Below are 114631 nucleotides of genomic sequence, written 5' to 3' on the forward strand. Positions count from 1 at the left end.
TCCTGCCGGCATCTTTGCTTCGCGCCGCGATCCGGCAAGATCGTCTGCGCGAGGGGCCATATGCCAGCATGTGGGCAGCGCATACCGACAGCGCCGGAGCCGTCACCGGTTGGGAGGCGCGGGGTCCCGAGTATCGCGGTTTTGCCTCCGGAGGGACAAAGGTTCTCTTCCGCCTGGGGCAGGACACGGCGTTGCGCCTGGCTGTCACGGAAGCTGCGATCGACGCCATGAGCCTCGCCGCCATCGAGGGGTTGCGGGATGGAACGCTCTATCTCAGCACCGGCGGCGGATGGTCGCCGTCGACGGAGGCGGCGCTGCGGCAGATGGCATCGCGGCCCGAGGCTCTGCTAGTTGCGGCGACAGACGCCAATCCGCAAGGCGAGATGTTTGCCGAGCGGTTACGGGCGCTCGCTGACGACGTCGGCTGCAACTGGTCGCGCCTTCGCCCGCCGGCGGACGACTGGAACGAGGCCCTGAAAATCAGGGAGAAAGAAAGGAGGGAGAGGAAGGAAGGCGGCGTGCCGCATTCGCTTCGCCCGCGTCAAGGGAGGCTTCGCCCGGCGGAGCCGGCCCTTGACCCGGCCGGTCGCGATGCCGGCGGCCCGGAAGGTGTCATGAAGGACTGAAGAGGATGGCAAGGTCGGAAGGACAGTGCCGCACTTCGGTCCGGAACCACTCCGAAGGAGCCGCAGATGAATCCCTCTTCCGCAATCCGCAAAGTCTTCCAGGGCGTCGCCTCACGCCAGCAAATGTACCGGATGTTCGATCGTCACGCCCAGCGTCCGAACCGCTGGGAGGATGACGCTGCCCCGCTCTATGCCGGCGAATGGTTCGAGATCGCCGATACCGAACATGACTACATGTTCGAAATCCTGCCGCCGCTCTGGATCCGTGGATCGATGTTTGCGATGCGCGAGTTTCTGACAGGATCGGTGACATCGGTGTTCTTTGCGCTGCGGATCGACGGCGTCATCCGGCATTTCCATGGCTATTGCGATCTTTCCGACCGCCAGGCCGTTGAACGCATGCGGGTCGAAATCATCGAGCGCGAGAGCCGGCCGGTGCGCGCCATGTCGCGCGAGGAACGGCTTGAGCATATCTGGAGTATGACGGCGGACGACTATCGTGGTTATGCTGGCGAGCGCTGGCCGGAGGAGTCGCGTGGCAAGCGCACGATCATGCTTTACGGCGGCCAGACGGGCAGCACCCTGAAGCTGCTGGACGATCTCTCCGACGACGAAATCGCAGCCAAGCTGCCGGTGCAACTGCGCCACCTCCCCTCGCCGATCGCCGCATGAAGGAGGTCGCGCCATGCTTTCCTTCCCGCTCACATCCGTCCGCGCGGTGATTGCCCGCGGTCGGGCCGATGCGGAGGCCAATGGTGGCTTTCGTGATCTCTATTACGGCCTGCGCCCTGGCAAGGACGAGAAGCCGGGCCTCTGGCTCGTCGGCGATCACGGCGTTTATCTGATGTCCAACGGCAAGCTGCTCGATGGCGCCAAGCCCTTGGTCGTCTATGCCGAGGAGTGCGATCCCAGCACCAATGACGACTGGTTCGACGTCAAACGCCGGACATTCGGCGGCGACGACGGCGTCGATTTCATCGACGCGGAACAGCTGGAACCGATGATGGCGGCGGCTCCAGAGGCGACGCACCTTCGCATCGCATTTCATCAGGACTCGATGCAGCTCACCCTGATCGCGAAGTCCTGATCACTGAGACCACCGGCCCCCGTCAGGCCACCAATCCCTGAACCCAGAGCGTACTTCAATCCCGCGAGCTTTTCCGCGGGTGATGACGCTCGCCTTTCCCGAGGAGAACTTCATGAGCAACGATCCCTTCACTCTCGACATGTTCGGCAGCAGCGCGCTGTCGTCCGGCCTTGGCCTCGGCGGCGTCACAGCATTTGGCGGTTTCGATGCCGTTGCTGCCAATGACGACGACCCCGAACCGACACCGCCCTCTTCTGCCCCGGCCTTGCCGGTCGCGACGGCAAAGCGTCCGGCGCCGCGGCGACAGGGCGGCCGGTCCAACTTCTACCTCGACGATGCCGATCGCGTTCTTGCGGCGACGTGGAAGGAACGGGCGCGCATCAATGTCGCGGCGATCCTGATCGCAAACAACATCGAGAAGCAGGACCGGCCGGCCACTCGCGAGGAGCAGCAGCGGTTGATCCGCTTTACAGGCTTTGGCGCATCGGAACTTGCGAACACGATATTCCGTCGTCCGGGCGAGCCTGACTTCCGCGCCGGCTGGAGCGAGCTTGGCACTTCGCTCCAGAGTGCGGTTTCGGAGGGAGACTACGCGTCCCTTGCCCGCTGCACGCAATATGCGCATTTCACGCCGGAGTTCATCATCCGGTCCATCTGGGCGAGCTTGCAGCGCCTTGGCTGGCGTGGCGGCCGGGTGCTCGAGCCTGGCATCGGCACCGGCCTGTTCCCCGCGCTGATGCCGAAAGCATTGCGCGATCGGAGTTTCTTCACCGGTATCGAGCTTGACCCTGTCACCGCCAGGATCGTCCGCCTGCTACAGCCGAAGGCGCGGATCATCAACGGCGACTTTGCGCGCGCCGATCTGGCGCCGATTTACGATCTCGCCATCGGCAATCCGCCTTTCTCCGACCGGACCGTCCGATCCGACCGGGCCTATCGCTCGCTGGGCTTGCGGCTGCATGACTATTTCATCGCCCGTTCGATCGACCTCCTGAAACCCGGCGCGCTCGGCGCCTTCGTCACCAGCGCCGGCACGATGGACAAGGCGGATGCGACAGCACGCGAACACATCGCCAAAACCGCGGACCTGATCGCCGCGATCCGCCTGCCGGAGGGCACCTTCCGCCGCGATGCCGGCACGGACGTCGTGGTTGACCTGCTCTTCTTCCGCAAGCGCAAGACCGGGGAGGCTGAGGGAGACCTCTCCTGGCTCGCCCTTGAGGAGGTGCGACCGGCGACGCAAGACGACGGCGCAATTCGGGTGAACCGCTGGTTTGCGCGACATCCTGATTTCGTGCTTGGCGATCATGCCCTGACCTCCGGCCCCTTTGGCGAGACCTACACCTGCCGACCGCGTGCCGGCGAGGACCTTGAGGCGGCTTTGCAGCAGGCGATCCTCCTGCTTCCCGAGGGCCGCTATGACGGCGAGCCGACCGAAATCGACATCGACCTCGAGACCGAGCTCGGCGAGATCGTCGACCTTCGCCCCGACAGTCGACAGGTCCGGGAGGGTAGCTTCCTCATCGACATCAGACGCGGTCTCATGCAGATGGTCGACGGCGCGCCGGTCGAAGTCCAGGTGCGCAAGGGCCGCACCGGCGACGGCATGCCGGAAAAGCACGTCCGCATCATCAAGAAACTGATCCCGATCCGCGACGCCGTGCGCGATGTGCTGAAGGCCCAGGAACAGGATCGGCCGTGGCGCGATCTGCAGGTTCGCCTACGAATCGCCTGGTCGAGTTTCGTGCGCGATTTCGGGCCGATCAACCACACCACCGTCAGCATCACTGAGGATCCCGAAACCGGCGAGGTGCGCGAAACGCACCGCCGCCCGAACCTGCAGCCCTTTCTTGACGACCCCGATTGCTGGCTGGTCGCCTCAATCGAGGATTACGATCTCGACACCGACACGGCCAAGCCCGGCCCGATCTTTTCCGAACGGGTGATTTCGCCCCCTGCCCCGCCGGTAATCACCAGCGCCGCCGATGCACTCGCTGTTGTCCTCAACGAACGTGGTCGCGTCGATATCGAGCATATCGCCGAACTGCTGCACAGACATGCCGATGCGGTCGTCGATGAACTCGGCGATTCAATCTTCCGGGATCCTGACGACGGGTCCTGGCAGACGGCCGACGCCTATCTCGCCGGCCCGGTCCGCACCAAGCTCGCTGTCGCTGAAGCGGCCGCGGGACTGGATCCAGCCTATGAGCGCAACGTTCGTGCGCTTCGGGCCGTACAGCCCGGCGACCTTCGCCCCTCCGACATCACCGCACGTCTGGGTGCGCCGTGGATTCCGGCGAGCCATGTCGTGGCTTTCGTCAAGGAGAGGATGGGCGCCGACATCAGGATCCACCATATGCCGGAGCTTGGCAACTGGACCGTGGAGGCGCGGCAGCTTGGCTACAGTGCCGCCGGTACATCCGAATGGGGTACCAGCCGCCGTGATGCCGGTGAACTGCTCGCCGACGCACTGAACAGCCGCGTTCCGCAGATCTTCGACGTCTTCAAGGACGCCGGCGGCGAGCGGCGCGTCCTGAACGTGGTCGATACCGAAGCCGCGCGCGACAAGCTGCAGAAGATCAAGCAGGCCTTCCAGGATTGGGTGTGGACCGACCCGGATCGCACCGACCGGCTGGCGCGGGTCTATAACGACCGGTTCAACAACCTCGCGCCGCGCAAATTCGATGGTTCGCATCTCAAACTTCCTGGCGCCTCAGGCGCCTTTGTTCTCTATGGGCACCAGAAGCGCGGCATCTGGCGGATCATCTCGTCCGGCTCGACCTATCTCGCGCATGCCGTCGGCGCCGGCAAGACGATGACGATGGCGGCCGCAATCATGGAACAGCATCGCCTCGGTCTGATCGCCAAGGCGATGCTGGTCGTGCCCGGCCATTGCCTGGCGCAGGCGGCGCGTGAGTTCCTCGCCCTCTACCCCAATGCCCGCATCCTGGTGGCGGACGAGACCAACTTCACCAAGGACAAGCGGGCGCGATTCTTGAGCCGGGCGGCGACCGCCACCTGGGATGCGATCATCATCACGCACTCGGCGTTCAGGTTCATCGCTGTGCCGTCGGCCTTTGAACAGCAGATGATCCACGACGAGCTCGAACTCTATGAGGATCTGCTGACCAAGGTCGACAGCGAGGATCGCGTCTCGCGCAAGCGCCTCGAACGACTGAAAGAGGGTCTGCAGGAACGCCTGGAGGGCCTCGCGACTCGCAAGGACGATCTTCTCACAATCTCGGAAATCGGTGTCGACCAGATCATTGTCGACGAGGCGCAGGAGTTCCGGAAGCTTTCCTTCGCGACCAACATGTCGACGTTGAAGGGTATCGATCCGAACGGCTCGCAGCGCGCCTGGGACCTCTACGTCAAATCCCGCTTCATCGAAACCAAGAATCCCGGCCGGGCGCTGGTGCTCGCTTCCGGCACGCCGATCACCAACACGCTTGGCGAGATGTTCTCGATCCAACGCCTGCTCGGACACGAAGCGCTTGCCGAGCGCGGTCTGCACGAGTTTGACGCCTGGGCATCGTGCTTCGGCGACACGACGACCGAGCTCGAAATACAGCCCTCCGGCAAATACAAACCGGTCAGCCGGTTCGCGAGCTTCGTCAATGTTCCGGAACTGATCGCGATGTTCCGCGCTTTCGCCGATGTCGTCATGCCGGAGGATCTTCGCGAATTCGTCAGGGTGCCTGATATCTCCACCGGCCGGCGGCAGATCCTCACCGCTAAACCGACGCCGGCCTTCAAGGCCTATCAGCAGATCCTCGATGCCCGTATCAAAGCGATCGAGATGCGCGAGGGACCGGCACAGCCCGGCGACGATATCCTGCTCTCGGTCATCACCGACGGCCGCCATGCGGCGATCGATTTGCGCCTCGTCATCCCGGTAAACGATAACGAAAAGGACAACAAGCTCAACCTCCTCGTCCGCAACGCCTTCCGGATCTGGCAGGAGACCAGCGAGGCCACATTTATTCGCCCGGACGGCAAGGCTTACGAGCTGCCAGGTGCGGCGCAGATGATCTTTTCCGATCTCGGCACCATCAATGTCGAGAAGACCCGCGGCTTTTCGGCTTACCGTTGGATCCGCGACGAGCTCGTGCGGCTCGGTGTTCCCGCTTGCGAAATCGCTTTCATGCAGGACTTCAAGAAAACCGAGGCCAAGCAGCGGCTCTTCGGTGATGTGCGCGCCGGCCGGGTTCGGTTCCTGATCGGCAGTTCCGAGACAATGGGCACGGGTGTCAATGCGCAGCTCCGTCTGAAAGCGCTGCACCATCTCGACGTCCCGTGGCTGCCGTCTCACATCGAGCAACGCGAGGGCCGAATTGTCCGGCAGGGCAATCAGCATGACGTGGTCGATATCTTCGCCTATGCCACGGAAGGGTCGCTCGATGCTTCCATGTGGCAGAACAACGAGCGCAAGGCCCGCTTCATCGCGGCAGCGCTCAGCGGTGATACATCGATCCGCCGGCTCGAGGATCTCGGTGAAGGGCAAGCCAACCAGTTCGCCATGGCGAAGGCCATCGCTTCCGGTGACGAACGGCTGATGCAGAAGGCTGGACTGGAGGCCGATGTCGCCCGTCTGGAACGGCTGCGCGCCGCCCATGACGACGACCAATATGCGGTCCGCCGGCAAATGCGCGATGCGGAAGGCGACATCGAGGTCTCGACCCGCCGCATCGCGGAGATCGGCCAGGATATCGGCCGGCTGGTGCCGACTACCGGCGACGCTTTCGCGATGACCGTTCTCGGCAAAGCCTACCAGGAGCGCAAGGATGCCGGCCGCGCGCTGATGAAGGAAATCCTCACTCTTCTCCAACTGCAGCAGGAGGGTGAGGTTCATCTGGCGAGCATTGGGGGTTTCGATCTTGTCTATGAGGGCGAGCGCTTCGGAAAGGGTGATGGCTATCGTTACCTCACCACGCTCCAGCGCACCGGCGCGGATTACGAGATCGATCTTGCGGTGACGGTGACGCCGCTCGGCGCCGTGTCCCGCCTCGAGCACGCGCTCGACGGGTTCGACGAGGAGCGGGAACGCTATCGCCACCGCTTGGAGGAAGCGCGTCGGCGGCTTGCCTCCTATCGCTCGCGTGAAGGCGGCGTTTTCCCCTTTGCGGATGAACTTGCCGAGAAGCGCAGACAGCTCCGCGACATCGATCAGGCCCTCGCCGATGATGCGAGGCGTACGGACGAAGCCGCTGCTGTTGCCGCTTAGCTTGCCTGTTGCCGCAACTCTTCGATGAGTTCCGGATGCCGGTCGAGAAGGCGCAGCAATTGGCTGGTCGGGCCGCTTGGCTCGACCAAGCCGCGCTCGTATTTGTCGAACGCGCTTTCACCAACCTTCAGGATGCCGCCTGCTTCACGTTGCGACAGTTTTAGTTTTTTGCGCACTCTGCGGATTGTCGACGGAGAGGGAATGCCTTCAACTTCTTCCTTCAACGCCCGCAAGGCCGCGTCCGTTGCCTCCATGTCGTTGCCGACATGAACACCTTCGTCGCCGCTATCGGGATAATATCCCGGCAGGTCGACCGTTTTGCTCTTGCCCTTGTAGGTCACGACAAACGGTCGGACGTCCCGGCGCAGCGTCTCTCCGGTTTCCGGTGAGATCATCGTTTCGGGCAGTATATTTGCTGCAACCGCCATTATCATCTCTCCTTGAATGACATGATCCGGAATTCCGTGATCACGTCCGCCTGGAATTTCACATAAAGCACCATGCCGTGCTCGGGGACCGGCACATGATAAACATCTTGCCATACCCGATGGTCTGCGTTCGCTGTCATCGACTTGTAGAACATACGGCGCTCGATGGTGTCGATGGTCGCGACGATGCCGGCGCGGTCGTAGCCCAATGAGGCGGCATCCCGCAGCGCCGTCGTCGTGATGGCAAGCGTCGAAATCGACCCCAAAACAGCTTTAACGGCCTCGAGATCGTATGTCGGGCGCCTTTTCTCCATGACTTTATATGACACCTTAATGGTGTCAAATCAAGCTTGTCGTTGTGGGGAAAAGATAGAGGAAAATCCGGGAGGAGAACCGGTCGCAGATCGGTCGTCCCGTCGCCGCTTGCGCTCAACCGCCGCCTCCGCATCCCGGCCACTCGTCCCGCGCAGGGCGCGAGGCACCCCGCTTGTCCTTCGAAGCAGGGACGCTCGGCCGCAGTTGCGCCGGTCCGCCCGTCCTGCGGTTCGGAAAGTGTCTTCGGAAAGAGATGAAGACAGGAAGGACCGGCAAGAGGCCGCGTCCCCGCATCCCGGAAGAGGAAAATCCCATGCATATCATGAAGGTCGATCCGCGCTCGTTGAAGGACAATCCGGACAATACCCGGCAATCCAAATCCACCCCGCAGGCCGATGCGCTGCTGCTCGCCACCATCAAGGCCGTCGGCATCATCCAGCCGCCCGTCATTTTTCCCGAAGTTGGTGGTGGGAACGGCTACGTCATTGAAGCCGGTCATCGTCGCACCCGCATGGCCATCGCCGCAGGCCTCGAGGAAATCGAGGTGCTCGTCGTCGAAGCCGCAAACGACAATGGCGCCATGCGGTCGATGGTCGAGAACATTGCGCGCGAACCGCTGAACCCGGTCGACCAGTGGCGCGGCATCGAACGCCTGGTCGCACTCGACTGGACCGAGGAAGCAATTGCGGTGGCACTCGCCCTGCCCGTCCGGCAAATCCGCAAGCTGCGCCTGCTCGCCAACGTCCTACCGGCGATGCTCGACCAGATGGCGTTCGGCGACATGCCGAATGAGCAGCAGCTCCGCACGATCGCGGCAGCACACCTCGATGAGCAGAAGGAGGTCTGGAAGGCGCAGAAGCCGAAGAAGGGCCAGCCCGCCGCATGGTGGCAGATTGCCAACGCGCTGAGCAAGACCCGGATGTATGCCAAGGATGCGAGCTTCGGTGACGATCTCAGAGAAGCCTACGGCATCGAATGGATCGAGGATCTGTTCGCTCCCGCGGACGAGGACAGCCGCTACACCACCAATGTCGAAGCCTATCTCGGCGCCCAGCAGGAGTGGATGACGAACAATCTGCCCAAGAAGGGAATGATCGCCGAGGTTTCTCAATGGGGCGAGGTGAAGCTGCCGCAAAAGGCAAGCCGCGTCTATGGCAAGCCCGGCAAGGGTGACCACACCGCCATGTATCTGGATCGGAACGGCAAGGTTCAAACCGTGCATTACCGGATGCCCGAGGAGAAGAAGACCAAGGGCAAGGGAGCGGTCGTCGGAGGTGGCGACACCGCTGGCGAGGATGCGATCGACGGGCCGAAGCAGCGTCCCGACGTCACGCAGAAGGGCCTCGATATGATCGGCGACCTCAGGACCGACGCGCTGCACGAGGCGCTCGCCCGCGCACCGATCGAGGACGACACGCTGATGGCCCTCCTTGTCCTCGCCTTTGCCGGCATGAATGTCCGGGTTGACTCCGGGGCAAACGACCACGTCTTCGGCGCGAAGCGGTTCGCCCGCCATGCGGCTCGGTTGCTCGACGCTGACGGCAAGCTCGCCTTCGACCGCGACACCTTGCGGGTTTCCACCCGCTCGATGCTGGTCGATGTGCTGTCGTGCCGCCGAGGCATGTCGAACAGCGGCATCGTGTCGCGCATAGCCGGCGACGCCATCGGCGCGGACGGATACCTCCCGAACATGGGCACAGAAGACTTCCTGCTTTGCCTGTCGCGGCAGGCGCTCGAGGCTTCGTGCGAGGGCACCTCGGTTCTCCCCCGCCCGAGGGTCCGCGAGACCCGTGCCGCACTGGTCGAGCACTTCAAGCAAGGGCATTTCGTCCATCCGGCCGCCCTGTTTGCCCCCGATCCGAAGGATCTCGCCGAACTGATCAAGCAGGGCGAGGTCGTGGAGGATTACGATACGGTGACCTCCGAGGAAACAACGGATCGCCTCGAAGGCGAACTTGCTGACGGCAGCGTCGCCGGCGAGGAGGCCGATTTTGCTGTCGCCGATCCGGAAGCCGGTGACGGCGCCGACGACGCGGTCGAGACCGCCTACGGCATCGCGGCCGAATAGCCGAAGCCCTCCCATCTTTTCCGATCGATCCCCCGCCGCCGGCCATCACCGGCGGCGGTTCGTTTCCATGAACACCGCAGAATTTCAAGGAGATGTCCAATGTCTGCGTCCCTGATCTACGATCTCGTCCCGATCGGCTCCATCATTGCCTGGTCCGATGGCACACCCCGCCCGCCCGAGCGCTTCAAGAAGAAGCTCGCGGCCTGGCAGACGCGCAACAGCAAGGGCCGGCTGATCCGCAAGGAGGGTCCGCGCTCCGGAAACTACAACTCGCCTGGCTATTTCACACTGCATGAGGCGGATTTCGGCGGGAAAAACACCATCGTCATGCGCATTCACCGAACCTTCGGCCTCGACTCCGATCTCACCTTCAAGGTGCTCGAGCGCCCCGCCCTCGGTTCGATCCGCGTCTTCGATCGCGCCGGTTCGAACGCGGAACTTGTCCATCTCGCGGACAATCGCGAGGCGGCCGCGGTCTGGCTGCAAGAACACGGCTATCCGAACGCCGTGCTCGAAGAGGTGACCGCCGACGAGGTTGCGGCTGCTCAGGTCGAAGGGAGGGCCGCCGCATGAGGACCTCAGAACTTCAGCATGAGCCGGTATCGGCTTTAGAGGATTTGGACGTGGAATTCGGCGTCAGCGCCGACGGATTTCCGGTCGCCCGGATCGGCGATACGCATCTGGCAATGATGCCGGCGCGCGATGGCGCGAGCTTCCTCGCGAGCGCTTGGCGGCTCGTCCATCCGCTTTCCGAGCTGACGCGCGCAGATTTCTACGGTCACGATGGCCGCCTCGAGGATGAGGCGGCTTTTCGCGCCCGGGTCTTCGAGACGGCCCAGCACAAGCGCGAGTTATCCGCCCTGAGGCGGATCCAGACCCGCATGACGGCCAGTACGCCCTGGGGACCGTCGCAGCTTGCGACCGTCTACGCGGAGGGGATCGTGTCCCATATGACGGCTGGCCATGGCGGGTTTCATCTGTCGGCCGAACGGAATCTTCGCGTCTCCCCGTTGCTGCGAAAGTCCTCGCACTGGTACGAGTCCCATGATTGACCGCGGTGCCCCCAGCGGGAAAGCTCGGGCCACCGATCACTGTAGGGGACAGCAATGATGGAAACGGCATTTGGGCGCGAGGCGGAAGCTGCGACGGACGTAGGGCAAGCAATTTATGTTTCCGTGGAACTGAGCCAGTCTACATGGCTGGTCACGTCATTTGCTCCCGCCACAGACACCAAGATGTCACGCAAGGGTCTCCCGGTCGGCGAGGTCGGTCAACTGCTCTCGTTGATCGCTAACCTGCGCTCCAAAGTGCACAGTAAAACGGGATTGTGGTTTCCTGTGATTATCATCCAAGAGGCCGGTCTCGACGGGTTCTGGATCCACCGCGTGTTGGTTGACGAAGGCCTCGAAAGCCACGTCGTGGACGCAACATCGATCGCAGTTCCGAGGAAGGCACGCCGAGCCAAGACCGATCGCATCGACGGCGAAATACTCATCCGCGCACTGATGGCATTCAAACGTGGTGAACCGCGCACATGCGCGATGGTTCGAGTTCCGTCTCATGATGAAGAAGATCGGCGTAGGCTTCTTCGGGAAAGGAAAGCCTTGGTCGTGGAGCGATTGGCGCACGCAAATCGAATAGAAGGACTGCTGTTTGCTCAAGGTATATCCGACTATCGGCCTCTCAACCGAGATCGGCGGTCGCGTCTCGAAGACCTTCGCACCGGCGATGGCCGTTCGCTCCCACCGTTCCTGAAAGCCCAGATATCGCGGGAACTTGATCGTCTCGAACTGGTCATCGAGCAGATCAAGGCGATTGAGGCAGAGCGCGATGAGCTTCTTGCGTGCCAACGGAAAGAGGTAAATAGCGCTGTCTCCATGCTCGAGAACGTGCGTGGCATTGGACCTGAATTCGCGTCGCTGCTTTGGACAGAAGGCTTTTACCGCCACTTCGATAACCGCAGGCAGATTGCCGCCTATGCGGGATTGGCGCCGACGCCGTGGCAAAGCGGTTCCGTCGATCGTGATCAAGGCGTATCGAAGGCAGGCAATCCGAGGTTGCGAACAACGATGATACAGGTGGCCTGGCTTTGGTTGCGTCATCAACCGGAATCCGCGCTTTCCGGCTGGTTCCGACAGCGAGCAGCATCGAGTGGCTCAGCGCAGCGCAAGAAGATTGTCGTGGCGCTCGCACGCAAGTTGCTTGTCGCGCTTTGGAAATATGTGACCGCAGGCATCGTGATCGATGGCGCGCGGCTGAAGAATGCATAGAACCTCACCCACATCGGAATCTACCGAAGCCTGATCAGTTTCGGCAGATCCAGGCAGGCGAACCGGAAGTCTTCTTTGGCCTAAGCCGCCGCGTATGAGGATGGTCGCGCCTTCCTGAACCCAGCCCATCGAATGCGGGAATGTGGAACCGCTGCTCATGCAGCGACCGAATATAAGGTTGTCCCGGCTGTCTATAGGCCGAGGAAAGACCTGGGTTCACCTGGATACTGGAAAACAACCGATGGAGAACAGGAATGGAGAGCCAATGGCTTGACCAATCATCATATAAGGAGGATGCCGAATGGGCCATCGTCGCCCTCTCCTTCCCGGAGCTCTTCACCTCATACGAGCGCAAAGGTGCGGACGAGACATTCCGCAACAGCTGGCCGACCGCATGGGAAGAGATCCACGGGCGCGAACTCGGGTCCGGCCAATCCTGGACGAAGGACCGGCAAGCCTTCGAGCGCAGGCATGCCGGCGACTGGGTCGTCGTCTCGGCGATCTATTCCAGCCACTATGCCGATATGACGGAGGTGGTCGCCACGCGCGGCGGCATGCGGGACCAACGTGCCGACGAGCGGCGCTTTCTTGTTCCGAGCGCCGAATATGCAACCCGCGGGCCGTTCGGCTTCGTCATCGATGAACAACGTCACGCCGTCTATGACGGTCCTTCGGACTTCATCGGCTGGCAGTGGCGGAGGACCGGGACATGACCCCGATCAGTCCGTGGGTGCTCCTTTCCCGCATGGAGGCGGCGCGTCGTCAGACGCGCCATCATCTCGATCTCGTCCATCGGCAGATTGCCACACGCGCTGAGCGCCTGGCCGTGACCGAAAAGGCGAAAGCCAAAAACCGCACGCACAAGCGCTCCGGCTCACGATGGACTCGGTCGGATGAGATGCTGTTTCAGGATCACCTCGATCGCCTGTCATTCGAACGTCGCGGCGAACTCGAGGCGCTCATCCGGAAACTGGAGCGTCAGGACCGTGCCATCACCACGCTACGGCTGAAGCTCGGTGACGCGGTTTGGCGAGAGGCAGCGTGAGAGGCAGCCGCCGGCAGCGCATTTGCGGAGTGTGCCCGCGTATTGGTGAGAGGCATTGCGAGGATGGCCATCGTTTCCCACATTCGGTTTCGGGGAGAGTCTCAGCCCCGTGCCGGCCTGCCCTTCGTGTTCGTTGCGGTCTGAACCGGCGGCCGGTCGTTTCAAGGCCGCTTTCGCGCCGCGGTGCGGCCAAAACAGCCTCGCTGCGCAAAGCGAACCCGCGTCCCGCGCAGGGTGCCCCCGCTTGGTCGCAAGCCCGCTCCGCTCGCTCAGCCGCTCCGGACCTGTGAAATCGCCCGTCCCTCGCCGGTTCCTTTTGACCGCACCGAAGGGCAGACCGGCACGGGGCCGGAACCGCTTCGGACCAAACCGAAAAGGAAACCGTTATGGCCAAGCCCGCGACCCCCAACCGCTCTTCCGCCCGCGTCGTGCAACTCCGCAAGGGTGCGACCCTCGAAATGGTCCGCCTCACCTGCCCCGACAGCGCCCAGGCGCTCAAGATCGCCGAAAGCTTCGGAACCGCACTGGTCGACAGCGACGGCATCCGCGACCTGCATGAGCGACTGATCAATGAGACCGCCGACAGCCTGGCGGAGGGCCTCGGCGAACGGGCGATGCAGATCCATCTCCAGCGCATCGTCGGCGCCTTCGTCGGATCGGCACATGGCGCCGGGCAGTTCTACTCTCGTGCGGTCACAGAAGCCCGCGACGCCACGGCGAAGGCGTCCAACGATGCCCGCGACGAGGATCTCGATGGTCCCGTTGGCTACGACAGCGCCGCCCAGCGCAAGCGCGAGTTCGCGGCCGACATGGGTGTCCAGGCTCATGCGCTCAGGATGGCGGCCGAGGGCGCCGTCGCAGCCTACGAGCAGGTCGTCGGCGAGACCTGGAAGCCCTTCGATCGCCCGGTCGAAAACCCCGGCGCCAATCTCGACCGCAAGGCGGCCGAAGCGCAAATGGCCGCCCTCGGGTAAAGCGGCCCGGGCGGCGCCCACGTGCCGCCCTACCCTCATCTTTCCAGCTTCCATCGGCCGGCTCCCAAGAGGGGCCGGCCTTTCCGCATGTCGCGCTGCCCCAGGGGAAAAACAGGCAAGGAAATGAGGAACCGGCCTATCGCGGCCCGTCCCTGTCGGCGGTCCTGCAGGAGCCCGGCTTGTGAGGTGCAACGGCTTCGCCGTCCTCCACGCTGTTTCGGCCGTTCCGGTGCGCTCCAAGCCCTTCCGCTCCTGCCCTCGGACCTCCGCGACGGGCCGCGATAGGCGCGGCTCGGAATAGGAGGTTTGAGACATGAACAGGAAAACCGAAGGCGAACGCGGCGATATCTACACGAGGATCACCGACCGGATCGTTGCCGATCTGGAAAAAGGGGTTCGTCCCTGGATGAAGCCGTGGAGCGTAGCCAACACTCAAGGCAGGATTACGCGGCCGCTACGGCACAACGGGCAGCCCTATTCGGGCATGAACGTTCTCCTTCTATGGTCCGAGGGGATGGCGAGAGGTTTCGCCTCTCCGGTGTGGATGACCTTCAAGCAAGCGCGGGAGCTCGGAGCCGTGGTTCGCAAGGGCGAAACCGGCTCGACTGTGGTGTTCGCGAGCCGCTTCACCAAATCGGAAACCGACGGCAATGGCAAGGAGGTCGACCGGGAGATCCCTTTCCTGAAGGCGTATTCTGTGTTCAATGTGGACCAGATCGACGGTCTGCCGGACCATCACTACCATCGTCCGGAACCGACTCTCGATCCGGTCGAGCGGATAGAGAATGCCGATCGCTTCTTCCGCAACACCGGCGCCGTTATCCGCCATGGCGGGACGCAAGCCTACTATTCGCCGGTGACCGACCATATCCAGATGCCGCCGTTCCAGACCTTCCGCGATGCGGCTTCCTACACGGCAACGCTGAGTCATGAGGCAACGCACTGGACCGCGAACCCGCGGCGCGTGGGCCGCGATCTCAGCCGTTATGCCAAGGACAAGAGCGAGCGCGCCCGCGAGGAACTCATTGCCGAGCTCGGCAGCTGCTTCCTATGCGCCGACCTTGGAATCGTACCGGAGCTCGAGCCACGGCCCGATCACGCGTCGTACCTTGCCTCATGGCTCGCCGTGCTTTCCGAAGACAGGCGGGCGATTTTTCAGGCGGCCGCTCATGCGCAGAGGGCAGTCACCTTCCTGCACGATCTGCAGCCTGATGCAGCTGATGAGAAAGTCGCGGCTTAAAAATCAGCGTCGGTCGTTGCATCCGCCAACGGCCGACACCTCTCTCGGCTCTCTCTGCTTGAGCGCGCCCTGATCTGGTGTCAGGTCCAGCTTGCCCCAGATCGAGGTTTTGCGGTCGGTCGGTTTGAGCTTTCGGGATTGCTTGATTTCGACGGTAAACGGCTTTGTCTGCTGACGCATGTATCCTCCAGGCGACGAATCGCGAGCACACGATACCGGGTTGATTACTGGAGGCAACTCCCACTCTGGCCGGTCCGTCGCCACCGAATTGCGGCTCTGGCATTGCGATAGAGAAACGGTTCGACCACAGCAATGTTCCGCTGGGTGAGGCGGTGGCAGGTTGCCATCAGCGTGTTCCTCTTGACCCGTCGGCATAGGCCACGTCCTTTGCGGGCTCGATGAGGCATGTCTGATCGGGGAGCGGCTTCGCCTCGATCGTCTTCCCGCAACGGCCATGCAAAACTTTCTTCCCCTGGCGGCTACGCCGCCATTCCTCGCGCGGCAACAAAGTTTCTCCCGGCCGCCCTCCATTCCATTCCGGCCTTATCAGGTGCGGTCCGATCGTCCCCGATCCTTGCGACAGCCATCGAGGCCGCGAAGGGCGCGGCCCGAAACCAACGAAAGGAACACGAAAATGGCAACGATCGGCACCTTCACCTCCACCGAAACCGGCTTCAACGGCTCGATCCGCACGCTTGCCCTCAACGTCAAGGCCCGCATCGCCCGCATCGAGAACCCCTCCGACAAGGGCCCGCACTACCGCATCTACGCCGGCAATGTCGAGCTCGGTGCGGCCTGGCAGAAGCGCTCCGAGCAGGACCGCGACTACTTCTCGGTCAAGCTGGACGACCCGAGCTTCCCCGCTCCGATCTACGCAACCCTCACCGAAGTCGAAGGCGAGGACGGCTACCAGCTGATCTGGTCCCGCCCCAACCGGGATTGAGATCCGGACGAGGCCCCGCTCGCCAAGGCGGGGCCTCCTCCCGACAACAGGGCGACCTCCTTCGTGCCGCGGCTTTTTCCCGTTCGTTCTTCCATATTGGATGAAATTGGATGGAAAAATGGATCTCGCTATGTCATACCCCATTTGGATGGAAACGGATGGGAAAATGGATGACGGCGCTCGATCTCTCCAAATTGCGTATCACGCCTGAGATCCTGTCGTTGATCGCCGAGATTGACGAATTCAAAGGCGCCTGGCGAGCGCTTGGTCGCATCGCACCCGATCGGCTGTCCAGCTTGCGGCGGGTTGCGACGATCGAAAGCATCGGATCGTCGACACGTATTGAGGGCGCGAAATTAAGCGACCGCGAGGTCGAAAGGCTGCTCTCGAACCTCCGTATCGGCTCGTTCTCCAGCCGAGACGAACAGGAGGTTGCCGGCTATGCCGAGGTGATGGAGACGATCTTCTCCGCCTTCGACGCAATCCCGCTTAACGAAAATCACATCCGCCAACTGCATCGGGATCTGCTCGCGCACTCGGTCAAAGATGAACGACACAGGGGAAACTGGAAAACCCTTGCCAACAACGTCGAAGCCTTCGACGAGGATGGACGAAGTCTGGGCGTCGTCTTCGCGACAGCCTCCCCTTTCGATACGCCGGGCCGAATGTCGGAACTAGTGGCCTGGCAACAAGCTCAGGAGAAGGATGGCACGTTTCACCCTCTACTCGTCGTCGCTGTCTTCGTCGTCGTCTTTCTGGAAATCCATCCTTTCCAGGATGGCAATGGCCGACTGTCGCGCGCTCTGACCACTTTGCTGCTTCTTCGGGCGGGTTATTCCTATGTGCCGTACAGCTCACTGGAAAGTGTTATCGAGCAGAACAAGGAAGCCTATTATCTCGCGCTTCGCCGAACGCAGGGCACGATACGAACGGACCAACAGGACTGGAATCCGTGGGTCGAGTTTTTCCTGCGGAGCCTGCAACGCCAGAAGCAGCGTCTCGAGCGCAAGATCGAGCGTGAGCGCATTCTCCTCGGCGACCTGCCGGAGTTGTCCGTCGCGATCCTCGAACTGGCGCGTGAGCGCGGGCGCGTCACGGTGATGGATGTGGCCAAAGCGACAGGCGCGAGCCGCAACACCGTCAAGGATCATCTTCGGGCGCTGACCGAGCAGGGACATCTGACCCTCCACGGAGCCGGTCGTGGGACCTGGTACGGCTTAAGCTGACGCCGGAGCGAAGCGTCCCCCGATCAGCCGAAATCGGAGCTATGGTCCAATTGTGCGCAGCCGCCATTGCCACGTGCCTTTGCCTGATATAGCGGGGCTCCATTCGCGGGCTCGATGAGGCATGTCTGACCGGAGACCGGCGTCGCCTCGATCGTCCTCCCGCAACGGCCATCCGAAACTTTCTTCCCCTGCGGACGCAACCCCACTCGACAGGCCGAGTGGGGACCCCGGCGTGCCGCATTCCTCGCGCAGCAACAAAGTTCCTCCCGGCCGCCCTCCATTTCATTGCGGCCCGGCAAGCCACCCCACGGCGCGATGCGCAATGGGGACCCCGGGGGTGCGGTCCGATCGTCCCCGGTCCTTTCGACAGCCATCGAGGCCGCGAAGGGCGCGGCCCGAAACCAACGAAAGGAACACCACAATGGCAACGATCGGCACCTTCACCTCCACCGAAACCGGCTTCAACGGCTCGATCCGCACGCTTGCCCTCAACGTCAAGGCCCGCATCGCCCGCATCGAAAACCCCTCCGACAAGGGACCGCACTACCGCATCTACGCCGGCAACGTCGAGCTCGGTGCGGCCTGGCAGAAGCGCTCCGAGCAGGACCGCGACTACCTCTCGGTCAAGCTGGACGACCCGAGCTTCCCCGCTCCGATCTACGCAACCCTCACCGAAGTCGAAGGCGAGGACGGCTACCAGCTGATCTGGTCCCGCCCCAACCGGGACTGAGATCCGGACGAGGCCCCGCTCGCCAAGGCGGGGCCAAGCGGCCGAATAGAGAAGCCGGGAGCGGGCATCGAGCCCGCTTCCGGCTTTCCTGGTGCCATGCGGAACCGGAAATGTCTGCTCATAGCGCTCCAGTATGCCGTGCCGGCATGGCGGCCTCAAGGACGAGCGGTCAACCCCCAATTTTGCCTCCGCTTCGGTTCCCGCCGCTCCAACAAAATCGGCTCCCCCACTCGCCGCCGCTGGCGGTCGCGTTCGCGATCCCTGACCCCGCCATCCCGTCCCGCCCCGCGTCGTCGTCTTTCACGAACTCAAGGAGATGAGACGATGACGATCGAACAGCACATCGAGGAACTGCGTGCCGAACTGAGGAACGCATGGGGCGCGGCCGAGCGGCGTCAAATCGAGGCGGAGCTCCAACTCGCCGAGGCCGATCTGGCCGTCATGCTTGCCGAACAGGAGGGCGCCGTCGAAGCCGAGCCGCCATTCTGAGCGGCTCGTTCCTCCTGTTATTTGAGCCGGTCCGCCGGCTCGACCGGCCTCCCGGCTGTCAGGGATTTCACCCCTCAACGCTCCCCCCGGCTCCCGCCGGAGACGGTCGCGTCCCCTACGGGTCCGCGGGTCTCTTCTCTCTATGACCTCCCATTCTACTCCAGCAAATCCGGCGTCAAGGACGGCGCGGTCTCCCCCAATTTTTCCGCCGCCAGGCTCTGGAAAAATCGGTTCCCCCGCTTGCGAGCCGCGTCCCGCGGTCCTTGACCCCTCTTTGCTACAGAGTGGCCGATCTCCGTCATCAACGAAGGAGATCACATCATGACAACCGATCAGAACATCATGCTCTACGCCAAGCTTTCAGGCTTCCGTCTCGTCGTCCTCGCAAACCGCATCGGTTGCGACAGCGAATTCTCGCGAGCGCTCCACGATCGCCTGATCAAAGGACTGGAGGCAGCAATTGGCTGCGTGCGGATCATCATGGCGCTGGAGCGGAGCGTTCTCACCGGAGGCGAGGAGTTCGCCGACTATCAGTTGGAGGGGGAGGCCGAGATATTCGGGCGCTTTACTATCAACTTGCTGGACGATCTCGAATTCGATTTCGACACGCATGAATATCGCATCAACGGCGGCGATTGGGCCATCGCTTTGACGGCGGACTATACCGGCGTTGATATCGACTATCCGGAGCTGATCGCGCTCACTGACGACGAACTCGGCTCACTTGCGCCGATCATCACGGCGATCACGCGGGAAACCGGCACCCCGGTAAATGCGTCCCGTATCAGCTACGACGATCACGCAGAATCATAATCAGTCTTGCGGTGCAGTTTCATCCGAGGGGCGGCGAGAGCCGCCTCTCAATAGGGATGTCGAGGAGGCATCGCGATCGTAGCGATGGCGACCAGTTGAGCCTCTTCCTTTCGATCCTGCTGTCATCTCTCATCGGGGATGTTGCAGCCCGTTCGTCACGACGCAACCTGCCGCCGCCAGAATTTTCCCCACAGCACTGCTGCTCCTCGCGGATCAAAATTCAGTCGCCGGCAAGTCCTCCACATTCGTTTCGGTGCGTCCCTCCTTTCCGGTCTGCCGACTATCCCCGCGATGACCGCAATTCGAAAGGAGAAACAACATGCAACAGCTCGCTCAATTCCTCGCCGCCACCGGCCGTCGGCTCCGTACTCTCTGCAAGGTGATCAGCCACTTCTTCCGCAAGGGCAAGCTCGGCTTGAAGCTCGTGATCAAGATCCCCTTCTTCGTCGAGATCGAAGTGTCCCTCGAGACCGACTGGGACCGGCGTCGCTGAAACGCCCTCTTGGCCCGCTTCGGCGGGCCTTTCCCAATTTGCCACAGAGGCGCGCGGGCGGTAACCGCGTTTGCGCTTTTGTCGAAGCAGATCGAGAAACAGTTCGACAGCTTCCTCTTCCCGCCCGAAATGATGGACCATCATTTGACCCTTCGCGCCAATGCGGCCCCACTTCCTGAGTAGGCAAACATCGCCAAAGAGGTTCGGTTCGATCGACATGGCGTAGTAGCGTGCCATGTTCTTCGCGACATCCGTGCGTTCGACATAGAGATGGTAGGGTTGCGCGATCATGAGATCAGAATCGCCGATCGCGGGAATCGCGTCCAACGACACTTTTGAATCGGTCGGGGTGGATCGATTCACATCGGTGATGAAATCGGAAATGTCATGACAGGCTTGGGCGGGACGCCTTCGGCGCACGGCTCTATTCGCGGTGCTCACGGAGCCCGCACACGATCTCCGCCCCATGGTGACGATCCTCTCGCGGCTCTCAGCCGCACCATCCATGTCGAGCGCCGTCCCAGCGCCGGGCGAGGCCCTCGTTGACGAGGGTGTCTCCAAGCGAGCGCCCTGCCCGCGTCACGGTACGGAGCTTGCGGCCATACTTGTCTTCGTCGCACAACCCGGCTGAAAGCGAAAACTTGCCAGCATTGAGCAGCGCCCGCAGGCGTGCTTTCGCGGCCTCGCCCTTGATCCTTTCCGCCTCGCAGCGCGGCGGGCTGAGTTCCGGCGTGTCGATATCCGCGATGCGGATTTTCTCTCCCTCGAACCAGAACGTATCGCCGTCGACGATGCAGTTCACATGGCGATCTGCACCGCAGAATGAAAATGCCGCTGACGATGAATCCGCTGTTGGTGTGTTGGCCGCAGTCACAAACCCAGAAAGCTTATTAATACCCCCGAAGGCAAGCCAGCCTCCCGCAGCAATGACCATGGCGCAGACGATCGCGATCAGGGGTTTGCGCGGGCGGCTCGGTCCCGATCGGGGTGACTTCCCCTGCCAGCGATGTCGATCGTTCCTGCTGCCGGACTTCCTCGGCTTTCTGAACGGAACCACATTCGATTTCGTCACCTCGGTCCTCTCCTGTATTCCCCAACTTATCGGCTTCGGTTCATCCGCGTTTATGAGCAAGCGTGCTATCAGACGGTGTGCGGGAGCGGGGCGCGGTCGGTCCCGCCTCCCCTTCGGGCCTCTTTGTTGAGGCTCCTGCGGCTGCGCTATTTCCCGCTCCTCGCACGACGAGAATTCCCGAAATCCCGCCCTTTCGTGCGACGCTGATTTCTCCGATACTCTTCATTTTTCTGGATCGACCTTGCTCGCTGCTCTGCGCGCCGGCTCGATCAGAGGGGCTTCGGGTGGGCTTCCAAGCTTGTGAAACCTGTTCGTGCCAACACAAGCTTTCATGTCGTCGCGCCGAAACCAGATCGCGCGGCCGCATCGAAGCGGCGCGTTCCCCGCCGTGAAGACGATCTGTTCGTCAGCGCGCATGCGAAGGACTTCGTGCGGCTGGATCAACGGTCGTGCGGCCAACTGCTTCGACCGCGTCCGCGACGATCCTTTCATCTGCGAACTTCGGCTGACCTGGTCGATCTCGGCCGTCGTCATGCCGCAGCGACGCGAGATGTAATCCGCGGTTTCCGTATCGTTGATCGCCGCGAAACTGATCCAGCTCGCGCTCTCGAACCACTTGCTCGCGGCATCGCGGCCGCCGTAGGTTTCCCGCATCTGGCCGATTGACTGGTAGATCATGAGAAGCGTGATGCCATACTTCCGGCCGGCGTCGCGCGCGGTCTCCAGGATCCGCATGTAGCCAAGGCGGGCAACCTCATCGAGGAGGAACAGTGCTCTGCCCTTCATCAAACCATCGCGGTTATAAATTGCATTGAGGAACGAGCCGATGATGACGCGTGCGAGGCCCGCATGCGTCTCCAGGGTCTTGAGATCGATGTTGATGAAGACGTCGGTGTTTCCATCGGCAAGATCCCCCGTCGAAAACGTCTTGCCCGAAACCAGCGCGGCGTAGTTCGGATAGGACAGCCAGTGGGTTTCCTTGATGGCATTCGCATAGACGCCGGAGAAGGTTTCAGGCGTCATGTTCACGAAGGCCGCGACGTTCTCCTTTACGAAATCCGAGTCCGAATTGTCGTAGATTTCCTGCAGGCGTTGGCGCAACTGCGGTTCAGGTTCGGAAAGATTGGCGCGGACCTGGCGAAGCGTCTGGTTCTCCTTCTCAGTATGTCCGGAAAGGCAAACGTCGGCGATCATCGCCGTCAACAACTGCAAGGCCGAGGCCCGGAAGAAGTCGTCGCGCACACCGCGCGTACCGCCGCTATCGCTCATGATCCATGAGGCAACGGATGCGATATCCTCTTCCTTGGTGCCGCCGAATTGCCCGATCCAATCCAGCGCATTGAATCCGGTTTCCGGCTTCTTCGGATCGAGGACGAACAGGTCTCGGTCCGCGCTGGTGCGATGGGCCGACACCATTGGGGCAACCTCATTCGACGGGTCGAGGACGATCAGCGAGGCGCCCCATTTGAGCGCCGTCGGGATCGTCACCGATGTCGTCTTGAAACCGCCGGAACCAGCGAACACGATGCCATGCGACGAACCGAACGAACCGTCGAAGCATAAGAGCGGTGACTTACCACCGGCACCCCATGTGTCGGGATCATCGGCGCGAAACGCGCGCGTCCCTACGCTGTCCTTGTCGACGCGATATCGCTCGCCGACGACGATACCGCCGCCCTCCGCAAACAGGCCCGTCGCCTCCTGCATTTTCATCCAGTCGGCCTCTCCATGCAGCGCCCGCTTGCCGCGTATGCGTTTGGGCTCGGCACTGGCGAAGGCCGCGTTGCCGACGAGCGCAACGCGGAGGGCGAAGCAGGCAGAAAGCGCTGCAGCTGCCGCTCCGATCAGCGTCGCCGGATCGAGATAGGAGAGGAGCGACTTGCCGACCGGAACCTGGTTCGCGAATGCCGACAGCCTGATCGCCTCGCGAACGATGGCGACAATGATCGTCGCTAGCCCTCCGGCGGCGACGCCCCATCCTGCCGTCTTGATCCTGATCGCGCCGGCGCTCGCGAACAGCAACACGATGCCGATGACCGCCGCGGCGACATAAGGCAGGGCAATGCCGGCGCGGCCGAGCGTCTGTCGAGCAGCCTCCGTCTTTCCGAAGCCGGACAGCCAGTGTTCGATCCCGGTCAATCCGATCACGACCAGGATCATCAGCACGACAGGCGCCATGAAAAGAATGATCCTATTCATCGCTGTTGCCAAAGGCCCCCGCGCCGATCGCCAGCAGCCGCGGCCGTTCGGTCTCATCTGCTTTGAGGCGCTGGCTCAAATCGATGAGCGCGCCCAGCAGCAGCGCCCGTTTCTCGTATCGAAGGCCCGCTTTGACGATCAGACCGCCGAGCTCGATCTTTTCCCGCGTGTCCTTCTTGCGGGCGTCGGATGTGGTCGTGCGCGCCATCCGCTCAAGCCTCAGCAGTCCCGCCCGCAGCCGCGCCAGTCGCGTTCTGCGTGGACGGTGCCCTGCTTTCGCCTGCGCCTGCTCCCCTCTTTCCTCCGGTCGTACGAACCTCGCCTCCGCGAAACCGTTTCGCCAGGTCCTCGAAGGCCGCCTGCAGCTCTGCCTCGTCGACCTCGATCTCGCCAAGTCCGGCCTTGAGGGCGATCCGGCCGATGCGCTCGGCCTCACGGGTCTCGGCGATCTTTAGCTGCTCCTGGAGTTTGGCGATTTCGTCGCGGATCTTGGAGGATGGCCTTTTCATTCCGTACGTCTCCTTTGGGTTGGAAAGCTTGTCTTTCGAACCCAGTTTCCCGGAGGAGCGTGCGGAACGCACTACTGTGAATCCTACAATCGCCAAAGCGCCAGCTTTGGTGAATGATCCCGGCCGTTCCGAAGGAGCGGATCCGAAGGGCGCAATTATACGTCGCTGACGCGACGTTCTGCTTTTTGCCCCTGGCGGGGCCTTCCGCTTCCGACGAACCTGTTGATTTCGTTCGCAACCGGGAAAGAATTGCTGTGGCCGTCCCCCATTTCTCCGTCAGCGTTGTCGCCCGCGGCTCCGGCCGCAGCGCCGTGCTGTCGGCGGCCTACCGGCACTGCGCCAAGATGGAGTTCGAGCGCGAGGCTCGAACGATCGACTACACTCGCAAGCACGGATTACTGCACGAAGAGTTCGTTATTCCCGCAGACGCTCCCGAATGGCTGCGAACGATGATCGCGGATCGTTCGGTCGCCGGTGCTTCCGAAGCCTTCTGGAACAAGGTCGAAGATTTCGAGAAGCGCTCCGATGCGCAGCTTGCCAAGGACGTCACCATTGCTCTGCCGATCGAACTGAGCGCTCAGCAGAATATCGCGCTCGTGCGGGATTTCGTCGAACGGCACATCACGTCGAACGGCATGGTGGCCGACTGGGTCTATCATGACGCGCCGGGCAACCCGCACGTTCATCTGATGACAACCTTGCGGCCGCTGACCGAAGACGGTTTCGGCGCCAAGAAGGTCGCGCTGCTTGGACCGGACGGCAATCCGATCCGCAACGATGCCGGCAAGATCGTCTATGAGCTCTGGGCTGGAGGCATCGACGATTTCAACGCGTTTCGCGACGGATGGTTTGCCTGCCAGAACAGGCATCTGGCGCTGGCCGGTCTCGACCTTCGCGTCGACGGCCGCTCCTTCGAAAAGCAGGGGATCGATCTCGAACCGACCATCCACCTTGGCGTCGGGACCAAAGCGATCGAGCGGAAAGCCGATGTTGCTACGATGCCGGTCGAGCTCGAGCGCATCGAACTGCAGGATGCGCGCAGAGCCGAAAACGCGAGACGGATCGACCGGAGCCCAAAACTCGTCATCGACCTGATCACGCGTGAGAAGAGCGTCTTCGACGAGCGTGATGTCGCCAAGATCCTGCATCGTTATATCGACGATCCCGCCCTGTTCCAAAGCCTCATGGTCCGGATCATCCTGCATCCCGACACGTTCCGCCTTGAGCGCGAGCGGATCGACTTTGCCACTGGTTCCAGATTGCCCGCCAAATACACGACGCGGGAAATGATCCGGCTGGAAGCGCAGATGGCCAATCGCGCCGTCTGGCTATCGCAACGGTCGTCACATGGCGTGCGGGATCCGGTGCTCGCCGCGACTTTTGCCCGTCATGACCGCCTGTCGGATGAGCAGAGAACTGCGATCGAGCACGTCGCGGGAGCCGAGCGGATTGCCTCGGTGATCGGCCGCGCCGGCGCCGGTAAGACGACGATGATGAAGGCGGCACGCGAAGCCTGGGAGGCGGCCGGCTATCGGGTCGTCGGTGGCGCACTTGCCGGCAAGGCGGCCGAAGGGCTGGAGAAAGAAGCGGGAATCCCTTCTCGGACACTTTCGTCCTGGGAGCTTCGCTGGAATGCGGGAAGAAACCAGCTCGACAGCAAGACGGTCTTCGTTCTGGACGAGGCCGGCATGGTGTCGTCGCGGCAGATGGCGCTGTTCGTCGAAGCGGTGACGAAGGCCGGCGCCAAGCTCGTTCTCATCGGCGATCCCGAACAGCTCCAACCGATCGAAGCAGGCGCCGCGTTTCGGGCGATTTCCGATCGCATTGGGTATGCGGAACTCGAAACCATCTATCGCCAGCGCCAGCAATGGATGCGCGATGCCTCGCTCGACCTGGCGCGCGGCAACGTCGGCAAGGCAGTCGACGCCTACCGTGCCAATGGCAAGGTGATCGGGTGGGATCTGAAGGCCGACGCCGTCGACAACCTCATCGCCGCCTGGGACCGCGATTACGATCCGGCGAAGACGTCGCTGATCCTGGCTCATTTGCGCAGGGACGTTCGCATGCTCAACCAGATGGCGCGCATCAAACTCATCGAGCGCGGGGTTCTCGACAAGGGAGCTATGTTCAAGACGGCGGACGGCGATCGCAATTTTGCCGTGGGCGACCAGATCGTGTTCCTCAAGAACGAAGGATCGCTCGGCGTCAAGAATGGCATGTTGGCCAAGGTCGTTGAGACCGGGCCGGGCCGCATCGTCGCGCAGGTTGGCGATGGCGAGCTTGCGCGCCAGGTGCTGGTGGAACAACGCTTCTACAACAACCTCGATTATGGCTATGCCACGACGATCCATAAAAGCCAGGGCGCCACGGTCGATCGGGTCAAGGTGCTGGGTTCTCTTTCTCTTGATCGCCACCTCACCTATGTCGCCATGACTCGTCATCGTGAGGACCTGGCCGTCTATTACGGCCGAAGATCCTTCGCCAAGGCCGGCGGCTTGATCCCAGTCCTCTCGCGCAGGAACGCCAAGGAAACGACCCTCGATTACGCTGGTGGTCCCTTCTACCATCAGGCCCTTCGCTTCGCCGAGGCTCGAGGTCTCAATCTCGTCAACGTGGCCCGCACGCTCCTCCGCGATCGGCTGGAATGGACGGTTGGGCAAAAGCAAAAGCTCATCGATCTTGGTGCGCGGCTGGCCGCGGTCGCCGCCAAGCTCGGGCTCATCATCGGCTCTGTGAAATCCCCAATTCATGACACTGTCAGGAAGGCAAGACCCATGGTTTCCGGCATCACCACCTTCGCAAAATCAATCGACCAGGCGGTGGAGGACAAGGTCACAGCCGATCCCGGTTTGAAGAAACAGTGGGAGGAGGTTTCGACCCGTTTCCACCTCGTCTACGCGCAGCCGGGAATCGCGTTCAAGGCGATCAACGTCGACGCACTGCTGAAGGATGGAGCGGTGGCGAATGCCACCATCGGCAGGATCCGCGATCAACCGGAAAGCTTCGGCGCCTTGAAAGGCAAGACCGGTCTACTGGCAAGCGGCACTGACAAGCAGGCGCGGGCAACAGCGCTGACCAACGCGCCGGCTCTGGCTCGAAATCTGGAACGCTATCTGCGCCAGCGTGCAGAGGCGGAGCGCAAATATGAGGTCGAGGAACGCGCCGTCCGTCTGAAGGTGTCCATCGATATTCCGGCGCTCTCGGCAAACGCAAAGCAGACCCTCGAACGTGTGCGCGATGCGATCGACCGCAACGACCTGCCGGCCGGTCTCGAATATGCGCTTGCCGACAAAATGGTGAAGGCGGAGCTCGAGGGATTTGCGAGAGCTGTATCGGAGCGTTTCGGCGAGCGGACCTTCCTGCCTCTTGCCGCAAAAGGCACCAACGGACAGACATTTAACACCGTCACCGCGGGGATGACGGCCGGACAGAGGGCCGAAGTGCAATCAGCATGGAATTTTATGCGGACCGCGCAGCAGCTGGCCGCGCATGAGCGCACGACGGAGGCTTTGAAACAGACGGAAACCCTGCGTCAGACAAAGAGCCAGGGACTGTCCCTGAAATGACGGCGCAAGTCTCTGTACGTCGGATGCGACCTGCGCGACGATCGAATGCCGTCGTGCTTTTGTTGGTGGCGGCAACCGTCGTTGGGGGCAGTGCCGCTGCCGCCAAGATCGGCGGCTACCGCATCAACCTGACGCCGAGCGAGCCCCTCGGGATATGGCGCATCTCGGCGCTCAATCGAGTGGTATCGGCAGGCGATCTCGTCTTCATTTGCCCTCCGCAAACGCCTGTCATGCGAGAGGCCAGAGCGCGTGGCTATCTCCGCTTCGGAACCTGCCCGGGCGGGGTCGCTCCGCTCATCAAGACGGTCATCGCGGTTCCCGGGCAGCATGTCGAAATCGGTGCGGGCGTAACGATCGACGGGCATGCGATCCCTTTCTCCGATCTGGCTCAGCGCGACGGCAAGGGTCGGCCGATGGTGCCGTATTTCGGCGGCGCCGTGCCGGCACAAAGCGTCTTCCTCCATTCACCGCACAGGAGCTCCTACGACTCCCGCTACTTCGGTCCCCTTCCCGTTTCGGGCATCCTCGGCCTGGCGCAACCGGTGCTCACCTATGTGCCGTAAGCGCGTTCGGCCGGTCCTGTTGATTGCCGCTTCAATCATCGCCGGAACGGTGGCGTGGAGCGGTCACGTCCTTTTCCTTCCGCTCGCATGCACGTTTCCAACCCTCTGGGCGCTTGCGCGGTCACGACTGGCGGCCGCAGCGGTTTCCGCCGGTTATTTCCTCGCTGCATCACGCGGTCTGCCGCAGGGCGTTGCCACCTTCTATTCCTCCGACCTCTGGCCGGGACTGCTGCTCTGGCTCAGCGCATCGCTGGGCTTTGTCGGTGTCCACGCAATGTTCTGGACGAGATGCGAACGTACACGACCGTTTCGCTACCTCGCGGCAGTCTTGCTCATGGCCATTCCGCCAATCGGTATCACCGGCTGGGCGCATCCGATCACGGCCGCGGGCGTGCTGTTTCCGGGATGGGGATGGTGGGGGCTCCTTGCCGCGACAGCCGGCCTCATGGGCCTCGTAACCCGCATGTGGCCAGCTGTCGCGATTGTCCTGGCAGGCTTTTGGATCTGGTCCGCCGCAACCTGGGACGAGCCGAAGCTAACGGAAGCGTGGCGGGGCGTCGATCTCGAATTCGGCGCTTCACTCGGTCGCGACGTCAGCATTAGGCACCACCGTGATCTGATTGCCACGGTGAAGGATCGAGCATCCGGCGGCGCCCTCACCATTGTCCTCCCCGAGAGCGCCCTGGGCTTCTGGACGCCGACCGTCGAGCGGCTCTGGGTAAATGGGCTGCAGGGCACTGACGTCACCGTCATTGCCGGCGCTGCGGTCGTCGATACGGGCGGATACGATAATGTTCTGGTCGCTCTCTCTCGTAACGGTGCTCGCGTCATTTATCGCGAGCGCATGCCGGTCCCGGGCTCGATGTGGCAGCCTTGGCGTCCCCTGCTGGGTCAGAGCGGTGGCGCGCGGGCGCATTTCATCGCGGACCCGGTAGTGGCGGTCGCTGATGCTCGGGTCGCACCGCTGATCTGCTACGAGCAACTGATCGTCTGGCCCGTTCTCCAATCCATGCTCCACGATCCGGACGTCATTGTCGCCGTCGGCAACGGCTGGTGGACCAAGGGGACATCCATCGTCGCCATCCAACGCGCCAATGCGGAAGCCTGGGCGCGTCTGTTCGATAAGCCCCTCTTGATTTCCTTCAACACCTGAAGCCCGAGGAGACCTCATGCTCGACGCTGCCCTGATCCAACAATGCGCCGACCCCTCATTGAAGCCGGCAATCGTCGAACAGTTCGTGACCGCTGCGGGCTCGAACGATCCGCTTGCCGTCACGGTCAAATCGGGTGGCCGATTGATCCTCGTCCCGAAGGCGATGACGCCGGACGAGGCCATGGCGATCGTCCGGCAGTATGTCGGCCAGGCAGTGGTCCGCGTCGGCTTGACACAGTTCCCTGCGGGTGTCGGCGTCAAGGATACGGCCGACTTAAAGGCTGATCTCGTCGATCCTTGCGAAAACCTTCGCAAGGGAACGGCGATGTTCGCGAAGGTCTTGCGGATCGTTGCCAAATGGTACGGCAATCCGAAGAGCGATGACGTCTTCCCTCAGATCTTCGAGGACGCTGTCTACGCCTGGAAGACCGGCGAGTTCGAAGGCGTGAGCGTGTTCCAGGCGGAGGATCCGAGAAAAAGCGTGACGATAGACAATGTATTGCCTCCAGAGGAGGCCGAGGCGAGCAGCGACATACCTCCTGCGGATACAAGCACTGAAGGCGCCGAGAAAAGCGAGAACGTTGGGTCAGCTGAGATGCGGATCGACCTGTCGAGGATCGGAGGAAAATGATTTCCTTGGAAGGTGACTATACTTCCGGAAGCGAATAGCGCGTGAGAACCGCTTCCTCTCCGTCGAGGGTTACTTCGATGACTGCGTTGACCATATCCTGCGCGCCTGCCAGATCCTGCAATATGAGGGCAAACAATTCTCGTTGCAGCACAGGCAGCACCTGCGGGACGATAATCACCAGACCCGCATGCAGCTCTTCCTTGGCATAGAGCTTCCGGAAGTCGCGGGCGTTGTTCGTCACGAAGGTGAAATCTTCCTCGATAATCCGAGGCATTAGGTCCCAATCGGTCTCGCCGCTCAGTCCCAGCCAATTTACATGGAAACAATCGTGGCCGTGCTCTTGAGCCACGGCCACGAGAGACGTGTGAAGGCATTCATCGATAAGAAACTTCACGAGGTCGAGCCAGACGTTTTAGGGACGTTCTCGTTCCGAAGGATCAGGCGCTTCACGGATTTCACCTTCAGGCCCTGCTCCGAAAGCTTCCTCGGACGTCCTCTGGCGGGATGGGCCGCAACCCAGATCTCGGCAAGTTCCACCATGCGCTCGGTGAGCGAAGGATAGCCCTCAACGATTTCCGCTGTACTTGCGCCTTGGGTCTTCATCGCGGCAATCGTTCGCACGGGAACACGGGTTCGCTTGAAAACCGGCTCGCCGCCCACGACGCCTTTCACGCTTTCAATCAGTCGTTCGGCTTCTCGAAGCGCCTCGGCCCGCGCGGCCAGTTGTTCTCGTGCTCGCGCAACGTCGATAATGAGATAATCGTCTGCCCTAACAGTTTCGGCATCGGGGTTCTGGTCGATCGTATCGAATAGGCGCTTGCGGCGCTCGGCAGACAAGATCGATCCGACGCCGTACCAGAGCTTCAACCGAAGCAGATCCTCATCGGTGAGTGCTCGACCCCTGCTACCAACGAGATGAGTCTCGATGATGCGCTTGTCGATCGCATTGTGCACCGACTTCACAGCGATCTCGCTGACAGCCGCCGCCTCGGCGGGTGTGTAGGCGTGTGATGTGCTGGCCATAATCATTCTCCTTGTGGAGAATATATAATGCGGCCCGCCGCTCGTGTAAAGCCTTGACCCATGCTCAATCTCAGTGGTCGAGCTGTCCCAATCGATCGATGCACATCGGCTTCGGAGCGGAAACCGCCTCCGAACCCTAAAATCCAGTCGACCACGGGCGCGATTTGCAGATCAGTTCGATTTGGTCACAAGCTCGGCGGGTTCGACGCCCAGCGCTTCTGAAATCTGGCCAAGGACGGTGAGGGTTGCCGACATTTCGGCGCGTTCAATGGCACCGATATGGCGTGCGCTCAGGCCTGTGCGGTGCGCCAGTTCCTCCTGCGTCAGTTTCTTGCCATGACGTATTCGACGCAAATTGACCGCCATGACCTCGTTGAGATCCATGACGTGAGCGGAACCTGAATCGGAATTATTGTTCTAGGAACTATAGTTCCGATTCGACATGTCCTGTGATATTGGGGGCAATCGATCTTCGACGGATTTGCAATGTTGGTCTTATGATAGTCTGTAGCGCGGCCGCACAGTGCGGGACCAAAGCATCGTTTCGAGTGGTGAAGGAATGAGTTTCGAGGAAAAACGAATGAACGATGCGGAGTCCTCTGAGACCGACAAGAGCGAGCGGGATCCGCGGTTCTGTTCGATGCCGAAGGAAGCGTTGGAGGAATTGGCGGTGTCGGCAATACACGAACACCGCCGGCTGCTCGCCGCGGATGAGGCTGTCTACGAGGAATGGACTCGCGCGAGCGGCGACCCCTCGGTTTCCAGCGACGTCCTGGCAAACCTGCAGGATGAATACATTGCCCGTCAGAAGAAGTCCGAAGCCCAGCAGGAAGAGCTGTCGCAGATCATCGACGCACTTGGCTACATCCCCGACGTCCCATTGGACGATTCAGCACGGTGTTTCGAACATACAATCCGGCCATCAGTATCATCGTATCGGGCGGAGAAGACTGGAAGCTAGCTCGTTGTGTTCATGTTGGTATATTGCCACCCATAAATTCGACGCCCAGTTCATTAAACCTACGCCAACGTATTTCACATTGACGCCGAGAACCGCCTTCCAGCGCCAGCTCGAACACGTTGGGAAGTTCCATCGTCGTTTCCATGACCAACCGGGCGCCACCTGCAGACAGATTGCGGATCGTGCAATCCCGCGTGGCCACGCCGTTGTTATAGATGATACGCGCGCCCTTGAAGGCGCGTATTCTGGGGGACGCCCGCCGCTCATCCACGGCAGAGCAAACCGTCGGGACGTGCAACGTGGTATGGAGCCCCGTGCGGCCACATCAGTAGTTGGTGTAGCATGCTTCGGCTTTCAGCTGAGTGCCGCCCGCCAGGGACGTCAGGAGATTTGGCACAACGGTCGTGAACTCGTATTCGATCCTCGCCTTTGAAAGACCTTCCAAACCGTTGCAGCTGGCACTGCGATCGAGAGTGATCGCCGTCGGATCAAGTTGGATGAGCCACCCCGCCGCTTTGGACTTCGCAAATGCGATCGCATTCTCCGAGCTGTAGGCTCCACCGTCTTCGCATTGGATCTGCGGTATGCCCATGCAACGCGCCGTGGCGATTGCTGTTTCGTGAAGAGCATGGGTCGCCCAGAACAACCGGGCAAATTCGATCATACCAAACAGCAACAACAAAAAGACCGGCGCGACCAACGCAAACTCAACGGCGCTGGCGCCGGAACGTTCACGAATGAACCTGCGTATGGAATACCTCATTTCGTCTGCACCATTGCGTTGGCGGCAATGGAACCGTCCTTGACGACATCGAACATCGTGAAGAACGGGGTATATGCCTGCTTTGCCGTTACAGCGACATAGCGTCCGGCACGCCCGCCGTCAGGGCAAGACGAGTTGCAGGTGACTTGCGACCCCCACTCGACAGATGCGGCATTCCCCTTCGGGCAATAGCAGGCATTGGCCTGACTGGAGACGCCACCGATCTTGATCGTCGCCCCGTCATAACTGGCCTGCGGACCGTTATTGACCTGTATTGCCGCGGTGGCATCGCCCCGATAATTGCTGGCGATCATGAGGGCAAGATTCTTGGCCAGTTCGCTACCGTTGCTGCCATCGACCTGGTCGGCATGGGCGATTGCATAGCTGGCGCTTGCCGAGACGGCCGCCTCCAGTTGAAATCGCGAGAACACCAGCATTCCCAGATCGACACTCGCCACGAAGACGAGAGCGAAGATGGGAACGACCAAGGCAAATTCGATAGCAGCATTGCCCTTTGTGTCTTTCAACACAAAAAGCGGATGGCCAAGGCGAACGCGTGCTCGCAGCGCCATTATTCTCAGAAACGTCTTCATTGGACCAAGGCCACCTTTCGGGTTCCACTCAGTTGCGTACATTCGGACATCGCTTGGGAGCCGCCGGATAGCGAGATGCTCGTGCCGATCAGTTGCAGACAGCCGTTACCCGCGTCCCCGAGCTGACCACCACCGCCAAAATCGATCACGCCATTTGGAAAATAGAAGGCGCCCGAGATTTTCGCTCTGCCGCCGGAGGTGATCTCAGCGCCTGTCGTATTCTTGGAAGACTGCGGACCGATAACCGCCAATTCCGCATAGGGGCCGGATTTCGGGGCGTTGAGCGTGATGGCGTTGCCGCCGGTCAGGCAGAATGACTTTCCGCTACATTCCCAATCAGAAGGTGTTTCGGTGCCTGACAGGACGATGGTGACGTCCTTGCCGGAGACCGCGACGTTGTCGCTGCATGCGGAGCCGCCGGTATTCACCGAGAAGTACCCGTCAACGGTATAGGTACCAGCGCCAAGTCGTGCACCGCCTGCCAGATTGACGTTTCCGGATATGTCATGCTCGGCGCTTGCGGGGATGGTGATGCAGCTACCGCCACCACCGCCGTTCAGATCTCCGTTCAGGCGGAAAACACCCTTTCCGGTGCTGGCATCCGCCATGACCGTGATGGAGCCGCCATCAAGCCCGATGGCGTTGTCGCCGCTGGATTTCCCGATGGTGTAGCTGTTGGACGTACCGGCCCCGAGTTTGAGTGTGGCGCCTGCACCCGTGTAGAAACCTGCGTCAAACACGAAGGCGCTTGGTCCATCTATGGTGACTTTGCCCGAGGCACAGAGGCTATAGCGGGCATCACCACATTTCTCGCCTCCCATGCCGAAGTGGAACGAACCAGTTCCAAATGTCAGGTCCGCACCATAGACCCCCTTCTCGACGTTGAACGTGCCGTCACCGAATTCGAGCTTCGTGCCGAAGTCGTTCTGAATCCTGCCCGAGAAGTTATAGACTGTCGACTTGACCCCCGAGACGTTGAACTTCACCTGGAGGTTGCCGTGGACAAGCAACGAGCCGATGTTGATCTTGGAACCGCTGCAGGTCACATCCCACTTGTCCATCCAGTACTGATTGTAGTTGGCCGGATCGTAGCTGCATCCAATGGCCTGCAGGGCGGCGGCAGTGTCCGGGGGTGAGGTGCTGCCACCGAACTCGATGTCCTTGCCTTTGGTGACCGAAGCCTCAGTCGGCCAGGACGCCTTCCGAATTATGTCGAGGCGAGCATTGAGTTCCGCCACGCCCGCGTGATTTTCCAAGGGATCGGAGGTGTACTGCTTGGTGACGGGAGCTTCGCTGCCGTCGCCTTTCACAATGTTCGCTGTCCACGGACAGGGCTGCGAAGAACCCTCAAAGTAGGTGGCACTCTTGGCTGTGATCTTGGTACCACATGGTGCGATCAGATCGTTGTTAGAGGCCACGTAGCAATTTGGCGCGCCGACCTGGACACCACCGGAAAGCGTCACGCCTGTTCCCGATTTATCAAGCGCGATGATGCAGGCACTTTCCGCCGCGCCAAACGAAGAATAGGCCTCTGCTGCGACGTCAAGCTGAGGTTTCACCCCTAGAACCGGCGCCAGAAACAGCGTGTTCGTCGTCTTCACCTCAACGTATACCGCCTGGAGCTTTTCGTTTTTCGGTGACGCCGCAAGCGAGACGGAAACGTTCGCGGGATCGACGCCGTTGAGCTTCGCAACATTGAGCGCGGCAGACCTCATCCGATCCTGCGAGCTTGTTTCACTATAGGCGAGCGCGCCCGCGTAAGATGCCAGATCAGCAGTGCGCTGATTTTCGTCCCGGACCAGCAACCCGTATCCATACTCGACGGACAAAGCAGCAAAACCAATGATGACCGGCAGCAGTATTGCCGCCATGATCGCGATGCCGCCGTGCCGGTCGGCGCTCAAACGTAAAATAAGGTGGTGAATAATCTTCATGGTCAAAATTCTCTTTGGGAGCCATGGGCCAGTGCAAACCTGATGGCCGGGCGCCTTTGCTCTTCATATTTTTTGTCTGGCAAATGGCGACCCGGCTCCGTTCCACGAGGGACCCCAAAACAGGGTTCTCGCTCCAGCGATGGGACCGAAAAACGAAGTGCTCTGCGCTGTTCCTGGCTGCACTTCACCGCGAACGCGGACAGAGCCCGACGGAATGGACACCACTGAGCAATCGCTCAGTCCGCGTTCTCAGAACGCCTCCCAATCTCCGGTAGCGATTGCTGCATTGCCCTGACTGGCAAATGTTTCACGCAGTTTCGACCGAAGGTCGCGCGCCGGAGAGGACGCCGCGTGCACAGTGGCTTTCCCAACAGGGCGAGGACGCGCGATCGAACCTCGGCCGGTGTTGAAATCGCTGAGCATACCCGTGATACGGCTGACCTCCTGGACCAGAGCATGGCTTGCAGCAGTGGATTCTTCCACCATCGCGGCGTTCTGTTGCGTTCCCTGATCCATCGTGTTGACGGCAGTATTGATCTCCTGAAGAGCGGTCGCCTGCTCGCTGGATGCCCTGACGATCGCCCCGATGTGACGGTCGATCTCTTTCACTTCGCCGACGATCTCCGTCAGAGCTTCACCGGTCTGCCCGACCAGCGATACACCTTCCTTTACCTGCTCGCCGGAATTGTTGATCAGTTCCTTGATCTCCTTGGCGGCCTTGGCCGAGCGTTGCGCCAGTTCGCGGACTTCCTGGGCGACAACGGCAAAGCCCTTACCCGCATCGCCGGCCCTTGCGGCTTCGACACCCGCATTGAGCGCCAGGAGGTTGGTCTGGAAGGCGATCTCGTCGATCACCCCGATGATGCTGGAGATTTCCCGCGATGAGCTGTCGATCGCACCCATGGCGGAGACGGCCTGCTGAACAATCTGGCCGGACTTTTCGGCGCCTGCACGGGCCTTGGCAACAAGGTGCCCAGCCTCTTCCGCGCGTCGGCTCGAATCCTTGACAGTTGTCGTGATCTCCTCCAGCGCCGCCGCCGTCTCCTCGATCGAGGCGGCCTGTTGTTCGGTGCGCTTGGCGAGATCATCGGCGGCAGAGCGGATCTCCTGCGCGCCGGCGCTGATCTGGGTCGCGGCACCATCAATATGCTGGATCGTCGTCGACAGCTGTTCCAGTGCATTGTTGAAGTCGTCTCGCAGCACATGATAGGCCGCCGGTAGATCGTCATCGATCCGGTAGCTCACATCCTTGGCGGCGATTGCCGCCATCGCCTTGCCGAAACAGTTGCAGACGAGCTGACGCTCCGCGTCGATGGCTTCTGTCTGGGCCTTCTGCTTGGCGATCTCCGCCTCGTCGATATAGACGGATATCGCCAGGTCCATGTCCAGCATCACGGCCTTCACGAGACCGGCGAGTGCTTTGCCGAACTCTGCCGGCTTCATCGTCTTCTTCGAGAACATCCCGCCCTTCGGGAATATCTCTTCGACGGCGCTGTTGATCAGATGGTCGAGAATGATGGCGTATCCACCGATATACCATTGTGGCTCCAGGCCGATGCGGGCATGCACCGTGCCAATCGTCCGCACCTTGGCAACATAATCCTCGTTGAAGTTGCCGTCCGCGATATTGACCCAATGACCCATCTGTGCGCCCTTGGCGCGGGAAATGTGATCATCGGAGGAGAAGAAGCGGCTGGCTTCGGGGGTTATTCGCAGTTGCGTGTAGAATTTGTCGAGGCCATGTGGCAGTTCGCGTTCGACGAGGGCCTTCAGCGATCGGATCCCGGCGCGTCCTTCCTGATCGAGTTGCATGAAATCGAGACGACGCTCGACACTCTGACTTTTTGACTTTGAGACTACAGCTGCAGCACTCTGGACGGAGTTGCTGCAGGTATGCATGGCGGACTGGCTCGACATTCCCGACCTCGATTAAAATGGCTGAAACGGTGATCGGGCAGTGCCTCAATCACGTCGAAACCCGTCATCATGTCCGGCTTTGGCGCTCATCCGCCTTTCTCGACGACCCCAAATTTGGCCGACCTGGTTAATTTGGTGTTAACCGAAACCCATAGGTGCTTGACCCTTCACCCTTAGCTGCGCCCATGGGACATCGCGTGCGAATTTCGGATATTATCGGCCGATACTGTCGGGATGAAAAATGAGCGGTCATTCCGACGCGATCAATTGCTTGGCAGGCACACGACCGCCACCGCATGTGCTATGCTCGGCTCATCTACCTCCGCGGCCCGCTCTGGCACTCCGGCCGTTGCGAGTGATCAGCGCTCACTTCCCCTGATGAGCCTATTTCTTGCTTAGGACAGCATAAAGCTGCTCCTGAGCGCTTTCGACGGGTATGCGATCATCGTCGAAAAAGTTCGCAAGAACCGCGATAAATGCTTCGGACATCTGGGCGGGCATTGCCATGGATTGGGCGCTAACGTCGCTGTTCCTTGCGATCATTTCCAATCCAAGACGACCACAGCGATCAAGGTTACTCGGATCCACGTCTGTCCGTACGGGAAGTGATCCCTTGAGCCCGCTGAAAGCAACCTGATTGACCGGGTCCATGACCACGCGGGCAAAATCCCGCTGTGCTTTGATTGAAGCTTCGCGATTTGTAATCGGGAAGGCGAAGGCATCGACGACCATGAAGTAGGCGATTTCCGTACCCGGCACGAGGCTGCATTGGAAGTCCTTGTCCAAGACATAGCCTCTTGTCATCAGTTCTCCCTTGGCCCAATCACCCATGAACTGCATGCCGGCATCCCCGCTTCCCACCGCCGCAGCAGCATCCGCCCAGGTTTTGCCCACCCGCCGCTGCGCAGGCTCAGCATAGCTGGACAGTCGTCGCAACATCGAGAGCGCTTCAGCCATCCGGGGATCACGTATCATCGACGCGTCACCCCGGATTACGCGGGCATATCCTTGCGAACCCAGCTGCTGGTACATGATGTTATTGAATATGAGCGAGATCTCCCAGCGGCCGCCTCCCAGTGCGAGAGCAACATGCCCCTCCTGTTTTATCCTGTCGGCAGCGCCAATAATTTCCTCCCACGTCCTCGGCGCCGGAAGTCCCAGCCGATCAAAGAGGGCCTTGCTGGTCCACAGCCAGTTCTCGGCATGAATGTTCGTTGGTGCGAAGTAGATCTTCCCCTTGAAGCTTATCCGATCAACCACGGTCGCAGGTAGCACCTCACGCCAGCGGTCTGCCGCGGCAACCTCTTCCAGATCCAGGACGATTCCCATTTCCGGCAATTCCCGGGAACCTTCATTGGCGTTCCACTGCATGACCGCGGGTGCGTAGCCGCTGGCGACGCGATCACTCACTGTGCGTTGAACGGCAACCTTGTTTTCCATAGGAAGATCGATCCAACGGTTTCCCGCACGCGACCAAGCATCCCGAAACACGTCGAGCGCTCGTGCCTCACTCTTCGACACCCAATAATGGACGACATCGATGGCGCCGCGCTCGTCTGCCGAAACAGGACTGGAGGGCAGGCCAAATACCAGTGGCGCAAGAACCAGACCAAGATGCTTTGCTTTGTTTGAAAAGGTCATTTTGCATTTGCTCCGGAATGATGCGTCAATGTGCGCCCGCGGCGACCGGGTGGATTGTTTCGACAAACGGTACGAATTGGACCGCAGGAATGTGAGAGACCGCAATCTCAGCGGGCGCGGGTTTGCCGAACAGGTAGCCTTGACCCAGCTCGCAGCCGATCTCGAGAAGGAAGCGGCTTTGGGCATCCGTCTCGATACCCTCGGCGACGCATCGTTTTCCGAGATTGTTGGAGAGGTCCACGATTGCGCGGATGATTTGTGCCGACCGCGGATCCGTTTCGATGCCGGAAACGAAGCTACGATCGATTTTCAGTTCGTCGAAGGGGAAGTCCCGCAGATGGACCAAGGAAGCAAACCCAGTGCCAAAATCGTCGAGCGACACGGAAACGCCCTGTCGACGAAATCCCTCCACAGCGTTGAGAATCCGCTGGGAACCTCGGTTGAGGAATACATCTTCTGTGATCTCGACAGAAAAATCGCTCCATTCAAGGCGGTTTTCTCGGATTACCTTCGCAAAGATATCATAGCTTTCGTCCGTCAGGAGAAGCATCTCTGGCAGGTTGATGGCGACGGTGCCGGGCGCCAAGCCGGAACGCTTCCAGAAACGAAGGTCACGGCCAACAGTCGATATGACTGCCTTGGTCATACCCTTCATGAGTTGGGTGCCATCCATCAATGGCAGGAACCGACCGGGCGGCAGCAATCCGAAACATGGGTGCTGCCAGCGCACCAGCGCCTCAAACCCCACATGCTTGCCTGTGAGGAGGTCGACCTTTGGCTGATAGTGAACGACAAACTCCTGTCGGTCGGCTGCGGTGGCAAGTGCAGCCAAGAGCTGAGTGTCCTCGATCCGGTTGGCAAGTGCAGCTTCGTCGATGACGACGGCGGCACTACGTTCCCCCTTGGCGGCGTACAAAGCCACATCGGCCGCTTGCAGCAGACCGGTGCCATCATTTGCATGAAGAGGCGCGATAGCCCCACCAACGGATGCCGACGTCCGAAGAATTCGCCCCTCGAAGACGATATCTTCGGCAATGGCCTGCCTTATGCGCTCCGCAATAGAAATTAATAATGACGCATCCGTCACGCCAGGAAGAAGCATCGCGAATTCGTCTCCCCCAAGACGCACTGCCGTATCACCTGCACGCACAACCTGCCGAAGCGCCTCTGCGACATGCCGGAGGATCGCATCTCCGGCAGTATGACCGAAGCTGTCGTTGATACCCTTGAAGTGATCGAGATCGACCAGGAGTATTGAAAAACCCGGATCCTTGCGTCCGAGTTCAGAGACAAGATGCGTAAGAACGGTGTTGAACTGGGAGCGATTGCCAAGCCCCGTCAAACCATCCGTATGCGCAAGATGCTCCAGTTTGGACTGGTAGTCTACGGTCCGGAAATGCTCATTGCGCAGTTTCTGCAGCAGGGGGCGGAACACCAGCGTGGCTGTGACGAGGACGGTCATTGCGATGAGCGCAAGAAGACACACGCCCGCAAGTTTCGCGTTGTAGACACTGAGCGTGCTTCGTTCGTGAGTACGCTGACTGAGATCTGAAAATCCGCGCATCAACATGCTGTCGGATGCTGCCGCAAAATCTATCGCTCCCCAGAACGAATATCGATCCCGCCTCTCTTGCGTGCCGGCCGTTGCGATTTGCTCAGCTCGCCCAAGGAATTCCACTACAGACTTGCCCAAATCCTCTCTTGCGCGCTCAAACGCCTCGTCCTGGGGGAGTAGACGTTCAAGGTAGTTCCCCTTGATTTCTGCATGCATGGTTTCCAACCGGCTCGCCACGGAGCGGAGGTCCGTAATTGCCTGGAGGATGTCGTCACGCATCGCATCGACAATATATTCGGGCAGCTTGAGGTCAGCCGAAGCGCGCATCAGAGCACGGGTCTGGTTGGCGAGTTGTTGAAACCGTATGAACTGATTGCTGGTCAGAAAGCTGATGTTCTGCTGCAGCGAGTGGCGGTCCAGCGCCACCAGCACCGTCGCGCACGTAGCCCCGATCAACAACATCATAATGATGACCGTGTTAAGGTATTGCCGGCTGATCGACCGAATATACCGACCCATGGACTTGTTGTGTTCGCTTATGAGCTGTCCAGCAAACGGCATCTCATCAGCCCTCGCCGGCAAGTTCGGAGGCAGCACCCCGCCCGTTCGCGGCCCAGAGACCAAACTCCGTATGATCCAGCAATTGAATTCGAGGTGCGGCAGCGCCTTGCGATGCAGAAGCAGTTATCGCCATGCGGATCTCTTCGAGCTGTGCATAGACCTCCAGAATCTGGTCACGTACAGCCCGCAGCTCAGGGGATGAATGCTGTTGGAACCTGGTACTGGGAAAGGAAATGAGATTAGACATTTTGAGAGTATTCCCCTAAATCATGCAATTCGTTGGTCTTTCAGCGCCACCAGCATTGTGACATTCCATCTCCTTCCCGCACGCCTTCCAGTAGCGAATAGCCCTCACGGCATTTCGCAACGACGCTGTATTAGGAGAAATTGGGAACCGGCGGATCGTAAGGATGAGCTGACGCAGTAGTCTCGATGGCGGTGAAAGTTGATATCGACCAGGCACAGACCCCGGTCGTATCGAAATCCGACATCCTGCCAGCCCCGGCGTTCATCCGCCTTTCCGATAAAGCCCAGAATTGGGCTCAATTGTAAATTTGTGATTAATCAAATATTGGCCAGATGAAGGCGAACAAATAGGTTGCGGATTTCGGATATTCGGCACGCCACAGGGATATCCGGGAAGAAAGCGACCGTCGATGGAAACGGCGCCTATCTAAACGAACCGGCCGGGCAAGGTTGGAAAACCCTTCAAGGTCTCCGCCCGCCTCTTTCAATCGCGCTGGGCTTGGCTTTCCCGACCCCTGCGAATTGTCTCATTAGGCAATTCCCCGAAAGCCGCTTTGTAGAGAGCTGAAAAATGGCCCATGTGGACGAACCCGTAGCGTCTGGCCACAGCTGAGACCGTCAAGTCTCCCGAAACGAGAAAATCGCGCCGGACGGCTTCCAACCGCAATTGCCGCCAGTAGTCGGATGGGGTCGTGTCCTTGAACTGCTGGAATGCTGATTGCAGAGCGCGGATGCTCACACCAGCGGCTATTGCGAGGTCCGCCATCTCTAGCGACGTATCAAGGTGAGCCATCATGAAGTCTATCGCTCGCTTCACGTGGCGAGGCACAGCGGCCGCCGCCGGGTCTTTGAGCGCGCTGGAATAGGTGTGTGGCAACTGTTCCAGCATGCATACGAGCATTGACCGGAACAGAAGCTCCGTTGACCGGAGTGGCAAGGCTTCTTCTTTGTCGTTTGCAAACGTCGACCACAGCAAGCCTCCCAAGGACATGAGATATCCGTGCAAGGTCGTGTTGGCTTCGATCTCAATCGCGAAATCCACATCCCCCGTCACAGGCCGATCGAGTAACAAGCTCAGTTCCCGTTTGAGAGCGTTCTGGCTGAAGGTGACGCCGATATGCGAGCGTCCCGCATGCTTACGAACGAACTCCGTCTGCTGCAGTTTGCCGACCAGAATACTATCTGACTTGGAAACGAGATCGAGGCCGCGACAACGAACTTCCATTGCCCCCGCTATTGGAAGGTACAGAGCACACGAGTCGGGAGGGGCATCGAAACTTGCCTCGACGCCGATGCCACAATCCGTCCGCCAGATGTCAAAACTGCCGGCGGAAAACTGCAGGTTCTCCATGCTGACCTTTCCGGCCTTGGAGAGAGGGCGGAGTTTTACGCATTCACGGCTCTGAGGAAGCTGTTCCTGAAGTTCGTCGATGTCCATTTGCACGAACTTGAAACGAGACGTTTGAGGAGCCCGCACCATCAGTGCCCCCGGATGCGTGCGGATCGGGCAGGGAGCTTTTGGGTAAGTTCCGTACCGCTCCGCCCAGATTCTCGCCAGATTTCAGCCGAGGGATACCGAAGAATGGGAAGTTGCCCGTGGGCAACAGTATCCGCACAAGTCGGCTTTGCAAATTCGATGAACATTGTGGTACGTACCTCAGAATACTCAAAATGCGGTGTCGTGGAGGCGAGAGCTCGTCTCTTCCTACCCCAGATTTGGGTCGATTCGCTAATTTTCTGCTAAAATGAGGACGGGCTGCCGAGCAGATGTTGCCGAAACCACGATGGCTGCGCCGTTATATTTCACGTGAAGTTAGAGCAAAGACTCCTGCATCATATTAGATGCCGGCGAATTGCTTCGGCGATCGCATGAGCGCGGTTAGCCGCGCCCAGCTTCTTCGCCGCGCTCTTCAGGTAGCTGTTGACAGTTTCGGTTCGATACTCGGAAACCCCGGAAATTTCCTCGCTGGTCAAGCCAGTGCTGGCGAGCTGAAGGCAACGCAGCTCACCATCTGTAGGCCGCAAGGCATCAGCGGCAAAACGATCCATCAAAGGCTTTGAAATTGTCCGGTGCAACGGCTCCGCGATGAATACCAGGAACTCTCGTTCGCCTGGGGTAAACGCCCGCTCCGTCGTGAAGCAAACACCGCCATAAACAACACCACCCCTGGCGACGGGAATTTGCAGGCGCTTGCCGATCTCGTAAGAGCGATGCAGATAGGAAAGACGTTGGGCCGGCGGCGAAAGGTCAAATGCCTCTTCCTCTGTCATCGGTGTCGCCTGTGCAGTCGACCGAACAAGCAGGGGATCGGAGCGGTTCCACTGTTCCGAAAAGTATGTTTCGACATAGGCTGGCGGCATGTCGCTCTCGATCGAGCGCCCTCGCCCGATGTGGTATCCGTTCAGGTCAAGTCCACCGAAGGCGACGTGCCGGAACCCGACAGCCTTTCTCACATGTTCAAGCAGCTCGTTATCGCGCAGTTGTCGCTGAACTGGAACTTCCGAAAGGTTCTTGAAGCGGTCAAACCCCTCCCCGTGTGTATGCCCCATCACTGATCTCTCGCCGAATCCTGAAAACCACATTTTTGCGCTGAATGCTTAACGCAATATCAATCGTCAACAGGCAACTTCTGGCTGATATTTCAGCTTCGCTCTCAGATTGTCAGCCGGGTCTCGGCGATTACACAGGGTATATGCATGGCAACGGGCGTCTGGGAGCGGCTTGCGGGCAATCTGGCATTTGTCGTTTTGTGCTTCGCCATGTGGGCACATTTTTCGATCTGGTACCGTCGGCTAATCGTTCGGCACGACAAAGTTCTTTTTGGTGCGTTCGCGGGCTGCACTTCTATCGGCTCCATGTTGCTCGCAGTCCAATACCAGCCCGGAATCTATCTTGATCTTCGTTTTGTTCCGCTTGCGCTGACCGCTGCATTGGGCGGCCCCATATCTGCCATCGGTGCAGTAGTCCCAGCCGCTATCTTTCGCCTCTATCTTGCCGGAACGGCTACCCTTGACGGGATCGTGGCGATCCTGGTCGTGAGCTCGGTGGGAGCGGCGACCTATTTGCTGCCGCGCACAAAATTCTCAGCGGGACGCATCCTTCTATTTCTCAGCCTGGCCCTGGCGCTTGCGCTAACCCTGGTGCTCGCTATTCTTCCAAGCCTGTCGGAGGTCCAAGCGCTCTCGGCCATCGGGTTCCCACTCATCACGGCAAACTGTGTCGCTGCAATCCTGTGTGGCCTCATCATGCTCAAGACAGATCGGGTGCAGCTGGAGCGCCGAATTTTGGAAACGGCATTCTCGCAGTCCCCCGACTATCTGTACGTTAAAGACAGGGAGAGCAAATTCCTGACCGTGAACGACAATATGGCCCGGCTATTCCGTTTTCCCGCAGCTTCCGACATGATCGGGCTTTCCGACTTCAACCTGCGCACTCCTCCAGAAGCCGAGGAGCTGTATTTCCGCGAACAGCAGATCATGCGCACCGGCGAACCGCAGATAGACTTTCAGGAGCGGTTGAACGATCGCCACCTGCTTGCGTCGAAGGTCCCTCTTCGGGATAGTGAGGGGCACATCGTTGGCCTCGCAGGCGTCACCCGTGACATTGCCGAACGCGTGGAACTCGAAAGCGAGCTTCGCGAAAAGCGAAACCTGCTGACGCTTGCGATGCATGGCATGTCCGAGGGTTTCGCCATTTTCGACAAGAAGGGGTTCCTCGTCTTCTGCAATGAGCAATACCGGGACGCATTCCCGTTTTCACGCGATGCTCGAGTCGTCGGTGCGCATATCAGCGACATCTTACGCAGCGTAGCGGAAACGGGCGAGCGTATCGACATGCCCGACGTGGCTTCAGAGCAATGGATCGAGCTGGCGGCAGCAAGCCTTCCTGTCAACAAGGACGAAGAAATCCAGCTTCAGAACGGCGAGTGGCGCGCACTTAAGACCCGGCTCGCCCATGATGGCACGGCGATGGTGGTCGTGTCTGACATCACGGCGACGAAGCAGGCGGAAATCGCTCTCCAGGAATCGGCTAACCAGCTCAGAGCCCTTGCAGACACGGATGGACTGACCAATCTCACCAATCGCCGCGCTTTCGATCGGGCTTTTGCGGCCCAAACCGAACATTGTATCAGCAGGGGTATGCCGCTCAGTGTCCTGATGATCGATGTCGACCGCTTCAAAGCCTACAACGACACCTATGGCCATCTTGCTGGTGACGACTGCCTGCGCATCGTCGGAAGATGTCTAGACAAGTCCGTGAAGCGCGCAGGGGACCTCGTGGCGCGTTACGGCGGCGAGGAGTTCGTGGTTCTACTTCCAAACACGGACGAAAAAGGCGCTGCAATCGTTGCCGACGAATTTGCTCATCTCCTGGCCAAAGAGAACATCCCACATGCTGGGAGCGAGTTCGGGCGAGTGACCGCGAGTGTAGGAATCTCAACGGTCACGGGGAAAGGTCTGCACTTCGGCTCAGCACGCATCCTTTCGGAAGCCGATGACGCCCTCTATGAGGCGAAAGAGAACGGTCGCAATCAAGTGGTGGCGCGGACGCTATCGGACGGACAGACCGTGACAGTTAAGTAAGGACCGAAGGCATCATAATGGCGGCCTTTCGCTGTTGCCGCCAAGCCCAAACACAGCAGAATTGGGCGCGTCTGCAGCTCGTATTCCAATTGTGGGAGGGCTGACGCGACGATGCTAATTAGAGCTTAGCAACCCACGATCTTTCGCGATTCCAACAAGCTGCGGCACTGATTCAGCGCCCAGCTTGGCACGGGCTTTATCGAGGTAGTGCTGCACGGTCCTCGAATTGATGCCGGTCACAGCGGCAGTTTCGAGTGTGTTTTTTCCTTTCATCGCCCATGTCAGGCACAGCATCTCGCGTGGTGACAGCACCTGCTTCGGATTGACGGCGGTTTTGGCAGCAATCATCTTCAATCGATAATGAACCATCATCACCAATTGGACAGCTCTCTTCGAGTCGAATGCGGCCGGGACGTCCACGTCTCTTTCCGAGGATGCAAAGGTCAGCATCATCGACGCGCCGTAACCACCTTCAACAGGGATCGTCATGCCGCAGCGGATCCCGTGGTCGATCGCCTCGTCGCGAAATTTTCTGAGTGGTGAAGAACCGCGGGCCGGCCAATCCTCCGCAGTCCAGAAGAAAACGTCCCGTTTGCGCTTCGCTTCCGTCACCACCGGATCGATGCTGGAATAGTCAGCCGAGAGGTAAAGACCCTCCCAGGGTTTGGGATAGGAGTTGAATGTCCTGATCTGGGCGCCTTCTTTTTCGAGATAGGCAAACCGTTCGTATCCGCAGGAACGCGTGAACTGCCTGAGGGCGCCCTTGACCATGGCCTCGTCTTGCGCGACTTCCAGCATATCAACGAGCGAGCGAAATTCTCCGTCCACGAACGCTTCTCCTATGTTTTTGACCCGTAACGCGGTCCTTTATTTGCCAGCCGAGACGCTGGATGATGGGCATCGTCGTTTGGCAACAGGCGGACCTGCTAATCGCCAACTGACGATAGCTCCGCAACCGGCGGTGCTTGGTTGATGCAAAGCAGTCCCTCTTGCCGTGTACGTTAGCACTACCCATAAAGGGGGAGCTTTCAAGGCTCCCTGCCTCAAAAAGATGACAAATCAAGAAAAGTTTTTGCGGGCGAATGGAAACCGTGTTCTGACGCGAGTGCTATGTACTGAAGAGAACGCGATATAAGGCCCGGCCCGTTTGCCCACGCAAGGCCCCAAATCCTAAAACTGCCAGCGCTTTTCAAGCGGCAAGATCACTTGGCGTCGATACGCGCCCGCTCGGATCTGACGGCTTTGATGATACGCCAGTTAATTCCCGGCTCGCGTGGCATCTGGATATCGTCCATGTTGTCGAAATCCGAAAGCCGGGTGTAAAACGCACTTCGAAGGCGCGAGATAAACTGCTTCGGCAAAGCGGTGTTTTCGAGAAGGTCCGGGTCGTCATCCGGCAAATCGCCAAAATCCATTTCTGTCATCGCCTATCCTTTCCTGCGTTGAGCAGGACCATCCGGCACCATTTCTTCAGCCAGCGCAACTCGCAGATTTGCACCTCTTGCAGACTTGGCGTTTCCTTTAGTTTATGCGGTAAGCCGACGGAAAGATGATGTCCTGGTCGACGAGGACGTTGAACTTATAGCCGGGGCGTATCTGGATCGTCGGCTGTACATTCAGGTTCTTCGAGATTGTCTGCTCGGCGACGCGACCGAAGCTTTCAGCAAAATTCCGTCTGGCGGCATCGGACGCCGTATCCTGCGTCGCAAGCGTCGAACTCTCCGGCATGGACATGTCGATCCCGGTTCCGATCAGCGCGACGAGTGCTGCCGAACCCCAGGTGCGCCAGAGATGTCGATCGACTTTATCCTTGAACCCGCCATATCCCTCGGCATCCGTGCCCGCCATGCCGCCGATCTGCAGGGTCGATCCGTTCGGAAAGATGAGGTCGGTCCAGACGACGAGTACGCGCTCCTGGCCAAACGACACCTTGGAATCGTAGCGGCCGAATAGTTTGGACCCCTGCGGGATCAGGAGCCGATAGCCGGTGGCGCTGTCAAAAACGTTCTGGCTGACCTGAGCGGTGATTCTGCCCGGAAGATCGGAGTTGAGCCCGGTGATCAACGTGGCCGGAATAACCGAGCCGCGCTTCAGCTCATAGGGCGAGATCTGCGGTACGACCCGGTTCGGCAGATAGCCGAGATCCTTGATGTCCTGATTGAAAAAATCCTGCTTCGAAGTCTGGGTGTTCGGATCGACGTTCTGTCCCATCAGCCCTGATTTGACAGCGGAGGCGTAGAGGTCGGAGGCATTGTTGGCTGTCGCAGTTGTCGTCTGCCGGCCCGTGTCTCTGGAATTGTTGGCGACTTTTTCGACATCGGAAATATCCACCTTCAATGGCGAGTCCAAAGCCGTTGCCCGCGCCTGAAGGCGGGCCATACGCTGGCGCTGCGCCTCGCGGATATATTGTTCGTCCTGCTCCCGTTTCAGGCGGGCTTTCCATTCCTCTTCGGATTCGAGCCTTGGCCGCCGTTCTTGCCTTTCCGCGGACTGGCGGTCGACAACAGATGTTTCCTTCTCGACCTTCTGTTCGACGGCGGGCGTTGGCTGAAACGCTTCGCGCTCAACCGGCTCGCCGATGATGCCGTCGGTAACGCCGCGTTTGAGTTGGTCTCCAAAATTGGTTGCGGGAGCATTCGAGGCGCTCTCGATATCATTGTTCCGATTGAATGCCAGCCCGCGCCACGACAGCCCGACCACGACCACCCCGACGAACAACGCGATGATGATGATGGCGATGATGATCGGCAGCCGATTGAGACGGCGCATACCCTTCTGATCGTCGGCTTGGTTGGAGGCGCCAAGCTGGAGAGACTGGACCATGTTCGCCTCCCCTCAGTTGCGTTGCATGATGGAAAGCGGGCTTGCCGGCGTGGCGCCGGCCGCCGTGGCCGTGTAGGCCCGACCAAGGGCAACGGACGGCGTGGAGAGCCGTGCGAGCACCTGGCCGTCGACGTCATCGATCGAATAAACGAGCTCGACCGTCTTCACATCCTTCCCTACCTTGCCGTCGGTGATGACGGTGTAGCCCCATCCTTTCAGCGCCGCCTCGAGCGCCGCCGCGAAATCTGACGTGTCCTTTTCCATTTTGAGCGTCGTCGTGCCTGCCGGATCGATCTGCTCGGCGAGGCGGCTCGCCATGTCGCCGGCGATGGCGCTAGCGGCTGGGCCGGTGACGGCGACCGGGGTTGAACTGGTGGTCAATCCATCCTCGGCTGTCTGGCAGCCTGAGAGCAGGGTGGCGGTGATGATGATGACGAGAAGCTTGCGCATGGTTCAGCCTCCCCGCCGGATGGTGATCTTCTGTTGGCGCCAGCCAACGCCGGAGACGAGGATCGCCTTGTCGACCGCGTAGTCGACGATCATCATGTCATTCTTCATCCGGTAATTGACGATGCGGTTCTGGCCGCCCGAGACGACGAAGAGCACTGGCGCATCCTGCCCCGAGATCGATTTCGAAAACTGGATGTAGGTTTTGACGCCATCCGAATAGACCCGTTTCGGCTTCCAGGGCGCCGAGCCACTCACGGAGTACGAGAAGTTCAGTTTGTCGGGCGCCGTGCCGGGAATGCCGCCGGTCTCGAGCCGGGAATTGATGTCGGCGAGCTTGGTCGATACGTCCTCCGGATATTCGAAGCCGATGCGCGCCATGTACTGGCTCGGATGGGATTTCAGCTGGATGTGGTAGGTGCGCCGCGATGTGGTGACCACCATCGAGGTAACGAGTCCCGGTTCCGACGGCTTGACGATCAAATGGATCGCCTGCCCGCCCGTGGCGCCGGAAGTCGCCGGTTCGACCTTCCAACGAACCGTGTCACCGACAAGCACATCGCGGACGATCTCGCCGCCTTGCAATTCGATATCGCAGACTTGAAGCGGCGAGCAGACGACCGACGGCTGGGTTTCTCCGAACAGGAAAATGACCTTGCCATCCGGGCCGGTCGTCACCAGCCCCGATGTCCCGCGCCACTTCCTGGAAATGTTGGTGCCCTTCACCTCGTTGTTTGTCATGCTCTGCGCCTCGATGCCGCTCGCGAGGACGAGCGTGGCCAAGCAGCCGGCGGCTGCGATCAATCCTGTTCTGTGCATTGAGAAATCCCCTGCCCTTAAAGCTGCGCTGTCCAGTCGAAATCCCGGACATAGAGACCGATCGGATTGAGACGGATGGTCGCCTCATCCTGCGGTGCGGTGAGCGTGACCGTTGCGATCCCGCGGAACCGGCGCGTGCCGATTTCCTTGCCCTTGCGGTCGCGTTCGTACTCGGTCCAGTCGATCTGATAAGTCTGGTTCGAGAGCGCCACGATGTTGTTGACCTCGATGGCAACGGTCGAGGACTTCGCTTTCTCGAACGGCGAGTTGCTCCGGAACCAGTCATTGATCTTCTGCGTCGACGGATCGGAGGTCCGAAGCAGCGCATAGGTCCGATCGATATATTGCTTCTGCACCACGGCATCCGGCGTAATGCTGCGGAAGCTGGTCACGAAGTTGCCGAGCGTGGCGCGCACCACCCGGACATCGGCATATTCGATCTGTTCGGGGAACCCTGACGTCACCGAGGTTCCAAGCTTGTCGACCTGGACGATGTAAGGCACCAATTTGACCTGAGTGCTCAAGTACATCGAATAGCTAAAGCCGATGACCGCCATTGTCAGACCGAGGATGCCGACAATGCGCCATGCGTCGGCGGCCTTTACGTAAGAGCCGTATCGTTCATTCCATTCCTGGCGTGCGGCGAGGTACGGGTTTTCGGGGGCGCGGTTCGCTGCCATCGATCCATCACTTTCTAATTGCGGTTAGTCTTTGCGTTCGGGAGGTGGCTTTGGTCCGCTATGCCCGCTACGCGCCTGGTCGAGCTTGGCGTTGGCAAGACCGAGGATCGAACCTGCATAGGCGCCGGGAGAACCGATGGCCTTCTCCTTGGCGGCCGAGCCTGCCGCATGTCCGGCCGATCCGATGCCAGCTCCGATCCCGCGAAGCATTGCGCCGGCGACGGATGAACCTGCAGCTCGGGCAGCCTGACCAGCCGCGAAGCCGGTCCCCGCGGCACCCGCTGCGAGGAAGCCAGCGCCTGTGGCGAAGGACGCGGCCTGCCCACCGTGCCGGATTGCTTCCATTCCGCCTGAGACAGAAGCTCCCTGCACGACGCCCTGCATGATGTTCGGGACGTAGATGGCGACAATGAAGACGACGACCGCAATGCCGGCGATCGCAAGTGCCGTCTGGAATTGGTCTCCAATGTCAGGTTCGTTTGCCAATCCGATCAGCACTTCCGATCCGATGCGCGAGATCATCACAAGCGCCATGAGCTTCATTCCGACCGAGAATGCGTAGACTAGGTATCGGACGGCGAAGTCCTTCGTATAGGACGAACCGCCAAGGCCGAGCATGATCATGCCGGCGAGAAGGCCGATATACATTTCGACCATGACCGACACAAAAATCGCTGCAACGAGCGAGAATGAGATGACCACGACGACCATTGCAAAAGCAGCCGAGATCGCCAGCGCATTGTCCTCAAAAAGACCGAACTGAATCTTTTCCGACATCTTCGTTGCGACGGCGAGTCCGGCATTGAAGACGTCGGCTGGTGACGCGGTCCCGCCACCAGCACCAATCTGGAACAGGCTGTCGACTACCGCCTTGGCGAAGGTGGGACCCTGCGCCAACACGAAGGCGAAGAAGCCGACGAACATGATCCGCCGGACAAGCTCGGCGAACCAGCTGTCAAGCGATGCGGCCTGTAGTGCCAGCCAGACGGCGGCGATGCCGATTTCGATCGTCGCCAGGATCCAGAATAACGATTTCGCCGCATCCATGACCGTGGTTTCCCACCCCTTCGCGGCCGTGGTGATCTGGCTCTGCAATGAGGTTAACACCGAGCCTTCCTGGGCGAAGGCTGGCTGGGCCGCCAGTGCGCAGAAGGTCGCAAGCAGCATCGCTGCCCTGAACCGTTGAAAAGGTATCCCCGTCATCTGCTCACCACTCGACCTTCATTCTCTCGCCGCCAGAGGTCGGATACTTCTTGGAGGTGCCAAAGAACTGTTCGCGACGCTCCTGCGCAGCCTGCTTTTCGGAGATGAGCAGCCAGATGCCGGTGCTGCCGGCCGCCACGATGGCCGCGAGTGTGAGCAGGATCAGTTTCGTTCTCACCATTCCACCTTCATCTTCTCGCCGCCGGACGTCGACGGGGCTGTCGCGCTGAAGAATTTCTCTCGTCGCGCCTGAGCCAGGTCCTTGTCGGTCTGCTCGGTCTGCAGCCAAGTCCCCATCATCGTCATTTGCTGGGAGACGAGACCGCGCAGTTTCTGCATCTGCGCGACCTGCTGTGCGGCGATCTCGTGCCCAACCTGGAGGGCCTTCATCTGCCCATCGGCGGTCTCGGACATCGATCGTAGCGAGGACATCGTGCCTTCCTCGCTGTCGAACTGATCGGCCGTCAGGCTTGCCGCTTTCAGGGTGCTGGCGATCGTGTCCCGGTTGGTATCGGACCACGACTGGTAGCTGGAGGAAAAGCTTGTCGCGCCCGGCAGGTTGGCCCTGAGGCTTGAATAGCTCTGGAAGCGCTGCTGCAGCACATCGTCTGCATTGCCCATCGAAAACGAAATGCTCTGGCCCTGGTCGATGAGGCTGCGCAACTGATTGAGGTCGCTTTCGACCTGTCCCCAGATATGCGACGGGAGGGTCGCCGTATTCTGCAGCAGGTTCTGGTAGATATTGAGCTGCGTTTCGATCTGTTGCGCGAGCTGGCTGATCTGGGTGAGCTGGTTCTGGATTTGCTCGCCGGATTGGCCAACGAGGGATACGAGTTCTCCATTGTTGAGGACCTGCGTCCATTCGGTCGCTGCACCTGTGGCGGTGCCGGCACGCGCTGGCGCGGCTGCACTTAGTGCAACGATTACAGCCACCAGACTGACGACGAATCTATTCGAAGTTGAGCAGCGACGCGGCATCGTGAACTCCTCTCATTTGAAGCCAGTGAACCGGCCAGTCGCGGCCGTGTTCGGAACTAAGCGTGCGAATGCGCTTCAAGTCTTCCTTGCCGGATGCGCCAACGAAGCTCAGCGCCACGGGGCCGAGCGCCATATCGAACAACCGACGGCCTTCGGGGGTGACGACGTAGTATTCGCGTTTGGGAATGGCGTTCGAAACGATCTCGATCTGTCGCTCGTTAAAGCCGATCCGTTCGTAGAATTCGCGCGTCCCAGATTCCCTTGCGGCGCCGTTCGGCAAGCAAATTTTCGTTGGGCAGGATTCCTTCAGCACATCGATAATACCCGAGCGTTCGGCGTCGGAGATCGACTGCGTGGCGAGTACAACGGCGCAATTGGCCTTGCGCAGCACCTTGAGCCACTCGCGGATCTTGCTGCGGAATACCGGATGACCGAGCATCAGCCAGGCCTCGTCGAGCACGATCAGGCTCGGGGAACCGTCGAGACGCTTCTCGATCCGCCGGAACAAGTAGGTTAGCACGGGCACAAGATTGCGCTCGCCCATGTTCATAAGGTGCTCGATCTCGAAGGTCTGGAATGCGCCGAGGGAAAGGCCGTCCTGTTCCGCGTCGAGAAGCTGGCCCATCGGGCCGTCGACCGTGTAGTGATGAAGCGCGTCCTTGATCTCGCGCATCTGGACGCCGCTGACGAAGTCTGACAGGGACCGTCCGGCCGCGCTGCCCATCAATCCGATCTGGCGAGAGATCGCGTTGCGATGATCAGGGGTGATGGCAACACCCTGAAGGGCGACCAACATTTCGATCCATTCCGTTGCCCAGGCGCGATCCGCATCGCTCGCGAGGTCCGATAGTGGGCAGAAGGCCAGCGCCTTTGCCTCTTCTTGGGCGTCGCCACCGATCTCATAGTGATCGCCGCCGGCGGCGAGCGTCAGCGGCAGGAGCGAGTTCCCCTTATCGAAAGCGAAGATCTGGGCGCGTTCGTACCGTCGGAACTGCGCTGCGATTAGTGCCAGCAGCGTCGACTTGCCCGAGCCGGTCGGCCCGAAGATCAGGGTGTGACCGACGTCATCGACATGGAGGTTCAACCGGAACGGAGTCGAGCCGCTCGCCACCTGCATAAGGGGTGGCGAGTTCGGCGGGTAGAATGGGCACGGCGCCGCCGGGCTGCCGGACCAGACCGAGTTCAGCGGGACCAGATCGGCGAGATTGCTGGTGTTGATTAGCGGCTCGCGGATGTTGCAGTACCAATTGCCGGGCAGGCTGCCGAGATAGGCGTCGGTGGCGTTGAGGGTCTCAATCCTTGCGCCGAATCCTTCCGCCTGGATCAGCCGGCGAATGGCTTCCGCTTTTTCCTGGAGAGCCTCACGGTCGTGATCAAACAGGACGATGACAGGCGTGTAGTAGCCGTAGGCAACCAGCTGCGAGGAGGCTTGCGCGATGGCATCCTCAGTCTCGGCTACCATGGTCATGGCATCCTGGTCGACGGAGCGGCTTTGCGTCTGGAAGAGCTGATCGAAGAACGGCCGTACCTTCTGCTGCCATTTCTTGCGGGTGCGTTCGAGTTTCTGCCGTGCCTCTTCCGCATCGAGGAAGATGAAGCGCGATGACCAGCGATAGGTGAGCGGCATCAGGTCCAGGCTGTTGAGAATCCCCGGCCAGCTCTCGGCCGGCAGGCCATCGATTGCCACAACCGCGAGAAACCGATTCTCGACCTTCGGCGTCAGGCCATGCTCGAGCTCGGCTGTCGCAATCCAGTCGAGATACATCGGGGCATCCGGCAATCTGATCGGATGGTTTTCGCCGGTGACGCAAAAGCGAACGAATTGTAGCAACTCGTCATAGCGGGCGAGCCGCTCCCCTCCCCTCTCCGCGACTTCGCGCGTCTCCATGCGCCGGATCGAAAGAGTGTTGGCAAAATACTGCTCGATCTCGCGGATGGCGTTCCTGAAGATGAAGAGCACCGTGTCGGCATAGCTCTTCTTGCGGCTCTCCTCGTCCGAGTAAATGTATTTGCTCAGCGCGGTCTTTTTGGACTCCAGGGGCCGATAGGTGAGGACGAGCGCGTGCTTGCTCTCGAAATGCCCCTGCTCGCGCCCGAAATGCGCCCGCCGCTCGGCGTCGATCGCGCGCGTGACCGCATCTGGAAAGTGGCAGCGATCGTCAGACGGATAGTCGAATGTCGGGATGCGAACGGCTTCGACCTGGATCATCCAGCCGCTCCCGAGCCGCGACAGGATCGTATTGATCTGCCGTGACAGGTCGTTGCGCTCGAGATCGGTAGCACTTTCGGAGTCGGGTCCCGCAAAATACCAGCCGGCCATCAGGCTTCCGTCTTTCAACAGAAGGACGCCATTGTCGACGAGGCCGGCATAGGGGACGAGATCCGCAAAGGATGGGCCGGTGGCCCGGAAGCGTTTCAGAGCAACCATGGCTTGCCCTCAATACCGGCGCCATGGCGAGGAGGTCGCCTTGTAGTAATGCTTGTACGAGACATGGCGGATATAGACCTGTCGCATCAGCGGGTCCGCCTTTGCCATCATTCTCAGGAGGCCGACGACGACGATCCAGACGGCAACGCCGAAGAGCGCGGAATAGATCGTCAGAACGACGAAGATGAGGATGACTGCAGCAAGACCGGTGATCAGCACCAACTCCCGGTCCGCGCCCATCAGCAGGTTCGGACGCGACAGCGCCCGATGAATGCGGTTGCGTTGCAGGCCAGACAGGGACTCAGCCATGAGCCCCCTCCCCTTCCCCGCTTTGATTGATTGAGATGGTCTGCTCGTCGGGCAGTCCGATCGAGGCACCGGTTGCGCCAAAAAGGCCGACGATGTTGGTGGCGCCAAGCAGGATGCCAGCGACGAGCACGATGTACATGAGCCGCCGCGCGAAATCGTTCAGTTCGCCGCCGAAGATTAGCATGCCGCCGGCGATCGCGACGGCTGCAAGCGCAATGGCGCCGGCAACTGGTCCGGTGATCGATTCCTGGATCTGCTGCAGCGGCCCTTCCCAGGGAAGACTGCCGCCGGAACTGGCGAGCGCCGGCGAGACCGAGGCAAGAGCGATGGGTGCCGCAAGGAGTACAGCGGCGATGAATGCGTTTCTACGCGACATGGCGCGCCTCCTGTTCTTCCGTAAGCTGGTCGGATTCGATTTCGTATTGGCCGCCCGCGAAGCGCTCGACCTGGATGACGTCGCGAACGCGCCGCCCGCGCGGCGTTCGCTCGATCGAGACGACGAGATCGACCGCTTCCCCGATCACTTCATGCATCGGCTGCTGGCTGGCTTCGGCAGTTAGCTGCTCGAGGCGGCGTAGCGCCGACATAGCGGTGTTGGAATGGATGGTGGCCACGCCTCCGGGATGGCCCGTGTTCCATGCTTTCAGCAACGTGAGCGCAGCGCCGTCGCGGACCTCGCCCACGACGATCCGGTCTGGGCGCAGACGCATGGTGCTCTTCAAGAGCCGTGCCATGTCAACGGTATCGCTGGTGTGGAGAAGAACAGCGTTCTCGGCCGCGCACTGGATCTCGGCGGTGTCTTCCAGGATGACGAGGCGGTCTTCCGGGGCAGACTTGACGATTTCGTCGATGACGGCATTTGCGAGCGTCGTCTTGCCCGACCCGGTGCCCCCGGATATGATGATGTTGAGCCGGGACGAAATCGCGCTGCGGATAGTCGAAGCCTGGTGTTCGGTCATCACGCCGGAGCGCACATAGTCATCGAGCCGGATCAGGCGCGAGGCTCGGCGGCGAATGGTGAACGCCGGCTTGGCGACAACGGGAGGCAACAGCCCTTCGAAGCGGTGACCGCCGATCGGTAGCTCCCCGGATATGATTGGTTGCTCGGTATCGACCTCGGATTGGAGCGCATGCGCGACCGTTCCGATCACCATCTCGGCGGCGGCAGGCGACATCTCACCGGCAGGCGCGACGCCATGACCGAGCCGTTCGATGAAGAGCTTGCCATCGGGATTGAGCATGATTTCGACAACCGTTGAGTCTTCCAGCGCAAAGCAGAGCTGGTCGCCCAGTGCCTCCTGGAGTTTGCGGACAAGTCGAGGATGAGATCGAAGCTGGTTCACGGCTTTTCTTTCTTACGCTGCTTGGCTGACGGCGCTGAGTTCGGAACGGTAGTTGGCAGGTCGGAGCCGTTGGAATGTGTCTGCATTCGCGGGAAGGGTCCCGGCGACAGCCATGGTCACCCCGATCTTCTTCGGCTCCGCCAGCCGCTGCAGGGGCCAGCCAACACGAGCGAGGATCCGCTCGAAGCGGAGGTCGGTCACCGTGACGATCTCCGTGTAGCCGTTCGCCATGCACCACTCGATGATGCCCGCAAACATGGTCAGGGTCGCCTCATGGACGGAGCCGTCTCCCCTACCCTCCCCGAGAGTCGTATCGACGCAGAAGCGGGAACTCTCGATCATGGCGGTGTGCGCATTCAGCTGACCATCCGGCAGCAGCGTCGGAAAGATGTTCGTCACCATCGTCGCGCCAAGAGCCGGGAGTAGCCTGGCGCAACCAGTCACGGCGCCACCGTCGGAAATTGCGAGAACGTAGGTCGGCATAAGAGCGTCAAAGGCGTCCGCCTCTTGACCGTCGACGACTTTGACCTCCCAGCCCAGGCGCTCGGCAAAAACGCGCGCACGTAGCTGATGATGGCGGTGGAGAAGCCGAGCTTCTTGAATATTTCGCGGTTTGGAAATCGCGAGAATCTGCATGAATTTCTCCGTCGGATATTGGTCGGCGGGGAAATCAGCACGGAACAGATTCGGGTGGTAGTTGTAGGATCCTACAAGCCCGATTGGAGTGAGTCGCGGCGCAACCGTCCCCTTTTCCGCGAAAGCAGCCTTGTTCCCGCAACAATTCGGTTAGGCGGTTGTAGGATTCACAGTAAAACAGACCATGAACCTGTGGGAGTGACGTGCTTTCTAAGGCAATGTTTCTACGGCTAAAAATTGATTGCGTTGGACGCCTTCTTTCTTGAGCGTTAAGCTTTCGTTAACCAAAAAGCTCTTGCTCAAAATCCAGAATCGACGCTTATTGCCAGTGGCGGAACTTTTGAAGTTTCGCGAAAAATATCGCCACTGGCAAGAAATGGGTTTTGAGATGGCGAAGACCGCCGCGAAAACAGCGCCCGTATTTGAAGGGTTGACCGCATTGATGGAGCGTCATGCAGACGCCCTCTCCAGCCAACTTCAAGCACATCATCTCAAGGTCTTCCCTCCGACCTCCGAGAAGGGAATTCGAACATTTGCGCCATCCGAGGCGTCCAAGCTGCTTGGCGTCGGTGAGTCTTATTTAAGGCAGACTGCTTCGGAAATGCCAGAGCTGAACTTGACCATGAGCCCAGGTGGTCGGCGGACTTTCTCGATCGAAGACATCCATGCAATCCGCAAGCACATGGACCAGGTCGGCCGCGGGAACAGACGCTACCTGCCGCATCGCCGAGACGGTGAGCAGCTTCAGGTTATTTCAGTGATGAATTTTAAAGGCGGGTCGGGTAAGACGACCACCGCCGCGCATCTCGCACAGTATCTGGCCATGCGCGGGTACCGGATTCTGGCAATCGATCTCGATCCTCAGGCAAGCCTTTCCGCCCTCTTCGGTAGTCAGCCAGAAACAGACGTGGGTCCGAACGAAACTCTCTACGGCGCCATCAGGTACGATGAGGAGCAGGTACCGGTCGAGCAAGTGGTCCGAGGGACCTATATTCCCGATCTCCACCTCATCCCCGGTAATCTCGAACTGATGGAATTCGAGCACGACACGCCGCGTGCGCTGATGAAGCGAAAGGAAGGCGATACGCTCTTCTACGGTCGGATCAGTCAAGTCATCGAAGACATCGCGGATAACTATGACGTTGTCGTTATCGATTGTCCTCCCCAGCTAGGCTACCTCACGCTGTCGGCATTGACGGCGGCAACCTCCATCTTGGTCACTGTGCATCCGCAGATGCTGGACGTGATGTCCATGAACCAGTTCCTGGCCATGACATCGAACCTGCTACGCGAAATTGAGAACGCCGGGGCCGAGTTCAAGTTCAATTGGATGCGCTACCTGATAACGCGTTTCGAACCAAGCGATGGACCGCAAAACCAGATGGTAGGTTATCTTCGGTCGATCTTTGGTGAAAATGTTCTCAATTTCCCGATGCTTAAGACGACAGCGGTTTCGGACGCCGGCCTGACCAACCAAACCCTTTTCGAAGTCGAGCGCAGCCAGTTCACGCGCTCGACCTATGATCGAGCCTTGGAAGCCATGAACGCGGTCAACGACGAAATCGAAGGCCTGATTAAAAAAGCATGGGGTAGACCGACATGAGCCGCAAGCACATCCTCGGGGTCTCGACAGACGCACCCGAAACGCCCGCAGCAGAGAGCCGGACGGCAAAGAGCCGCTCCATGCCGCTTCTCGGGGTGGTGAGAAAGGAGCGCGACCCGTCAACGAAGCTGACCGCAAACATTGGCAACGCGCTACGCGAGCAGAACGATCGACTTGGCCGCGCGGAGGAGATTGAGCGGCGGCTTGCTGAGGGCCACGCCGTGGTGGAACTGGACGCTTCGTCCATCGAGCCCTCCTTTGTGCGGGATCGCATGCAGGGGGACATCGACGGACTCCTTGATTCAATCCGCGAGCAAGGGCAGCAGGTCCCGATCCTGGTGAGACCTCATCCCGACCAGCCAGGCCGATATCAGGTGGCCTTTGGCCACCGCCGACTGCGCGCGGTTCTAGATCTTGGCCTTCCTGTAAAGGCAATCGTTCGTGACCTGACGGACGAGCAACTCGTCGTCGCGCAGGGCCAGGAGAACAATGAGCGTGAGGATCTCACCTTCATCGAAAAGGCGCGCTTCGCGCATCGACTGAATAAGCAGTTCTCGCGAGAGATCGTCATTGCCGCAATGTCGATCGATAAAAGCAATCTGTCGAAGATGCTCCTTCTTGTCGACGCCCTCCCCTCCGAACTGATCGATGCCATTGGGGCCGCTCCAGGAGTTGGACGACCCAGCTGGCAACAACTGGCAGAACTGGTCGAGAAGGCAGCTTCGCCGTCGGACGCGATCAAATTTGCGGCCTCAGCAGAGGTGCAGACGCTGCCATCGGCAGACCGCTTCAAGGCGCTGATAGGCCATCTCAAGCCGCGTCGCATCGCGCGCGGGCTTCCGGACGTCATGTCGACCCCCGATGGCGACAGACTTGCGCAGGTGACACAGAGCAAGAGCAAGCTGGAGATTACGATCGACAGGAAAGCCACGCCAGACTTTGCCGCCTTCGTACTCGAACATTTGCCGGCGCTTTATCAGGCACACCGTGCAAAGCATCCACAGAAACAGGGAGACTAACCCGCAAAAGAAAAGAGCCCCCTCAACGTTGCCGTCGTGGAAGCCCTTCTGTCTCTTTAGCACGAACAGAATCGCATTTCCTCGAATCTTCGTCAAGAGTCTTTGGCGCCGTTTTGGTGAGCTGATTTCTTTTGCCTGCTGAAAGGTGAAAGACGATGCAGACAGGAAGTGTGACGACGCCATTCGGGCGGCGGCCGATGACGCTTGCGCTCGTGCGGCGCCAGTCGGCTTCGGCCGATATCAAACAAGGCAAGGCAGCGGATAAGTGGAAAGTCTTCAGAGACGCCTCCGCCGCCATGGAACTACTCGGGATTCAGTCCAATAGCCTCGCGGTTCTTGACGCGCTTTTGAGCTTTTATCCTGAGAATGAGTTGCGCCAAGACGCCCAACTGATTGTCTTCCCCTCGAATGCTCAGCTTGCTTTACGAGCGCATGCGATGGCGGGCGCGACTTTGCGCAGACATATCGCCATCCTGGTGGAAGCAGGCCTAATCGTCCGCAAGGATAGCGCCAATGGAAAGCGCTACGCCCGTAAGGACGGCGAGGGACGCATCGAGAGCGCCTTCGGTTTCGATCTGTCGCCGCTCTTGGCACGGTCCGAAGAGTTGGCGATGAAGGCGCAGCAGGTGATGGCCAACAGAGCGGCGTTCAGGAAGGCCAAGGAGAGCCTGACGATCTGCCGACGCGATGTCCGCAAGCTAATTACGGCCGCGATGGAGGAAGGCGCCGAAGGCGACTGGAAAGCGATCGAGGACATCTATGTAGCGCTTGTGGGCAGAATCCCGCGCGCTCCGACGCTCACCGATGTAACGACGATCCTTGAAGAAATGGAGATGCTGCGCGAGGAGATAGTCAATCGGCTGGAATTTCACGAAAATTCCGAAAATAATAGCACCAATGATGCTCACAATGAGCAGCACATACAGAATTCAAATCCCGAATCCATCCGTGAACTTGAACCTAGCTCTCGAAAAGAGCAGGGAGCGAAGCCGAGCGAAATCCGCCGGCCGAAGAGCGAGCCGCTTAAGGCGTTCCCGTTGGGTGTGGTGTTGAAGGCATGCCCGACGATATCGGACTACGGGCCGGGTGGCGCAATCGGAAACTGGCGAGACTTGATGTCAGCGGCGGTAGTCGTTCGATCGATGCTGAAGGTGAGCCCCTCGGCCTATCAGGAAGCCTGCGATGCCATGGGGCCGGAAAATGCGGCCGCGGCTGTCGCTTGCATCCTGGAGCGCGCAAACTTCATCAACTCGGCTGGCGGCTATCTGCGGGATCTGACAAGGCGCACGGAACGAGGAGAGTTTTCGCTTGGTCCTATGATAATGGCGTTGTTGAGGGCCAACGGGCAGGGGAGTTTGCAAGCTGGGTAGGTTTCAATGAGCCCGAACTCGAAAATTAGATGCGGGTGGAGCGGCCAAGAAAGCATCTGGGCAATTTTCTTGGTGGTCAGCTGACCACAGTCCTAAGCAGCTGAAAATGAACGTATGTTATGGGGGCAGGGTCGTTCCAGCTCTCTGGGTTGGGGGCTGTGGGACGCGTGTGCTGTGTTGAGAACAGGGGGCGGCGCGCCCAATTGGAAGCAGCGGATTGAGAGGACCACGGCGCCGGGAAGGGCTCGACGGCGCACCCGGCGGTGCGATCTGGCCGGAGATCGGCGGTGGAACGCATGCGGCTGTCCGCGACCTCTTGGGCCGAGTTCAGGGATGGCTGCGCCGCTCCAATAGGGCGCCGCTGTTGAAAGGTTTCGTAGATCCATCTGCCCTTGCCAGGCGACGATGGCGCCCCTTTCGCCTTCAGCGATGACAGCGGTATGGGGGGCGGTGATGATGCTTCCTGAAGAAGTCAGCCTCACAGCCGTGCCCCTCAGGGCACAGGGCGCCGAGGGCATCTTTTTTAGTGGTCAGCTGACCACAGCCTTAAACAACTGAAAAACAATCGTTTTTCGAACGTGATTCTGGAAAGAGAGTTTCTTATCTCATGATCCGCGGATCACGTACTTCCGCGAAAAGCCAGCCACGTGAAGCGGTCCATGCAACCCAAATTCCGCTACTGATCGAATTGCTTGGCAAGCCTACGAACCTTGGCAGCAAGGTCCGTCTCGGGGCTTTCCCCTTCAAGACCCTGCGCTTTGTCGAAACTATCGACCTGCAGTTCATGCAAGGCGAAGAAGTCATGGGTGTAGATTGCCTTCTCACTCCCGGCCGTCTTCACGAACACAACGATGTTCTTGGTGTCAACCTGCGCTTCGAGCCGTATCAGGTGCTCGCTGTAGGCGTCGAAATTTGGGTGCACAAAGCGATAGTTATTGCTGTCTTGAAACTTGGTTGAATCGTCCGCGTCTACGACAAAGCCGTCTCCGCTACGCTTGAACTGCATGTTGCACCGCTTGCACGCGGCCGCGAGATTCCAGATCGCATAGCTGAATGGTTTGTAGACCGGCTTTCCCTTGGGAAGGATGTGCTCGCGATCGGTCATGTACGGGCCCGCACCATTTAGGTTCAGGCGGCAATAACAGCAATTTCCGCCATGGCGCGCGAGGTGATAGGCGAGGATCTTGTCCTTCGCGCTTTTGAGCGCCTGCAGTTCGTTCTGGTCCTCGGACTTCCAGTCCCAGGGCTTCTCTATTTCCAAGGCCTTCCCGACCGCCGCAGCTTCCTCCACACTCAGCTGAAAATCGTCAAGCGCCGGCAAATAGCGGTCAACCATCGCTCTTGTTGTCCCCGCGCCGCTGTGCATCGACCTACTCCATCAAGTCTTCAACCGCTTTGAAAAACTTCCGCTGTTTTTCGTCGAAGCTCTTGATCGCCATATCGTTGACGAGCGCAATCGCGCTGTCGCGGGTAATTTCACCGCGTTCTACCCGCGCAACGACACCTACCATCTCCTCGCTCACGAAATGGCTTGCTGGCGTGATCACATCAAAAGCGCGCCAAAGGACGCCTTCCACGTTCGCTGCTGAGTCCTTGGCCTCCTGCAGATCGAGTACGGACGGTTCGCCATCTTGAACTTGAAACACAGAGACAATATCGGGCAAGGCTCCAAGAGCACCAACGACGATCAAAGGCGCGTGGGTCGCGACGACGATCGTGGCGTTGCGGTAAAAGACTGCCGCGACGATCTTCTCGAGATACTCCCGCTGCCAGCGGGGATGTAGGCTGTTCTCTGGCTCGTCAATCAGGATAACCGGTTCCTGGCCGATGGAGCTGATCAAGAACACGAGGGAGGAAATCAGTGCGAGTTCACCCGAACTGGCATTCAGTAGCTCAATGACTTCGCCATCGTGCCTTTCGAGAAAGACCTGGATTCCGCGAATGCGTCCAAGCCGTCGAAGGCTATCCTCGCTTCGGAGGATAGCTCCGAATTCTCGACCCAATGAAAACGACAACGCCGATTCCCCTTGGTGAATCCAGAGAATTTCGGCAGGGTTATGCCGACGCAAGAATGCGACGACTGCGTCGTAGTCGTTTGGATCGAACAGGAAATCTGCTGGGTCTAGATATGCCGTGTACGGGTCCGAATCGACGAGGAACCCGAACCGTGGCCGATAACCGCAGTATTCGAGGATCGCGCCGATCTGGTAAAATCGTGAGTCCGGTTGGTCGATGGTCCTTCCGATCGCGCGCTTGACGATGCTCTTTGGAGACCTGCTGCCTCTGCCGGCCGTGATGCGCTTCAATCCACGCAAGCCGGAAAAGCGATCATGGGCGGTGTTGGAAATGATTGCCAGATCCCGATCACCACGGATCTGGATCGCGAGTTCGCGAAGAAAGCGGCTTTTGCCGGAGCCGTTGGGTCCGACGAGGATGGCAACCTTCTCAGCGACGGGCCTTTGGTTCGCCAGTCCAAGCCGTTGCAAGTTTGAGGAGGCCATTTGATGTCCTGGACGGCACGTTTCGAGTGTGAGGAAGGGCTACGCTACGTAGAGGATCCGAATCAAGCCCTCCGATGAATACCCTATCCGCCATCCTCTTCAATTTCGTCCAGCGCGGTCTTCAGAGCATCCGGGCGGCCTTGCCACTTCGCCGTACCGCACTGTTATAGTAGCTCGACGCCTGCTGGACCGATCGATGCCGCGACTGCTCCATCGCTTCGGGTAGGGGAATGCCTCGGTTCGCAGCCTCCGTGAGGTACCCGGATCGCAGCCCGTGCGCCGAAAACTCCGCCGGCTCCAGCCCGGCCATCCTTACCCGCTGCTTGACGATGTCGTTGACGGCCTTCGGATCGAGCGCCCGGCGGCTGACATTGCCCCAGCGGTCGATCGCCCGAAACACGCTGCCACTTTCGATTTTGCCGGCCGCCAGCCAGGCGTTCAGGGCGACTACCGGTCGGCCGGTCAAATAGACGACTTCGTCCTGATCGGCGCCGGAGGTCTTGGTCCGACCGAGGTGAATCGACAAAGAGGGGAGGAGGCTTCCATCCTCAGCCTCAACCGGGGCTTCGATCGTCAATTGTTCTCTTCGGAGGCCGGCGACTTCGCTGCGGCGACGACCGCCGGATGCGAAGGCGACCATGAGGATCGCCCGATCGCGCAGATCGCGGAGACTGTGTTCGCCGCAGGTTGCCAGCAGCTTCGCCAGCACGTCGCCGGTCACCGCCTTGGCGCTCTTACGAAGGCGTTGTCGCGGCACGGCACGGACGGCGAGGCGAACGGCCGACTTCAGGGCAGGGGAGGCGAAAGCACCTTGAGCGCCGCGCCATCTCGTTAGCGTCGACCAGTTCGCGAGCCGCCGCCGCACCGTGTCCGGCGCATGCGGGCCGGTGGACCTGAGGAAGCCGCCATCCCGCAACGCGTGCTCGACGTCGGCCGGCATGCCGTGCTCGGGATCGGTCTCGCGCTGGCGCGGATTCCAAAGATGATGCACCACGAATTTCAGCAGCAGCGCCTCCGGCGCCGGCCAGGGCAGGGGAGATCCGGTTGCGGCTAACGACCAGGCTTCCAGATAGGCAAGATCGGAGGTCAGCGCGCGCAGCGTGTTTTCGCCCATGCCTTCGTTGACGAGATGCCGCAGTGTCTCGACATCCTGGTCGGTCAATAACTCGGCGAGCTTGTCGCGCCGGTCGATCGGCAGCACCGCGGCGATCGTATCGAGCTGTTCTGCGCGGCGCTCGACCGCCGGCGGCACCGCCGGCTGACCCGGCCGCGCGACCATTAGGCCTGCTCCTTCTGTGGCCGCCACCGCGCGATGATCTGCTCGATCTCGCTCCGGTAGTCATACGGGTAGACGATGTCCTCCTCGCGGGCGAGAAAGGTGAAGATCGTCGCCATGTCCGCACCAATGTGCGGATCGACATTGGCAAGATCGGTGAGATCGAAACCGCCATGCACGTCGGCGTTCCACCAGGCAAGCAGGAAGTTGGCGACGCGCCGGCCTTGGCCGGTGTCCTCGTGGGCGACGTTCAGGAGCTTTTCGAGCGCAAATCTCACCCGGTCATCCATGGCACCCTCTTCCTCGTCCGTGAGTGCAGCGATTGACGACGTTCATCGGGGCAGGCCGTGGTCGTCATGGAGATCATCGTGGTTGGAGGTCGCATCAGCGGGCACGGTGGCGCGTCCCTCGGCAGCCAGCCTCAGGACCTCGTCCATCGTCCCTTCCCCGGCGGCAATCGATGTCAGCGCAGCAATCGGCCGCCTGTGGCGGCAGATCAGGATCTCATCCTGACCTGCCGCCAGGTCAATCAATTCCTCGAGCCGTGCCGAGGCCTCGTCAATCTCAACCAGGAGTTTCATGTTCAACGTCCTCTACCAGACACGTTCGTGCAGCACTGCATCGAATACCAGATCGGTGGAGACGAAAGCGCAATGCTCGAGCCGCGCCTGGGCCGCCAGAATCCGGTCCCAGGGGTCGCGATGCTCCCAATCGAAGGCAGCGGCGAGTTCGGCATGCAGATCGCTGATGGCAAGAGTCTGCAGGCCGCTGGCGGTCACCGCGGCGCGCAGTTCCTGCGGTTTCAGGTCGAGCTTCTTCAGCCGCATCTTGTTGTCGAGTTCGTAGAAGGAGACGGCGCTGACGAGGATCGTGTTGGCCTTGTCCTCGATCAGCGAACGGGCGGTCGCCGAGAGCCGATCGCTGCCGATCGTCCACCAGTAGACGGCATGGCTGTCGAGCAGCACTTTCATGAGCGGTTCTTAGGATCGCTGGACTCGCCCTGCCAGATGCCGGTTTCTTCGGTGAAGTCGCCGGCGTCGATCGCCGCCTGTTCGGCATCGACGTCGTCGAACAGGTCGTCGGGAAGTTGGCGATGACGCAACAGGCCAAACGGTCGCTTGCCGCCATCGGCGGGGCCGATCCGGGCATAGATTTCGTTGCCGCGCATGATGATGATTTCCTCGCCCTGATTGGCGCGTTCGAGCACCTCGGCGAAATTCTTGCGCGCCTCGCTGATCTTGTAGGTCGACTGCGGCATGGACGGCCTCCGAAAGCTGAGATGACCGCTATTATAGCTCAATTGGCAAGGCGTACAAGCAGGCTGTACGCATCACTTTTGATAAGGGTTACTTATCGATGGTTAGAATGCCAACCGATAATCATACCATGTGGCGAACCGTAATATTTAAATAGAGTTCCTTTAGCAAATCATTTACCATAAATTCAATGGCTTACGATCTCACGAAAATCAGCATGAGTGCCCTGATGCAGCCGGCTTTCGACGCCGGCTGTGGCTTTTAGCTTCCGATTTCAATTGAAGCGCTAAGCGAGAAATTCGACGCTGAAATATCCTCTTACGATTTCACTGCGGAGTAGGGGAGGGGCCAACTAAAGCCCTGATGCCTTAGTCAGATTCACGCGGAAGCGATCCCGCCGGCGCTGATATCTGCGTGTCATCTCCGCTGAAGCATGACCGAGCTGTTTCTGGACGTAACGCTCGTCGACTTCAGCGGAGGAGGCCAAGCCCGCGCGAAGGGAATGTCCGGAGAATTTGATGGCGCGTTCGATCTCACTGAGATCACCGCGAACGCCTGCAGCCATTGCGGCCCTTTTCACAAGCCGAGCAACCTCCTTGTCGTTCAACCGCTCCGAGCCGACAGCTTTCCCTTGCCCGGTCACGCGGCGAAAAAGGGGGCCATGAGCCATCTTGGCGAACTTGATCCAAGTCTCGATTGCGGCGACCGGGCAGGTCGCATCGGCCGAGCCGCGACCGACCTCGACCTCTCGCCATCCGGTTTTACCGCGCAGCGTAATAATCATACCCTTGTCGAGGATCTCGATCCAACCACGACCGTCCTCAGTCTGGTCGGCCTTCAGGTCGAGGCCGACGATCTCGGAGCGCCGAAGGCCGCCAGCAAAGCCGATGAGCAACATGGCCCGATCACGCAGGCCGCGCAGGGAGCCGCGATCGAGCGTTTCGACCATGGCAATGATATCCTCAGCCATGACCGCTTCCTTCTGGACAGGTGGCTTGGCGTGGCTGTTGCGGATGCCGGCCATCACGGTGGCGATATGCCGGTCCTTGCGATCGAGCGAGAGGCCACGCTGGGCATAGTTCCAGGAGAGTGAGGAGAGGCGGCGTTCGATGGTCGAGACAGAGTTCGCTTTTGCACCCCGTTCAGCTGTGCCGGAAGCGCAGGCTGTGATGTAAAGTCCGACGGTTTGCGGATGCGGGGGCAGGGGGGCCAGATTGGAGCGCCTGCACCACGCCGAAAAATGCTTCCAGTCGGCCGCGTAGGCTTTGCGCGTGTTGGCGGAACTGGCCGCCTGGACATAGCCACGAGCGCGATCGGCGAGGCTGGCAAGATGAGCAGGTGTCTCGCCACCGCCGGAGAGAGAGGGGAGGGGGCTTGCGCCTGACACCTCCGGCGCGGAAACATCACGCCCAGCCGCCGTGCTGAGAGACGGCGCTGAGGTCTCCTCGACATGATTTTTGGTGTTTTGCTCGATGATTTGGGCCATTTCTCTATAATGAGCAGAACGTCCGATAATGCAAGATTATCGGACGTTTTATATTTCTGACATGTAGTGCGGTTTGCATCGATATAGATAGCCTAAACCGCACATTTGATCTATACTGCGAAGCATGAACTCGATCACCAAAGTGCAAATTCCATCAGTGATATGGTCGGCGAACATGCCGGGCTGGACGTTGGCATATGGCCGTGACATCGACGAAATTGATGCCGCCTTCGCCGCCGGTATCGGATTGAAATCCCTCGATGATTTGATCCGCGCCGACCCTCCTTGGCTCGGCTGCTGGCGCGACCGCCTAGCCCTGAAATCAGCCGCCGTCGCGGCCCGCATGCTCGATCGGAATGAAGAAGAGAATGCGCTGCGCGACGCCGTTTTGCTGACTCCCGCGAATGGAGACCCGGGACCGGCCGGAAAGCTGTTTTTGGCCACACGAATGCTGGCACGTCGAACAGCGATGCCCGGTACTGCGTTTGTCAGGGAACTGGTCGAGCTTCTGTCTATCCGATGGGACACGGAGCTGTGCTCGATCGCGGATCTCGCCGATGTGGCAATCCAGTCCGGGCGCGCGGCCCCCATTGCGATTGCTGATCTGGTATCCGCGATCATGGCGCTTCGTCCGGACGCGGAGGTCCTGGCTCTGGCTTTGGCAGACATCGTACTGGCCCAGAAGCTGAGATGGGCGCGACCCGTGCCGCTTCTGCTGCCTGTACGGTTCGGGTCTGCATTCCGCACTATCGGCGGAAGAGGTCGAGTGCGGCCAGGTGAGCCAGCTTATCCGAAGGCAATTTGTCTGGCGCTGGTCAGCAGTGTCGAGGCGGCGCTTCAATCTGCCGCTGACATTGATCGCCGTGCCGCTCGGTTAATGGCAGCAGTGCCAAAGGTGAGGACCAAGGGGGGCGATGCGGTTATCCAAAAGCTCCTCAATGAAGACGCGGTTCCGGCCTCGGCGCCGGGGTGCAATCTGTCACGCTGGGCAGCCACTCGACTGTTTGAGCGGCTGGAGAGTTTCGAAGCAGTGCGGGAACTGTCCGGCCGCTCTTCCTTTCGAATTTATGGGTTATGACGATGAGGGGAGCGAGCGCAGCAAAAACAAGTCAACTCCAAGCGAAAGACCGCCAGCAGGAGGTCCTTTATGATCGTGAGCTCGAGGGACTGCCTCCAGAACTGCGGTGGCGTGAGTGGATGTTGCGGGTAGAGGCGGTGATATTCGCCTCGTCCGAACCGGTCAGCCGCGAGATGCTGGCGCGGGTGGTCGGCAAAGAGTGCAGTATTGATCTGTTGGTTGATGACCTCATCGACGAATTACGAGATCGACCATACGAACTCGTGTTGGTCGCAGGCGGATGGCAGCATCGCACCCGAGCGCGGTTTGCTGAGACAATTCGCATTTCGACCGCTCCGGCGAGATCAATTGCACCACGGCTGTCAGAGACCGAGTCTATGGTGTTGACGGCGGTGGGATATTTTCAGCCGATCACCCGGGCCGAATTGGCGGAGGTTTTCGGTAAGGAGGTCAGTCGTGACACGATCGCCGGCCTGCGAGATGCGGGCCTCATCGTATCAGGGCCGAGAAGTCCGACACCCGGTGCGCCCTACACCTATGTGACAACACCCCGATTTCTGTCGGTTTTTGGCTTTGAGACCCTGCGTGACCTTCCCAACATCGAGGCACTTGAGGATGCTGGGCTTCTGAGCAGACGAGGCACGTTCGATACCTCCAACAAAGATCTTGCCGACATCGCATCTGGTGGACATGACGCCGATGAGGCCGACTGATATCCCTTCTCATCGTGAGTTCGTTCGATAACGACCCTTTCTTCGCGATCCGATGTACTCCAGTAACTTGGAATGAAGCAATGCGCTGATATCCCGACGCGCGGTTTTCAAACTGACATGCCAAGTCTGAACGATCTCCTTCGCACTGAAGCGCTCACCCATTCTGATCTGCTCCAAAAACCATAGCTGTCGCTGATTGAAGGATTGTGGTTCAGGGTCATCTTTAGGGTCACGTTCAGGGACACGATAAGGGTCATTGCGGCGTCTGGTTGCTGCCAGCGTGGTGTTAGCGGCTTCGCCGGTGGCGTAAGCTTCTCTGGTCGCAAAGCGAATGACGCGATCGTTCGCAGGAGAAGTTTGCTCGGATGCCGGGCCTTCGATGATACCAAGTACAAACGCTCTTACGACCGGCGAGGAGACCACGAGCCGAAGGAAAAACATAACCTCTGGAGCATGTTGACCAGACAGCCAGTGTTTTACGGTTCGTTCGCTGGCGCCTGTCTGGCGCATCAACTCCTTGATTGCGCGGTGACTATCGCCATGCTCTTTCTTCAAGAGACCGGCGACGGTGAGGGCAAGGACCTCTCGGTCACCCAGAAAGCCGGGCCAAGTCGGCAACTTACTGCCCTTTTTCGGCAACATCTTCCGCTCCTTCATGCGCTAGGATTGCGATGCGGATGTCTGCAAAAATGGATGTGCTCGGCGCCGCGCCAGCCTCAGGATCAAGCGCCTTTGATCAACGACAGGAGGGGCAAAAAGTGGATCGGGAGACCTTTAACGGCATGTCATCGGAGCCGCAGCCAATTCGGGCTGCCGAATATGTCCGTATGTCGACCGATCATCAGCGATATTCCACCGAAAACCAATCGGAGGCAATTCGGGACTATGCTCGGGCGCGTGGTATCGAGATTGTCCGGACATACGCGGATTCAGGAAAAAGTGGCCTAAAAATCGAAGGGCGCGATGCACTGCGCCAGCTCATCGAGGATGTGCAGGTCGGCACAACAGATTTCACGATGGTCCTGGTCTATGACGTAAGTCGATGGGGCCGGTTCCAAGATGCCGATGAAAGCGCTTATTACGAATACATCTGCCGCCGTGCCGGGATCTCTGTCCAGTATTGCGCCGAACAGTTTGAAAATGACGGCAGCCCGGTGTCCACCATCGTCAAAGGCGTTAAGCGGGCTATGGCTGGAGAGTATAGTCGTGAGTTGTCGGCGAAGGTTTTCGCAGGGCAGGGCCGCCTGATCGAAAAGGGGTACCGGCAAGGCGGACCAGCTGGTTTCGGCTTACGACGAACCCTGATCGATGAACGCGGCCAGGTGAAAGGTATTCTACAGCGCGGTGAGCACAAAAGCATTCAGACTGACCGTGTGATCCTCACTTTGGGGCCGGTTGAAGAGGTGGAGCTGGTTCGCGAAATATATCGCAGATTTGTCCATCACGGGGAAAGTGAGAGCGAAATTGCAGCTGATCTGAATAAGCGGGGCATCAAATCCGACCTTGAGCGCAACTGGACGAGAGGGACCGTCCATCAAATCCTGATCAATGAGAAATATGCCGGCGACAATGTGTGGAACCGACAGTCTTTCAAATTAAAGAAACGGCATGTCCGTAATGATCCCGACATGTGGATCAGGGCTAACGGTGTGTTCGACGCTGTCATCGAGCGATTCCTCTTCGAGGCAGCTCGAACTGTTATCAACGCCCGGTCGTTCCGGCTGAGCGATGAAGAGATGCTGCAGTCTCTACGAGACCTGTACCAGCGAACGGGAAGTTTATCGGGTATCGTCATCGATGAATGCGACGGCATGCCATCAAGCAGCGCGTATAGCTCGCGGTTCGGTAGCCTGCTTCGAGCCTACAGCCTCGTGGGCTTCAATCCCGATCGAGACTATAGTTACGTCGAAATCAATCGAGAACTCCGCAAACGCCATCCCGAAGTCCTTGAGCAAGTGATAGGTGCCTTGAAATCCTCTGGCAGCGAGGCGTGGCAGGACAGCGAAACCGATCGAGTGACGGTCAACGAGGAATTCACGCTGTCGATCGTAATCGCTCGCTGCGCCCAGACACCGACGGGACTCCTACGTTGGAACCTACGTTTCGACACCTCACTTGCTCCCGTGTTGGTTTCCACGCAGAACTGAGCCGGTTAGGCGCATAATTTCCATTGAGAATTGAGCCATGTGAACCTTCCCCCAACGCGGTGAGCGACGGGGGCAACGGAGTGATCCACATGGGACTTTTAAACATCATCCGTCGGATGAAGCTGCGCGAGAAGCAGTCGATCCGCGAGATCAGTCGGCATACCGGTTTGTCGCGTAACACGATCGCGAAGTATTTGAACGCTGGTACGATCGAGCCGACGTTCACGGTACCGGAGCGGCCGAGCAAGCTTGATCCTTTTGCCGACAAACTGGCGGCCTGGCTGAAGACTGAGGCCGGGAGGTCGCGCAAGCAGCGCCGAACGCTGAAGCAGCTTCACGCTGATCTGGTTGTTCTCGGGTTTACCGGCTCCTACGGTCGGGTCGCCGCCTTTGCCCGTGAGTGGCGAGTTGAGCAGCAGACGACTGGCCGCGGCATATTCGTTCCGCTGTCTTTCCGTGCAGGCGAAGCATTCCAATTCGATTGGAGTGAAGATTATGCCGTGATCGGCGGCGAGCGTACCAAGCTTCAGGTCGCACACATCAAGCTCTCGCACAGTCGGGCGTTTCTGGTCAGAGCCTACTTGCTGCAAACGCATGAGATGCTCTTCGACGCCCATTGGCACGGGTTCCGCGTGTTCGGCGGCGTACCTGGTCGCGGCATTTACGACAACATGAAGACGGCGGTCGACCGCGTGGGTCGCGGCAAGGAGCGGCAGGTCAACATCCGTTTCCTCGCGATGACCAACCACTACGTGTTTGCGCCCGAGTTCTGTAATCCCGCCGCGGGGTGGGAAAAGGGTCAGGTCGAGAAGAACGTCCAGGATGCCCGACCACGGCTATGGCAACAGATGCCGGACTTCCCGGATTTGGCCACGTTGAACCTCTGGCTGGAACAGCATTGCCAGGACCTGTGGCGAGAGACGGCGCATGGCACCTTGTCCGGCACGATCGCGGATGTTTGGGCTGATGAGCGGGCAGCATTGATGGCGTTGCCGACTGCATTTGACGGTTTCGTCGAGCAGAGCAAACGCGTCTCGCCGACATGCTTGATCACCTTCGAGCGTAATCGTTACAGCGTGCCAGCATCATTTGCGAACCGGCCCGTCAGCCTGCGGATTTATCCCGAGCGACTGGTCATTGCGGCCGAGGGCAATATTCTCTGCGAACATCCGCGGATCATAGAACGCAGCCACGATAAACCGCCGAGGACGATTTACGACTGGCGGCATTACCTTGCCGTCATCCAGCGCAAGCCAGGAGCCCTGCGCAATGGCGCACCCTTCCTGGAATTGCCGCTGGCCTTCAGACAGTTGCAAGATCAGATGCTTCGCCGCCCCGGCGGTGATCGTGAGATGGCCGATATCCTCGCTCTGGTGCTTCATCACGACGAACAGGTCGTCCTCAAGGCGGTGGAACTGGCCTTGGATGCGGGGGTGGCGACCAAGACGCATGTGCTGAACCTGCTGCATCGGCTGATCGACGGCAAGACAATCGATGGTCCCGACATCGATACGCCACAGGCGCTGACCTTGCTGCGTGAACCCAAGGCCAATGTCGAACGCTATGATGGCCTACGCGCCCGGATCGCAGGAGGTCGCCATGCGTCATGACCCCGCAAGTGCTGCCGTCGTCATCATGCTGCGTAGCCTGAAGATGTATGGCATGGCCCAGGCGGTCACGGACCTGATCGAGCAAGGGGCTCCAGCCTTTGATACGGCCGTGCCGATCTTGTCCCAGTTGCTGAAGGCTGAGATGGCCGAGCGCGAGGTCCGCTCCATCGCCTATCATATGAAGGCCGCTCGCTTTCCTGCGTACAAAGACATCTCCGGCTTCGACTTCGCCGCCAGCGAGATCAACGAGGCTACCGTGCGCCAACTGCACCGATGCGAGTTTATGGATGGGGCGCAGAACGTTGTCCTTATCGGTGGCCCTGGCACTGGAAAAACGCATGTCGCGACCGCTCTTGGAATCCAAGCCATCGAGCATCATCGCCGAAAGGTCCGCTTCTTCTCGACCATCGAACTGGTCAATGCTCTCGAGCAGGAGAAGGCCAAGGGCAAGGCAGGCCAGATCGCCGAGACGCTGGTCCGCCTCGATCTGCTCATCCTGGACGAGCTGGGATACTTGCCGTTCAGCGCCTCAGGCGGAGCACTGCTGTTCCACCTGCTGAGCAAGCTCTACGAGCGGACCAGCGTGGTGATCACCACCAACCTCAGCTTTAGCGAATGGGCAACCGTCTTCGGCGACGCCAAGATGACGACCGCTCTCCTCGACCGTCTCACCCACCGTTGTCATATCCTGGAAACTGGAAATGACAGCTTCCGCTTCAAAGCCAGCTCGGCCGCCGCAGCCCAGAAGAAAGGAGAAAAGCCAACCCCTTGACCAAGTCCTGATCAGAAAACCATACTCAGAGGTGGCTCACTTCTCGGTGGAAAAACCGGCTCAGTTCCGCGTGGAAACCAACAGGCTACAGCCCCGAACAAATCGAATGCGGCTTCGAGGCCGATCTTCGCTTCAAGGGCCAGGATTTCGAACTCCCGATTGCTCTGCCGGAAACGGTCACAGAGCGCGATCGCGATCTGCTTCGTGCGGCGTTCCTTGAGGCCTACAAGGGGATCTACGGCTATGCCTCGGACGATAGGGTTGAGATCGTCAACATTCGTCTGAACGCGAGCGGCAATCAGGGCAATCGGCTGAGCTTCGTTCCGCATGCGCCGGACACTGCCACAGCAGAAGCCACGAGCCGCAAGATCTATCATTCTCGCACGGACGGCTGGGTGGATACGCCGATCTACGAGCGCAGCACCTTCAAGGGTGGCGTGCAGGGACCGCTCATCATTCAGAGCCCGGACACCACCATCGTCATACCTCCGCGTGCCACCGCTGACCTCGACGCCTTCGGCAACGTTGTCGCCACACTTGCTTGAGTCTTTCGGAAGGAACAGCCTCATGGCCCAGAAAACCAACGATCCGATCACCTTCGCTGTCATCAAAAATGCGCTCGACACCATCGTCGACGACATGGCCTTCGCCGTCATGCGCACCGCACGCTCCCCGATCGTCCGGGACGTTCTCGATTACTCCGTCACGCTTTGCGACAAGCATGGGCGCATCCTGTCGCAGGCAAAAACGGTCGCGTTGCATCTTGGCGCCGTGCCGGATGCAATGGACGTCATCATGGCAAAGTACGCCGACAACCTGGCTCCCGGCGACGTGATCGTTTTCAACGACCCGTATGAAGGGGGCATGCATCTTCCGGACATCTTCATGATCCGGCCCATCTTCCACGCCGATACGCTTCGTGGATTCTCGGTGGTCATTGCGCATCATTGTGACGTCGGCGGCCGCGTCCCCGGCTCGAATGCAGCGGACTCGACCGAGATCTACCAGGAAGGTCTTCGTATTGCGCCGATGAAGCTTTACGACAAGGGCGTTCTCAACGATACGCTGATACGCATCATCACCAAGAACGTGCGTCTGCCGGAACTGGTCCTCGGCGACCTCGAAGCGCAGTTCGCCACCTGCAATCTCGGCGAGCGTGAGTTGCTCCGCCTGATCGAGCGTTATGGTGCGGATGAGCTGGACAGCTATTTCGACGACCTGATCGACTACGGCGAGCAGCTCACGCGTGCCGCTATCCGCTCGTGGCCGGATGGCGACTACTATTTCGAGGATTTCATCGACGGCGACGGGTTTTCAACGGACGCAATCCCGATCAAGGTCAAGCTCACCGTCAAGGGTGATCACCTCGATGTCGATTTCGCGGGGTCTTCGCCGCAGGTTAAGGGCGCGATCAACTCGACGCTATCCTTCGTCAAGTCGGCAACTTATCTGTCCGTGCGCTGCGCGCTCGACGCGGAGGTGCCGAACAATGCTGGCGTGTATCGCGCCATCACTATCACCGCGCCGGGAGGTTCGATCCTCAACCCGCAGATGCCGGCGCCGGTGGCAGCCCGGGCTCTAACCGGCTATCGCGTGGTTGACACCGTCCTGGGAGCGTTGTCGCAGATCGCACCCAAAAAGGTCATGGCGGCGGGCGAGGGCGGCAACACAGTTCTGGCCTTCGGCGGCTGGGATAAAGAAACCCGCGAACCATTCGTTCTGGTCGACATGATCAACGGCGCCTGGGGCGGCCGCTGGAACAAGGATGGGGTCGAGGGCGTCACCAACCCCTCGCAGAACATGTCGAACCTGCCGGTGGAAACGCTAGAGGTCCGTTATCCGCTTATGATGGACGAATACAGCCTGCGCCCCGATTCATGCGGAGCCGGAGAGTATCGCGGGGGCCTCGGCCTGATCCGCACTTACCGCCTCCTCGCCGAGGAAGCCGTTTTGCAGATTCGCGCGGACCGGCATGATCATGCGCCCTACGGCCTGTTCGGCGGCAAGCCGGCAGCACCTTGCGTCAATATCCTTGATCCGGAGGGCGAAAACACTCGCCTTCCCGCCAAGATCACCCGCACCATCGGCCGCGATGTCGTGATCCGCCACGAACAGGCTGGCGGCGGCGGCTACGGGGATCCGCTAAAGCGCTCGCTCGAGCTCATCGCCGACGATCTCTCGAATGGCAAAATCACTGCCGCCTTTGCCCGTGAACACCACGGCATCGTGTTCGAAGAAGACGGTATCACCATCAATGCAGCAGCAACCGGCGCACGACGCGCACAGGAGGCTTTCGCGTGACCCAGTACGATCTTACGCGCTTTGCGATCAATCAGATCACGACCCCCACATGGACCATGCCTCAGGCGATCGAAGGCTATTCGCGCCAAGGAATCAGAGGTATAGCGGTGTGGCGGAACTTCCTCGACGATTATGGCGTCGAACAAACCGCCAAGCACCTGCGCGACGCACAGATGTGGGTTGCTTCGCTCTGCACGAGTGCATGGGTCAGCGAAACCGATCCGGCAGCTTGCCGAGCCAAGATCGATGAGAACCGCCGGATCATCGACCAGGCGGCTGCCATCGGCGCCCCCTGCGTCGTCATGGTAATCGGCGGCTTGCCGCAGGGTGACAAAGACTTGCCCGCCCAGCGCAGGCGCATTCACGATGCTTTTGCCGAACTCGCGCCTTACGCGGCGGCCTCAGGGGTAAAACTCGGACTTGAGCCGCTGCATCCGATGTATTGTGGCGATCGCAGCGCACTCAACCTGATCACGGATGCCAATGATCTTATCGACGAGTTAGGTGACAAAGCTGCCAGCCTGGTCGCGGACGTCTATCATTGCTGGTGGGACCCCGCATTTGAGCGAGAGCTTCGCCGTGCCGGGAAAGACCGCATCCACACGTTCCACTATTGCGACTGGCTAGTCCCGACGCGGAACCTCCGTGATCGTGGCATGGTGGGCGATGGGGTGATTGATTTCGCTACCATTCGGGGATGGCTTGATGACATCGGTTACGACGGTCCGTTCGAGCTGGAACTTTTCTCTGAACTGGACTGGTGGGAACGGGATCCAGAAGAGACTGTGCGTATCGCCATCGAGCGTTGTGGCCCATTCGTAGGCCCGCGCTAATATCGCGTCTGGCCCGCGAGCTTGTGGGTCGGACGTTCCCTAACCGCCTGTTGGATCAGGCTTCGATTCAGGAGACCCTGATGACAGACCAAAGCTTCATTTCGATACGAAACCTGCAAAAAAGCTATGCGCAGGGACAGATTAAAGTCCTGAATGGCTTGAACCTCGACATGCAGAAAACTGACCGCTTGCTTGTAATCGGTCCCAGCGGCGGAGGAAAAAGTACGCTTCTCCGCTGCGTCATGGGGCTCGAGGATGTCCAGGGCGGTGAGATCAAAGTCGACGGCAAAAACTATATCGCCGGCGCGCCGAAAAAAACGACCATTAACGCCGAAATGCAAAAGCAGATCGGCATGGTTTTTCAGAGTTACACGCTCTTTCCTCACCTCACCGTGCTTGGTAACCTCACTCTTGCGCCCGTTAGGTCACGTGGCGTGAGGCGTGATGAGGCAGAAGCGCGCGCACTCGAATTGCTCAACCGGTTTGGGCTCAAGGCCAAGGCCAAGGCCTATCCGGCTGCTCTTTCCGGCGGTCAAAAACAGCGCGTCGCGATCGCAAGGGCGTTGATGCTCGACCCGAAACTGATGCTGTTCGATGAAGTGACATCGGCACTCGATCCGGAACTCGTGAACGAAGTGATTAGCATGGTGACCGAGCTCGCGGACGGCGGCATGCCGATGATGATTGTCACGCACGATATGTGGTTCGCAAAGAAGATCGCAACTAGAGTGGTCTTCTGCGATGGCGGTGTCGTTGCCGATGACGCTCCACCTGACGAATTCTTCCGTGCGCCGAAGACCGCCAGGGCGCGTGACTTCATCCACAACGTGCTGCATGCAGATCGCTGAGATGGACGAACGACCATGCAAAACATCGATTTCTTTTTCGTCCTCAATGCCTGGCCCGCGCTTCTGGAGGGATTAAAAATCACCCTCCAGCTCACGGTGTGGGCAAACATCATCGGGCTTGTTGCCGGGTTTCCTCTAGCCCTGCTCTCGAATGCCCGCATCGCACCGATACGGTGGATCGCGCGCTTCTATATCGACCTGTTTCGGTGTACGCCCGTCCTCGTTCAGGTCGTGTGGTTCTTCTTCTGTATACCGATGATCTTCGAGGTGTGGTGGTCGCCGGTATTCATGGGGGTCCTCATCCTCGGAATGAACCAGACGGCGTTCAACGGTGAAGCATTCAGGGCTGCCATCCAATCCATTCCCGCAGCGCAAAGGGATGCTGGTGTCGCACTTGGCCTCGGCCGTTGGAACTACACCAGATACATCGTGCTACCCCAGGCAATCAGGACTGCGACGCCGGTCCTGATCACAAATGCGATTGGTATCTTTCAGCAAAGCTCGCTTGTTGCACTCGTGGGTGTTGCCGACCTGATGTATCAGGGCAAGCAGCTCTCGACCCAGACCTACCGCCCAATCGAGACGTTTACCTTCCTCGCGGCGTTTTATCTGGTTGTCGCGATCCCCTTTGGTCGTCTAGCCGCGTTCTTTGAACACCGGCTGGAGCGTATGAACAAGGTGTAAGATCATGCAAGATCTCGATTTCTCTGTTGTTCTGCAATACGGTCCGGCGTTGCTCAAAGGGCTCGTTCTGACCCTCCAGATTACGGTGCTTTGCGGACTGGCAAGCGTTGTGTTCGGCTTTCTCATCGGTGTTGGACGCAAGTCCAACGTTCGACCGGTCCGCTGGGCCTGCTCTCTCTATGTCGAGGTGCTGCGCGGTACGCCGGTCCTGATTACCTTGTTCTGGGTCTTCTTCTGTTTCCCGATCATTCTCGACGTTGAGCTCAGTCCCTTCATCTCGGCCGTGATTGCCCTGACACTCTATACATCGGCGATCACCAGCGAGTCCTTTCGGGCTGCCTTGGGATCGATCGGGCAAGATCAGCACGATGCTTGCAAAGCGCTTGGTCTGAGCCGTTTTTCGAAGATGATGTATGTGGTCGCGCCACAGACAATCGTACGCGCCATTCCCAACCTGATGTCGAACCTGGTGAGCCTGTTCAAGGAGAGTGCGCTCGTTTCGGCAGTCGGCGTGGTCGAACTTATGTACACGGCTCAAAACATATCGAACGTGACTGCGAGACCTGTCGAGGTACTGACCACCGCGGCTCTCGTCTACTTTGTTATCGGCTGGGTGCTCACGCGACTGGTCAATGCCGCGGAAACGCGCCTGCTCGTCAAAATGGCAGTGTGAACCCTCAAGGCAAACGGGCCCTCCGTTAAGCCACCCACCTTCACGCATAGCGTGACATGAAAAAAGATTTTTAAGGAGATCAGCAATGGCAAGTACAAATGAACAAACCTCTTCGCCGCTCGCGGTTGTCACCGGCGGCGCAAGCGGGATTGGCGAGGCCAGTGTGCGCGGCTTCGTGTCTGCCGGCTGGCGGGTTGTTATCGCAGACATCAACGACGAACGGGGAAAGGCAATCGCTGCCGAATTGGGTGCCGCGGTCAGCTACCGTCATCTTGATGTGTCCGACGAGCAGGCGGTGAGGCAATTCAAAGAGGCGGTCTATGCAGAGCATGGACTTGTGTCGGCACTTGTGAACTCTGGCGGCATTTTGCAGAACGCCACCAAGGTGACGAAGATGCCGGTCGAAGAGTTCGATCGCATCATCGACGTCAACCTTCGCGGAACGATGCTCACTGCGCGCGCCTTCGGCGAAGAGATGGCGCAATCGGGCGGCGGATCGATTGTGAACCTCTGCTCGCTGACCACTTTCCAGCCCTGGCCACAGCCGGCATATGCCATGAGCAAGTCGGCGCTGAAGATGCTGACCGAAATCATGGCCGCCGAACTTGGTCCGCAGGGTGTCCGTGTCAATGCGGTAGCGCCTGGATATACGATGACCGAAGCGATGAAGAGCCGCATCGATCGCGGCGAACGCGACCCCTCTGTTGTCATTTCCAGGTCCGCGCTGCGACGGTTCGTCGAGCCGAGGGAGGTTGCAGATGCAATCCTCTTCCTGTGCTCTCCGTCCGCGTCCGCCATCACTGGGATCACCATGCCGATCGATGCGGGCTGGCTGGTCTATACGTCCTATATGAGCGCGGCCGCGCGACCAGCGGACTAACACAGCAGGTAGCAACCGGCGTCCCGACACATCACGGGAGCCGGCCGGGTCTCTAGTGCAGAGCATTGCACGGAAAAAATTCTGCCCGCAACACCTAAAGGGCTATTGTCGACAATTGCAATCGGTGCCAAGATCGCTTTTAGCCAGGCCGAGCGCCGATTGGACACGATAGAAAGGAAACCAACCCAGCAGAACCCACCGAACAGATGCATGCGAATAAAAGCAATCAACGGAACAGCAGCAACAATTGGGAGTGTTAAAATGAAACTTACGAAGCTCATCACCGGGTTGATCCTCGGCGCAACAGTTCTCGCTGGAGCAGGTCAGGCCAATGCCCAGTCTGCCGAAGGTTACTGGCAGGAAATCCAGAAGCGCGGAACGCTCCGTTGCGGCGCGGCAGTCGCGCCCCCGCACGTTATTCGCGATCCTCAAAGCGGCGAATACAGCGGTACATTCGTCGACCTCTGCAAGAAGTTTGCTCAGGACGCCCTTGGCGTAAAAGCTGAAATCGTCGACACGACCTGGGACAACATCGTTGCCGGCTTGCAGGCCAATCGCTGGGACCTGTCCATGGCTTTGAACCAGAATCCCAAGCGGGCTATGGCGATCGCCTTCAGTCAGCCGGTCGTTCAGTACGAAGTTTCCGGCGTTTACGACAAGGCAAATCCGAAGTTTTCCACGGCACCGAAGTCTATCGCAGATCTCGACGTCGCCGGCGTGACGATCATCATCATGTCGGGCACGGCAATCGACGGAACACTTACGCGCCAGATCAAGAATGCAACGATCCTGCGCCTGCCCGATATCGACGCCACTCGCCTGGCGCTCTCTTCACGGAGAGGCGACATCCTCGTCGATGACAGCGACAGCAACACGCTGTTTTCAGCGACGGGCAAGGATCGCTGGGTGACGCTTAACCCCGAGCCTGCTATCTCGAAGCAGGGCATCGCGTTTGGCCTGCGTCGTGATGCTTCGTATTCGGATATCCAGTCGCTGAACTTCTTCATCCAGGAGCAGACCGCGATCGGCGAAGTCGACCGCATCGCGAGCGGATACATCGACAAGCTCGCGGGCGAAATCAAGAAATAGCGACAGTCTGGCGAGGCGCTGCAATCTGCGGCGTCTCGCCAATACCGTTCCGACGAATAGTGAATGCAACCCATCGCTCTCGAAGATGGCGGGGAGGGGTGCTTCGAATGGAGAACATGATGACCGTCGACAAAAAACCTCTCCGTAGCGAGGCATGGTTCAAGCGCATTGACAATACCGGGTATGAGCACCGCACCCACCTCAAGGCGCGTGGTGCGCTACCAGATATGTTCGAGGGCAAACCCGTAATCGGCATTGCCAACTCGGCATCCGATCTGGTCCCCTGCAACGCCCATCTCACGGAACTGGCGGAATGGGTTGCTCGCGGTGTGCTCGAAGCTGGCGGCTTCCCGCTTGTGTTTTCCACTATGTCGATCGGCGACTCCATCATGCGTCCGAGCGGAATGCTTTTCCGCAATATGATGAGTATGGAGCTCGAGGCGACACTTCGCGCAAACCCGCTCGACGGCGTGGTTTTGCCAACAGGATGCGACAATACGGCGCCCGCCTACATGATGGGGGCAGCCAGCGTCGATCTCCCGACCATCGTCGTGCACGGTGGGACGATGCTGAGCGGTCGCGTTGGGATGCGGCAGGTAGGTTCGGGTTCCGACATTTTTCGTATGCACGGCGAATACAAGGCAGGGCGTATGACGAAGGACGCTTTCCTTGCGTCGGAATACGGAATGTCGCGCAGTAACGGCGCCTGTAACACGATGGGGACGGCAACGACGATGGGCTGTATCGCAGAAGCCCTCGGCCTCAGTCTCACGGGATCTGCTGCCATTCCCGCGGTTGATGGGCGTCGGAAGGGCTCCGCGCAGTTGTCTGGTCGGCGAATCGTCGAGATGGTCAGAGAAGATCTGGCGTTCTCTAAGATCGTCGATCGATCGGCGCTTGAGAATGCAATCCGAGTCAACGCTGCCCTCGGCGGGAGCACGAATGCAATCATTCATTTGCTGGCTTTGGCGGGGCGCCTGGAGATTGAACTGACCCTTGCCGACTTCGAAGAAAACAGCCGGTCAATCCCGCTTCTTGCCAACATCCTTCCGAACGGCAAGTACCTCGTCGAGGAATTCTTCTCCGCGGGTGGATTGCCGGCCGTCATGGCATCGCTTGGGGAGAGGCTCAACCTTGATGCGCGTACCGCAGGCGGAACGACGCTGCGGGAGGAACTCGCTGGCGTCGAAAGCCTTGACCACGACGTCATCGCGCCGTTCGACAAACCGATCAAGCCGCAGAACGCGCTGCGCATCATCAGGGGCAACATTGCACCAAACGGTGCTGTGATGAAACCATCAGCCGCAAGTCCGCACCTGATGAAACATACGGGCCGTGCCGTCGTGTTCGAATCCGTGGAAGATCTCGACAAGCGCATCGATGATCCGTCTCTGAATATCGACGAGACCTGCGTACTCGTTCTGAAGGGGATTGGCCCCAGAGGTTATCCGGGCATGCCGGAACTTGGAAATATCCGTTTGCCCAAGCATATTCTCGAAAAGGGCGTCACCGATATGGTCAGGATTTCGGACGGCCGCATGAGTGGCACGGCTTATGGTACGGTCGTGCTTCACGTTGCGCCCGAATCCTCGATCGGTGGTCCGCTGGCTCTGATCCGTGATGGTGACCTGATTTCGCTGGACGTCGAGGCGGGCACATTGTCGGTCAATCTCACCGATGACGAACTTGAACTGCGGCGGTCGCAAGCCTCCTTTGCGCCCATCAGCCATAAGCGCGGTTACGAGCGCCTCTTTGTTGAGCATGTCTTGCAGGCTGATAAGGGGCTCGATTTTGATTTCCTGGTGGGGCGAAGCGGGAACGAAGCTCCGACGAGACGACCGTTCTAATCCTGATCACTATTAAGCAGCGCCGCTACTCCCGCGCGTCCGGGAATAGCGGCGTTCTCAGTCGCCGTCGGGACGTGATAACGAACCGGTGAGCTTTTGACCTTCTGTAATGTTGTGTTGCTCAGCCAACGTCCCAGCAAGAACCGAATCCCGTTCACGGATAGCATTCCAGATCGGTTCATGCTGGACGATAATCTCCAAGGGATCTTCTATCAGAAGATTGCTTGATCGGATGAACACGCGGATTTGCTGCTCTATCAGCTTATATTGTTGTTTTAGGCGGCTATGCCCGGACTCGTCGATGATCGATTTGTGAAAACCGAAATCGGCCTCAGCAATTGTTTCAGAGCTCTCCGTCACTGTATTTTTCAGCCGGTCAAATGCGGCCTCAATACGCGACATCGCCTCATTGTCGGCATTGGTCGCAGCAAACTGTGCCGCCAGACGTTCGATAGCACCTCGTAGCGTGTAGAGCTCCCAAACATCCTGATGGGTGAGTTCAACGACCGTCCAACCCGTGTAGGGAACGAGACTGACGAGCCCTTCTTTTCCAAGCTGATGCAGCGCCGTGCGGACAGTGGCACGGGAAAGACCCATGCCCTCCGAAAGCTGGACCTCTGTCAAGCGCGATCCCGGTCGGATCGATCCGTCCACGATTTGGGATCTCAATACGCCAAGCGCTCGCACGTCCGCTGGCATTTTTTCGATTTTTGGTAGCTTCATTTGCGTCATCGTCGGCCCACAGTTGCTTGAAATTCAACATTAACGCTCCCCCAAGGGGCGAACAAGAGAACTATATCGAATTCCCGCGCAAAGGCTATTGTCGACAATAGCCTTTTAGGCTATTTATGAGCGTATGAAAATGGCCGGCCTCAAGAAAAGGCCTGATCGCAATTACGAATTCAAAACAAGTCGGAGGAGCTGTCCGGATGTTCAGGGCGAACAAAATTCGAAACGCTGACGAGATTGCCGCTCACGGGGATGCGGCGTCACGCCAGATTGTCCTTGAAATCGCGGACCGGACACTTGAGCGGCTCGATAGCTACAAGCGCATCCGCAGCATCATGCGACTTGAGGGCGATATCCTGCACATCGGCACGAAGTCGTGGGACCTGTCGAAGAAGCGCAACATCTACCTCTTTGGTGCGGGCAAGGCCTGCAACCACATGGCCATGGCGGTGGATCACGTCCTTGGCGACCGCCTCACGCGCGGAATAGCCATCGTGAAGATCCACGAGGAAACCGATCGTTTCAACAAGACCGAGGTTTACGTTGGCGGCCATCCTCTGCCGAACGAGGCAGGCTACCAGGCATCCAGGAAGATGATCGAGATCATCGACCAGGCGGGTCCGGACGACCTTTTTATCGGAGTCATCAGCGGTGGCAGTTCCGCTTTGATGTCCTGCCCAATCGACGGTATTTCGCTGCAGGACGAGATCGACACGACCGACGTACTGCTGAAATCCGGCGCCGGAATCTACGAAATCAACGCGGTGCGCCGGCACATATCCGCGCTGAACGGGGGCATGCTCGCCAAGCGCATTCAGGACGTGGGCGCGGAGCTGATCGGCTTCGGCATCAGCGATGCCGTCGGCTCACCGGCAACCGGTGACATCGCCGTCCCCTACGCTGCCTATAAAAGCACGCCCATTGGGCCCGATGCGACGACACTGGATGATGCGCGCGCTACCATCGTCAATTATGACGTGGCCGACCGCCTGCCAAAGAGCGTCGTCGACTACCTGATGAATGCCGGGCCGGACAAGGAAACGCCGAAGGCCTTTCCGAACAACACCTATTTCTTGCTCAACACCCTGCCGGATTCCTGCATCTCCGCCAAGGAAATCTGTGAGGAGATGGGTATTCCTGCCATTATCGTCTCTTCTTTCCTGGAAGGTGAAAGCAAGGACGCAGGCACGTTCTTCGCTTCGATGGCGCGTGAGATCCAGACTTACGGCAACCCGGTCAAGGCGCCGTGCGTGCTGCTCAGTTCTGGCGAGGTCACGACTCAGATTCTCGACAACAGCGTCATCCGCGGGCACGGCGGACCGGGCCAGGAGATGACGATCAGCTTTGCGATCACCGCCGCGAAAACAAAGGGCGCGTGCCTTCTGTCGATTGACAGCGAAGGAACCGACGGGACGGCCAAGGTGGCCGGCGGCATCACCGATTCCGCCAGTCTGGCGGCTGCTGCGGGAAAGGGCATCAATCTCCATCAGACGCTGCGCGAGCACAGTTGTTTCGAGGCGCTCGACGCTATCGGCTCCGCTGTCTTCACCGGCAACACCGGCACCAACCTGTGCGACCTCAACATTCTTTACGTACCAGCCCTGAAGGAGGGCCAGTAACATGGAAGACAGGATTGCCTCAATCTTCGCCCAGCAGATCATCGACTGCAAATGCCGCCCAGCGGTAGAGGTGGAAATCCGCACCGAAAGCGGTGCTGTCGGCCGCGGCGCGGCTCCGACCGGGAGCTCGGTCGGCATGCACGAAGCCTTCGTGCTGCGCGACGGCGACAAGTCGACCTATGGCGGCCTTAGTGTTCACAAGGCGGTCCAGAAGGTCGAGACGATCATCGCACCAGCGCTCATCGGGATGGACGTCTTCGATCAGCGCGCCATTGACGAGAAGATGATCGCGATCGACGGTACGCCAGATAAGGGGAGCCTTGGCGGCAACACGATATATTCGGTATCGATCGCGGCTTTCCGTGCTGCGGCCGATGCGCTGCGCATTCCGCTCTATGACCACATTGCGGGCGGTACGATCAAGACTGTGCCTGTTCCCTGCTTCAACGTCATCAATGGCGGAAAATACGACGGTTTCATCCAGTCCTTCAACGAGTTCCTGATCGTTCCCTACGGTACGGACAGTATCGACGTTTCGATCGAGATGGCGGTTACCGTTTTCCAGGAGCTCTCGCACGTGCTCACCAGACACCTCGGCCACAAACCGCAGGTCGCTAGCTCTTACGGTTACGCAGCGCCCTCGGACGATCCGGAAGTGCTTCTCGATCTCATGCAGCAGGCTATCGACGCCTGCGGCTACACCGGGCGCATCGCTTTCGCTCTCGATTGCGCGTCGAGCGAGTTTTTCGACGCTGAGAGCCGTACGTATCTTCTGAAAGGGCAACGCGTGACCAGTGACGAGCTGATCGCTTACGCCAAGCGCCTGACGGAAAAATACGACTTCGTTTTTATCGAGGACCTCCTCGATGAGAACGACTGGGATGGCTATGTTAAAGCAAACCGCGAGATTGACCGGACGATCATCCTTGGTGACGACCTAACGGTAACCAAGCTCCAATACCTCAAGCGCGCTTTCGAAACCAAAGCTGTCGGCGGCTTTATCCTGAAGCCCAATCAGGTCGGCACGATCACAGAAGCGATGGACGCTCACCGCTACGCGAGCGAACATGGCATAATTTCCGTCCCCTCAGGGCGCTCCGGCGGTGTCGTTGACGATGTCGTGATGGATTTCTCGGTCGGACTTCAGGTTCCGTTTCAGAAGAACGGCGCGCCTCGTTCCGGCGAGCGCATCGAAAAGCTGAACTTCCTGATGCGTGCCAATGCCCGCAGCGCCGGATGCCGCCTTTACGACATCAAGCCTCTCCTAAAATTCTGACGATCAAGAAATCAGCCGATCGAACCTTCATCCATAGGGAGCTCCATTATGACCACGAAAATCGACTTTCTCTACCTTTCCGAACCCGACATGATCGCCGCCGGTGTCAACGACGCAAAGCGTTGCGTGGAAATCTGCGAGGAGACTTTCAGCCTGCTGGGCGAGGGCGACTACCTCATGGGCGGTGCCAACCACAACAGCCATGGCCTCAACATCGTCTTTCCGAAGGAAACGAAGTTCCCGAACATGCCCGTCGCCGGCCCGGACCGGCGTTTCGCCGCCATGCCCGGTTATCTCGGCGGCCGCTTCGACGTCTGCGGCAACAAGTGGTACGGCTCGAACCATGCCAATACCCAGAAGGGCCTTCCGCGCTCGATCCTAACGATGATGCTGAACGACAAGGAAACCGGCGCGCCGATGGCGCTGATGTCAGCGAACCTGCTCAGCGCCGCGCGCACAGGCGCCGTACCGGGCGTCGCGGCAAAGCACCTCGCCAACAAGGATGCTAAGATCGTCTCCATTGTCGGTTGCGGTCCGATCAACAAGGCCTGCTTCACCGCCATCATGACCCAGCTTCCCGCCGTCGAGAAAGTCGTCTGCTTCGACGTGTTCCTGGACAAGGCAAATGAACTCGCGCGCTGGGTCGCGGAGACCTACAAGGTCAAGGCCGTCGGCGTCGACGAGGCCGAGGCAGGCTTCCGCAACATCGACGTCATCACCGTGGCGGCTTCGCGCCTCAAGCCGCTCTACTTCAAGGACGAGTGGATCAAGGAAGGCGCGACCATCCTCGTTTCCGGTCCGTTCAACACGGACGAGTCCTTCCTCACTGGGGCGACGATCGTCTACGATCACACGCCGCTTCAGGAAGCCTATGTCGAGGACGCTATCGCCTCGGGCAACAAGGATGCCTACTACGGCGGCGTGATTGGCGGTCCGTTCTTCCGTCTCATCGACGCTGGCAAGTTGCCGGCTCTCAAAGACTCGACCGGCCTTGGCGACGTGGTCAACGGCAAGAAGCCGGGCCGCGAAAGCGCCAAGGATCGGGTCATCTTCATCGCTTGCGGCATGGCTGTCTTCGACATCAGCTGGGGCTTCGAAATGTATGAGAACGCCAAGAAGAACGGCATCGGCCAGTCCCTCAATCTCTGGGACAAGCCCGCCCTCGCTTGATCAGGCGCCGGCCGCGTCGTTTCTGGCGACGCGGCCGGCAAACGGATGGGTCCGTAGGTTCGCCCGGTGCAGCCCTTGCATCCGCTGTCCGGGGCCCGGTCTGCCGCTCGATGTACAAGCCATGATGAGGAACGCGCATGCTTTCGTTGGCCGACCCGGTTCAAGCGACCAGCACGGATCATTTCTTCGGTCCATCCATATCGGAGATACATATTGAGGAAGGTTCCCGGGGCAAGCGGCCCAAGGCTCTCAAACATGTCATCAGGGCCATGGAGAACAGTGTTCTCGGTCAAAATCCCGACGTACCCGGCACTTTGCCAGCCTGCAAGATGCTCAATCTTCTTCAGGCCAGTGGCGTTCGCAGCGTGTCCGGACCACGCTTGCAGCCCGAGTTTCGGCTCCGCGGCGAATTTAACACCGCGTTGAACAGTTTGGCTAACGAAGGCCCGAACTCTCAGTTCCTGGCGGCAGCGCTGGATGAACTTGAAGATGGCCTCGTCTGGTATTCGGCAAAGAGCGGTCCGTTTGCCAGCCTCAATTTCGAGCGAAACCACGCTCATGCCGTTTTGGGGGCGCCCAAGACAGATAGTAGCGACAAGGTGTTGCTGGGCATCACAATCATGGCGCCATACACCCGCTTTCCGGACTACGTCCTGCGCTTGCCGCGGGTGATGTTTCCTCTTTCGCCTGGAGAGTACAAATCGATCAGCGGTGAGTGGAAGAGCCACCAGATCGGTTCCCCGATTGTCTGCGCCGCAGGTCGTGAGTTTGCGATGCGGTGCGCGTCGCAGCCGCTTCTTTCCCTATGGTGCCAGAGGCTGGCGACCTGATCGAACCCGCGTGCAATTCAACAGAGCGGAAGGGCTTGTCCCTGGCCAGCTCCGCGACCCCAACCTCGAGGACCGTACAATTGGATACTGCAACCATCCCTCAGCCCGATCAAATCGACGCGCCATTTCTTCAGAGCGTTGAGGCCTATATCGATAATGCTATGACGCATCTGTCCCTTACCGAGGGGCTTGCCGAGCGGATCAAGGCTTGCAACTCGACCTACACAGTCCGTTTCGGCGTCCGGTTGCGCGGCAGAATGTTTAGCTTTACCGGCTGGCGCTCGGTGCACAGTGAGCATGTCGAGCCGGCAAAAGGCGGAATTCGATACTCGATCCACTCCGATCAGGAAGAAGTCGAGGCGCTCGCTGCGCTCATGAGCCTGAAGTGCGCGGTCGTCGACGTACCGTTCGGAGGGTCGAAAGGTGCGCTCAAAATTGATCCCACCGAATGGGATGCCCATGAGCTGGAGCGTATCACGCGCCGATTTACCCAGGAACTCGCTAAGCGCAATCTCATATGCCCGGGCCGAAACGTCCCCGCGCCAGACATGGGCACAAGTGAACAGACCATGGCCTGGATGGCGGATGAATACAAGCGCACTGGTCCATCCGACATCATGAATGCCAACGCCTGCGTTACCGGCAAGCCACTGGCCAGTGGCGGGATCGCAGGAAGAACCGAAGCGACGGGCAGGGGGGTTCAATACGCTATCCAAAGTTACCTGCGCGACGCCCAGGAAAACGGCATAGACGGGCGCCGGGATTTGCGGACCATGTCCGTTGTCGTCCAGGGATTTGGCAACGTCGGGTACCACGCAGCCAAATTCCTGAGTGAAGACGATGGTGCCAGGATCATCGCGGTCGTTGAGCGCGATGGATACGTCACCAATGCCGACGGGCTGGCCATAGAAGAGCTCAAACGCTTCCACGGTGAACATGGGACTATCCTTGGATTTCCGGGGGCGCAGAGCTATACCGACCGGGCCGCAGGTCTCGAACTTCCGTGCGACATCCTCATTCCAGCGGCTATGGAAAACGCCATCACGCTTGAAAACGTCGGCCGCATTCGAGCAAAGTTCATCGCTGAAGCAGCAAATGGACCCATCAGCTTCGAGGCTGAGCGACAGTTGTCCGATCGCGGCGTGGTCGTTCTGCCCGACCTCTTCGTGAATGCCGGCGGTGTAGCGGTGAGCTACTTCGAATGGGTCAAAAACATTACACACATCCCTTTCGGGCTGATGGAGCGCCGGCGCCGTGAGCGCAGGAATCTCCATATCACACACGCTCTCGAAGCGATGACTGAGCGGTCATTTCCGAGCGACATCCGCGACGAATTCCTGGAGGGCGGCGCGGAAATCGATCTGGTCAGGTCGGGGCTGGAGGACGTGATGCGCAACGCCTACCAGAAGATTGCCGAGGTGAAGCGCTCATCTGCGGAAATCAAGACTTTCCGAACGGCAGCTTATGTCATCGCCATCAGGAAGATCGCCGACGCTTATCAGGCTATCGGTATCTGAACCGGTCTCGCTGCAGGATCGTAGATTTAAGGAGAAGCAAATGCCCGTCATACGTGTCGATTGGCTTTCTGGCCGCAGCCAGGAGCAAAAGAAGGAAGTTGCCTCGGTGTTTACCCGGGAATTGGCCCGCATCGCCAAATGCGGACCGGACGATGTCCAGATCGTGTTCATGGACGTTGAGCGCAAGAACTGGTCCGTTGGCGGCGTGTTTGCGGAAGACCCGACACTCGAAAAGTAGCCGGTAAAGGTATCAACGAGCGAACTCCTTTGCCTTTCGCGAGATGAAAGGTGTACTTGCCGCAATCTACTCCACTGAAGAATTGGAGCCTGCGGATATCACCTCTGAGGCCGCGCAGGTTGAGAGGGGTGTGACATGCGTTTCGGGCAACGAGTTCCTCCAAGGAGACGTCATGCCAATCACAAAAATACTTGTTGCCAACCGATCCGAAATTGCGATCCGCGTTTTCCGGGCAGCCAACGAGCTCGGGATAAAAACCGTTGCGATTTGGGCGGAAGAGGACAAGCTGTCTTTGCACCGCTTCAAAGCGGACGAGTCCTATCAGGTCGGCAGGGGGCCGCATCTCGCCAAGGATATGGGACCGATCGAGAGCTATCTTTCGATCGAGGAGGTTATCCGCGTTGCGAAGCTCTCCGGAGCGGACGCGATTCATCCCGGTTACGGTCTTCTGTCTGAAAGCCCCGAATTCGTGGAGGCCTGCAACAAGGCGGGCATCACCTTCATCGGACCGACGGCGGATACGATGCGCCAGCTCGGCAACAAGGTTGCAGCGCGCAATCTCGCGATTTCGGTTGGCGTTCCTGTTGTTCCCGCCACCGACCCACTACCGGGCGACATGGCGGAAGTGGAGCGTATGGCGGAGGAGATCGGTTATCCCGTCATGCTCAAGGCCTCCTGGGGCGGTGGTGGCCGTGGCATGCGCGCCATCCGTAAAAAGGAAGACCTAGCCCGCGAGGTGACGGAAGCCAAGCGCGAGGCCAAGGCCGCCTTCGGCAAGGACGAAGTCTATCTCGAAAAGCTGGTCGAGCGTGCGCGTCACGTCGAAAGCCAGATTCTCGGCGACACGCACGGCAATGTCGTGCATCTGTTCGAGCGTGATTGTTCGATCCAGCGGCGTAATCAAAAGGTCGTCGAGCGTGCGCCCGCGCCCTATCTGAGCGAAGCACAGCGTCAGGAGCTCGCCTCCTACTCCCTGAAGATTGCGGGTGCCACGAATTATATCGGTGCGGGCACGGTCGAATATCTGATGGATGCCGATACCGGCAAATTCTACTTCATCGAGGTCAATCCGCGCATTCAGGTGGAACATACCGTTACGGAAGTCGTCACCGGTATCGATATCGTCAAGGCGCAGATTCACATTCTGGAAGGCGCGGCCATCGGCACGCAGGAATCCGGGGTGCCGAGGCAGGAGGATATCCGCCTGAATGGCCACGCCCTCCAGTGCCGCATTACGACGGAAGACCCGGAACACAACTTCATTCCGGATTATGGCCGTATCACCGCTTATCGCTCCGCTTCAGGCTTCGGTATCCGTCTGGATGGCGGCACGTCCTATACTGGCGCTGTCATCACCCGCTACTACGATCCGTTGCTTGTGAAGGTGACGGCCTGGGCGCCGCGGCCTGACGAGGCGATCAACCGTATGGATCGCGCTTTGCGCGAATTCCGTATCCGCGGGGTGGCGACCAACCTCACATTCCTAGAGGCCATCATCGGCCATGACAGTTTCCGCAACAATACCTATACGACGCGCTTCATCGATTCGACGCCCGAGCTTTTCGCCCAGGTCAAACGGCAGGACCGCGCTACCAAGCTTTTGACCTATCTCGCCTATGTGACCGTGAACGGCCACCCGGAAACCAAGGGACGCGCAAGGCCCTCGGACAAGGCGGCAAAGCCCATCGTGCCCTATATCGATGCGCCGACGCCCGACGGCACCAAGCAGTTGCTGGACAAGCTCGGCCCGAAGGGTTTCGCAGACTGGATGCGCAACGAAAAGCGGGTACTCGTCACGGACACGACGATGCGCGACGGACATCAGTCGCTGCTTGCGACCCGCGTCCGCACCCATGATATCGTCCGCGTCGCCAGCGCCTATCCCAAGGCGCTGCCACAGCTTCTGTCGCTGGAGTGCTGGGGCGGTGCGACATTCGACGTTTCCATGCGCTTCCTGACAGAAGACCCGTGGGAGCGTCTGGCGCTGATCCGCGAAGGTGCTCCCAACCTGCTGCTGCAGATGCTTCTGCGCGGGGCAAACGGCGTCGGGTACAAGAACTACCCGGATAACGTCGTGAAGTATTTTGTCCGTCAGGCCGCAAAGGGCGGCATTGATCTTTTCCGTGTCTTCGATTGCCTGAACTGGGTGGAGAATATGCGGGTCTCGATGGATGCCATCTCGGAGGAAAACAAGCTCTGTGAAGCGGCCATCTGCTACACCGGAGACATCCTCAATTCGGCGCGTCCGAAATACGACCTGAAATATTACACCAATCTCGCCCAGGAACTGGAACGCGCGGGCGCGCATATTATTGCCGTCAAGGATATGGCGGGCCTGCTGAAACCGGCTGCCGCCAAGGTTCTGTTCAAGGCGCTGCGGGAAGAAACGGGTCTGCCGATCCATTTCCACACCCATGATACGTCAGGAATTGCGGCAGCGACGGTTCTTGCCGCCGTGGATGCGGGCGTCGACGCGGTCGATGCCGCGATGGACGCCTTCTCTGGCAATACGTCGCAGCCGTGCCTTGGTTCGATCGTGGAAGCGCTTGCCGGGTCGGAACGCGATACGGGCCTTGATACCGAATGGATTCGCCGCATTTCCTTCTATTGGGAGGCCGTGCGCAACCAGTATGCGGCTTTCGAAAGCGATCTCAAGGGGCCGGCGTCCGAAGTCTATCTGCACGAAATGCCGGGTGGTCAGTTCACCAACCTCAAGGAGCAGGCGCGTTCGCTGGGTCTCGAAAGCCGTTGGCACGAAGTGGCGCAGGCTTATGCCGATGCCAACAGGATGTTCGGCGATATCGTCAAGGTGACGCCGTCTTCGAAAGTCGTCGGTGACATGGCGCTGATGATCGTCAGCCAGGACCTGACAGTGGCCGACGTACGGAATCCCGAGCGCGAGGTCTCTTTCCCGGAGTCCGTGGTTTCCATGCTGAAGGGCGATCTCGGACAATCGCCCGGCGGTTGGCCGGAAGCCCTGCAGAAAAAAGCGTTGAAGGGCGAAGCGCCCTATACCGTTCGTCCGGGTTCACTATTGGCGGATGCCGATCTCGATGCCGAACGGAAGACCATCGAGACCAAGCTGGAGCGCAAGGTCGATGATTTCGAGTTCGCGTCCTATCTGATGTATCCGAAGGTATTCACGGATTTCGCGCTCACCGCCGAAACCTATGGTCCGGTCTCGGTGCTTCCCACCCATGCCTATTTCTACGGAATGGAGGATGGCGAGGAACTGTTTGCCGATATCGAGCGCGGCAAGACGCTGGTCATCGTCAATCAGGCTTCGTCCGGCGTTGACGACAAGGGCATGGTGACGGTGTTTTTCGAAATCAATGGTCAGCCGCGCCGTATCAAGGTGCCGGATCGGACGCATGGTGCTTCCGGCTCTGCCGTGCGCCGCAAGGCCGAACCTGGCAACGCGTCGCATGTCGGGGCACCTATGCCGGGTGTCATCAGCCGCGTCTTCGTCAATCAAGGCCAGGAGGTCAAGGCTGGCGATGTGTTGCTCTCCATCGAGGCGATGAAGATGGAAACGGCGCTTCACGCCGAGCGGGATGGCAAGATCGCGGAAGTTCTCGTGCGCCCGGGCGACCAGATCGATGCGAAGGATCTACTGATCGCTTACGACCATGGGGCTGTTGGGGCTTCCGGTGATCAGTGAACTGTTAGTGCAGCAATTGCCCAACAAGGCGGGTAGCGGGGAAGTCGATAGATCGGGAAGGCCGAAAATGATCTCTGGCAGCACGAAGACTTTCTACATGATCGCTCATCCGATCCACCACGTCCGGACACCGGAGATTATCAATCCGGTATTCGAAGCGCGAGGGATCGACGCCATTATGGTCCCAGTCCATTTTACACCCGAGGACTTCAAGACCGGTTGGGAGGCGATAAGGCGCACTCAGAATCTGGGTGGGATCGTCGTCAGCGTTCCCTTCAAGGAGCTTGCATACGAACTTTCCGACGAAGTCGATGAGATGGCGCGCCCGCTTGGCGCTGTGAATGTCGTGCGCCGGACCGGCGCGGGAAAAATGGTCGCGACCAACCTTGATGGTGACGGTTTCCTTGGCGGCATGTTGAATGGCGGCCACGACGCGAAGGGACGCAAAACCCTGGTTATCGGCGCCGGAGGCGCCGGGAAGGCAATCTCATTCGCACTTGCCGGTAGCGGTTGTGCCTCATTGAGGATTACAGACGTAAACGGGGATAGAGCAGCGGCATTGGTGGATGATATCAGCAGGCGATATGGAGATCTGGATGTTGCGGTCTCGGGCAACGCTTTATCCGATGCCGATCTGGTCGTAAATGCAACGCCCTGCGGCCTCCATCCTGAGACTGATCCGCTTCCACTGGATACCGACCTGCTTCGGCCTGGAATGATCGTGGCCGACATCGTTATGAAACCGAGAGAGACCCCGTTGCTGAAGGCGGCCGTCTCCGCAGGGTGCGACGTTCGATACGGCGCGGGGATGCTGGACGCTCAGATCGATCTGATGATCTCATATTTCGGGCTATAGAGGAGCAGTCTGCGCAAAGGGCGCAGACTGCTATCCCGGCGCTACAACTCTATCTGCGCCAACCGATTGACCGATGACCAAACATTCCTCGCGTAATGTGGATCGAACAGCGCATGGTATCCGCCGGTATGCCAGAACACGATCGGCCCCTTCAGTTCGTTTCTCGACGCAAGATCCACGATGGCGGCAATCGCCTTCCCACTGTAAACCGGGTCGGTGAGTATCCCTTCTGTGGTTGCTAATAGATCGATCGCGTCGTAGACACGGGGCGACGGACGGCCGTACCCTTCACCAAGATATTTCTCTGTGAGCTTGATATCCTCTCGCCGAAGTTCGTAATGGGCGCCAATAAGGTCTGCTCCGCCGCGCGCAAAAGCAAGATATTGCCCAACGACGTCAGGGTAAACCTCCCCTGCGACGACGATCCCGCGAATATTCCACTCAGATCCATGAAGCGCATTGCCAAGGACCAGGCCCGCATGGGTGCCCCCCGACGAACTGGCATGCACGATGGTTCCGGCCGGGCGTCCGGCTTTGATCATCTGGTCGCGGAGCTCGTTGAATCCGATGGCAAAGCCGAGGCAGCTTCGCTCCGACGCACATCCTATCGGTAACCGGTAGACGCGCTCACCAGAACGCTCCAACTCCTCGACGACGCCAGCCGCCCTCCTGGAGAGTTCATGCCAATCGATATCTCCAACGAACCTGAGCTCGGCGCCCAACAATCCGTCGAGCATGAGGTTGCCGACGGGTTGTTTGGGATCGTCATGGCAAAGCACCAAGGTGCATTTCAGCCCGAGCGCGGCGCTCGCCGCCGCCACAGCGCGGGTTGCGTTGGAAAGACGTGAGCCTTCGGCCACGAGATGTGTCGCCCCCTGAGAGAGCGCGTGGGCCAGTTCGACTTCGAGTTTACGAACCTTGTTTCCGGCAAGCCCGACTGAGCCGATGTCATCGCGCTTGCACCAGACCTCGGCGCCGATGGCGGCACTAAATCGCTCCAGATATTGGACCGGAGAAACGAAGCCCCGCAGATCGAGGCGTGGAACCTGTTCAAGGGCATGCAAAGCAGACATGTAATCCTCCTGTCGCGCAGTTTCACAATGGTCTATAGTGCAAAGCGGATATCGAAATCCGGACACTGGATCATTGCAATCGGACAAAAGCGCTATGACCCGTTCACTTTGCAAATGTGCCGACCTGGATCTAGGCGACGTCGTCGCCAGGCTTGTCGAAATATCCGAAGTCACGACCTTCGCAATGGAGCGCCATCCATGGGGCCAGTTCGTGTATGCCTATGCCGGAGCAATCGAGCTGAAGGTGGAGGGAAGGAGATACGCCGCGCCGCCTGACTACGGTTTGTGGTTGCCCAAGGCGACGGAGCATCTTGCCTGGGCCGTGCCCGGAACATCCTATGCCCTCATCGATGTCGACCCTAGCTTATGTGAAAATCTGCCAACAGTTGCCACGGCTATCTCGGTCAGTCCGATTGCCGACGCTATATTCCAGGAATTGCGCAGGCGAGGAGGCTTTGATGTTGGAAGGCCCCAGAACGAGCGCCTCCTTCGCGTGCTGCTCGACCAGTTGAGTGAAGGGACTGCAAGCGACGATTTCCTTCCGTTGTCAGAAGATCGTTTCCTGTCGCTGGTCCTCGAAGCCCTGATCTGCGATCCCGGCGACAGGAGGTCGCTTTCCGACTGGGCGCGCCATGTGAATGCCACCGAGCGGACCCTGGCGCGCAGATGCCTTCGTGATCTGGGCATGACGTTTCAGGATTGGCGGCAGCAACTGCGGCTGTCACGCGCTGTTGCTATGCTGTCAGAAGGCCGTTCGGTTCGCGTAATATCAGAGGCTCTGGGTTACCGTACGCCGTCGGCCTTCATCACCATGTTCACTGCGGCCAAGGGCTGCACACCCAGCGTATACCGCGCTCAACTGGCTGCAGGACACGCCGACTGTCCCTAACGCCAGCGGTGACACAATGATCGATGGGTCGACCGTAGCTTTTCATCTCGATCAACGAACCGAACAAGGCGCTGGTTCGTGCATTCGTCATGCTGGTCAATGGACAGATGGAGAAGCTTACGACCTACTTCGACGGCGGATGATATCGGTCGCCTTTATCGTCAGTTGAACTAAGACGGGGACACTTGCTTCGAACCGGATCTCGAACGCTTTAGCCGCACCCGCTTCGTCACCTCTCTTTCGCATCTTACATTTCGCCTTGTTCTTTCGACGGTGGGCTACTTGACTCATCTATAAGCAATATTTCAATATTCCAATATATTGCAGGTCGATAGCGCGAGGGGTGTCCATGAAGGTTTGTATGGTTGGCCATGGCATGATGGGCACGTGGCACTCCGACAGCCTGAAGGAGGAGGATTGCGTGCTCCATACGTTGGTCGGGCGCGAACCCGATGACACCGCGGAGTTTGCGCAGACGTTTGGCTATCGAAAGTGGACCGTGGACTACGCGGAAGCGCTCGCCTCTGATATCGACGTGGTCATTATTGCAGGGCCGAGCGCAACGCATGCCGCCATGGCTATTGAAGCGCTCGACGCGGGAAAACATGTGCTCGTAGAGATCCCGCTCGCCATGAACTACAAAGACGCCGAAGCGGTTGTTGCCAAGGCTGAACAAAAAGGACTGGCACTCGGCGTCGTGCACCCCATGCGTTTTCGAAGCGAGCATATTGAACTCTGCAGAAGGGTTGCTGAGGGCACCGAAAGAATCCGCCACGTTCACTCGCGGCTGTTTCTCCACCGCCTTGAAAATATCGGCTCAACCGGTCTTCGAAGAACCTGGACAGACAACCTCCTCTGGCACCACGGCGCCCATCTGGTCGATGTCGGACTGTGGCTTTGCGGTGGTGGCGATCCCGAAGCCGCCGCCAGCCGGATTTCGCGGTCTTTCTCGATAATGCCGCCACCGCTTCCTCAAACGGGTATTCCGATGGAACTGGCTGCAATCGTCGAAACGGATGAGCATCAATCGATCGTGTGCACGGGATCCTATTACTCACGCGAGAGGATCTTTGATGTTTTCGCGGTGACTGATAGGGATTCTTACCGCCTGGATATCTTAAAGGGATTTATGTCAGTTGGCGGGCAAGAGCATTCCGTTCTGTCCGAACAGGACAACAATGCTCAGGTCAGTCGGGATTTTATCAACGCAGTTCGAGAGGGGAGAGCCCCTCGCGTCACCGGTCGATCTGTCCTTCCGGCTATGCGTCTTCTTCAGGACATCGAGGATCAACAGTCGCAATGGTGGGCCAATCATGCGCAAGAAAACTGATCCGATGACGAAAGATCCGGTTCTCGGCGTCGCCCACAGCGAAATTATTAGCAATGTCCCCCGGGGTGCTTGCGACTGTCACGTCCATGTCTTCGGAAATGATGCCGAGTTTCCGATGTGGAACGGCCGTTCCTACACGCCGCCGCCGGCGCCCGTCGAAGCTTTGGCAGCTCATCAACGCGCCTTGAGCTTCGATCGCGTTGTTATTGTCCAGCCGAGTATCTATGGAACCGACAATCGGTGCACACTCGACGCAGTTGCCAAGATCGGCCCCGGTGCGCGAGCGATCGCAGTGGTGGATAACGAGACGCCTTCGCGCGACCTTCAAGACCTGGCACATGGCGGCGTTGTAGGTATGAGGCTCAATCTGGCGGCCGCCGCGGCCGCAGATCTCGACAGGATTCGAAAGCAACTCTATCAAGCGATTGAAATCGCGGAACCTCTTGGGTGGCATGTCCAGATCTTCACCGAGCTCAAGATCGTGGCTGCGTTGGAGAACGATTTCAGACAGGCACCGACGCCTTTGGTGATCGATCACTTTGGCCGCGCGAACGCTGGTGAAGGTATCGAGCAGCCCGGCTTCGACGTCTTGCTCGATCTTGTCGCAGCGGGGCATGTATATGTGAAACTCTCCGCACCCTACCTCGTGTCGTCATCTCCAACGCAAGACGACGTTATGCCGCTCGTTCGAGCACTGGTTCGCGCCAATAGCTCCAGGCTCCTCTGGGGATCGAACTGGCCACATCCAGGTGCCGGCACCGGGATCCCTGCGGAAGGGATCGTTCCTTTCCGCCCGATCGATGACGGGGCAGCAATCGACAATTTCGCCTCGCAGCTGAACGACCAAGAGGTCTTCAGGCGCATTCTCGTAGACAATCCGGCAAAGCTGTTCGGCTTTTCGGATACGGATGGATTGGTCCCATGAAAAAGACTCCCGAAACGTTGAGAAGCGCCAGATGGTTCGCTCCTGACGACCTCAAAGGGTTTGGACATCGATCGCGCATCATGCAGATGGGCTACGGTGTGGAAGACTGGGCCGGGCGGCCTGTCATCGCGATCATCAATACATGGTCAGATATCAACCCCTGCCATGCCCACTTCAAGACCAGGGTCGATGACATCAAGCGGGGTGTGTTTCAGGCTGGTGGCTTTCCGATAGAGCTGCCTGCGCTTTCGCTGTCAGAAAACTTCGTGAAGCCCACGACCATGCTTTATCGAAACATGCTCGCTATGGATACCGAAGAGCTTATTCGATCGCATCCAGTCGATGGCGTGGTGCTTATGGGCGGCTGTGACAAAACCACGCCCGGATTGATAATGGGAGCGATCAGCGCGGGCGTCCCGGCTATCTATGTTCCTGCGGGACCAATGCTCCGCGGCAATTGGAAAGGCAAGACGCTTGGCTCCGGTTCGGATGCCTGGAAGTTCTGGGATGAACGCCGTGCCGGGAACATTACCGACAAGGACTGGCAGGATATCGAGGGTGGCATCGCAAGAAGCCATGGCCACTGCATGACCATGGGTACGGCGTCAACGATGACGGCCATCGCCGAATCGATAGGCATGACGTTGCCCGGCGCATCGTCTATCCCGGCCGCTGACGTCAACCACATCCGCATGTGTGCCGAAGCCGGGCGCCGCTGCGTCGATATGGTCTGGGACGATCTCACACCTTCCAAGATCTTGACCCGCAACGCCTTCGACAATGCCATTGTGGTTTCGATGGCCATGGGCTGTTCGACCAATGCGGTGATTCATCTGGTCGCCATGGCACGTCGCGCAGGACACGATGTGACCCTCAACGACTTCGACCGGGCAAGCCGCATCATCCCCGTCATCGCCAATGTCCGGCCGAGCGGAGATACTTACCTGATGGAGGACTTCTATTACGCCGGCGGGCTGCCAGCGCTTATGAAGCGTCTGGAGGCCAGTCTGTTTCTTGAAGAACGCACCGTCAACGGCAATACCATCGGTGAGAATATTGCCGGCGCCGAGGTCTACAATGACGATGTCATCCGGCCGCTGGACAATCCGATCTACGCCGAGGGCGCGCTGGCGGTCCTCAAGGGAAATCTTGCCGAGGACGGCGCGGTCATCAAGCCGAGCGCCTGCTCCCCGCAATATCTCAAGCACACCGGTCCAGCTCTCGTCTTCGATGATTTTCCTGCCATGAAGGCCGTCATCGATTCTGATGATCTCGAGGTGACCGCAGATCACGTGCTGATCTTGCGCAATGCGGGACCTCAAGGCGGGCCAGGCATGCCTGAGTGGGGCATGCTTCCAATACCGAAAAAGCTTGTGAAGCAGGGTGTCCGTGACATGGTGCGCATTTCCGATGCGCGGATGAGCGGGACCAGTTATGGAGCATGCATCCTTCACGTGGCGCCGGAAGCATACATCGGCGGCACGTTGGCCCTTGTCAGGACTGGCGATATGATCTCGATCGACGTCCCCAACCGGACGATCAAACTGGAGCTAGACGATGACGAGATCGCTCGCCGCCGCGCCACATATCAACCGCTCCCGCCACGTTTTACCCGAGGGTACGGAGCAATGTTCTCGAAGCACATTCAGCAAGCTGACAAAGGCTGCGACTTTGACTTCCTGGAATCGGCTTACGGCGGCCCGACCGATGAGCCCGCGATATTCTGATTGCGGTTCCAATCGGCTTCAGCTGTCGCAACGGGAAAAGTCCCGGCGCATCGAGCGCCGGAACCGAAGGATTCTTGATTAGCCGGCCTGCTCAGGCAATCGTTTCGAACAACGCCTCAGAGAAGATCGCAGGCTCCTCCCACATGGGATAGTGGCCGCATCCCTTCAGCACGCGGAGTTCGAAATCAGGGAACCAGGAACCGATCGTCTCGCGCAGCCGTTCCGGCACCGCACCTGGATCCTTCTCGCCGACGATCACACGCACTGGCACGCGAGCATTCTGAATTTCTTCGGCAAATCCTTTGCCGGTCCACGATGCCATATAGGCTTCCAGCACGTCGGGACGGGTGCCAGCGAGGCTGGTGTCGCGCAACCTTTCGACCCAGTCATCGGATCGGATGCCGCCGGTGTTTGCACTGATCAGCTTCTTTCTTGCGTCGGGGTCGCGCACCGCGGCCAGCAAAAGCTCCCTGCGCTGGTCATCAATCCTTGCACCCGAAGCTGGCACAGGTGCCAGCAGGATCGCCGAAAGAAGCCTCTCCGGAATATCAATGGCCAGACGCTGCGCCGACATCCCGGCCATTGAGTGTCCAATAACATGAAAGCGGTGCCATCTAAGTCGATCGGCGCAGGCGACAATGTCCGCTGCAATCTGCTCGACAGTATAGGGGCCGTCTTCCTGAATCCGACTGCCATAGCCGCGCGCATCCAGAAGCGCGAAGCTGTAGCGTTGCTTATCGATCAGCGGCAGGAACGGATCAAACAGACGGTGATCGCCCATCCATCCGGTCACCGCTATTATCTGAGTTGTGCCATTCCCGACAACCTGTGCCGGCGAAACGTTTACTGTCATTTTTGATTTTTTCTCCCGTTTCAGTATGTGCTTTTGCCGCCTGATTGCTTCGTGGGCTCGGTTGCCCCGGTTGACCTTGATGCGCTCCTCAGATCACGGAACGTTTTGACACTCGCGGCAGCTGCGCCCGCCAACAACCTGACATCGTTCGAGACCGTGACCATGTCGAATCCCCATTCTGCAGCTTTGGCTGCATAGGTTGGCGTTCCGCAATGAAGTGCCGCGCTGATCCCGGCGCCGTGCGCCGCACTCAAGATCCGCTTGATGTTCTCGATCAACTCTGGTTCTTCCCGATCGAAACCGGTCGGGTATTTCATGCCCGTGAGCCCGATCGTCAGATCGGCAGGTCCGATATAGACACCGTCGAGACCGGGTGTCGCGACGATCTCATCGAGATTTCTCATTGCTTCCGCTGTTTCGATCATCGCAAAGCAAAGTACCTGATCGTCTGCTTCCTGGCCGTAATTGGCGCCCGCCGAGATAGCGGCGCGGGACGGTCCAAAGCTACGAACTCCTTTCGGTGGATAGCGAACGTAGGACACGAGCCTTTCAGCCTCGGCTCGCGAATTGATCATCGGGCAGACAATGCCGTAAGCGCCGGCATCAAGAGCCTTCATGATCAGGGCAGGGTCGAGCCAAGGAACACGAATAAGCGGGACGACGCCGCTTGCTCGCATCGCCTGCAGCATGGAGACCGCCGCCTGGTAGTCGACAATCCCGTGCTGCAGGTCGATCCCGATACTGTCGTAGCCTTGCTCGGCCATAATTTCCGCCGAAAAGGCATTGGCGATTGAAAGCCAGCCGTTGAGGACACAGCCACCCTCCGACCAGATCGTTTTGATGGCGTTGGCCTTCATTGATAGCGGCTCCCTAATACTCGACCGTATTTCTTGACGACATCCAGATCGGGCTCGAAGCCGATTCCGGGTTGGTCCGAGACGCGGATCATGTCGCCGTTACGAATACCCTCTACGTCGGCAAGCCAGGCTTCCGGTTGAACAAAATTGTACTCCAGCGCGGTGATCGATGGACGTGCAGCCGCAACCTGTAGCGAGGCATAAAAGCCTGGGCCGAAGTATGGGGAATGCGGCATGAGCGTCGTATTGGCCGCATCTGCCAGATCCACAATTCTCAGATACTCGGAAATCCCGCCAACTTTGGTCATGCTCGGCTGCAGAAAATCGACAGCGCCTGCGTTCAAAGCTTGCTCGATCTGGAAGCTTGTGCACCAGTTTTCACCGGCGGCGATATTCAACCCCTTGCCGCGGAGCGCAGCCAGTGCCGAAAAATCCTCAGGTGGGTAAATCGGCTCTTCCAGCCACGTGAGAGCGAGCGCCTTCAGTTCGGCAAGGTTGTTCTCAATGAATTCGCGCGACCAAGCACAATTGACATCGACGCAGATATCCGTGTGATTTCCCACCGTCCTCCGGCATGCGGTGATCGCAGGCAGCGTGATCTCATGCAGTTTGATGCGGTTGAAACCCGCGTCCGTCACCTGCTTTGACGCATCGACCACGAGGTCGTGCTCAGCATACCGAACCAGGCTGGCGTAGAAGGGAATTTCGTGGCGGACCTGGCGCTCTCCTGCCAGGAGCTGATAAAGCGGCTTTCCGGCTCGTTTCGCCTTGAGATCCCATAGAGCGATGTCAACACCGGAAATCGCGAAGATCGTCACTCCGTAACGCCCGAACATATGTAACTGGCGCTGCGTCTTTGCATTCCACGCTGGAATGTCATCGATCTCCGTCCCTACCAGAAGCGGCAGGATCAAGCGATCGATCACGGATTTGGTGGCGTCTATCAGCGAATAGCCAAAGCCTTCACCCCACCCGACATTTCCGAGCTCGTCCTCCAATCGCACAAGAGCAAATTCCAATGTCTTCCAGGCGGTAGGCATTATGCCGACCCCCGTTCCGCGCAGTGCAAAGGGTATCTCGACAAGAAAAACTTCGGCCGATATGATCTTCATATATATTCCTCCCCGTGATTAATCTCTTGCTCTAGTCACGCGTCGGTGCGGGCAGCGGGTTAACGGCAAAAAAACCGCCCACTTTCGTCGTCGCCTCGGCGGGCAATTCCGATAGCGATCGAAACTCCTCGGCTCTGTGGTCACCGGCGAAATCCTGCGGCCGATAGCCGAGCTGCTCGGCGCGGATGTTGTCGAACACGGCGTTCGGGCAGTTCGACACGGAATAGACGACGTCACATCCGATCTCGGGATGCATTAATCCGATCTCGATCAGCTGGACCATGTCCCGTCCACTGGTCCAGATCCGTTCGCGCCGGCCGTCCACCACTTTGGGATCAGCATTGCCTATGCGCAGGAGCATGGTCTTGATGCCGTAGCGTTGGGCATACATTGCGCTGGCAGCTTCGCCAAAGGCTTTGCTCAGACCATAATAGCCATCGGGCGCGGGCGTAACAGAATGGTCATATTGACGAGCGGAAGGATACTGACCAACAATATGATGACTGCTGGCGAAAACGAACCGGCCCACTTTCGATGCCCGGCACGCTTCAAGCAGATAAAGAACAGCGCGATAGTTCGGATCAAGCGTATCCTCGAAGTCGACATCGGGCCCGACCAATCCGGCGAGATGCACAACGCCATCGACACCTCGCACGACCTCCCGGCAGAACGCCGCGGATGTGAGGTCACCGATGACTTTCTCCTCTCCGACCTCAGTGGCAAAGTCATTCCGCCCCGTGACCCTGAGCATATAATTATCCTTCATCAGGGGACGGATCAGTCGGCCGACATTTCCAGCGGCTCCGGTAATCAGGATCGTTTTCATGGTGTTGGCCTAGTGCAAGAGCTGTCTGAGGAAGGCCCGCGTACGCGCCTCCCTGGGATTGTCGAAAAACGCGGCGGGCCGCGCGGTCTCCACGATCTTTCCATCTGCCATGAAGATCACACGATCGGCGACCTGTCGTGCAAATCCCATCTCATGGGTGACGCAAAGCATGGTCATTCCGCTCTCAGCGAGATTGACCATGACGTCGAGAACCTCCCGGATCATTTCCGGGTCGAGTGCGGAGGTCGGCTCATCGAAGAGCATGATTCTCGGCTTCATCGCGAGAGAACGGGCAATAGCGACGCGCTGCTGCTGGCCGCCTGAAAGTTGTCCTGGATACTTGTTAGCCTGTTCAGGGATCCTCACCTTTTCAAGGAAGCCCATCGCCACATCGTTGGCCTCGGAACGCGACATGCCCCGCACCGACCTGAGCGCCAGGGTGCAGTTCTCGAGGATCGTCTTGTGTGGGAACAGGTTGAAGTGCTGAAACACCATTCCGACCTCCCGGCGAACGGCTTCAATCTGCTTCCGTTCGTTGGTCAACTGAACGCCCTCGACCAGAATCCGCCCCTTCTGATGTTGCTCGAGATGATTGATGCAGCGGATCATCGTTGATTTGCCCGATCCCGAAGGCCCCGCGATGACAATCCTCTCTCCTTCCTTCACCTGAAGGCTGATGTCCGTCAGGACCTGGTGGTTGCCATACCACTTGGAGACGTTGTCGAACTCCACGGCGCAGTTGGCAGACTTTTCGGCCATCGAAAGCTCCATATTGGTCACGCCTGCACGACAACCGGCGGCTTACTAGCCGGCGCGACACGATGGCGGAGATGTCGGGTAAGATACAATTCGAGAACGCCCCACAGCCGACGGATCGTTTCCACCATCATCAGGTAGAGAACAGCGGCCCATATATAGACCTGGAAATCAAACGATCGCGAGAAGGCCAGCTTCGTGGCCTGCATCAGCTCAGGAACAGTGATAACGCTTGCGAGGGCCGAAGCCTTCAACGAAAGGATCAACTCGTTTCCAAGCGGGCGCAACGCAATGATCATCGCTTGGGGGAGAAGGATCTGGAAGAACGTCGTTGTTTGGCTGAGGCCAAGTGAGTTTGCGGCTTCAAGCTGACCGCGGGGCAGGGAGCTCAGCGCGCCCCGCAGGATTTCAGCCTGGTAGGCGATAGTGTTCAAGGTGAAAGCGAAGAGCGCGCAGAAATACGCATCCCGGAACAGCCACCAGACTCCAAGGGCTGTCAGTTCAGAACGGATCTGACCTGCACCATAGTAGATCAGGAATATCTGCCCGAGCAGCGGGGTTCCGCGAAAGAAGACGATATAGGCCTTGGCCAAATAGCGAGGAATTGCATAGCTGCTGTTGCGCACAATGGCGAGCGGGAGAGCAAACACCGCGCCGATAAGCGCTGAGGTCAGGACAAGCTGGAGCGTGACAACGAGGCCCCAGAGGATTTTCGGACCGTAATTCGACAAAAGCTCGAAATTCATCAACGGCCTCCCACAATCCCGCGATTGGATCGCGCTTCAAGCAGGCCTATGGCGCCCGACGAAATCATCGAGACGGCGAGATAGATCAGACAGGCGACGGCATAGAAAAACAGCGGTTCCTTGGTATTCGCGACGGCAAGATTAGTCTGACGCATTAGATCCGAAAGCGAGATAATGGAGACCAATGACGTATCTTTAAGGAGCACGAACCAAAGATTGCCCAGGCCGGGGAGGGCAAGCCTCCAGAGCTGCGGGCCGATGACGCTTGCAAAAGTGCGCCACCGCGACAGACCAAGGGCTGCGGCAGCCTCGTGCTGCCCACGCGGAATCGAGCGCAGCGCAGCCACAAATGTCTCGGAGGCGAAGGAGGCGAAAACGATACCGAGAGCGATCATACCAGCGATAAATCCGCTGAATTCTCCAAAAGGGACACCGAACAGCAGTTGTGAAACACTTTGCAGGACCATTCCGCCGCCGTAGTAGATGATGAACAGCGTGAGCAATTCCGGCAGCGCGCGAAATGTCGTCGCAAAGACAGTTGCCGCGCCGGCAAGCCATTTCCGCTTGCCGTTGATCAACAGTGCGAGACCCAAGCCGAGCAGAAGTCCGAACGGAAGCGTGGCGAGCGCCAGCCTGATCGTCAACGAAAGCCCTTCGAGCAGCGGTCCGCCCCAACCTTCAGGGTCTAATGAAAGTAAATGAAGAAGATCCACCCGTCGTCTCCCGAAAAGATCAATGCCCGGCCATTGCTGGCCGGGCGCCAGGATGATCGGTCTCAATAAATCGAGAAGGGGAAATACTTCGCATTGATGGTCTTGTAGCTACCATCGGCGAGGATTTCCTTCAGCGCGGCATCGAGCTTCTCACGCAGTGCCGTATCCTCCTTGCGGACACCAACACCCTTGCCGGCGCCAAACAACGGGTCACGCAGATCGTCGCCGACCAGTTCGCAGCAGGACCCGTCCGACGACTTCTTGAGCCATTCGTCGAGCAGGATCTTGTCGGACAGGACAACATCAAGGCGACCAGCGGCCAGGTCGGCGCTTGCATCATCAACGGTTGTGTAGGTCTTGATCGTGGAATCTTTGTATTTCGCTTCAAGGAAATTCTGCTGCGTCGTCGACCCCTGGACCCCGATCGTTTTGCCGGCGAGAGCGGCGGGCGAGATATCGGTGACCTTGGCATCCTTCGGAGCCATGAACTTCGCAGGCGTGTCGTAGTATTTCGCGGTGAAGTCGATCTTCTTCTTGCGCTCTTCGGTGATGTTCATCGAAGCGACAATGGCGTCGAACTTGTGCGCGACAAGAGCGGGGATCATGCCGTCCCATTCCTGAGTGACGATCTCGCACTTGAGCTTCGCCTTTTCGCAGAGCGCGTTGGCGATGTCGACGTCAAAGCCGGTCAGCTTGCCGCCTTCGACATAGTTGAACGGAGGGTAGACGCCCTCGGTGGCGATCTTGATTGTGTCTTCCGCGTGCGCGGTAGAAATCAGCGTGAGCGCCAGCGCGCTGGCAGTAGCGATAAGCGAGAGTTTCATGTCATTCCCCTTTAGGAAGGTTAAGGATGGCGCGGGTTTTCCCGTCTTTTGTTTTTGCGTAGGCCCGAGGGCCTACGAGAGTTCGGCGAGTACCTCGTCCAAAGCGGACAAGAAGAGGTCGGCGTTTTCCACGGTGAACGGCAAGGGAGGACGAATCTTCAGGACATGCCCGAATGAACTCGAAGCGCTGATCAGCATGCGCTTTTCACGAAGTCCATTCACAACGCCAAGCGAGAGTTTGCCGTTCGGCGTCTTCGACTTGCGGTCGGTTACGAACTCCATACCCATGAACAGGCCTGCACCGCGGACCGCGCCGATTTTTTCGTACTTGTCCTGGAGTTTTCGCATGCCGCCGACCATGTATTCACCGATCTTGGCGGAATTCTCCATCAGCTTCTCGTCCTTGATGACGTCGAGAACAGCCTGCGCGGCGGCAATGGAAACCGTATTGGCGCCGAAGGTGTTGAAGTAGCGGATATCGTTGCCGAAGCGCTCCAAAACTTCCGGCTTAGCTGCGACGCCGGCGATCGGCATGCCGTTACCCATCGGCTTGCCCATAACCACGAGATCGGGAACGATGCCGTGGCGTTGGAAGCCCCACCAATGCGTACCGGTGCGGCCGAACCCGGGCTGAACTTCGTCAGCGATGTAAAGGCCGCCGGCGGTGTGAACGACGTCGACCGTCTTCTTGAGGAAACCTGCTGGTTCGGTCAGGATGCCATCGGTCGAGAAGATGCCGTCTGCGATGAAGGCCGCAAGCTTGATACCATGGCGCTGCATCGTCTTGATTGCGTCTTCGACGCGCTGGGCAAACACTTCGCCAACGTCCTCGCCCTCGCTGCGATACTGGTCCGGAGCGTCGACCACATAGACATGCTGGCCGATAGGGACATTCGGACCCATCGAAGGCGAGATCTCGGCGACGGCGGTCGTCAGCCCGTGATAGGCATTGGCGGTGACGATGACACCGGTACCGCCGGTATAGTAGCGAGAGATGCGCAGTGCCAGGTCGACGGCTTCGCTACCCGTGCAGGTATACATGACATTGGCGATTTCGCACGGATACGTCGCGAGCAAGTCCTCGGAATATTTGAGGATCGAGTCATGCAGGTAGCGGGTGTGCGTGTTCAGGATAGCGGACTGCTTGGCTATGGCATCGACGACGCGAGGATGGCAGTGACCGACGGAGGGGACGTTGTTGTAAACGTCCAGGTAAGCATTGCCCTCTGGATCATAGAGCCAAACGCCTTCCCCCCGCACGACATGTACCGGGTGCTCGTAGAAGAGCTTGTAGGAGGGGCCGAGAAGCTTTCTCCGGCGCGCGATCAGCGCCTGTTCATCGGCGGGTAGCTTGTCAACGGTGCTGGGATCGAAACCGTTGATCATATATGCGGAAGCGGATGAGGACATCGAACGTACTCCTAGAACGACAATGCGCGAGCAAGCATGTCTGCTGCCCGGGAATGGGGGATTTCGGCGAGACGGTGAAATTGGAGCCAGGCCTGCGGTGTATTGCGCAGGATGTAGGCGCGGTTTTCCGGGAACCGGACAGCCCGCCATTCGGTTATTGCGATGCGCATGACCGTGCGTGCGACAATGGTCGTAAACAGCACGTCGACTTCCTCGGCCAACAACGCGCGTCTGCCATGGAAACCCGTGAGGAAATCGCAAGCCGCAGCCATAGGATCATCGGCCTCGGTCAACTGGTAGGCCGCGGCCACCGCGGCATCAAAGATAACCGGTGTGCGCACCATGTCGCCAAAATCGATGATGCCAACGACTCGGTCGGTTTCATGAGGGTCGACGACGACGTTGTCGCTGTTGAGATCGTTATGGACCACTTGAGCGCGTAGGGAAGGAATTTTCGGAACGACTTCCATCGCAAAGCGATCCACCCAACTTAGGAGCTCCGCCGCTTTGGACGCATCCTTGATCTCATCGATCATCGGCTTCAGGGAGAGCGTGTTCTTGAGATCCCATGTTGAAAAGTGGTCTTCAGCCGGGTGACGGAAATCTTCGAGCGCTTCTTGCAGACGTGCCAGGCTTGCTCCGATATTCCGGCGCTGCCGACAGGTTTGCGGACTTTTACGCTGCAGCTCGCCCTTGGTGAATGTAACAAGTCGCACGGCGCGACGGTCATCGGGGCCATAATCAATCTCGAAATCCAAACGTCCATCACGAGTAGGGACCACCCGTTGGACCGGCATCCCCGGATCCCGTTCCTCGACATGCCGTAGTGCCATCGTGTGCATGTTCGTGACGGCGGGATCTTCCCCTGGATTAACGACTTTCAGCAAATACTCGTCTCCACCTTCGGTGGAGATACGGAAGTTGCTGTCTTTCTCTCCAGAGAGACGGTGGGCTCGAACTCTGAGACCGTAGTGCTGAAGCGCTATGTCCACGGCCTCGTCAGAAGTCAGCAGAGTTGATTTCGCGGTGAGGGCCGGCGTGACTGGATTTCGCTTTGATTGGAGCATTCATGAGTTCCCTTGCCCTTCGTTACCGATATATTGGTATATAAATATTCTGTTGGCAAGCGAGAATCTCCGGATGCACACCGACAAAAGTTTTGGAGTGTTCCGATGTATTGGTATATTGTTTGGAAAATCGCCGCGTACGCGCGGCTGTCGGAGAGTATCCCAGAGGTGACCGTGGATCAAATCGTGCCGTTGTTTTCCCCCGACCAATTGGATGGTCGGACATCAAAATCGGCGCAGGTGTACGAACTCCTACGCAATGCGATCATCTCGCTGAAGATGCCGCCGGACAGTGCCGTGGTTGAAAAGGATATTTGCGCCCAGTTGGGAATTTCACGAACACCATTGCGCGAGGCAATCTTACAGCTAGCGAAAGAAAGTCTGATCAAAATCGCTCCAAGCGACGGAACTTTCGTGAACAAGATCATCCTCCGGGAAGTGTTGCAGGGCCAGTTGGTCCGGGACACGATTGAGATGCGATTGACACAGCTGGCAGCCCGGAATTTCAAACCGGAGTATGAAAAAGAGTTCGAATTGGCGCTGTTCAAGCAGAAAGCCGCGGCGAAGAGGAAGGATGTTGATGAGTTCTTCGCGCTCGACAACGAGTTCCACAGACTGATATGTGAAACGGCTGGCTTTCCAGATGCGTGGCTGGCGATCCACAACGCAACAGGACAACTCGATCGCGTGCGCAGGCAGGCTTTCCCCCTTGAGAGCCATTATTCGGTCGTTTTCGATGAGCACCGTGAGATCTACGAGCGGATAAGGAAGCGCGACGAGGCGGGCGCTGCAGCGGTTTTCCAGGTGCAACTGGACAGCACTTTTCCGTCCATCCAGATCTTGCGAGAAAAGCGACCGGACCTGATCAGCGGGGACGCCGATATCTCGGTCACCGACATTCGGTGATGCGAGACTTATTGACGGAACTGGGGTGCTGCCGAACATCGCGTCGGCAGGAGAAAGCGACGGTGGCTTCGTTCCCGCGATACTGATGCGACGCCTTTCTCGGCTCTGATCTTAATGCGCGCCCAGCGCATCACGATTTGCGTATAGGCCCCGAGCCCTCGCTTCGATGTTGAATTAAGGCACATATTGAGAATACGGCCTGAGTCCCCACTTTGTTCGCCCATAGGCTCGCCGATAAACGCTTCCAGCAAAAGTACGGTGCGATAATTCGGTTGGAGCGTATCATCGAGGATCACTCGCAAGGCGAACGATCTTCGTAGATCTCCTGGCGGGTAATCTCGTTGAAGCCTTGGACGCGATTTGCGAATTCCTCCCACTGTATATCGAGAAATTTGCGTCAGGAGACGGTTGTGCCTTGCTTGGTTCTGGCCTCAACAACCTTCCGACAGCACTCATGATCCCAGTCATAAGCAATTTCGACGCACGCCATTTCGATGTGACGGTTCAATGAAAATTTACTGGTCATCGTCAGTATATCGATATATCAATACGTGGGGGTGCGTGATGAAAGTATATCTTCTTGAGTGCCTGACAAAGCCGATGACCACCATCTCGCTATCGATGCGTGCAAAAGTCGGGATGGCCATGGGGTTGCTACTTCTCAGCACCATTGGTCTGGGTGTCGCGGGGTTGGATCGATTAAACGCCGTGAACGCGACGGCGACGTTGATAGCGAACAAATGGCTCCCGTCCGCACAAAGCCTTGGAATGCTGGCCGCCCGCTTCGAGACCGTACGGTCACGTCAATTGCAGCTTCTTCTCTCGGGTGAGGATGATCGCACAAAGGCCGAACGGGAACTCGAAACCGGTCTGCTCGATATGTCTGACTCCATTAAGGAGTACGGAGCGCTGGCGGTCGGTGATGATGAAACCAAGAACTCCGATAACATTTCCCTCACTTACGACGCTTACATAAAATTCACAGCGCCTCTGGCTGGAATGCTTTCAGGTGGCGACTCGGCTGGAGCGCATGACCTACTGCTCGGCCAATCGCAGCCCTACCTGAAAGGGATTCGAGATGCGATAAAAAGGGGCCAGCGATACCAGAAAGAAAACTCATCATCCGCTGTTGTCTTAGGCACGAGAGCAGCCAAAGAGGCTAACTTATTCTTTGTAGTCGGTTTGGCTGTGGTGACCAGTTTGTGCATTGGCGCATTCGCGTGGATGCAGTCGCGTGTTGCATTCCCGATCGTTAGGCTCACGAACGCGATGCAGGGTCTGGCCACAGGCAATCGAACGATCGCAATTCCCGGTCTCACGCGGCGAGATGAGATCGGTTCAATGGCTCAGGCGCTGGCATTTTTCCGTAAAGCCCTGGATGAGCGCGAAATTCTTGAAAATGAACAGAGGCGATTACACGATGATACTGATCATCGCTTGCGCTCGACGGAACTGGCATTCGAGGCTGCCAGCATTGAGCAGCGCCGAGCCCTGTCAGTACTTCGTGACGGGCTGGTCCATCTGTCCAGGGGCGATCTAACGATCCGGATCGACCAGATTCTTTCAGCTGAGTACGAGGATCTGAAGACAAATTTTAATGACGCGGTTGAGGCATTGGAACAAACGGTCGCTTCCGTCGTCGAGACGGTCGTCGCTGTAAACCAGACCGCCGCTCAAATGACCGCCATCTCTAATGAACTGGCGAGGCGAACTGAGCAACAAGCAGCTTCTGTCGAGGAGGCCGCGGGTGTACTGTCGGAAATTACCTCTACGATCGGGCGGACCGCGGCCGGAGCCTCCAATGCCAACGAGGTTGTCCGGTCAGTCCAAACGGAGGCGAAGCAATCCGAAGCGGTCGTCGAGGATGCGGTCGCTGCGATGGGCGAGATCGAGGGGTCATCGTCGCAAATGTCGCAAATTATAGCAACAATCGATCAAATTTCGTTCCAAACTAATCTTCTGGCGCTGAATGCTGGCGTTGAAGCAGCGCGGGCCGGAGAGGCCGGAAAAGGATTCGCAGTGGTCGCTGCCGAAGTTCGTTCGCTCGCCCAAAGCTCGGCAAGCGCGGCTAAGGAGATCAATAACCTTATTTCGACCTCGGGAGGGCAGGTTGCGCACGGTGTTGAGCTAGTCGCGAAAGCTGGAACGACTCTGAAGCTCATCGCATCGCGCTTCGAACAAATTGCGCAAATTGTCCACGAAATTTCCGTCGGCTCAAATCATCAGGCGGAAGGCTTGCGCGGCGTTAACGCAGCCGTCGATCACATTGACAAGATGACTCGAGAAAACGCTCATCTGGTGGATGATTGGAACAAAACCGTGCAAGAGATCCTGCGCAGGTCACAAGTTCTAAAGGTTGCCGTGAGCGGCCTCACCCTTCGATCGCGGGCGAGTTTCGAAGAGAGGATGATCGCGTGATCTCCAGGCTGTCCAGCTCCGAGAGTACAACAAGTTCCATAAATCGCATTATGCGAGATGTTATAACGTTACATGAAAAGGAGCGAAGAAGAGATTTCGACTTTCCGAGGCACCTTGGCTGCCGTCGACCAGGTCCCGGCGGCAGCTCTTTTTGTTGGGGCGTCGCCAACTCACCTCCACCGATGTTTCGATGAGGGCACTCGGTGCCACGCTCTCCGCCGACCACGGCGCAACCAACCGCGATTTTTGTCATGAAGGAATGGATACTTTCGCCGCTTGAAAAGAGCTGCATCCGATGGATTTATCGAGGCAGAACCGTCGCCGAGATCGCATCCCTCGAGGGTAAGAGCGTTGTTGATATCGAAAACTGCCTGCGAAGTGCTTTACGCACGCTGGAGGCAAAATCGATCGCGGAGGCGCTCCAGAAGGCGAACCTCCCTAACCCCGATTGAGGGGCAAATCACTCCCGACGCCCGCTCTTGACTTGAAAACGGAAGCGATCTTGTTGCCGAGAGCCGCGGGAAGCGTCTGGCTCAAATGCGAATGCCGTACCCGACAGAGCGTTCCAGCTGGAGCAAACCAATCCCGCTCTTTTGGATGGCGTCCTGGCCCGGTGCCGGATCTTCCACGATCAACCCGCAGGGGGTCCGCTAGCAAGCTGCGGCCGCTCCGGCTTCGCCTCGCGGTGATCGCGCCCGTCCTCGGGCCTTGTGAGGAGCCATCGAGCGGGAATTGGCCCGCTCCCGATGGAGCCACTTCAAATGTCGCACGATCTTTCTCTCGCCCAGTCCCACGCCTTCCAGCTTTCCCGCGACCTGATGGTCCCGGTCACTCTGTTCACGGTCGACGGCGAATACGGCGTCCTTCCGTCCGACGAAATCGACGCCGACGACGATCTGGAGATCGTCCATGAATTTTTCCCATGGGCGGCTCATTGAGCCGCCGTTCCTGAGTGCCGCTTGCGAGCGGCAGGCCGCAAGGGAGGCTTCGCCGCGGCCGACCCAGGCATTGCATGATCCGACAATTGTCAGCCGCGCCCTGGCGGCCTTTGCTCTTCGCGGCTGGTGGAAGCGTGCCCGAGAAGAGACGGGCAAGGAAATGCGAGGAAGAAGAGGCATGGACAGAAGAGAAATAGAGGCGCTCCGCGAACGGGTGAAGTGTGCTGCCGTTCTCGAGCAGACGGGCTTCGCCATCGATATGAAGGAAAGC

General features: G+C 59.1%; 109 protein-coding genes and 3 pseudogenes (1 of these 112 cut by a window edge). 56 read left to right on the forward strand and 56 right to left on the reverse strand.

Annotation, left to right across the window (positions count from 1 at the left end; translation table 11 throughout):
* From PIB16_RS21395 to PIB16_RS21410, 4 genes are all read left to right on the forward strand, one after another.
* A partial coding sequence (locus PIB16_RS21395) for a DUF3991 and toprim domain-containing protein (RefSeq protein WP_271046316.1) occupies positions 1-626 on the forward strand: 626 nt, incomplete at its 5' end.
* A 66-nt stretch (positions 627-692) separates the two neighbouring features.
* Complete coding sequence (locus PIB16_RS21400) at positions 693-1298, forward strand: DUF1419 domain-containing protein (protein WP_142859647.1); 606 nt, start codon at positions 693-695, stop codon at positions 1296-1298.
* 13 nt (positions 1299-1311) lie between these two features.
* Complete coding sequence (locus tag PIB16_RS21405; RefSeq protein WP_142859646.1) at positions 1312-1713, forward strand: DUF3085 domain-containing protein; 402 nt, start codon at positions 1312-1314, stop codon at positions 1711-1713.
* 112 nt (positions 1714-1825) lie between these two features.
* Entirely contained in the window at positions 1826-6937 is a 5112-nt protein-coding gene (locus tag PIB16_RS21410; protein ID WP_142859644.1) for a DEAD/DEAH box helicase family protein, read from the forward strand.
* Here the strand turns inward: PIB16_RS21410 and PIB16_RS21415 are convergent.
* The gene (locus tag PIB16_RS21415; protein WP_142913686.1) at positions 6934-7365 is read right to left on the reverse strand and encodes a type II toxin-antitoxin system MqsA family antitoxin; all 432 of its coding nucleotides are present in this window, start codon (positions 7363-7365) and stop codon (positions 6934-6936) included. The genes PIB16_RS21410 and PIB16_RS21415 overlap by 4 nt on opposite strands.
* 2 nt (positions 7366-7367) lie before the next feature.
* Positions 7368-7679, reverse strand: coding sequence for a type II toxin-antitoxin system MqsR family toxin (locus PIB16_RS21420; protein WP_142859641.1), 312 nt, complete (start codon positions 7677-7679; stop codon positions 7368-7370).
* A 314-nt stretch (positions 7680-7993) separates the two neighbouring features.
* On the opposite strand from PIB16_RS21420, the gene PIB16_RS21425 reads away from it, so the two are divergent.
* The 8 genes from PIB16_RS21425 to PIB16_RS21460 all read left to right on the forward strand — a co-directional run bounded on the left by PIB16_RS21425 (position 7994) and on the right by PIB16_RS21460 (position 15277).
* Positions 7994-9748, forward strand: coding sequence for a ParB N-terminal domain-containing protein (locus PIB16_RS21425; RefSeq protein ID WP_142913687.1), 1755 nt, complete (start codon positions 7994-7996; stop codon positions 9746-9748).
* Between the two features lie 99 nt (positions 9749-9847).
* Positions 9848-10321 (forward strand): hypothetical protein, encoded by a 474-nt coding sequence (locus PIB16_RS21430; RefSeq protein ID WP_142859637.1) that lies wholly within the window; start codon positions 9848-9850, stop codon positions 10319-10321.
* Complete coding sequence (locus PIB16_RS21435; RefSeq protein ID WP_271046317.1) at positions 10318-10800, forward strand: DUF7007 domain-containing protein; 483 nt, start codon at positions 10318-10320, stop codon at positions 10798-10800. Before PIB16_RS21430 ends, PIB16_RS21435 begins: the two co-directional genes overlap by 4 nt.
* 57 nt (positions 10801-10857) lie before the next feature.
* A complete protein-coding gene (locus tag PIB16_RS21440) occupies positions 10858-12018 on the forward strand; it encodes an IS110 family transposase (protein ID WP_271046325.1) in 1161 nt (386 codons plus the stop codon).
* Between the two features lie 254 nt (positions 12019-12272).
* Positions 12273-12731 carry a DUF7007 domain-containing protein gene (locus tag PIB16_RS21445; protein ID WP_333780003.1) on the forward strand — a complete coding sequence of 153 codons (459 nt, stop codon included), beginning with the start codon at positions 12273-12275 and terminating at the stop codon, positions 12729-12731.
* Entirely contained in the window at positions 12728-13063 is a 336-nt protein-coding gene (locus PIB16_RS21450) for a hypothetical protein (RefSeq protein WP_142913689.1), read from the forward strand. The genes PIB16_RS21445 and PIB16_RS21450 overlap by 4 nt, the downstream gene beginning before the upstream one ends.
* Positions 13064-13449: 386 nt before the next feature.
* Positions 13450-14037, forward strand: a complete 588-nt coding sequence (locus PIB16_RS21455) for a hypothetical protein (protein WP_142859631.1) — start codon at positions 13450-13452, stop codon at positions 14035-14037.
* A gap of 313 nt (positions 14038-14350) precedes the next feature.
* On the forward strand, positions 14351-15277 hold the full coding sequence (locus PIB16_RS21460; RefSeq protein WP_142859629.1) for an ArdC family protein: 927 nt from the start codon (positions 14351-14353) through the stop codon (positions 15275-15277).
* A 3-nt stretch (positions 15278-15280) separates the two neighbouring features.
* Here the strand turns inward: PIB16_RS21460 and PIB16_RS21465 are convergent, their stop codons facing one another.
* On the reverse strand, positions 15281-15457 hold the full coding sequence (locus PIB16_RS21465) for a hypothetical protein (RefSeq protein WP_162854295.1): 177 nt from the start codon (positions 15455-15457) through the stop codon (positions 15281-15283).
* A gap of 454 nt (positions 15458-15911) precedes the next feature.
* On the opposite strand from PIB16_RS21465, the gene PIB16_RS21470 reads away from it, so the two are divergent.
* The 5 genes from PIB16_RS21470 (at position 15912) to PIB16_RS21490 (ending at position 19478) form a co-directional block, all read left to right on the forward strand.
* Complete coding sequence (locus PIB16_RS21470; protein WP_142913690.1) at positions 15912-16220, forward strand: DUF736 domain-containing protein; 309 nt, start codon at positions 15912-15914, stop codon at positions 16218-16220.
* Between the two features lie 170 nt (positions 16221-16390).
* Positions 16391-17446: a Fic family protein gene (locus PIB16_RS21475; protein ID WP_109461990.1), complete on the forward strand. Its 1056-nt coding sequence runs from the start codon at positions 16391-16393 to the stop codon at positions 17444-17446.
* A gap of 421 nt (positions 17447-17867) precedes the next feature.
* Entirely contained in the window at positions 17868-18176 is a 309-nt protein-coding gene (locus PIB16_RS21480) for a DUF736 domain-containing protein (protein WP_011427435.1), read from the forward strand.
* A 324-nt stretch (positions 18177-18500) separates the two neighbouring features.
* Positions 18501-18665, forward strand: coding sequence for a hypothetical protein (locus tag PIB16_RS21485; protein WP_162854296.1), 165 nt, complete (start codon positions 18501-18503; stop codon positions 18663-18665).
* A gap of 321 nt (positions 18666-18986) precedes the next feature.
* A complete protein-coding gene (locus tag PIB16_RS21490; protein ID WP_142859877.1) occupies positions 18987-19478 on the forward strand; it encodes a hypothetical protein in 492 nt (163 codons plus the stop codon).
* A 535-nt stretch (positions 19479-20013) separates the two neighbouring features.
* On the opposite strand, the pseudogene PIB16_RS21495 reads toward PIB16_RS21490, so the two are convergent.
* The 5 genes and pseudogenes from PIB16_RS21495 to traC form a co-directional block, all read right to left on the reverse strand.
* Positions 20014-20262, reverse strand: a pseudogene (locus PIB16_RS21495) (WGR domain-containing protein); the annotation flags it as partial.
* 199 nt (positions 20263-20461) lie between these two features.
* Positions 20462-20905, reverse strand: coding sequence for a thermonuclease family protein (locus tag PIB16_RS21500; RefSeq protein WP_193559327.1), 444 nt, complete (start codon positions 20903-20905; stop codon positions 20462-20464).
* Between the two features lie 360 nt (positions 20906-21265).
* Positions 21266-23242 (reverse strand): Ti-type conjugative transfer system protein TraG, encoded by a 1977-nt coding sequence (gene traG, locus PIB16_RS21505; protein ID WP_142913691.1) that lies wholly within the window; start codon positions 23240-23242, stop codon positions 21266-21268.
* The gene (gene traD / locus PIB16_RS21510) at positions 23235-23450 is read right to left on the reverse strand and encodes a type IV conjugative transfer system coupling protein TraD (RefSeq protein WP_142913692.1); all 216 of its coding nucleotides are present in this window, start codon (positions 23448-23450) and stop codon (positions 23235-23237) included. Before traD ends, traG begins: the two co-directional genes overlap by 8 nt.
* A 4-nt stretch (positions 23451-23454) precedes the next feature.
* Entirely contained in the window at positions 23455-23751 is a 297-nt protein-coding gene (gene traC / locus PIB16_RS21515; protein WP_142913693.1) for a conjugal transfer protein TraC, read from the reverse strand.
* Positions 23752-24005: 254 nt separating this feature from the next.
* Here traC and traA point away from each other — a divergent pair, with 254 nt between their 5' ends.
* Genes traA through PIB16_RS21535 form a run of 4 tightly spaced genes read left to right on the forward strand, consistent with a single transcriptional unit; the run spans position 24006 to position 29664 of the window.
* Complete coding sequence (traA, locus tag PIB16_RS21520) at positions 24006-27317, forward strand: Ti-type conjugative transfer relaxase TraA (RefSeq protein ID WP_271046318.1); 3312 nt, start codon at positions 24006-24008, stop codon at positions 27315-27317.
* Positions 27314-27880: a conjugative transfer signal peptidase TraF gene (traF, locus tag PIB16_RS21525; protein WP_244614276.1), complete on the forward strand. Its 567-nt coding sequence runs from the start codon at positions 27314-27316 to the stop codon at positions 27878-27880. Before traA ends, traF begins: the two co-directional genes overlap by 4 nt.
* Positions 27870-29033: a conjugal transfer protein TraB gene (locus PIB16_RS21530; protein WP_142913695.1), complete on the forward strand. Its 1164-nt coding sequence runs from the start codon at positions 27870-27872 to the stop codon at positions 29031-29033. Before traF ends, PIB16_RS21530 begins: the two co-directional genes overlap by 11 nt.
* Positions 29034-29049: 16 nt before the next feature.
* The gene (locus PIB16_RS21535) at positions 29050-29664 is read left to right on the forward strand and encodes a TraH family protein (protein WP_142913696.1); all 615 of its coding nucleotides are present in this window, start codon (positions 29050-29052) and stop codon (positions 29662-29664) included.
* Between the two features lie 16 nt (positions 29665-29680).
* Here the strand turns inward: PIB16_RS21535 and PIB16_RS21540 are convergent, their stop codons facing one another.
* The 3 genes from PIB16_RS21540 to PIB16_RS21550 all read right to left on the reverse strand — a co-directional run bounded on the left by PIB16_RS21540 (position 29681) and on the right by PIB16_RS21550 (position 31071).
* Positions 29681-30058, reverse strand: a complete 378-nt coding sequence (locus PIB16_RS21540) for a DUF5615 family PIN-like protein (protein WP_142913697.1) — start codon at positions 30056-30058, stop codon at positions 29681-29683.
* Positions 30055-30687 (reverse strand): DUF433 domain-containing protein, encoded by a 633-nt coding sequence (locus PIB16_RS21545; protein WP_142913698.1) that lies wholly within the window; start codon positions 30685-30687, stop codon positions 30055-30057. The genes PIB16_RS21540 and PIB16_RS21545 overlap by 4 nt, the downstream gene beginning before the upstream one ends.
* Positions 30688-30858: 171 nt before the next feature.
* Entirely contained in the window at positions 30859-31071 is a 213-nt protein-coding gene (locus tag PIB16_RS21550) for a helix-turn-helix domain-containing protein (protein ID WP_037094533.1), read from the reverse strand.
* A gap of 196 nt (positions 31072-31267) precedes the next feature.
* Here PIB16_RS21550 and PIB16_RS21555 point away from each other — a divergent pair.
* Positions 31268-31573, forward strand: a pseudogene (locus PIB16_RS21555) (transcriptional repressor TraM); the annotation flags it as partial.
* A gap of 85 nt (positions 31574-31658) precedes the next feature.
* Here the strand turns inward: PIB16_RS21555 and PIB16_RS21560 are convergent.
* The 10 genes from PIB16_RS21560 to PIB16_RS21605 form a co-directional block, all read right to left on the reverse strand.
* Complete coding sequence (locus tag PIB16_RS21560) at positions 31659-31919, reverse strand: PilZ domain-containing protein (protein ID WP_161596383.1); 261 nt, start codon at positions 31917-31919, stop codon at positions 31659-31661.
* 54 nt (positions 31920-31973) lie between these two features.
* Positions 31974-32411, reverse strand: coding sequence for a TadE/TadG family type IV pilus assembly protein (locus tag PIB16_RS21565; protein ID WP_142843320.1), 438 nt, complete (start codon positions 32409-32411; stop codon positions 31974-31976).
* Positions 32408-33004, reverse strand: a complete 597-nt coding sequence (locus tag PIB16_RS21570; RefSeq protein WP_142843321.1) for a TadE/TadG family type IV pilus assembly protein — start codon at positions 33002-33004, stop codon at positions 32408-32410. Before PIB16_RS21570 ends, PIB16_RS21565 begins: the two co-directional genes overlap by 4 nt.
* Positions 33001-34938 carry a TadE/TadG family type IV pilus assembly protein gene (locus PIB16_RS21575; protein ID WP_237681478.1) on the reverse strand — a complete coding sequence of 646 codons (1938 nt, stop codon included), beginning with the start codon at positions 34936-34938 and terminating at the stop codon, positions 33001-33003. The genes PIB16_RS21570 and PIB16_RS21575 overlap by 4 nt, the downstream gene beginning before the upstream one ends.
* A gap of 249 nt (positions 34939-35187) precedes the next feature.
* Positions 35188-36855, reverse strand: coding sequence for a globin-coupled sensor protein (locus PIB16_RS21580; RefSeq protein WP_142843322.1), 1668 nt, complete (start codon positions 36853-36855; stop codon positions 35188-35190).
* A gap of 384 nt (positions 36856-37239) precedes the next feature.
* Complete coding sequence (locus tag PIB16_RS21585; RefSeq protein ID WP_142843323.1) at positions 37240-38496, reverse strand: ABC transporter substrate-binding protein; 1257 nt, start codon at positions 38494-38496, stop codon at positions 37240-37242.
* Between the two features lie 25 nt (positions 38497-38521).
* A complete protein-coding gene (locus PIB16_RS21590; RefSeq protein WP_237681479.1) occupies positions 38522-40516 on the reverse strand; it encodes a putative bifunctional diguanylate cyclase/phosphodiesterase in 1995 nt (664 codons plus the stop codon).
* Between the two features lie 100 nt (positions 40517-40616).
* The gene (locus PIB16_RS21595; protein ID WP_142843325.1) at positions 40617-40859 is read right to left on the reverse strand and encodes a hypothetical protein; all 243 of its coding nucleotides are present in this window, start codon (positions 40857-40859) and stop codon (positions 40617-40619) included.
* A gap of 483 nt (positions 40860-41342) precedes the next feature.
* On the reverse strand, positions 41343-42296 hold the full coding sequence (locus tag PIB16_RS21600; protein ID WP_161596384.1) for an AraC family transcriptional regulator: 954 nt from the start codon (positions 42294-42296) through the stop codon (positions 41343-41345).
* 395 nt (positions 42297-42691) lie between these two features.
* Complete coding sequence (locus PIB16_RS21605) at positions 42692-43408, reverse strand: helix-turn-helix transcriptional regulator (protein WP_271046319.1); 717 nt, start codon at positions 43406-43408, stop codon at positions 42692-42694.
* Between the two features lie 147 nt (positions 43409-43555).
* On the opposite strand from PIB16_RS21605, the gene PIB16_RS21610 reads away from it, so the two are divergent.
* On the forward strand, positions 43556-45442 hold the full coding sequence (locus tag PIB16_RS21610; protein ID WP_142843328.1) for a diguanylate cyclase: 1887 nt from the start codon (positions 43556-43558) through the stop codon (positions 45440-45442).
* A gap of 114 nt (positions 45443-45556) precedes the next feature.
* Here PIB16_RS21610 and PIB16_RS21615 read toward each other — a convergent pair whose 3' ends face one another.
* The 14 genes from PIB16_RS21615 to PIB16_RS21680 all read right to left on the reverse strand — a co-directional run bounded on the left by PIB16_RS21615 (position 45557) and on the right by PIB16_RS21680 (position 57108).
* The gene (locus PIB16_RS21615; protein ID WP_161991475.1) at positions 45557-46270 is read right to left on the reverse strand and encodes an autoinducer binding domain-containing protein; all 714 of its coding nucleotides are present in this window, start codon (positions 46268-46270) and stop codon (positions 45557-45559) included.
* 374 nt (positions 46271-46644) lie between these two features.
* Complete coding sequence (locus tag PIB16_RS21620) at positions 46645-46866, reverse strand: hypothetical protein (RefSeq protein ID WP_142843329.1); 222 nt, start codon at positions 46864-46866, stop codon at positions 46645-46647.
* A 97-nt stretch (positions 46867-46963) separates the two neighbouring features.
* The gene (trbI, locus tag PIB16_RS21625; RefSeq protein ID WP_142843330.1) at positions 46964-48265 is read right to left on the reverse strand and encodes an IncP-type conjugal transfer protein TrbI; all 1302 of its coding nucleotides are present in this window, start codon (positions 48263-48265) and stop codon (positions 46964-46966) included.
* A 12-nt stretch (positions 48266-48277) separates the two neighbouring features.
* The gene (gene trbH, locus PIB16_RS21630; RefSeq protein ID WP_142843331.1) at positions 48278-48715 is read right to left on the reverse strand and encodes a conjugal transfer protein TrbH; all 438 of its coding nucleotides are present in this window, start codon (positions 48713-48715) and stop codon (positions 48278-48280) included.
* 3 nt (positions 48716-48718) lie between these two features.
* Entirely contained in the window at positions 48719-49531 is an 813-nt protein-coding gene (gene trbG, locus PIB16_RS21635; protein WP_142843332.1) for a P-type conjugative transfer protein TrbG, read from the reverse strand.
* A gap of 17 nt (positions 49532-49548) precedes the next feature.
* A complete protein-coding gene (locus tag PIB16_RS21640; RefSeq protein ID WP_065653658.1) occupies positions 49549-50211 on the reverse strand; it encodes a conjugal transfer protein TrbF in 663 nt (220 codons plus the stop codon).
* Between the two features lie 24 nt (positions 50212-50235).
* Positions 50236-51414, reverse strand: a complete 1179-nt coding sequence (gene trbL, locus PIB16_RS21645; RefSeq protein WP_142843333.1) for a P-type conjugative transfer protein TrbL — start codon at positions 51412-51414, stop codon at positions 50236-50238.
* A gap of 4 nt (positions 51415-51418) precedes the next feature.
* On the reverse strand, positions 51419-51595 hold the full coding sequence (trbK, locus tag PIB16_RS21650) for an entry exclusion protein TrbK (RefSeq protein WP_142843334.1): 177 nt from the start codon (positions 51593-51595) through the stop codon (positions 51419-51421).
* Positions 51589-52392: a P-type conjugative transfer protein TrbJ gene (trbJ, locus tag PIB16_RS21655; protein ID WP_142843335.1), complete on the reverse strand. Its 804-nt coding sequence runs from the start codon at positions 52390-52392 to the stop codon at positions 51589-51591. Before trbJ ends, trbK begins: the two co-directional genes overlap by 7 nt.
* Positions 52364-54820, reverse strand: a complete 2457-nt coding sequence (locus PIB16_RS21660) for a conjugal transfer protein TrbE (protein ID WP_142843336.1) — start codon at positions 54818-54820, stop codon at positions 52364-52366. Before PIB16_RS21660 ends, trbJ begins: the two co-directional genes overlap by 29 nt.
* Positions 54821-54829: 9 nt before the next feature.
* Positions 54830-55129, reverse strand: a complete 300-nt coding sequence (locus PIB16_RS21665) for a conjugal transfer protein TrbD (protein WP_037094117.1) — start codon at positions 55127-55129, stop codon at positions 54830-54832.
* A complete protein-coding gene (locus PIB16_RS21670) occupies positions 55122-55505 on the reverse strand; it encodes a TrbC/VirB2 family protein (RefSeq protein ID WP_142843337.1) in 384 nt (127 codons plus the stop codon). The genes PIB16_RS21665 and PIB16_RS21670 overlap by 8 nt, the downstream gene beginning before the upstream one ends.
* Positions 55495-56472, reverse strand: a complete 978-nt coding sequence (trbB, locus tag PIB16_RS21675; protein ID WP_142843338.1) for a P-type conjugative transfer ATPase TrbB — start codon at positions 56470-56472, stop codon at positions 55495-55497. The genes PIB16_RS21670 and trbB overlap by 11 nt, the downstream gene beginning before the upstream one ends.
* A gap of 12 nt (positions 56473-56484) precedes the next feature.
* Positions 56485-57108 (reverse strand): acyl-homoserine-lactone synthase, encoded by a 624-nt coding sequence (locus PIB16_RS21680; protein ID WP_142843339.1) that lies wholly within the window; start codon positions 57106-57108, stop codon positions 56485-56487.
* Between the two features lie 388 nt (positions 57109-57496).
* Between PIB16_RS21680 and repA the strand changes: the two genes are divergently transcribed.
* The 3 genes from repA to repC all read left to right on the forward strand — a co-directional run bounded on the left by repA (position 57497) and on the right by repC (position 61100).
* Positions 57497-58711: a plasmid partitioning protein RepA gene (repA, locus tag PIB16_RS21685; protein WP_064334742.1), complete on the forward strand. Its 1215-nt coding sequence runs from the start codon at positions 57497-57499 to the stop codon at positions 58709-58711.
* Positions 58708-59730 (forward strand): plasmid partitioning protein RepB, encoded by a 1023-nt coding sequence (repB, locus tag PIB16_RS21690; protein ID WP_064334703.1) that lies wholly within the window; start codon positions 58708-58710, stop codon positions 59728-59730. The genes repA and repB overlap by 4 nt, the downstream gene beginning before the upstream one ends.
* Before the next feature lie 155 nt (positions 59731-59885).
* The gene (gene repC, locus PIB16_RS21695) at positions 59886-61100 is read left to right on the forward strand and encodes a plasmid replication protein RepC (protein WP_142843340.1); all 1215 of its coding nucleotides are present in this window, start codon (positions 59886-59888) and stop codon (positions 61098-61100) included.
* 676 nt (positions 61101-61776) lie between these two features.
* On the opposite strand, the gene PIB16_RS21700 is transcribed toward repC, so the two are convergent.
* The 8 genes from PIB16_RS21700 to PIB16_RS21735 all read right to left on the reverse strand — a co-directional run bounded on the left by PIB16_RS21700 (position 61777) and on the right by PIB16_RS21735 (position 67619).
* A complete protein-coding gene (locus PIB16_RS21700; protein WP_237681480.1) occupies positions 61777-62466 on the reverse strand; it encodes an HNH endonuclease in 690 nt (229 codons plus the stop codon).
* Positions 62467-62470: 4 nt separating this feature from the next.
* On the reverse strand, positions 62471-63601 hold the full coding sequence (locus tag PIB16_RS21705; protein WP_142843341.1) for an AAA family ATPase: 1131 nt from the start codon (positions 63599-63601) through the stop codon (positions 62471-62473).
* 121 nt (positions 63602-63722) lie between these two features.
* Positions 63723-64880, reverse strand: a complete 1158-nt coding sequence (locus PIB16_RS21710; RefSeq protein WP_142913679.1) for a site-specific integrase — start codon at positions 64878-64880, stop codon at positions 63723-63725.
* Positions 64880-65167 (reverse strand): DUF7673 family protein, encoded by a 288-nt coding sequence (locus PIB16_RS21715; protein ID WP_142843342.1) that lies wholly within the window; start codon positions 65165-65167, stop codon positions 64880-64882. The genes PIB16_RS21710 and PIB16_RS21715 overlap by 1 nt, the downstream gene beginning before the upstream one ends.
* A 42-nt stretch (positions 65168-65209) precedes the next feature.
* Positions 65210-65458 (reverse strand): type II toxin-antitoxin system Phd/YefM family antitoxin, encoded by a 249-nt coding sequence (locus PIB16_RS21720; RefSeq protein ID WP_142843343.1) that lies wholly within the window; start codon positions 65456-65458, stop codon positions 65210-65212.
* A 12-nt stretch (positions 65459-65470) separates the two neighbouring features.
* A complete protein-coding gene (locus PIB16_RS21725) occupies positions 65471-65848 on the reverse strand; it encodes a type II toxin-antitoxin system VapC family toxin (RefSeq protein WP_142843344.1) in 378 nt (125 codons plus the stop codon).
* A complete protein-coding gene (locus tag PIB16_RS21730) occupies positions 65845-66135 on the reverse strand; it encodes a type II toxin-antitoxin system Phd/YefM family antitoxin (RefSeq protein WP_142843345.1) in 291 nt (96 codons plus the stop codon). The genes PIB16_RS21725 and PIB16_RS21730 overlap by 4 nt, the downstream gene beginning before the upstream one ends.
* A 350-nt stretch (positions 66136-66485) precedes the next feature.
* A complete protein-coding gene (locus tag PIB16_RS21735; protein ID WP_080821221.1) occupies positions 66486-67619 on the reverse strand; it encodes a site-specific integrase in 1134 nt (377 codons plus the stop codon).
* 124 nt (positions 67620-67743) lie between these two features.
* On the opposite strand from PIB16_RS21735, the gene PIB16_RS21740 reads away from it, so the two are divergent.
* Positions 67744-68697 (forward strand): DUF1403 family protein, encoded by a 954-nt coding sequence (locus tag PIB16_RS21740; protein ID WP_080821222.1) that lies wholly within the window; start codon positions 67744-67746, stop codon positions 68695-68697.
* Between the two features lie 2 nt (positions 68698-68699).
* Positions 68700-69410, forward strand: a complete 711-nt coding sequence (gene scpB, locus PIB16_RS21745; RefSeq protein WP_244557381.1) for an SMC-Scp complex subunit ScpB — start codon at positions 68700-68702, stop codon at positions 69408-69410.
* A gap of 9 nt (positions 69411-69419) precedes the next feature.
* On the opposite strand, the gene PIB16_RS21750 is transcribed toward scpB, so the two are convergent.
* Entirely contained in the window at positions 69420-70052 is a 633-nt protein-coding gene (locus PIB16_RS21750) for a hypothetical protein (RefSeq protein ID WP_244557382.1), read from the reverse strand.
* Between the two features lie 29 nt (positions 70053-70081).
* Here PIB16_RS21750 and PIB16_RS21755 point away from each other — a divergent pair, with 29 nt between their 5' ends.
* The 12 genes and pseudogenes from PIB16_RS21755 (at position 70082) to PIB16_RS21810 (ending at position 83094) form a co-directional block, all read left to right on the forward strand.
* Positions 70082-71557 carry a recombinase family protein gene (locus PIB16_RS21755; RefSeq protein ID WP_271046320.1) on the forward strand — a complete coding sequence of 492 codons (1476 nt, stop codon included), beginning with the start codon at positions 70082-70084 and terminating at the stop codon, positions 71555-71557.
* Between the two features lie 89 nt (positions 71558-71646).
* Positions 71647-73167: an IS21 family transposase gene (gene istA / locus PIB16_RS21760; RefSeq protein WP_269834396.1), complete on the forward strand. Its 1521-nt coding sequence runs from the start codon at positions 71647-71649 to the stop codon at positions 73165-73167.
* Positions 73157-73939 carry an IS21-like element helper ATPase IstB gene (istB, locus tag PIB16_RS21765; protein ID WP_069061376.1) on the forward strand — a complete coding sequence of 261 codons (783 nt, stop codon included), beginning with the start codon at positions 73157-73159 and terminating at the stop codon, positions 73937-73939. Before istA ends, istB begins: the two co-directional genes overlap by 11 nt.
* A gap of 83 nt (positions 73940-74022) precedes the next feature.
* A pseudogene (locus PIB16_RS21770) lies at positions 74023-74484 on the forward strand (hydantoinase/oxoprolinase family protein); the annotation flags it as partial.
* A gap of 22 nt (positions 74485-74506) precedes the next feature.
* The gene (locus PIB16_RS21775) at positions 74507-76240 is read left to right on the forward strand and encodes a hydantoinase B/oxoprolinase family protein (protein ID WP_142859695.1); all 1734 of its coding nucleotides are present in this window, start codon (positions 74507-74509) and stop codon (positions 76238-76240) included.
* Entirely contained in the window at positions 76237-77073 is an 837-nt protein-coding gene (locus tag PIB16_RS21780) for a sugar phosphate isomerase/epimerase family protein (RefSeq protein WP_271046321.1), read from the forward strand. Before PIB16_RS21775 ends, PIB16_RS21780 begins: the two co-directional genes overlap by 4 nt.
* 80 nt (positions 77074-77153) lie before the next feature.
* Complete coding sequence (locus PIB16_RS21785) at positions 77154-77921, forward strand: amino acid ABC transporter ATP-binding protein (protein WP_142859691.1); 768 nt, start codon at positions 77154-77156, stop codon at positions 77919-77921.
* A gap of 15 nt (positions 77922-77936) precedes the next feature.
* Positions 77937-78605: an amino acid ABC transporter permease gene (locus PIB16_RS21790; RefSeq protein ID WP_011982827.1), complete on the forward strand. Its 669-nt coding sequence runs from the start codon at positions 77937-77939 to the stop codon at positions 78603-78605.
* A gap of 4 nt (positions 78606-78609) precedes the next feature.
* Entirely contained in the window at positions 78610-79278 is a 669-nt protein-coding gene (locus PIB16_RS21795; protein ID WP_142859689.1) for an amino acid ABC transporter permease, read from the forward strand.
* 85 nt (positions 79279-79363) lie between these two features.
* The gene (locus tag PIB16_RS21800; RefSeq protein WP_142859687.1) at positions 79364-80158 is read left to right on the forward strand and encodes an SDR family NAD(P)-dependent oxidoreductase; all 795 of its coding nucleotides are present in this window, start codon (positions 79364-79366) and stop codon (positions 80156-80158) included.
* A 261-nt stretch (positions 80159-80419) separates the two neighbouring features.
* Positions 80420-81247 carry a substrate-binding periplasmic protein gene (locus tag PIB16_RS21805; protein WP_142859889.1) on the forward strand — a complete coding sequence of 276 codons (828 nt, stop codon included), beginning with the start codon at positions 80420-80422 and terminating at the stop codon, positions 81245-81247.
* Positions 81248-81366: 119 nt separating this feature from the next.
* On the forward strand, positions 81367-83094 hold the full coding sequence (locus PIB16_RS21810) for a dihydroxy-acid dehydratase (protein WP_271046322.1): 1728 nt from the start codon (positions 81367-81369) through the stop codon (positions 83092-83094).
* A 57-nt stretch (positions 83095-83151) separates the two neighbouring features.
* Here the strand turns inward: PIB16_RS21810 and PIB16_RS21815 are convergent, their stop codons facing one another.
* On the reverse strand, positions 83152-83826 hold the full coding sequence (locus PIB16_RS21815) for a GntR family transcriptional regulator (RefSeq protein ID WP_011982822.1): 675 nt from the start codon (positions 83824-83826) through the stop codon (positions 83152-83154).
* Positions 83827-84023: 197 nt separating this feature from the next.
* Between PIB16_RS21815 and PIB16_RS21820 the strand changes: the two genes are divergently transcribed.
* The 8 genes from PIB16_RS21820 to PIB16_RS21855 all read left to right on the forward strand — a co-directional run bounded on the left by PIB16_RS21820 (position 84024) and on the right by PIB16_RS21855 (position 94990).
* The gene (locus tag PIB16_RS21820; protein ID WP_142859683.1) at positions 84024-85442 is read left to right on the forward strand and encodes a glycerate kinase type-2 family protein; all 1419 of its coding nucleotides are present in this window, start codon (positions 84024-84026) and stop codon (positions 85440-85442) included.
* Position 85443: 1 nt separating this feature from the next.
* Entirely contained in the window at positions 85444-86718 is a 1275-nt protein-coding gene (gene eno, locus PIB16_RS21825; RefSeq protein ID WP_142859681.1) for a phosphopyruvate hydratase, read from the forward strand.
* Positions 86719-86766: 48 nt separating this feature from the next.
* A complete protein-coding gene (locus PIB16_RS21830; protein WP_269703596.1) occupies positions 86767-87888 on the forward strand; it encodes a tyramine oxidase subunit B in 1122 nt (373 codons plus the stop codon).
* A 137-nt stretch (positions 87889-88025) separates the two neighbouring features.
* The gene (locus PIB16_RS21835) at positions 88026-88718 is read left to right on the forward strand and encodes a dimethylsulfonioproprionate lyase family protein (protein ID WP_142859677.1); all 693 of its coding nucleotides are present in this window, start codon (positions 88026-88028) and stop codon (positions 88716-88718) included.
* A gap of 161 nt (positions 88719-88879) precedes the next feature.
* Positions 88880-90235 carry a Glu/Leu/Phe/Val family dehydrogenase gene (locus PIB16_RS21840; protein ID WP_161991868.1) on the forward strand — a complete coding sequence of 452 codons (1356 nt, stop codon included), beginning with the start codon at positions 88880-88882 and terminating at the stop codon, positions 90233-90235.
* A complete protein-coding gene (locus tag PIB16_RS21845) occupies positions 90183-90473 on the forward strand; it encodes a tautomerase family protein (RefSeq protein WP_142859675.1) in 291 nt (96 codons plus the stop codon). The genes PIB16_RS21840 and PIB16_RS21845 overlap by 53 nt, the downstream gene beginning before the upstream one ends.
* 172 nt (positions 90474-90645) lie before the next feature.
* Positions 90646-94134, forward strand: coding sequence for a pyruvate carboxylase (gene pyc / locus PIB16_RS21850; RefSeq protein WP_142859673.1), 3489 nt, complete (start codon positions 90646-90648; stop codon positions 94132-94134).
* Positions 94124-94990 (forward strand): shikimate dehydrogenase family protein, encoded by an 867-nt coding sequence (locus tag PIB16_RS21855; protein WP_236774491.1) that lies wholly within the window; start codon positions 94124-94126, stop codon positions 94988-94990. The genes pyc and PIB16_RS21855 overlap by 11 nt, the downstream gene beginning before the upstream one ends.
* A gap of 41 nt (positions 94991-95031) precedes the next feature.
* Here the strand turns inward: PIB16_RS21855 and PIB16_RS21860 are convergent, their stop codons facing one another.
* The gene (locus PIB16_RS21860; protein WP_142859671.1) at positions 95032-96063 is read right to left on the reverse strand and encodes a 1-aminocyclopropane-1-carboxylate deaminase/D-cysteine desulfhydrase; all 1032 of its coding nucleotides are present in this window, start codon (positions 96061-96063) and stop codon (positions 95032-95034) included.
* 94 nt (positions 96064-96157) lie between these two features.
* Here PIB16_RS21860 and PIB16_RS21865 point away from each other — a divergent pair, with 94 nt between their 5' ends.
* The 4 genes from PIB16_RS21865 to araD all read left to right on the forward strand — a co-directional run bounded on the left by PIB16_RS21865 (position 96158) and on the right by araD (position 100934).
* Complete coding sequence (locus tag PIB16_RS21865) at positions 96158-96952, forward strand: helix-turn-helix domain-containing protein (RefSeq protein WP_142859670.1); 795 nt, start codon at positions 96158-96160, stop codon at positions 96950-96952.
* 349 nt (positions 96953-97301) lie between these two features.
* Positions 97302-98282: a Gfo/Idh/MocA family protein gene (locus tag PIB16_RS21870; protein ID WP_142859669.1), complete on the forward strand. Its 981-nt coding sequence runs from the start codon at positions 97302-97304 to the stop codon at positions 98280-98282.
* The gene (locus PIB16_RS21875; protein ID WP_236774489.1) at positions 98266-99207 is read left to right on the forward strand and encodes an amidohydrolase family protein; all 942 of its coding nucleotides are present in this window, start codon (positions 98266-98268) and stop codon (positions 99205-99207) included. Before PIB16_RS21870 ends, PIB16_RS21875 begins: the two co-directional genes overlap by 17 nt.
* On the forward strand, positions 99204-100934 hold the full coding sequence (gene araD / locus PIB16_RS21880; protein WP_271046323.1) for an L-arabinonate dehydratase: 1731 nt from the start codon (positions 99204-99206) through the stop codon (positions 100932-100934). Before PIB16_RS21875 ends, araD begins: the two co-directional genes overlap by 4 nt.
* A gap of 91 nt (positions 100935-101025) precedes the next feature.
* Here araD and PIB16_RS21885 read toward each other — a convergent pair whose 3' ends face one another.
* From PIB16_RS21885 to PIB16_RS21930, 10 genes are all read right to left on the reverse strand, one after another.
* Entirely contained in the window at positions 101026-101787 is a 762-nt protein-coding gene (locus PIB16_RS21885; protein ID WP_142859665.1) for an alpha/beta fold hydrolase, read from the reverse strand.
* A 20-nt stretch (positions 101788-101807) separates the two neighbouring features.
* Positions 101808-102644 (reverse strand): HpcH/HpaI aldolase family protein, encoded by an 837-nt coding sequence (locus PIB16_RS21890; RefSeq protein WP_142859663.1) that lies wholly within the window; start codon positions 102642-102644, stop codon positions 101808-101810.
* Positions 102641-103756 carry a mandelate racemase/muconate lactonizing enzyme family protein gene (locus PIB16_RS21895; protein ID WP_269703605.1) on the reverse strand — a complete coding sequence of 372 codons (1116 nt, stop codon included), beginning with the start codon at positions 103754-103756 and terminating at the stop codon, positions 102641-102643. The genes PIB16_RS21890 and PIB16_RS21895 overlap by 4 nt, the downstream gene beginning before the upstream one ends.
* 31 nt (positions 103757-103787) lie before the next feature.
* A complete protein-coding gene (locus PIB16_RS21900; protein ID WP_142859659.1) occupies positions 103788-104582 on the reverse strand; it encodes an NAD-dependent epimerase/dehydratase family protein in 795 nt (264 codons plus the stop codon).
* 9 nt (positions 104583-104591) lie between these two features.
* A complete protein-coding gene (locus PIB16_RS21905; protein ID WP_142859657.1) occupies positions 104592-105341 on the reverse strand; it encodes an amino acid ABC transporter ATP-binding protein in 750 nt (249 codons plus the stop codon).
* A 17-nt stretch (positions 105342-105358) separates the two neighbouring features.
* Complete coding sequence (locus PIB16_RS21910; RefSeq protein ID WP_142859655.1) at positions 105359-106084, reverse strand: ABC transporter permease; 726 nt, start codon at positions 106082-106084, stop codon at positions 105359-105361.
* A complete protein-coding gene (locus PIB16_RS21915; protein ID WP_142859654.1) occupies positions 106084-106797 on the reverse strand; it encodes an ABC transporter permease in 714 nt (237 codons plus the stop codon). Before PIB16_RS21915 ends, PIB16_RS21910 begins: the two co-directional genes overlap by 1 nt.
* A gap of 62 nt (positions 106798-106859) precedes the next feature.
* Positions 106860-107621: a transporter substrate-binding domain-containing protein gene (locus PIB16_RS21920; RefSeq protein WP_142859652.1), complete on the reverse strand. Its 762-nt coding sequence runs from the start codon at positions 107619-107621 to the stop codon at positions 106860-106862.
* Between the two features lie 72 nt (positions 107622-107693).
* On the reverse strand, positions 107694-109031 hold the full coding sequence (locus tag PIB16_RS21925; RefSeq protein ID WP_142859651.1) for an aspartate aminotransferase family protein: 1338 nt from the start codon (positions 109029-109031) through the stop codon (positions 107694-107696).
* An 11-nt stretch (positions 109032-109042) separates the two neighbouring features.
* On the reverse strand, positions 109043-110098 hold the full coding sequence (locus tag PIB16_RS21930) for a phosphotransferase (RefSeq protein ID WP_142859650.1): 1056 nt from the start codon (positions 110096-110098) through the stop codon (positions 109043-109045).
* A gap of 105 nt (positions 110099-110203) precedes the next feature.
* Here PIB16_RS21930 and PIB16_RS21935 point away from each other — a divergent pair, with 105 nt between their 5' ends.
* The 4 genes from PIB16_RS21935 to PIB16_RS21955 all read left to right on the forward strand — a co-directional run.
* Positions 110204-111004, forward strand: a complete 801-nt coding sequence (locus tag PIB16_RS21935; RefSeq protein WP_269703612.1) for a GntR family transcriptional regulator — start codon at positions 110204-110206, stop codon at positions 111002-111004.
* A gap of 564 nt (positions 111005-111568) precedes the next feature.
* Entirely contained in the window at positions 111569-113422 is a 1854-nt protein-coding gene (locus tag PIB16_RS21940) for a HAMP domain-containing methyl-accepting chemotaxis protein (RefSeq protein WP_161991860.1), read from the forward strand.
* Between the two features lie 761 nt (positions 113423-114183).
* Complete coding sequence (locus PIB16_RS21950) at positions 114184-114360, forward strand: hypothetical protein (RefSeq protein ID WP_162854294.1); 177 nt, start codon at positions 114184-114186, stop codon at positions 114358-114360.
* Positions 114361-114538: 178 nt separating this feature from the next.
* Positions 114539-114631 carry part of the coding region annotated (locus PIB16_RS21955) for a DUF3991 domain-containing protein (RefSeq protein ID WP_271046324.1) on the forward strand (this coding region is incomplete at its 3' end). 421 nt of the annotated region lie beyond the right edge of the window, so 93 of the 514 annotated nt are shown.

Origin of the sequence: Agrobacterium sp. ST15.13.015, assembly GCF_027871645.1 — a bacterium.
GTDB lineage: Bacteria > Pseudomonadota > Alphaproteobacteria > Rhizobiales > Rhizobiaceae > Agrobacterium > Agrobacterium leguminum.

Excerpts from the sequence above, each read along its gene's own strand:
- PIB16_RS21400 (WP_142859647.1), top strand. The coding sequence starts at position 693 with ATGAATCCCTCTTCCGCAATCCGCAAAGTCTTCCAGGGCGTCGCCTCA.
- PIB16_RS21405 (WP_142859646.1), top strand. The coding sequence starts at position 1,312 with ATGCTTTCCTTCCCGCTCACATCCGTCCGCGCGGTGATTGCCCGCGGT.
- PIB16_RS21410 (WP_142859644.1), top strand. The coding sequence starts at position 1,826 with ATGAGCAACGATCCCTTCACTCTCGACATGTTCGGCAGCAGCGCGCTG.
- PIB16_RS21415 (WP_142913686.1), bottom strand. The coding sequence starts at position 7,365 with ATGGCGGTTGCAGCAAATATACTGCCCGAAACGATGATCTCACCGGAA.
- PIB16_RS21420 (WP_142859641.1), bottom strand. The coding sequence starts at position 7,679 with ATGGAGAAAAGGCGCCCGACATACGATCTCGAGGCCGTTAAAGCTGTT.
- PIB16_RS21425 (WP_142913687.1), top strand. The coding sequence starts at position 7,994 with ATGCATATCATGAAGGTCGATCCGCGCTCGTTGAAGGACAATCCGGAC.
- PIB16_RS21430 (WP_142859637.1), top strand. The coding sequence starts at position 9,848 with ATGTCTGCGTCCCTGATCTACGATCTCGTCCCGATCGGCTCCATCATT.
- PIB16_RS21435 (WP_271046317.1), top strand. The coding sequence starts at position 10,318 with ATGAGGACCTCAGAACTTCAGCATGAGCCGGTATCGGCTTTAGAGGAT.
- PIB16_RS21440 (WP_271046325.1), top strand. The coding sequence starts at position 10,858 with ATGGAAACGGCATTTGGGCGCGAGGCGGAAGCTGCGACGGACGTAGGG.
- PIB16_RS21445 (WP_333780003.1), top strand. The coding sequence starts at position 12,273 with ATGGAGAGCCAATGGCTTGACCAATCATCATATAAGGAGGATGCCGAA.
- PIB16_RS21450 (WP_142913689.1), top strand. The coding sequence starts at position 12,728 with ATGACCCCGATCAGTCCGTGGGTGCTCCTTTCCCGCATGGAGGCGGCG.
- PIB16_RS21455 (WP_142859631.1), top strand. The coding sequence starts at position 13,450 with ATGGCCAAGCCCGCGACCCCCAACCGCTCTTCCGCCCGCGTCGTGCAA.
- PIB16_RS21460 (WP_142859629.1), top strand. The coding sequence starts at position 14,351 with ATGAACAGGAAAACCGAAGGCGAACGCGGCGATATCTACACGAGGATC.
- PIB16_RS21465 (WP_162854295.1), bottom strand. The coding sequence starts at position 15,457 with ATGCGTCAGCAGACAAAGCCGTTTACCGTCGAAATCAAGCAATCCCGA.
- PIB16_RS21470 (WP_142913690.1), top strand. The coding sequence starts at position 15,912 with ATGGCAACGATCGGCACCTTCACCTCCACCGAAACCGGCTTCAACGGC.
- PIB16_RS21475 (WP_109461990.1), top strand. The coding sequence starts at position 16,391 with ATGACGGCGCTCGATCTCTCCAAATTGCGTATCACGCCTGAGATCCTG.
- PIB16_RS21480 (WP_011427435.1), top strand. The coding sequence starts at position 17,868 with ATGGCAACGATCGGCACCTTCACCTCCACCGAAACCGGCTTCAACGGC.
- PIB16_RS21485 (WP_162854296.1), top strand. The coding sequence starts at position 18,501 with ATGACGATCGAACAGCACATCGAGGAACTGCGTGCCGAACTGAGGAAC.
- PIB16_RS21490 (WP_142859877.1), top strand. The coding sequence starts at position 18,987 with ATGACAACCGATCAGAACATCATGCTCTACGCCAAGCTTTCAGGCTTC.
- PIB16_RS21500 (WP_193559327.1), bottom strand. The coding sequence starts at position 20,905 with ATGGTCATTGCTGCGGGAGGCTGGCTTGCCTTCGGGGGTATTAATAAG.
- traG (WP_142913691.1), bottom strand. The coding sequence starts at position 23,242 with ATGAATAGGATCATTCTTTTCATGGCGCCTGTCGTGCTGATGATCCTG.
- traD (WP_142913692.1), bottom strand. The coding sequence starts at position 23,450 with ATGGCGCGCACGACCACATCCGACGCCCGCAAGAAGGACACGCGGGAA.
- traC (WP_142913693.1), bottom strand. The coding sequence starts at position 23,751 with ATGAAAAGGCCATCCTCCAAGATCCGCGACGAAATCGCCAAACTCCAG.
- traF (WP_244614276.1), top strand. The coding sequence starts at position 27,314 with ATGACGGCGCAAGTCTCTGTACGTCGGATGCGACCTGCGCGACGATCG.
- PIB16_RS21530 (WP_142913695.1), top strand. The coding sequence starts at position 27,870 with ATGTGCCGTAAGCGCGTTCGGCCGGTCCTGTTGATTGCCGCTTCAATC.
- PIB16_RS21535 (WP_142913696.1), top strand. The coding sequence starts at position 29,050 with ATGCTCGACGCTGCCCTGATCCAACAATGCGCCGACCCCTCATTGAAG.
- PIB16_RS21545 (WP_142913698.1), bottom strand. The coding sequence starts at position 30,687 with ATGGCCAGCACATCACACGCCTACACACCCGCCGAGGCGGCGGCTGTC.
- PIB16_RS21550 (WP_037094533.1), bottom strand. The coding sequence starts at position 31,071 with ATGGATCTCAACGAGGTCATGGCGGTCAATTTGCGTCGAATACGTCAT.
- PIB16_RS21565 (WP_142843320.1), bottom strand. The coding sequence starts at position 32,411 with ATGAGGTATTCCATACGCAGGTTCATTCGTGAACGTTCCGGCGCCAGC.
- PIB16_RS21570 (WP_142843321.1), bottom strand. The coding sequence starts at position 33,004 with ATGAAGACGTTTCTGAGAATAATGGCGCTGCGAGCACGCGTTCGCCTT.
- PIB16_RS21575 (WP_237681478.1), bottom strand. The coding sequence starts at position 34,938 with ATGAAGATTATTCACCACCTTATTTTACGTTTGAGCGCCGACCGGCAC.
- PIB16_RS21580 (WP_142843322.1), bottom strand. The coding sequence starts at position 36,855 with ATGTCGAGCCAGTCCGCCATGCATACCTGCAGCAACTCCGTCCAGAGT.
- PIB16_RS21585 (WP_142843323.1), bottom strand. The coding sequence starts at position 38,496 with ATGACCTTTTCAAACAAAGCAAAGCATCTTGGTCTGGTTCTTGCGCCA.
- PIB16_RS21590 (WP_237681479.1), bottom strand. The coding sequence starts at position 40,516 with ATGATGTTGTTGATCGGGGCTACGTGCGCGACGGTGCTGGTGGCGCTG.
- PIB16_RS21595 (WP_142843325.1), bottom strand. The coding sequence starts at position 40,859 with ATGTCTAATCTCATTTCCTTTCCCAGTACCAGGTTCCAACAGCATTCA.
- PIB16_RS21600 (WP_161596384.1), bottom strand. The coding sequence starts at position 42,296 with ATGGACATCGACGAACTTCAGGAACAGCTTCCTCAGAGCCGTGAATGC.
- PIB16_RS21605 (WP_271046319.1), bottom strand. The coding sequence starts at position 43,408 with ATGGGGCATACACACGGGGAGGGGTTTGACCGCTTCAAGAACCTTTCG.
- PIB16_RS21610 (WP_142843328.1), top strand. The coding sequence starts at position 43,556 with ATGGCAACGGGCGTCTGGGAGCGGCTTGCGGGCAATCTGGCATTTGTC.
- PIB16_RS21620 (WP_142843329.1), bottom strand. The coding sequence starts at position 46,866 with ATGACAGAAATGGATTTTGGCGATTTGCCGGATGACGACCCGGACCTT.
- trbI (WP_142843330.1), bottom strand. The coding sequence starts at position 48,265 with ATGGTCCAGTCTCTCCAGCTTGGCGCCTCCAACCAAGCCGACGATCAG.
- trbH (WP_142843331.1), bottom strand. The coding sequence starts at position 48,715 with ATGCGCAAGCTTCTCGTCATCATCATCACCGCCACCCTGCTCTCAGGC.
- trbG (WP_142843332.1), bottom strand. The coding sequence starts at position 49,531 with ATGCACAGAACAGGATTGATCGCAGCCGCCGGCTGCTTGGCCACGCTC.
- PIB16_RS21640 (WP_065653658.1), bottom strand. The coding sequence starts at position 50,211 with ATGGCAGCGAACCGCGCCCCCGAAAACCCGTACCTCGCCGCACGCCAG.
- trbL (WP_142843333.1), bottom strand. The coding sequence starts at position 51,414 with ATGACGGGGATACCTTTTCAACGGTTCAGGGCAGCGATGCTGCTTGCG.
- trbK (WP_142843334.1), bottom strand. The coding sequence starts at position 51,595 with ATGGTGAGAACGAAACTGATCCTGCTCACACTCGCGGCCATCGTGGCG.
- trbJ (WP_142843335.1), bottom strand. The coding sequence starts at position 52,392 with ATGCCGCGTCGCTGCTCAACTTCGAATAGATTCGTCGTCAGTCTGGTG.
- PIB16_RS21660 (WP_142843336.1), bottom strand. The coding sequence starts at position 54,820 with ATGGTTGCTCTGAAACGCTTCCGGGCCACCGGCCCATCCTTTGCGGAT.
- PIB16_RS21665 (WP_037094117.1), bottom strand. The coding sequence starts at position 55,129 with ATGGCTGAGTCCCTGTCTGGCCTGCAACGCAACCGCATTCATCGGGCG.
- PIB16_RS21670 (WP_142843337.1), bottom strand. The coding sequence starts at position 55,505 with ATGTCGCGTAGAAACGCATTCATCGCCGCTGTACTCCTTGCGGCACCC.
- PIB16_RS21680 (WP_142843339.1), bottom strand. The coding sequence starts at position 57,108 with ATGCAGATTCTCGCGATTTCCAAACCGCGAAATATTCAAGAAGCTCGG.
- repA (WP_064334742.1), top strand. The coding sequence starts at position 57,497 with ATGGCGAAGACCGCCGCGAAAACAGCGCCCGTATTTGAAGGGTTGACC.
- repB (WP_064334703.1), top strand. The coding sequence starts at position 58,708 with ATGAGCCGCAAGCACATCCTCGGGGTCTCGACAGACGCACCCGAAACG.
- repC (WP_142843340.1), top strand. The coding sequence starts at position 59,886 with ATGCAGACAGGAAGTGTGACGACGCCATTCGGGCGGCGGCCGATGACG.
- PIB16_RS21700 (WP_237681480.1), bottom strand. The coding sequence starts at position 62,466 with ATGCACAGCGGCGCGGGGACAACAAGAGCGATGGTTGACCGCTATTTG.
- PIB16_RS21705 (WP_142843341.1), bottom strand. The coding sequence starts at position 63,601 with ATGGCCTCCTCAAACTTGCAACGGCTTGGACTGGCGAACCAAAGGCCC.
- PIB16_RS21710 (WP_142913679.1), bottom strand. The coding sequence starts at position 64,880 with ATGGTCGCGCGGCCGGGTCAGCCGGCGGTGCCGCCGGCGGTCGAGCGC.
- PIB16_RS21715 (WP_142843342.1), bottom strand. The coding sequence starts at position 65,167 with ATGGATGACCGGGTGAGATTTGCGCTCGAAAAGCTCCTGAACGTCGCC.
- PIB16_RS21720 (WP_142843343.1), bottom strand. The coding sequence starts at position 65,458 with ATGAAACTCCTGGTTGAGATTGACGAGGCCTCGGCACGGCTCGAGGAA.
- PIB16_RS21725 (WP_142843344.1), bottom strand. The coding sequence starts at position 65,848 with ATGAAAGTGCTGCTCGACAGCCATGCCGTCTACTGGTGGACGATCGGC.
- PIB16_RS21730 (WP_142843345.1), bottom strand. The coding sequence starts at position 66,135 with ATGCCGCAGTCGACCTACAAGATCAGCGAGGCGCGCAAGAATTTCGCC.
- PIB16_RS21735 (WP_080821221.1), bottom strand. The coding sequence starts at position 67,619 with ATGGCCCAAATCATCGAGCAAAACACCAAAAATCATGTCGAGGAGACC.
- PIB16_RS21740 (WP_080821222.1), top strand. The coding sequence starts at position 67,744 with ATGAACTCGATCACCAAAGTGCAAATTCCATCAGTGATATGGTCGGCG.
- scpB (WP_244557381.1), top strand. The coding sequence starts at position 68,700 with ATGAGGGGAGCGAGCGCAGCAAAAACAAGTCAACTCCAAGCGAAAGAC.
- PIB16_RS21750 (WP_244557382.1), bottom strand. The coding sequence starts at position 70,052 with ATGTTGCCGAAAAAGGGCAGTAAGTTGCCGACTTGGCCCGGCTTTCTG.
- PIB16_RS21755 (WP_271046320.1), top strand. The coding sequence starts at position 70,082 with ATGCGGATGTCTGCAAAAATGGATGTGCTCGGCGCCGCGCCAGCCTCA.
- istA (WP_269834396.1), top strand. The coding sequence starts at position 71,647 with ATGGGACTTTTAAACATCATCCGTCGGATGAAGCTGCGCGAGAAGCAG.
- istB (WP_069061376.1), top strand. The coding sequence starts at position 73,157 with ATGCGTCATGACCCCGCAAGTGCTGCCGTCGTCATCATGCTGCGTAGC.
- PIB16_RS21775 (WP_142859695.1), top strand. The coding sequence starts at position 74,507 with ATGGCCCAGAAAACCAACGATCCGATCACCTTCGCTGTCATCAAAAAT.
- PIB16_RS21785 (WP_142859691.1), top strand. The coding sequence starts at position 77,154 with ATGACAGACCAAAGCTTCATTTCGATACGAAACCTGCAAAAAAGCTAT.
- PIB16_RS21790 (WP_011982827.1), top strand. The coding sequence starts at position 77,937 with ATGCAAAACATCGATTTCTTTTTCGTCCTCAATGCCTGGCCCGCGCTT.
- PIB16_RS21795 (WP_142859689.1), top strand. The coding sequence starts at position 78,610 with ATGCAAGATCTCGATTTCTCTGTTGTTCTGCAATACGGTCCGGCGTTG.
- PIB16_RS21800 (WP_142859687.1), top strand. The coding sequence starts at position 79,364 with ATGGCAAGTACAAATGAACAAACCTCTTCGCCGCTCGCGGTTGTCACC.
- PIB16_RS21805 (WP_142859889.1), top strand. The coding sequence starts at position 80,420 with ATGAAACTTACGAAGCTCATCACCGGGTTGATCCTCGGCGCAACAGTT.
- PIB16_RS21810 (WP_271046322.1), top strand. The coding sequence starts at position 81,367 with ATGACCGTCGACAAAAAACCTCTCCGTAGCGAGGCATGGTTCAAGCGC.
- PIB16_RS21815 (WP_011982822.1), bottom strand. The coding sequence starts at position 83,826 with ATGACGCAAATGAAGCTACCAAAAATCGAAAAAATGCCAGCGGACGTG.
- PIB16_RS21820 (WP_142859683.1), top strand. The coding sequence starts at position 84,024 with ATGTTCAGGGCGAACAAAATTCGAAACGCTGACGAGATTGCCGCTCAC.
- eno (WP_142859681.1), top strand. The coding sequence starts at position 85,444 with ATGGAAGACAGGATTGCCTCAATCTTCGCCCAGCAGATCATCGACTGC.
- PIB16_RS21830 (WP_269703596.1), top strand. The coding sequence starts at position 86,767 with ATGACCACGAAAATCGACTTTCTCTACCTTTCCGAACCCGACATGATC.
- PIB16_RS21835 (WP_142859677.1), top strand. The coding sequence starts at position 88,026 with ATGCTTTCGTTGGCCGACCCGGTTCAAGCGACCAGCACGGATCATTTC.
- PIB16_RS21840 (WP_161991868.1), top strand. The coding sequence starts at position 88,880 with ATGACGCATCTGTCCCTTACCGAGGGGCTTGCCGAGCGGATCAAGGCT.
- PIB16_RS21845 (WP_142859675.1), top strand. The coding sequence starts at position 90,183 with ATGTCATCGCCATCAGGAAGATCGCCGACGCTTATCAGGCTATCGGTA.
- pyc (WP_142859673.1), top strand. The coding sequence starts at position 90,646 with ATGCCAATCACAAAAATACTTGTTGCCAACCGATCCGAAATTGCGATC.
- PIB16_RS21860 (WP_142859671.1), bottom strand. The coding sequence starts at position 96,063 with ATGTCTGCTTTGCATGCCCTTGAACAGGTTCCACGCCTCGATCTGCGG.
- PIB16_RS21865 (WP_142859670.1), top strand. The coding sequence starts at position 96,158 with ATGACCCGTTCACTTTGCAAATGTGCCGACCTGGATCTAGGCGACGTC.
- PIB16_RS21870 (WP_142859669.1), top strand. The coding sequence starts at position 97,302 with ATGAAGGTTTGTATGGTTGGCCATGGCATGATGGGCACGTGGCACTCC.
- PIB16_RS21875 (WP_236774489.1), top strand. The coding sequence starts at position 98,266 with ATGCGCAAGAAAACTGATCCGATGACGAAAGATCCGGTTCTCGGCGTC.
- araD (WP_271046323.1), top strand. The coding sequence starts at position 99,204 with ATGAAAAAGACTCCCGAAACGTTGAGAAGCGCCAGATGGTTCGCTCCT.
- PIB16_RS21885 (WP_142859665.1), bottom strand. The coding sequence starts at position 101,787 with ATGACAGTAAACGTTTCGCCGGCACAGGTTGTCGGGAATGGCACAACT.
- PIB16_RS21890 (WP_142859663.1), bottom strand. The coding sequence starts at position 102,644 with ATGAAGGCCAACGCCATCAAAACGATCTGGTCGGAGGGTGGCTGTGTC.
- PIB16_RS21895 (WP_269703605.1), bottom strand. The coding sequence starts at position 103,756 with ATGAAGATCATATCGGCCGAAGTTTTTCTTGTCGAGATACCCTTTGCA.
- PIB16_RS21900 (WP_142859659.1), bottom strand. The coding sequence starts at position 104,582 with ATGAAAACGATCCTGATTACCGGAGCCGCTGGAAATGTCGGCCGACTG.
- PIB16_RS21905 (WP_142859657.1), bottom strand. The coding sequence starts at position 105,341 with ATGGCCGAAAAGTCTGCCAACTGCGCCGTGGAGTTCGACAACGTCTCC.
- PIB16_RS21910 (WP_142859655.1), bottom strand. The coding sequence starts at position 106,084 with ATGAATTTCGAGCTTTTGTCGAATTACGGTCCGAAAATCCTCTGGGGC.
- PIB16_RS21920 (WP_142859652.1), bottom strand. The coding sequence starts at position 107,621 with ATGAAACTCTCGCTTATCGCTACTGCCAGCGCGCTGGCGCTCACGCTG.
- PIB16_RS21925 (WP_142859651.1), bottom strand. The coding sequence starts at position 109,031 with ATGTCCTCATCCGCTTCCGCATATATGATCAACGGTTTCGATCCCAGC.
- PIB16_RS21930 (WP_142859650.1), bottom strand. The coding sequence starts at position 110,098 with ATGCTCCAATCAAAGCGAAATCCAGTCACGCCGGCCCTCACCGCGAAA.
- PIB16_RS21935 (WP_269703612.1), top strand. The coding sequence starts at position 110,204 with ATGTATTGGTATATTGTTTGGAAAATCGCCGCGTACGCGCGGCTGTCG.
- PIB16_RS21940 (WP_161991860.1), top strand. The coding sequence starts at position 111,569 with ATGAAAGTATATCTTCTTGAGTGCCTGACAAAGCCGATGACCACCATC.
- PIB16_RS21950 (WP_162854294.1), top strand. The coding sequence starts at position 114,184 with ATGTCGCACGATCTTTCTCTCGCCCAGTCCCACGCCTTCCAGCTTTCC.